This is a genomic window from Clostridia bacterium, assembly GCA_017394805.1.
Classification (GTDB): Bacteria; Bacillota; Clostridia; order Christensenellales; family CAG-1252; genus RUG14300.
Window position 1 is genome coordinate 1 of the sequence record JAFPXC010000007.1, and the last position, 115,343, is coordinate 115,343.

The window sequence follows — 115,343 nt, forward strand, 5'->3', positions numbered from 1 at the left end:
ACAAGTTTGGAAGAATATATAGCCCTTGTTGAAGATTGGATAGAGTTTTACAATACAAAACGCATAAAAAACAGGAAGAGAACTTAATCCCTTCCTGTTAAGCGGTTTTTTATTGAGTGTCCCAAATGGGGTTCACTTCACGTTCGGGGGTTTTTGGTTGCCAAAAGGGCTTTTTACGGTTTATTTGTCGAGGAACACGGCGGGGGAGCAGAGCCAGCCTTGGTAGCAGTCGCAACCGATCTCGTGCAAGACTTCGCGCTCTTCCTCCGTCTCGACGTATTCGGCCATCACCTGCAGGTTGAGCGTGGACGCCAAGGACGTGATGGACCGGATGATCTCGCGGCAGTTTTGGTGCGTAAAGAGACCTTTCACCGGCGAGCCGTCCAATTTGATCTCGGCGAAGATGTTGTCTTTGAGGTAGTTGATGGACGTTTCGCCCATCGAGAAGTCGTCGATGGCGAAGGTCAGGTCACGCCCATCTCTTTGAGTCTGTCCAATATGGTCATGGACGCGTCGTTGAAGGACAGCGCCGCCGTGGACCACGTGCGGATCGGCTTTGCTCTTCATGAACGACCGACTGATGGAGAAGGTCATATATACGCTCAACACGCCGAACGTCGCCGCGTAGATGAGGTCGAACAGGCTGTATATCACACCGTCTCCGAACGTGGTGATGAACTTTTGGTAGCCGTCTATGGGGAAGGTCTTGATGATCAAGACGAACGCGCCGATGATCAGGACGGGTATCATGTTCACCAAACCGCTGCGCACCGTGCGCACGACGGTGGATTGCTCCACTTTGCGCACGCCCTCGATGAAATTGGACGCGCCGTTGCGCGCCTTTTTCTCTTTCTTCGCGCGGTTTTCCTCGGCGGCACCGTTTGCGTCCGCGATAGCGGGCTCTTCCGCCGCTACGTCCGCCGCCACGGCCTCGGCCGTGTCCGCTTCCGCTACTTCGCTTTCCGCCGCAAATTTCGTACAAATTCTAACATACTATATTAGCATTAATTAAATAATCTTACGCGATTTTTTCGCATTCGTCTCGAATTTGGCGTGGTCGTCCGTTCGTCGGTACGGGCGCGAAAATGCGATCGGTTTGCGCAAAAGAAAAACCACCGCCCCGTCGCTTATCCCCGCCCCCGACCGAAATCCTTTTCTACCGAAACCATATTTAAAAAATATACGTCAAAACGCTTGAAATTTGCGCCGACCTATGTTACAATAGGTAAGCAATTTGATAAAAGGAGTAGTGTCCTCATGATAGGAAGTTTGATTTTAGGTAGTTTGAATGCGACCGAATCGCGTATAATCGCGGCCGGCGTATTGATGTGCGTCATCGCGCTTTTGTCCATCGCGCTCATCGTTTTGGTGCTGCTGCAACGCGGCTCGGGCGACAGCGTCAGCGCCATCACGGGCGGCAACAACAGCGAGAGCTTTTTCTCCAAGACCAAGGGCGGCGGCAAGCAACGCTTGCTGCGCATTCTCACCATCGCCTTCTCGGTGGCTATCGCCGTGTTGGCCATCGCCTTCTTCCTCGTCGCGCCCATTTCGGCCGTTGCGGCGACTGCGGCGTAAGCAATCCAAAAAGCAAGAGAGATCCACCGCTCGTTCGGTGGATTTTTTTATGCCCTTCGTATAACCGACGCGCTTTACGCATACTACCCCTATGAAAGCAACGGGTATAGTGAGAAGAATGGATGAATTGGGCAGGGTGGTCATTCCCAAGGAGATACGCCGCACCATGCACCTCAAAGAGGGGGAAGAGCTGGAGATTTACGCGCACGACGAGGGCTTGCTCCTCAAAAAATACTCGGCGATCTCGGCGTTGGGCGGGTTGGCCGAGGAATACGCGCAGGTGGTGCAGAGTCTCCTCGGCGGCGCCGTGTTCGTGACGGATACGGACGGCGTGTCTGCCGCGGCGGGCACCCAAGACGAGGCCGCAATCGGCAAGCCGTTTTCGGCGGCGGTGGGCGATCTCCTCGCCAAACGAAAGCGCGGCTTGCTGTCGGACGCGGCGGTGACCAAGGGGGGCAGGACCTATGCGCACGTGGCCGTCTATCCCATATTGACGCACGGTGATTTGTTCGGCGCCATCGTCTTGGGCGCACGGAGCGCGGTGGACGCCAAAGCGGACGTCGTATGCGAAACGGCGTGCCGACTTTTGGCCAATCAAATCGGTGACTGAAAAGAAAAAGCGAGGTTTATTGGGGCACGGCGTCGCGTTGATGCTGTGCTCTTTCGTTGCCAAAGCCATAGGCGCGGCGTATCGACTGCCCCTTACCAATCTGTTGGGCGCGGCGGGCATCGGCGCATATCAGCTGGTGTTTCCCGTGTACGTATTGGTGTTGGCCCTCACCTCGTCGGCCATGCCCGTCCTTTTGGCGCGTCAAATCGCCAAGGACGCCGCCTTTGGCTACGCGGTGTTTCGCAAAGCGCTGTCTTTGCTGGCGTTGACGGGGGGCGGCGGGGCGATTGCCTTGCTCGCCTTGGCCTATCCGTTGGCCCATTTGCAGGGATACGGCGCCATGTGGTTGGGCTACGTCGTTTTGTCTCCCGCGGTGTTGGCGGTGGGCTTGTCGGCGGCCTATCGCGGGTGGTTTTCGGCCACGATGCATACGGGCGTGCTGTCGGGCGCCGCTCTGATGGAGCAAATCGCCAAGCTGTCCGGCTTGCTGTTTGCCTTTTGGCTCGCAAAACGGGGGGACGTACCCGCCGTTTTGGGTGCATTGTTGGGCGTCACGTTGGCCGAGACCGCCGCGCTGATATGGTACGTCACGGCCTATTTCGCGCTCGGCTATCGCATGGGGAAGCCCCTCGTCAACGTGCCCGTCAAGGCGTTGTGGCAATCCTCTTTGCCCATCACCGCCTGCAACTTGGTGTTGCCCGTCGTGGCGGGGTTGGACAGCCTTCTATTGGTCAATTTGGCCGTGTGGGCGGGCGCGGACTCCGCCGAAGCCGTCAATCGTTACGGCTTGCTGACGGGCGCCGCGGGCACGGTGACCAACCTGCCCGTCGTGCTGACGTTGGCGTTCGTCACCCTCGTCGTGCCCGTCGTGAGCCGAGCGGTCGGCAGGCGCCAGATCGCCGAGGTGCGCCGTAGCAGTACGGACACTTTGTGGCTGGTGACGGCCCTGAGCCTTCCCTGCGCGGTGGGGCTTGCGCTGCTATCGCCCCAAGTCGTCGCCTTGCTATACCCCCGACTGTCCGCGGACGAAGCGGCCTATTGCGTCGTATTGATGCGCATAGCCTCGTTGGGCATACCCGTCATCGCCTTGCAGCAGGTGTACAACGCCCTTTTGCAGGCCGTGGAGCGCAGCAAAACGGGCGCCAAGCAAATGGCGATAGGCGGTGCGGTCAAACTGTTGGGCAACGTGACCTTGGTGCCTTTGTTGGGCATGGCGGGCGCCGCCGTATCCAGCGTGTTGTGCTACGTCACGGTGCTCGTGTTGAACTCGACCACCTACACTCGCCTGACCGGGCGCTACCGCTTGGCCAAGCCCTTGGCCGCCACCGCCTTCGCTTCGCTGTGTATGGGCGTGACGATATGGGCGATGGGACGGCTTATAGAGAATAATATCCTATGTGTGCTCCTCAATGTCTTGATTGGCGGCGCGGTATATGCTATAATACTATGGTGTGCGCACGGCGCTACTTGGTGGCGCAATAGACGGGCGCAGACGTAGAGGGAAACATGATAACGATAATAGGCATGGGCATTTGTCAAGAGGACGTCACCCTGCGGGGCAGAGACGCCGTACTCAACGCGAAGCGCGTCTTCGTGCGGACGGAAGACACCGAGTGCGCGAAGACCTTGCGCAAGCTGGGCGTGTCGTACGTCGCCTGCGACGACTTGTATCGTGAGGCAGAGGATTTCGACGGCTTGCAGCGGGCGCTCGTCGAGCGGCTTTTGGCGGCGGGCGACTGCGCGTATTGCGTGGACGGAGACGGCACCGAGGACGGCATCGCACGCGCTTTGGCCCCCCAATGCGCGGTGTCCGTCATAGCGGGCGTATCGCACGCGTCCTCGGCTTTGGCCGTTGCGGGCGTCGCCAATGAGCGCGTACATAGCCTTTCAGCCTTGACGCTGACGCGCGAGCCCGTGTTTCTCGCGCCGTCCGCCACCCTCGTCGTCACCGAGTTGGACGACCGCTTTTTGGCGGGCGAAGTCAAGTTGCGTTTGCTCGATACGTACGGGGACGTAGGGGGCTTTTTCGTGACAAAAGACAAATGTATCCCCCTTCCCGTCAGCGAATTGGACAGACAAAAAGGATACGGCGCGTTGTGCGCGTACGTCTTGCCGAGCATAGATTTTCTATCCAAACAACGCTTCAATTTCGAGGACGTGGTCTATCTGCTTATGCGGTTGCGTGCGCCCGACGGATGCGAGTGGGACAAGGCGCAGACGCACGGCAGTATGCGCGACTGTTGCATCGAAGAGGCCTACGAATTGGTGGAGGCCATCGACCTCGACGACGTGGACAAGATGGTGGAGGAGACGGGCGACGTACTGTTGCAGGCGGTTTTCCACGCCTCTATCGCCCAAGACCTCGGCGAATTTTCGATCGCCGATATGCTCTCGGCGTTGGTGTCCAAGTTGATCATGCGCCACCCGCACGTGTTCGGCGACGTGGTGGCCACCAACCAAGAGGAAGCGCTGGCGGCCTGGGATAAGGCCAAGAGCAAGGAGAAGCATCAGGATACCTACACCCAAAAACTCAAAGACGTGGCCCCCATGCCCGCCTTGATGCGGTGCAAAAAAATACAAAAAATCGCCGCCAAGGCGCATTACGATTTCGCTTCGGCGGAAGACGCGGCGACCAAAATCGACGAAGAACTCCGCGAGCTGTTTGCCGCGACCAACGAGGACGAGCGGGCTATGGAAGGCGGCGACTTGCTGTTTGCCGCCGTCAACGTGCTGCGCCTTCTGCACGTCGAGCCCGAGTTGGCGCTCATTGCGTCCACCCGCAAGTTCGTAGATCGTTTCGCGGCGGTAGAGGCGGCGTTGGCCGCCGAAGGCAAGCGCGTCGACCAAGTGTCGGCGGACGAGTTGTGGCAGGTCTACGACCGCGTCAAGGAGACGATTCGATGAAGATCGGGCGGTTTACCCTGGTATCGGACGCCGTGCTCGGCCCCATGGCGGGGGTGAGCGATTTGGGCTTCCGCACCTTGGCGCGCCGCTACGGCGCGGGGCTTACCTATACCGAGATGGTGAGCGTGTGCGGATTGATGCACCGCAACGCCAAGACCGAAGTGCTGACCGCCGTTGCGCCCTGCGAAACGCCCTCGGCCATACAGTTGTTCGGCAGCGATCCCGACGTTTTTTCCAAGGCCGCCCGACATCCCGCCGTGGCCAAATTCGACATTATCGACGTCAATATGGGCTGTCCCGTGCCCAAGGTGGTGTCGCGCGGGGAAGGTAGCGCGTTGATGAAGGACGCGCCGCGGGCCATGGATATCGTGCGCGCGCTCGTCGAAAGCTCGGGCGGCAAACCCGTGACCGTCAAAATACGCGCGGGGTGGGATCGTCCGATCGCTCCCGACTTCGCCCTTCGTATGCAGGAGGCGGGCGCTTTGGCGGTCACCGTGCACGGGCGCACACGTCAACAGCAGTACACGGGCACGGCCGATTGGGGCATTATCCGCGAGACGGTATCCGCCGTAACTATTCCCGTCGTTGCCAACGGCGACGTCAAGTCGGCGGAGGACTATCGGCGCGTCAAGGCCGAAACGGGCGCGGCGGGCGTGATGATTGCGCGCGGCGCGGTGGGGCGCACCCCCATCTTCGCCGAAATACGCGGCGAGACGCCCGAGGTGGATTTGCAGGCGGATTTCAACCTGCAATTCGACATCCTCCGCGCCACCTATTCCGACCACGTGGCGTGTATGCTCATCAAGCCCCATCTTATCGCGGCGGTGAGCGGCAGAGCGGGTGCCAAAGAGTTGCGCCTGGCCGTCGGCACGGCCAAAACCGTAGAGGACGTGGCGGCCGTGATTGCCGTATTGTAGGGGTGTTCGGCTATTGACAATTTACATAAATGCATATATAATATAATCCGTGACAAGCGTGCGTGCTTGCCAACCAACCGGAATTACAAAAGGAGAGCACCATATGAAATACATTTTCGTCGTCGAATGGGACAAGGATTTTGTGGCTGCTTGGGCCGAAAAGAAGGTGTCTTTGGCCGAGTTCGCCATCACCTACGTCAAGTCCAACTACAAAAACAAATTGATTTTGGCGGTACATAACGATTGCTATTGCCAATGGATCGCCCCTCGTTTTTCGGAGAGCGAAGCGAGAAGAGCGCAAGAAGCCATCAACAATTATTTGATGCGGGAGTTGTCCATCGCCGCCGATTCGGGCGTGCTGAAGAGTTATATCACGCCCTACGGCGGCGTGAGCGCGCCCGCGCAACGAGCGGACGAAAAGCCGACGGCAGAGGCCGCGCCTCAAACGAATGACCAAGCGGGACAACACCCCTTGACCGTCAAGATCAACCGCATGGCCGAAGACCTCATCGCCGCCGTCGAGTTCAAGGCGCTCATCGCCGAGATCGCCAAGATGGCGCCCTTGACGGCGGACGGTTCGCTCGGCGAAGTGTTCGAGCATCGCCATTACGTATTTTCGGTAGACGAGGGCTACGACGTCAAGAAGTACGTGGACGTATTGGGCGACGCGTTGCACGCGGCGGGGCTTTTCAAGGGCGAAACCGTGACGACCGAGACCTATCGCCTGCCCAAGGTGGAAGACAAGCGCAATAGCGATCCCATCGAGAGTTTTTTGAGCGACCTCGACGATTACGAGAGCACTGTATTGGTGCTGGACATCATCGAATGGATGGACGCCGCGCGCACCGAGGATTTCCGCAACGTGCTGAAGGCCATCGAACGCCAAAGCGAATGCGTGGTCGTGTTCACCATTCCCTACGTGGAGAAAGACGCGCTCAACCGCGTGTACGAGGCCATCAACGACGTTCTCAACGTCCGTGCCGTGTCCTTCGTGCCCTATTCCAAAGAGGAGTTGCAAATGGCGGCCGCCCGGTTTTTGGGCAACTACTCGGTGGAGATGACCGAGGAAGCCTGGCTCGTGTTCCACTCCATGATACTCAAAGAGAAAGCGGACGGCAATTTCTACGGCGAAAACACCGTCAAGAAAGTGTGCCGCGAGATGCTGTTGGCCAAGACGTTGGCCAACGCGGAGGCGGGTACGGACAGCAAAATCATCGAGGCCGACGACCTCGCCGACGTAGCGCCGCATGAGGCGCGCCAACGCTCGGCTGAGGAGATGCTGAACGGCTTGGTGGGCATCGACGCCGTGCGCAAAAAACTCTACGAGATCGTCAACCAGATCGAGGCGGCCAGACAGTTGGGCGACGTGGATATGCCCAGCGTGCATATGCGCTTCGTGGGCAACCCCGGCACGGGCAAGACGACCGTGGCGCGTATCATGGGGCGTATGCTCAAAGAGCGCGGCTTATTGCGCATCGGCGATTTGTACGAGATCCACGGCCGCGACTTGGTGGGGCGTTATATCGGCGAGACTTCGCCCAAGACCGCGTCCATCTGCCGCGACGCTTACGGCTCGGTGCTGTTCATCGACGAGGCCTATTCTTTGTGCCGTTCCACCGAGGACTCCAAGGATTTCGGCCGCGAAGCGTTGGACACCCTGATAGCCCAAATGGAGAATCACCGCACCGATTTCGTGGTGATTATGGCGGGCTACACGGACGATATCGCCAATATGATGAAGGCCAACGCCGGTTTGGAGAACCGTATGCCCTATTTGGTGGAGTTTCCCAACTACAGCCAAGACGAGTTGTATCAAATCTACGCGTTGATGGTCAAGCGCTACGGCAAGTACGAAGAGGATCTGCTATCCGAGGCCGAGGCGTTCTTCAAGGCGTTGCCCGACGACTATATCAAGGACAAATCCTTCGGCAACGGCCGTTACGTGCGCAACCTCTTCGAGCGCACGCGCGCCAAAGCCATTACCCGCCGCCAACTCGAGGGCGCGGAGGCGTTGATTTTGAAGCGCGAGGACTTTTTGGCGGCTTCCGCCGACAACGAGTTCCGCTCGACCAAACCTGCCGACAGTCGGCGCAAGGTCGGTTTCAACTGACAGCGAGGGGGCTTCGGCCCCCTTTTTTGCGCGTTCACCGAGAGGCGCGCTTTGGAATATAGTTAAACGATGATATACGCCGATTTACATTGCGATACGCTCACCGAATACGCCGATCTACGCGAAAACGACGGGCAGGTTTCTTTCCCAAAACTGCACGCGGCGGGTTGCCGCACCATGTGTTTCGCCGCGTTCGTTCGCATGGAAAAGGGGGATTTGTTCGCCACCGCTATGGCCTACGCGGATAAGTTGCGCCGCGAGATAGCGCGCAACGCGGATATCGCCGACCGAGTCTTGTGCGCCTCGGATATGCGGCGGGCGGCCGCCCATGGCAAGGTGGGCGCCATGCTTACCGTAGAGGAGGGCGCCGTGGTCGAAGGAGATATCGCCAACGTGCGCCGATTGCATCGTGCGGGCGTGCGCATGATGACGCTCACTTGGAATTATGCCAACGCACTGGGGCGTCCCAACGCCACGATGGACGAATATGCGGCACGTGGTGAGCGCGCTTTGTACGACGTGAGCGACGCGCCCTTGACCGAGTTCGGACGCGCGGTTTTGGCCGAGATGAACGCGGCGGGCGTGCTGGCGGACGTATCCCATCTTTCGGACGGCGGCTTTTGGGACGTCGTGCGCTTGTCGACGAAACCCGTGGTGGCTTCGCACAGCAACGCACGCGCCGTGCGGGGCGTGGGGCGCAACCTGACGGACGCGCAAATCGCGGCTCTTTCGGCCAAGGGGGGCGTGATGGGGCTTAATCTTTGTCCCGATTTTTTGTGCGCAAAGGACGCTGACGTGCTCGAATGGGCGGTGCGGCACGCGGTGCATATCTGGCAAACGGGCGGCGAGGACGTGCTGGCATTCGGCGCGGATTTCGACGGCACCAAAACGCGCGCGCCTCTTGCGGATTGCACGAATACTCCCCTACTGTATGGGGCTTTGTGCGACCAAATGCCCCCGCGCGTGGTCGACAAAATGATGTGGGGCAACTTTTTGCGGGTGCTCGAAGACGCGTGCGGTTGACGCTCGCGTTTTCTTTTTTCTCTACGTCGAGGGCGCGGCAATCGTCTTGGCCGAGCAAGTGCGTGCCGCCTTTCTTTGCGGCGAAATCTTTGGGCGAGCACGGCAAATTCGACAGAATGGTTGCAATCCCCCCGCTTTTGTTATATAATGTAGGCAATACTATGGATATTATCAAGGAGTAAACTATGACGAGAAGTAGAATTGCCGACATCAAAGTGGGCGAAATCAACAAAGTGCAAGGCTTCGTGGAGAATATTCGCGATAAAAAGTGGATGGCGTTTTTGGTCGTGCGGGATATCAGCGGCAAGTTGCAGTTGACCATCGAGAAGGAAAAACATCCCGATTTGGCCGAAGTCGTCAAGAATTTGACCATCGACTCGGTGATCACCGTGGAAGGCCCCGTGGTGGAGAATAGTTACGTCAAGTTGGGCGGCGTCGAAATGTTGCCCGACACCATGACCATCGAATCCGTGGCCGCCCCGCTGCCCATCGAGGACAAGAGCGCCATCGACCTGAGGTTGGACTACCGCTGGCTCGATCTGCGCAGCGAGCGCAACACCCTCATATTCAAGGTGCAAACCCTCATCGCAGCCAAATTGCGCGAATTCCTCCTGCAACGCGACTTCGTGGAGATCCACACGCCCAAACTCATCGGCGCGGCTTCCGAATCGGGCGCGGACGTCTTCGAGTTGACCTATTTCGAGCGCAAGGCGTATCTTGCCCAAAGTCCGCAGTTCTACAAGCAAATGGCGATGGCGGCCGGCTTCGAGCGCATCTTCGAGTGCGGCCCCGTGTTCCGCGCCGAGAAGAGCAACACCAACAAGCACGCCACCGAGTTTACGGGCTTCGACCTCGAGTTCAGCTATATCGAGAGCTACGAGGACGTGATGAAGATGGAAGAGGAAATGATCGCCTACGTGCTGGGCTTCGTCAAGGAGCAGTACGGCGACAAGATCAAGGAGTTGTTCGGCGAGGAAGTCGTCGTGCCCACCTTGCCCTTCCCCCGTATGAAATTGGCCGACCTGTATACCGAGCTCAAAGCGCGCGGCTTGGCCGAGGAATTGTGCGAAAAGGGCGACCTGTGCACCGAGGGCGAGCGTATGTGCAAGTCCTTCACGCAGGACAAGTTCGGGCATGAGTTTTTGTTCGTCACCGATTTCAGCCCCGAAAAACGCGCCTTCTACCATATGCGCAACGAAGAGGGTATTCCCCAAGGCTACGACCTCATCTGGAAAGGGTGCGAGATCACGACGGGCGCCCAGCGCGAACATCGCTACGAGGTGTTGAAACGCCAAGCCGACGAAAAGGGCTTGGGCGAGGACGTCAAGTTCTATCTGGAGTTCTTCAAGTACGGGTGCCCCCCGCACGGCGGCTTCGGCATCGGTCTCGACCGTATGACGATGATATTGCTCAATATCGCCATCAAGGAAGTAGAGTTCTTGTTCCGCGGCCCCGACCGTTTGACCCCGTGATGGGCAAATCGAGCGATATAGCACGCTGTTCAGTCGCTCGCACAAGTCACGTACGCAGAGTACGTTAGGCTTGCGCTCGTTCCTTGGAACACGCACTCTCTCACCCGATTTGCACCATCGCGAGGTCAAACGGGGGTGGAGAGAAAACAAAGGCGAGAATGGGTGCGTCCGCTCGTTCGCCAAACTCGTGTACGCAGAGTACTTACCGCATTCGTTAGAATGCACCCTCTCTCATCACAATCTTGCGCCAAGGCGTGAGGCGGGGGTGGGAAAAACACAAAGGCGAATATAAGGCGCAGTCCGTTCATTCACCGAAATAGAAGTACGTCATCCCGAGCCGCCGCTTGGGCGGTGCTGTCGAGGGATCCCCTCGGGAGAGGTGCTACGGAATGACGCTCAAAATAGCATTTAGTTCAAAAAGGAGATATACGTTATGACCAAAATTACACCGGATACGATGATATTGGACGCCGTGCAAGTCGGCAACGGCGAGGCCGTCGCGGCCGTCTTGATGGACATCGGCATGCATTGTTTGCATTGTGCTTTCGCGCATGGCGAAACGGTAGCCGAGGCGGCTATGGTGCACGGGGTAGAGCCCGAGGAGTTGTGCCGCCGTCTCAACGAGGCCGCTCAATCCTAACGTGATGAAACGTCTGTTGCTCGCGTTTATCGCAGCGGCGGTTGCGTGTTTGACCGCCGCTTTTTGCCTTGGCGGGGTAGCCCTTGCCGAGGAAACGGTGACGGGGCAATATTTGACGGAAAACTACGTGGATCTGGGCGAGATTTTCGCCCTGTCGGCCTATCGCGATACGATCGCCGTTCTACGCGCCAAAGAAGGGCGCGCCTATCTTTCGATTTTGGGCGAAGCGACCGTCGACGTGCCGCTTGACGCCATCGACATAGAGAGTATCGACGAGCCCGTGGCGATCGCCCCCGCCGCCCTCGACGGCAAGCAGATCGCCTTGTACGACGGATACGTTTTGATGGTGGCGGCGGATAAGATGTGCGCCTACGATTGCGTTGGGGGCGCGTGGCGTACCACCAATATCCCCACCATGTTGGCCTCATACGACGAATGGAGCGGCGAGACCACGTACACGCCGTTGACGCAGTTTGCCGTGGACGAAGGCGGGAGAGTCTACGTTTGCTACGGCATGAACACTCTGCGCTGGCTGTCGTTCGCAGACGTGTTTTTGGATACGAAACCCACCGTTACCAGCACCTATTTCGCCCAATCCGCGCAAAGTTTCGTGGCGCACCAAGGCGTGTGCTACGTCTATTCGACGGCGGGCAAGTTGTACGCCGTAGATACCAACGATACGGTCTCCGTAGGCGAGCCGCAAAGCGTCGCCGCCTTCGATTCGTTCGATTATGCGGGTAGGATCGTCTATCTTTCGGACGGCGTCTTGCGCGAGCAAGCGACCGACGCCGACGTCGTATTGTTGCAAAAGGCTTCGCCTTTGTTTGAGGGGGATCGCTATCTGCAGTCCGCCGACTTGGTGTGCACGTCCTTCGACGGGGAATCGTGGCGCGTGTTCGTCGCCGACAACGGGCAGTCCGCCGTCAAAGTATACGACGGAGAGGGCAATTTCCTCACGATGTACGGCACCTGGGGCGTGGACGACGGCAGATTGCACAACCCCACCTATTTGTCGCACAGCGGTCAAACGACCGTTATAAAGGACGACGGCAACGCCCGCGCGGTGGTCATGCGCACGAGTGACGGCGGTACCGTCTACACCCATATCGACGGATTAGCCACCGACGTGGCGGCGATGGAAGACCGCGTGTACATAGCGCGGGACGACTTGGTGCTGTGCTACGACTACGGCCATCCGCGCGAAGGTTTCGCCTATACCGAAACCACCTACTATTTGCCCGCCAAAGTGCTGTCCGTATGTTCGGACGGCGCTACCGTCTACGCCTTGACCGCCGATTGCCTCTACGTGCTGCGCTCGGCCGAAGACGCCGTGGCGCAACTTTACGTGCACGCCGTTCGAGCCAAAGTGGGGCGGCATACGGGCATCGTCTACGTGCAGACGACGGACGCCATCACCGTCTACAAGGATTTGAAAGCAGTCGGCGTGTCGGTGGACGTCTCGGGCGTGGACGTGCAGGACTTCGACGTGGACTATTGCGGCAACGTATACGTCCTTACGATGGACGGCGCTTTGCGCGTGTATCTGCGCGCCGAAACGGGCTATACCGAGACGACTTTGACATTGGCGCTGCCTTTGCGGTCGCTGTCCATTCAGGCGGACGGTAGCGTGCTGGGTTTGTGCGAGTCGGCGGTCGTGGTACCGAATCTCACCGTACGTACCATGGCAAATAGTGCCTACGAGGCGCCGCGATGGAACGATCCCGTATCCGTCGTGGAGATCACCGACACCGTATGGGGCTACGCCAGCCCCAACAACTACGAGAGCGTCGTGTCGGTGGCGGCGGGTACGTTCGCTATGTGTATGGCCGACCACACCTACCAAGGCAACGAGTATTACTACGTGGAGTTTTCGCTGTCCACCGTGGGCAACGTGCGGTACGAGAAAGCCTATATCCCCAAAGGCGCGGCCAGCCCCGTGGCTTACGTTGCGCCCGACGATATGTACGTCCGCTACGACGGCGCCACCGCGACCACGGGCATTTATCCCTATCCGTCCTATTCGGCCGAGGCCGTGCGTATGGTGGACAAAGCCGACGCCACCTTCAAGGTGTTGCGTATGATGGGCGTGAAAGCCGGCGAATTGGTGTGGCGTTGGTATATGGTGCAAGCCGGAGATACCGTCGCCTACGTGGCCGCCGACAACTACGTGGCCGCCGATCCTCCCTACGTGGAGGTGGAACGCTACTACGCGCGTTGCGTAGCGGGCAAATTGGGCGAAAAGGTGCCCGTGTACGCTTCGCCCGACGCCGACGGCGAGGTGGTCGCTTCCTTGGTGGACGGCACCAAGGTTGAATTGACTGCGCCCTACGACGCCGACAGCGAATATACCAAGATACGCTTGGGCGACCGCGAGGTCTACCTGCGCACGGCCAACGTGACCACCCGTTCCCTTACCAACGGGCAGACCTTCGCCCTCATCATGAGCGTAGTGGTCATCTCGGCCGCCGCCGTAACGCTCGTATTGTATTTATTGGTCCGCAAGCGCCGCTGACGTTTTTCCCTTCAATCCCCCGACTGTTTTCCCCCTTAAACACGCTCACCGTCCGCGTTTTTTCATTCTCCCGTGCGGTATCCCGTCGGGCTATGCCGTGCCACTTCGTGACAGACTCCCCCCGTCCCCTGCCCCCCTGCGGTAACAATGCGGCAGACAACCCCGCGCACCTATACGATTTGAGGCAAAACAAACAAAAATGGGGTATTTGGCGCTCCAAAAGGGCAAAAGGGCAAGAAAAAACCGTTCGTGGATCGAACGGTTTTTGTGGTGTACCCGTCGGGGTTCGAACCCGAAGTCGACGGCGTCGGAGGCCGTAATGTTATCCAGTTACACTACGAGTACAGGGCCACGTATATTATATAGCATTATTGCTTGCGTGGCTATCGTTTTGAGGTAGATTTTGGCCGAAAAACGCACATTTTTTTGGGCGTTTTTGGGCGGTTTTAAGCACTTTTTGGGCATTTTCGGCCCATTTTGAAGCGTTTTTTGCCACTTTTTTTCGGCCGATTTTCGGCGAAAACCCGATTTCGTCGTCTTTTGGGCGGTTGCTGTCGAGGTCTTGTAGCGATGGGGTCGAGCGCGTCGAAGCAGTCAGGCCGTCCTTTGCTTGAAGGCATTTGCCGTATCTATGCGACCGTCGCGAACGGACGTAAAAGGCGCTAACGGAGGGGCTTGAGGATCATCACGCAGTTGACGTGCGCGAAGACGTTGCCTTCCCACACGCGCCCCGTCAAGAGGTCTTGACAGCGGTCGTAGAGGCTGAGACCGTGCGGCCGCAGGGAGGCGTTGGCCACCACGGCCACCTCGTTTGCGCCCTCGCCCCGCAGCATGACCAGCACGCCCTCGCGGTTGGCGAAGCGAACGGAGCCTCGGAGGGACTCGGCGATTTGATGACGCACCTCGCCCAATTTGGTGTAGAACGCGCGCAACTCCTCGTTGGGGTTATCCCACGGATAGGGGCGGCGGTTGATGGGATCGGCGAAGCCCGTCAAACCCACCTCGTCGCCGTAGTAGACGGAGGGGGTGCCGGGCAGGGTGTATTGCAACACGGCCGCCACCATCAGCCTGTCCATGCCCAAGCGGCGTTGTTGGGGCGAAAGGCGGTAGTCCTTTTGCATTTGTTTGGTCCAGCCCGTCGTGTTGATTTGGGCGAGCTCGTTGAGTATACGCACGGTGTCGTGCGAATCCAACAGCGTGAGGCTGTGATCCAGCGCGTGGCGCGGATAATTCTCGCACACGTCCATCACCGCGGCGGCGAAGTCGTCCGCGTTGCCCTTGGTGGCGTAGGCCTTGATGGCGTTGAGAAAGACGTAGTTCATTACGCCGTCGAGTTGGTCGTCCGTAAAGTAATGGCGTTGCACGCCGTACGAACACTTGGTGGACGCGTCCTCCCACACTTCGCCGATGATATGGCTTTGGGGGTTGGCTTGGCGGATACACCGACACAACTCGTCCAGATAGAAATCGGGCAACTCGTCCACGACGTCCAACCGCCAATCCACGTCGTAGCGCGACCAATGCGCGACGGGGCCTTCGTCCCCGAAGAGATAGGCGCGGGCGGCGCGGCTGTTCTTGTTGATGGTAGGCACGTTTTCGATGCCCCACCAGCAGTCGTACTTGCCGTTTTTGTAGATGGTGAACCAATCGTAGTAGGGGGACGCTTCGCCCTGATAGGCGCCCACCACGGGGAAGTGATTGTCGCGGTTGAAATAGATGCTGTCCGAGCCCGTGTGATTGAACACGCCGTCCAGCATAACGCGCATACCGCGCGCCTTGGCCTCGCGCACCAATTCGGCGAAATCCTCTTCGGTGCCCACCATCGGGTCGATTTGCATATAATCGGCCGTATCGTAGCGGTGATTGCTGACCGACAGGAAGATGGGGCTGAGGAAGAGCAGGGTGACGCCCAGACTTTGAAGATAGTCCAACCGAGAGACGATGCCTTTGAGGTTGCCGCCGTAGAAGTCGTTGGCGCTGTAGTGTTCGCCGTTGCGTCCCGTGATGTCCACGTCCTCGTCCCACGCTTTGTTGAAGCGCTCGGGCAGCGCGTCCAATCTCGCGTCGTAGGGAATGTCCGCCTTGGCGAAGCGGTCTACGAAGATATGGTAGGCGATTTCGTCACCGCGGCCTCTCTCCTCGGACGTATCTTGGGAATAGACGGTCAACTGCCACTCGGGCAAGAAGTCGCCCGACACGGCGTTGCCCATCTTGTCCCGCCCGACGAAGAGAATGCCCGAATAGGTCTGCACCTCGAAGCGGTAGTAGAAAAGCCCCCAACGTGGTGGTGTAAATTGTGCCACGTAATAGCGATAGCCGTCCTTTTGCTCGGCGAAATCCATCGCCACGACGGTCGATTTGGCGTCCTTGCGCATGACGAGCCGCACGGACGTTTCGCCCACGTCTTGCCGTACGCCGAAAGTAAAACTTACCTCCGTTCGTTCGCGTACGGCACCGAAGGGCGACTTATTTTGATGTTGATTGAAGCGAAACATTGTTGATTATTCGACGGGTTTGATATTCCAGATGCGATTGGCGTATTCCTTGACGGCGCGATCCGCGGCGAAGAAGCCGCTCTTGGCCACGTTGACCAAGCTCATGCGGTTCCAGCGTTCGCGGTCACGGTAGGCGTTGTTGATCTCCTCTTGCACGTTGACGTAACTGCGGAAGTCCGCCACGCAAAGGAAGGGATCGGGCTTGCCACCTCTGCCGATGGTCAAGAGGTCCGCCAATTCGGCGAAAGACACGCCGCCCACGCCCGCACGCATATAGTCTATGACGTGCTTGAGGTCCATATCGTTGTTGTAGTAGTTCGAAGGCGAGTAGCGGTTGGAACCCATCAACTCGGCGGCTTGCGCGGCCCTAAGACCGAAGATGAAGATATTTTCCGCACCCACGTTCTCGTAGATCTCCACGTTGGCGCCGTCCATCGTGCCGCAGGTCACCGCGCCGTTGATCATGAACTTCATATTGCCCGTACCGCTGGCCTCTTTGCCCGCCACCGAGATTTGCTCGCTGACTTCGCTGGCCGGCATAATGATTTCGGCCAAAGACACGCAATAGTTCTCGAGGAAGACCACCTTGAGTTTGCCCTTGATGGACGCGTCGTTGTTGATCTCCTTGCTCATCATATAGATGAGGCGGATGATCTGTTTGGCGACGTAATAACTGCTGGCGGCCTTGGCACCGAAGATGAAGGTGCGCGGCCTTATGTCGAGGTCGGGATTCTCTTTGAGTTTGAGGTACAGGTCCAATATGTGCAACACGTTGAGGAGCTGCCGTTTGTACTCGTGCAAACGCTTGACCTGCACGTCGAAGATGCTGTTCTCGTCCAACGTAATGTCGTAGTTGTCCTTGACGTACTTGGCCAAACGCGCTTTGTTTTTGAGCTTGATTTGCTCCAAACGGTCAAGCACCTGACGGTCGCCTTGGTAGTGCATCAAGGGGGACAGGTCGGCCGTGCGCACGAAGTCGTCGCCGATGAGGTCGGTGCACAACCGACTGAGGTCGGGATTGGCCTCGCACAGCCAGCGGCGGTGCGTGATGCCGTTGGTGACGTTGGTGTACTTCTCGGGGTGCATCTTGTACCCGTCCTTGAAGACGTCCGTGATGAGGATCTCGGAGTGCAAAGCCGACACGCCGTTGACGGTATGCGACGCGCACAGGCACAGGTTGGCCATGCGAATCTCGCCGTACGCCATGATGGCGTTGCGCGTCACCTTATCCCAATCGTTGGGGAAGGCGCGCCACAACTCGTCGCAGTAGCGGCGGTTGATTTCGCAAATGATTTGGTAGATACGCGGAATTTGTTGCTCCACCAAGTGCTGCGGCCATTTTTCCAACGCTTCGGCCATGACCGTGTGGTTGGTGTAGGACACCGTTTGACACACGATATTCCAGGCTTTTTGCCAATCGTAGCCCTGTTCGTCCACCATGATGCGCATCAACTCGGGAATGCACAAAGTGGGGTGCGTATCGTTGACGTGAATGGCCACTTGGTCGGCCAAATTGTCGAGATTGGGGTTGTACTTCAAGTGGTTGCGCACGATATTCTGCACGCTCGCGGACACGAAGAAGTATTGCTGTTTGAGCCTTAACGCCTTGCCTTCGATATGGTCGTCGGCGGGGTAGAGCACCTTGCTGATGCTCTCGGCGAGGGCCTTATTTTCGCTGGCCTTGAGGTATTCGCCGCGGCTGAAGAGCGCCATGTCGAACTCCACGGGCGTAGAGGCCGCCCACAGGCGAATGCGGTTGACCGCCTTGGTGTGGTATCCCGAAATATACATATCGTAGGCTTTGGCCAAAATGGTGGTATAGTTGCGATGGTTGATTTTGAGCCCTTGGTCCGTCCATTCCTCTTCCACCGTGCCGCCGAAGCGCACTTCGAAGGTCTCTTCGGGACGAGGCGCCAGCCAATTCTCGCCGCCCTCGTCCAACCAGGTGTCGGGCATTTCCATCTGCCAACCGTCCACGATGCGTTGGCGGAAGATGCCGTAGTCGTACCGAATGGAGAAGCCGTTGGCGGCGTAGCCCTCGCTGGTCAAAGCGTCCATATACGCGGCGGCCAAACGGCCCAAACCGCCGTTGCCCAAGCCGGCGTCCGGCTCCAACTGCTCGAGGTCTTCCAAATCCCAGCCGTAGTCCTTCAACACCTTGGCCACCACGTCGGTGAGCCCCAAATTGTAGAGGTGATTTTTGAGCGAACGGCCGAGCAGGAATTCCATACTCATATAGAAGACCTGTTTTTGCTGTTTGGCGCGGATCTCGTGCTTGAAATCCATACGCTTTTGCGATAATATATCCCGTACGACGAAGCATACGGCGTCGAACATTTGTTTTTTGGAAGCGTCGGCGGCGGAGATGCCTTGGTAACGGCTGACCTGTCGCTCGATCAATTCCTTCATTTCTTTTGCATTGATATTTTCCGTCATGTAATCCTCCTGCCACGGTCGACTACTTGAGTAGACCGTCATATAAATCCGCGTATTTCACCGCCGATACCGCCCAACTGAAATCGGTGGACATATCGTTCTTGATGATTTGCCGCCAATTCTCTTTGTCGTTGTAGTACATATCCACCGCACGCCAAATAGCGCCCAACATCTCGTGGCCGGTATAGGCGTAGAACGTGAAGCCCAAGCCCTCTTTCGTCTCGGGGTTGTAGGGCTTGACGCTGTCCTTGAGGCCGCCCGTCTCGCGCACCACGGGCACGGCGCCGTAGCGCATGGCGATCATCTGCGACAAGCCGCAGGGCTCGAACTTGCTGGGCATCAGGAAGATATCCGACGAAGCGTACAGCTTGCTGGCCAAATCTTTGCTGAAATTGATGATGACGCGCAGTTTGGCGCCGTAGCGACGCTCCAACTCCTTGAAGCCGTTCTCGAAACGCCATTCGCCCGTGCCCAAAATGACCAACTGAATGTCGGCGGCCAACAATTCCTCGGCCACTTCCAACACCAAATCGAAGCCTTTTTGGGTGGTGAGGCGGCTTACCATGCTGATGATAGGTCTGTCCTCGCGGAAGTTGAGGTCGAGCAATTCGCACAAAGCCTTCTTGTTTTCCAAGCGTTTTTCGATGGAATTCACGTCGAAGGGCACGGCCACGGACTGATCGGCGGCGGGGTTGTACAACTCGGGATCGATGCCGTTGATGATGCCCGTGATCTTGTATTGACGGGCCTTGAGAATGCTGTCCAAATCGTAGGCGTAGAAGGGATCCTGCAACTCACGCGCATAGGTGGGGCTGACCGTGGTCACGGCGTTGGCGCATTCGATACCGCCCTTGAGGTAGTTCATCGCGCCCGCGTATTCCACCAGCGAAATGGCCTCGTTGGGCAACGCGCAGATCTCGTGCGCCAAGGAAATGTCGTACTTGCCCTGGAACTCGATATTGTGAATGGTGAAGACGGTTTTGACCTCTTTCAATTTGTCCACGCTGCGGTAGAACACGTCCAAGAAGACGGGGATGAGCGCGGTGTGCCAGTCGTTGCAATGAATGACCTGCGGATCGAAGTCGATGATATTGAGCGCTTCCAACACGGCCTTGCAGAAGAAGGCGAAACGCTCTGCGTCGTCGTATTGTCCGTACATCGTATTGCGGCGGAAATAGTACTCGTTGTCGATGAAGTAATAGGTGACGCCGTTCGCCGAACTCTGGAACACGCCGCAGTATTGCTTGCGCCAGCCCAAATAGACGTAGGTGTTGCCTACGAAACGCATCGTGTCCGTATATGTGGACGGAATGCCCGAATAATAGGGCATAATGACGCGGCAGTCGATGCCTTCTTTGCTCAACGCTTGGGGCAATGCGCCCGCTACGTCGCCCAAACCGCCGCTTCTCAAAAAGGGCATTGCTTCGCCCGTGGCGAACAGCACGCGCTTAATGGTGCGCCCTTTCGTTGTTGCTACTTTCTTTTTTGCAGCCATATATACCTCCTTAGACCTACACGGTCTTGCCTTTGGCCACCACGACGGGATAGGTTTCGTAGCCCGAGATGGTGCGCTCGTTGCGAATGGTCACGTCCTTGTCCGTGATGGTGTAACAAACTTCGGCGTTCTCCATAATGACGCCGTTTTCCATAATGATACTGTTTTTGATGACCGCGCCTTTCTCCACCTTGACGCCACGGAACAGGACGGAGTTTTCCACCGTGCCGTCTATGACGCAGCCGTCGGCGACAAGACTATTCTTGACGCAGGCGTTGTCCTTGTAAACGGTGGGGATGCTGTCTTTGACTTTGGTGTAGATGACGCCCTCGCCGTAGAACAGCTTGTTGCGTTTTTCCGAATCGAGCAAAGCGAGGTTTTCGACGTAGAAGCTCTTGATGTCGTCCACCACGGCCACGTAGCCGTCCACTTTGTACTCGTACAATTTGAGCTCGCTCACCTGCTTGGTCAGCACGTCCTTTTCCCAATCGAAGCAACCGCGCGCATATTGTTTCTCTACGATTTGCATCAAGAGGTCCTTCTTGACGAGATACATATTGAGGCCCACGTCGTAGGTGACTTCTTCGGGTTTCTCGGTGATATAGATATCGTTGATGCGGCCGTCCTCGCCCGCGGATACGATCATACGGCGGGAAGAGGTGGGGCAAGCCTCGTGCGTCAGCACGGTCACGTCCGCCCCCGTGCGGATATGCGCCTCGTACACCTTGTTGTAGTCGATATTGAGGGCCACGTTGCTATTGGTCAAAAGGACGTATTCCTCGGGGTTGTGGGACAAAAAGCCCTGTATGGAATAGAGCGCTTCGATCTTGCCCTTGTACATCTCGCGCGAAGCGTTGAGGACGAAGGGCGGGAAGATGGAGATGCCGCTGTTTTTGCGGTTGAGGTCCCAATCTCTGCCCATACGGATATGGTCCATCAACGAGGAGTAGTTGCTACGGGTGACGATACCGATCTGGGTAATGCCCGAGTTGACCATGTTGGACAAGGTAAAGTCGATAAGACGATATCTGCCGCAGAAAGGCAAGCTGGCCGTGGTGCGGTGGATCGTCAATTCGTTGAGTTTCGTTTCGTAATCACTTGCAAAAATAACGCCCATTACGTTGTTCATGGTACACCTCCTATTCTATCATCTCGGCGGGCAACACTTTGCCGCCGTCCGCTACCGTGGCCGAGGGGCCGACCAACGCGATTTGCCACTCGCCTTTGACGGGTGCGGATTGAATGGCGCCCACCACGGCACCCGCGCCGATGGAGGCGTTTTCGCCTATGATGCTGTAATACACTTCGGCACCGTTGGCGATCTTGGCGCCGGGCAGTACGACCGAGCCGATGACTCTCGCGCCCATGCCCACGTGTGCGCCGTGCGAAATAATGCTGTCCTTGACCTCGCCGTACACGGTGGCGCCTTCGCTGACGATGGCGTGCTTGACGATGGCCGAGGGGGCGATGAATTGGGGAGGCTCCGCGGCGTTGCGCGCGTAAATCTTGTCCCCGCCGTCGCCGCCTATGTTGATGCCGCTGTTGTCGTCCAAAAGGTCCATATTGGCCTCCCACAGCGAGCTCACGGTGCCCACGTCTTTCCAATACCCCGCGAATTCGTAGGACCACAATATCTTGCCGTCCTTGAGGAGATTGGGGATAATGTTTTTGCCGAAGTCGTTTTCGCTGTCGGGATTGGCCTCGTCGTCAATGAGGTACTTGCGCAGGACGGCCCAATTAAAGATATAGATGCCCATGCTGGCTTTGGTACTCTTGGGCTTTTTGGGCTTCTCCTCGAATTCGTATATGCTGCCGTCCGCGTTGGTGTTCATGATGCCGAAGCGGCTCGCCTGCTCCAAGGGCACGTCGTACACGGCGATGGTGCAGTCGGCGTTGTGCTTTTTGTGGCAATCGAGCATCTTGGCGTAATCCATCCTGTAGATGTGGTCGCCCGACAAGATGAGCACGTACTCGGGGTTGAAGCGGTCGATGAACATAATGTTTTGGTAGATGGCGTTGGCGGTACCTTTGTACCACTCGCCCGCGCTGCCTTTCATATAAGGGGGCAACACGTACACACCGCCCGACAGACGGTCGAGATCCCAGGGTTGGCCGTTGCCGATGTACTGATTGAGTTCAAAGGGTTGGTATTGTGTCAGCACGCCCACGGTGTCGATGCCCGAATTGATGCAGTTGCTCAAGGGGAAGTCGATGATGCGGTATTTGCCGCCGAAGGGTACCGCCGGTTTGGCGACCGAGCGGGTCAGCACGCCGAGACGCGTACCTTGGCCGCCCGCCAACAACATGGCGACGCATTCTTTGTTCTTTCTTTGATTCATTGTTTGCTCTCCTTATCTGGTTTTTTTCAAGAATATTGCACTGTTGGGCGTGACGCCCAACGTAATGTGATAGGGTAGACCGTTCACGCCGCCGTCCTCGGCGTCGAAGTGCCACACCACCTCGTTGTCGCCCACGCCGAAGCGTTTGTCGTAGCTGTTGAGGACGACCTCGTAGTGGCCCTTTTCGGGTACGCCCAACATATAGTCGGGACGATAGACGGGGGAGAAGTTGAGGACGACGATGATAAAGTCGCCGTTCTTGGCGATACGACGCCAGGCGAGGATGTTCCAGTCGTTATCGTTGGCGGCGTGCCATTGGAACCCCTCGTACCCGCAGTCCTGCTCCCACAAAGCGGGCTCTTTGAGATAGAGGTCGTTCAACGCGGCGGTATAGGCCTGCATACCGTTGTGGGTGGGGTATTGCATAAGGAACCAATCCAGCCCTTTGCGGAAATCCCACTCGATATATTGACCGAACTCCGCGCCCATAAAGATGAGTTTTTTGCCGGGGTGGGCCATTTGGTAGGACATATAGGTCATCAGCCCGCCGAACTTATCCCGTTCGTAACCGGGTTGCTTGTCGAGAAGGCTGCGCTTGCCGTGCACGACTTCGTCGTGGGACAACGCGAGGATATAGTGCTCCGAGAAGGCGTACACCATACCGAAGGTCATATTGTTGTGCTCGTACTTGCGGTAGACGGGATCTTTCTCGACGTAGCGCAGGGTATCGTTCATCCAGCCCATGTTCCACTTGAAGTCGAAGCCCAAGCCGTCCTCGAAGGTGGGGGCGGTGACTTTGGGGAACGCGGTGGACTCCTCCGCGATCATCAACGCGCCCTTGAAGCGGTAGTGCACCGAGGCGTTGATGGTCTGCAAAAGGGACTTGGCTTCGAGATTGATATTGCCGCCGTAGCAGTTGGGCTGCCAGTCGCCGTCGTTGCGGCCGAAACTCAGGTAGAGCATACTGCTCACCGCGTCCATGCGGATGCCGTCGATGTGATAGAGGTCGAACCAGAACACGGCCGAAGACACCAAGAAAGAGCGCACTTCGTTGCGGCCGTAGTCGTAGATATAGGTGCCCCAGTCGGGGTGTTCGCCCTTCTTGCCCTCGTACTCGTAGAGGCAGGTGCCGTCGAACTTGCCCAAGCCGAAACTGTCCTTGGGGAAGTGGGCGGGTACCCAATCCACGATGACGCCGATGCCCGCTTTGTGCAGTTCGTCCACGAGGTACATCAGGTCTTTGGGCGCGCCGTAACGCGAGGTGGCGGCGAACATACCCGTGCATTGGTAGCCCCAACTGTCGTTGAGGGGGTATTCGCCGAGGGGCATAAACTCCACGTGCGTGTAGTGCATACCTTTGAGGTAGGGGATGAGTTCTTCCGCGACTTTGCGGTAGCTGTAGTAGTTGCCGTCGGGGTAGCGGCGCCAAGAGCCGATGTGCATCTCGTAGATGTTCATGGGGCTGTTGAAGACGTCTATCTCACCGCGCCGTTTCATCCAATCGGCGTCCGACCATTGATAGCCCGAGAGGTCGACCAGCTTGCCCGCGTTGGAGGGCGAAGTCTCGGTGTGCAGGGCGTAGGGGTCGGTCTTCTCGATGATGCGGCCGTCCGCCGTTTCGATGCTGTAGCGATACAACTGCCATTCTCTGGCGTTCTCGACGTAGGCTTCCCACACGCCGACCGAAATCTTTTGCATACGGTCGGCGCCTCTGTCCCAATAGTTCCAGTCGCCGATGACCGATACGCTCTTGGCGGCGGGGGCCCACACGCGGAACCACCAGCCCGACTTGCCTTCTTCGGCGGCGGGGTGAGGACACATCAAACGATAGGCTTCGTAGTTGGTGCCTTGGTGGAACAAATAGAGGGGAAAATCTATTTCTTTTTGCATGACATATCTCCTTTTATGCCGATATACAACCATTTTAACACACACGCCCGAATATTTCAATATGAAATATAAAAATAATTAAAATTATATCGCCCCCGCGCAACCCCGCGCGCCCTCGTCCGCGACGAAAAATATAGCGCACCCCCATCGGCGTATCTCGCATCGCTTGCGGTATCTCGCGGTCGGCTTTGCCGAATATCCCGCGATGTTTCGCGCCATACTATCGCTATGAGATTGCGGTTCGTTGGGCTATGGGCGGCGCTATGTATATTCGGATTCGTATGGGGGCTTTCGTATGGCTACGCGCCCCTCGTTTCGTCCGCGGTTGATAGGGCGGCAGGCGAGGCCGAGACGCCCTCGACCATCCGTGCGGACGGCGCTTGCGGCAAGGGCGAAACCCTGCCCGTCGTGTTGGTCGTAGAGGGGCGCGAATACCGCGAAAACGCGTGCATTCCCGCACATTTCCGTCTGTTGGCGGCCCGCTACGGCGGGTATGACGCCTATTTTTCGCGTATGCTTTCGGCGGGTGCTACGGTGCGGCAGATCCTCAACGCGGCGGCCTATCCGCTGGGTGACGGACTTGCGGCGTTTTTGTTGGCGTGGGAGACGCCGCCCGCGTCGGCGCGGGTGACTTTGACGCCCGCGGGCCCGCAGGTGGAGCCGCACCGCGACGGGTACGTATTCGCGCCCGCCGAGGTGTTGTCGGCGGTGGCGGCCTGTCTTGACGGGCGGCGAAGCGAGCCCTTGCGGTTGCACTATGCCAAAGCCGCCGTCACGACCGCCGAAATGCGGCGGCGCACCTCGCTTCTCGCCACCTTTTCCACGCCGTACGCGTACGTGCCGAACCGCGTGCACAACCTATGGTTGGCGGCGGGGGCGATCAACGCTTATACGCTGTATCCAAACGCCGAATTCAGCTTCAACGCGGTGGTCGGCGACCGCACCGAAGCGCGCGGCTATCGCTCGGCCAAGATCATCGCGGACGGCGCTTTCGTCGAGGGCGTGGGCGGGGGCGTGTGCCAAGTGAGCACCACCCTTTACAACGCGGCCATGCTGGCGGGACTTACGCAGGTGGAAGTGCATCGTCATTCGCTCGCCGTATCCTACGTCGCGCCCTCTCGGGACGCCATGGTCAGCACGTGGAGCGATATGCGTTTCGCCAATCCCTACGACTATCCCGTCTATCTCTATTCGGGCGTTGCGAAAGGGCGGGTGACCGTGCGCGTGTACGGGCCCGAAACGGGGCGAAAGATCCGCCTCGAATCCACCTGCAAAGTGGTGGACGCGCACCGAGATCTGGACGAAGCGGGCAACCCGCTGTCTTCGACCGAAGGCTATCGGCAGACGGTGGCGGGCGTTGACGGCGTGGAGGGTACGCTCGTGCGGTTTTGGGGCGACGAGGCGCAATTTTTACGCCGCAATACCTACCCCAAAAAGGACGCCGTTTGGCAAAAAATACCCGACGAAGAGGGGCAAGACCGGGGCGAACGACCTTCGGCGTGAGGGCGTGGCCGCGCGCGGTCGTACATTGCTTTTTTATGTTTATGCATAAAATGCGGGCAAGTTGCCCGAAATTTTGAATATTTATACGAGATAATTCGCCGCAATCCACAAAAAAAGGACAAAGGCTTGACAAAAACGAACTTCTGTGATATATTGTATATGCACGCGCATATATTTGGCGTGAGGGTGGCTCTGCGCCATCGAGGGAAAACGCGGCGAACGCGGGAATGTCTGGGGGACGTGCTCGCACCGAGACCGACGCGACGTCGGACTTTGTCGAAAATCGCCGAATGCAGTCGCGTTTTATCGCGTGACCGCGCATATTTATATGGGAGTATCGGATTGCCATTCGGCAACTTGAATTGTTATGTTAAAACTTGTAGGAATTACCAAAGAGTATCCTTTGGGCAACGAGGAAAAAGCCGTCGCCCTCAAAGGGATAGATTTAGAGTTTAGAAGAAAAGAATTCGTGTCCGTTTTGGGACACTCCGGCTGCGGCAAAACCACCTTGCTCAATATCATCGGCGGGTTGGATCGCTACACCACCGGCGATTTGTTTATCAACGGCGTCAGCACCAAGCGTTACAAAGACAAGGATTGGGATACCTATCGCAATCACAGCGTGGGGTTCGTATTCCAGACCTACAATCTTATCATGCACCTCACCGTCATCGAAAACGTGGAGTTGGCGCTGACTTTGGTGGGCGTCGACCGCAAAGAGCGCCACGAGCGCGCGCGGCAGGCCTTGGAGGCCGTCGGGCTGAAAGGTGAGGAGAACAAGCGCCCCAACCAACTGTCGGGCGGTCAAATGCAACGCGTCGCCATCGCCCGCGCCATCATCAACAACCCCGAGATATTGCTGGCGGACGAGCCGACGGGCGCGTTGGATTCGGATACGAGCGTGCAGATCATGGATATCCTGGCCGAGCTCAGCAAGGACAGGCTTATCATTATGGTCACGCACAACCCCGAGTTGGCCGAGCAGTACAGCACGCGTATCGTGCGCTTGACCGACGGCAAAGTGGTGGGCGATACCAATCCCTTCACCGAGGCGGACGCCGAGGCCGAGGCCAAAGAGACGGACGAGGAAGAAGCGGCCGAGTCCGGGGCGCAACCCGACGCGACCGACGCCGCCGCCGAGGGCAAAAAGGAGAGCAAAGTCGGCTTTATGTCCCGCCGCCGCCGCAAAAAGGAGCGCGACCACACGAGCATGAGCTACAAGAGCGCCTTGCTCCTTTCGGGCAAGAACTTGCTCACCAAGCGGGCGCGTACCACCCTGACGGCCATCGCCGGCAGCATCGGCATCATCGGCATCGCCATCGTGCTGGCGCTGTCGTCGGGCTTCTCGAGTTACGTCAACGCCACGGCCGAGAACTCTTTGTCGCAATATCCGCTCACCATCCAAGGCTCGAGTATGAGCATGAGTTCCTTGGTCAGCATCTTCATGGGCGCCACCCTATCGGGTGGCGAGGGCTACGAGGCCTACCCCGATACGAGCGAAGTGTCCTTCAATCCCATCATGGGCACCATTTTGGGCCATATCGAGGATATCATCGGCAAGAACGATATCAAAGGGCTGAAGGCGTATTTGGACGACAACTTCAACAAGGATTGGGGTACGGTCAAATACGACTACGATATCACGATGCACATATACACCGACTTCGATTCGCAAGGGGCGCTCAACTACTACAAGATCAACCCCTATGCGGCGCGCGTGCAGGACCAGCTCAAAGCGGTCATAGATGTGGGCGAGGGTACGGCGGCCTCTACCGTGTTGGGCGGTCTGTCCAAAGAGGACCTCGTCGGTATGTTTAACAGTTACAGCAGTATGTTCAATGTGTGGGACGAGTTGTCCACCGACCAAAAACTCCTCGAATCGCAGTACGAACTTATCGGCGGCAGTTGGCCTTCGTCGCCCACCGACGTGGTGTTGGTGGTGGACAAATACAACCACATCGACGACTTCGTCGCGTTTGCATTGGGTCTTTCCAACCCCAACGACGCGGGCGCGGTCATCGCGGCGGGATTGGATACCGAACACCCCGAAAACAACCCCTTGTATAATTGGGCGTACACGTCCGAGCAGTTGATGGAGAAGTTGCACTATCAACTGATGCTCGAGAGCTCCTATTACAGTTTCAACGAGGATACCGCCACGTGGGAGTTCGTGCCCTATCTCCGCTTGGAGAACGATATGACCGACGCGGTCAAAGACCTTATCGAACCCACGCAGAACGGCGTCAAAAACGAGGATTGCCGCGCCGTCACCCTCAACGTGTCGGGCGTTATTCGTATGCGCGAGGGGGTTTCCGCCGGCTCCATCAACGGCAATATCGCCTACACCAAAGACCTCGTCAACTATATGATGCAGACCGCTTTGTCGAGCGATCTGCTCAAAGCGCAACGCGCGATGGCCGTCACCTACAAAGGTCGCGGCGGCGACAACAGCAAGGCAGACAAGATAGAATACTATATGTCCGGCATCAACGCGGCCTCTCCCATCACGGGGCGTACCCTGTTGGGTACGGCGGAGTACTACTACGCGGATGCGGAGGGCGGCGTCGAGACCTATCACGACACCCCGCGCTACACCTACGCCGAGGGCGTGACGGCGGCGGATATCACTTTCTTGGAGAAGAGCGGCACGGGCATCACCTTCGAGTCCAAGTGGGGACAGTACGGCGTCGGCAGTGAGAAGCGTACCGGCTACGATACGTTCGCCAATAGCAAGATGGTCTATCACAAATTGGTCACCACGGGCGACGACGACGATTACTACGGTATGTCCGAGGCGGACGTCGTGGGCGAACTCAAAAACGCCGAGTATTGCGAGTGGTTGCACAAGTTGGGCTACGCCATCGAGGAAGAGCCGTATTCGGTCAGCATCTTCGCTTCGAGTTTCGAGAACAAGGACAAGATCCTCAAACTGTTGGACGACTATTCCGAGACCGAGGGCGGCAGCGAGCTGCACTACAACGACACCGTGGGCACCTTGATGAGCGGCATCACCCTCATCATTCAGGCCATCACCTACGTGCTGATCGCGTTCTCCAGCATCTCCCTCATCGTGTCCTCTATCATGATCGCCATCATCACCTACACGTCCGTGATGGAACGCACCAAGGAGATAGGCATTTTGCGCTCCATCGGCGCGCGCAAGAAGGATATCACCCGCGTCTTCAACTCCGAGACCTTCATCATCGGCTTGATGAGCGGCCTGCTGGCGTCCTTCGTCACTTGGGTATTGTCCATTCCCGTCAACGCTATTTTGTACGGCTATACCAAGATAGCCCACCTCGCGGTGGTGGCTTGGTGGCACCCCGTGCTGTTGGTCGGTCTATCCGTTTTGTTGACGGCGATCGCAGGGTTTATTCCGTCGAGGATTGCGGCCCACAAAGACCCGGTTCTCGCGCTGAGGAGCGAATAATCGGGCGATTGAGGGCGCTGTCCGCGTCCTCGCTCATACCGTGTACGCACAGTACACTGGGCGCTCGTCTCGGTCGTTTGTATACCCCCTCATTCATCGCAATTCCTTCTCTTCGTAAGAGCAAGGACGAGAAGAGGGGGTTTTTGTTTGCAACAAAACACGGCAATTCTATTTGGGAAACATATATATTTTAGAATATCCGTTGGCTGTTCCGATTATTGCGCTTCTCAGTGCGAGAACGGAGAGAGAAACACCCCCTCATTCATCGCAATTCCTTCGCTTTGTGGGAGCAAGGACGAGAAGAGGGGGCTTTCGTTTATATGGGCAAAACCGTGAAAAATATTCGCTTTGGGCCGTCGTGGCGGTTGACTTGATTTTTTCGGGTGTGCTATAGTGGATATATAAAGCGTTTGAGCGGAAACAAGTAGGCTCGGTATTGCCTTGGAGAGAAGCGTCGGTCGGTGCGAGACGCGAAGGGTGCCGAGGACCGAATACATTCCGCGAGCTGCGTACGGAAAGGCAACGAGTATGCTACGACGGGACGCCGCCCGTGACAGCGGCAAGAGCAATCTTTCGGGGTGGCTCGACGAGGCCCGCGCAGTGATGTGCGGACGAAAAGAGGTGGTACCACGGCGACTGTCGTCCTCTTTCGCAAAACGCAATGGTTTTGGCGAAGGAGGGCTTTTTATTTACCTTCGCCGAGGCGGCCTTTCGAGGCAAAGGAGAGAAGTATGGAAGCATTATTAGCGGCAGCGCGTTCTACGGGCGGCATCGTCCTCATGGCGGTGATGATCGTCCTGTTTTTCGGCGTGATGGTCTACGTGGGCATTTATTGCCGCCGCAAGGCCAAGGACGTCAACGGGTTCGTGTTGGGCGGCCGAAGCGTAGGCCCGTGGCTCACGGCCTTTACCTATGGTACGTCCTATTTCAGCGCGGTCATTTTCATCGGTTACGCGGGGCAGTTCGGCTATTTGTTCGGCGTGGCCAGCACCTGGATAGGCATAGGCAACGCCATCATCGGTTCTCTGTTGGCGTGGGTTATACTGGGTAGGCGCACGCGCGTTATGACGCAGTATTTGGACACCAAGACCATGCCCGAGTTTTTCGGCAAACGCTTCGACTCCAACGCGCTCAAAATCGTGTCGGCCGTCATCGTGTTCGTCTTCCTCATTCCCTACACCGCGTCCTTGTTCAACGGCTTGTCCCGTTTGTTCACGGTGGCGTTCGGGTTCTCCAACGAAAATCTCGCCTATATCATCATCGTCCTCATTATGGCGGTGCTGACGGGCGTCTACGTGTTGGTGGGCGGCTATATGGCCACGGCCATCAACGACTTCATACAGGGCATCATTATGCTCGTAGGCATCGTGGCGGTCATCGCCGTCGCCCTCAACGCCAACGGCGGCCTTACGGGCAGTATGGAAGCGCTGGTCGGAGCGGCCGACGCGGACGGTCTGGCCGGGTGGAAGTACACGTCCTTCTTCGGCGCAATGCCCGTATTTTTGTTCTTCGTCATCATTCTCACGTCCTTGGGCACTTGGGGCCTGCCGCAGATGGTCAACAAGTTCTACGCCATCAAGAGCGAGAACGACATTCGCAAAGGCACCATCATTTCCACCGTGTTCGCCATCATCGTGGCGGGCGGTTGCTACTTCCTCGGCGGCTTCGGCCACCTCTTCGTACCGACGGCCGAGTTCACGGCGTACGACGCCATCGTGCCCACCATTTTGGACAAGACCATTCGGTCGGACTTCCTCATGGGCATCGTGGTCATTTTGGTCTTGTCGGCCAGCATGTCCACCTTGTCGAGCCTGGTGCTCACCTCGTCTTCTACGTTGACGCTGGACCTCATCAAGGGGCATATCGTCAAAAAGGAGCGCATGACCGAGCAGCGGCAGATGATCATTATGCGCGTGCTGCTGGCGTGCTTCATCGCCGTGTCGGCGGCCATCGCCATCGTGCAGAAACTCTACAACGTGTCTACCATCGCCCAGTTGATGGGCGTCAGTTGGGGCGCGTTGGCGGGTGCGTTTCTCGCTCCCTTCCTGTACGGTTTGTACAGCAAAAAGATAACGAAGGCTTCGGTATGGGCTTCTTTCGCGGTGGGCGTCAGCATCAGCATTTTCTCCTTCGTGTGCAGTCTTACCAAGGCGACCTTTATGACGGCCACTTTGTCCTCGGGCGAAACGCTCAATTTCGCCAACGCCGTGGTGATGGGCGCCATCGCGATGATAGCGGGGCTTATCGTCGTGCCTTTGGTCAGTCTGTGCACCTACCGCTACGAGGTCAAGAAGGGTAAGTTGGACACGGCGCGTATGGACGCCGTCTTCTCCTGCTTCCAAGGTACGGTCACCGTGCGCCGCAAGGATTCTTTGGGCACGGTGGAAGTGGCCGACGAAACCATCGCCGACGTGGCCGGCGCAGAGACGCCCGTATTGGTCGAAGCGGACGAAACGACCGCTGCCGAGACCGCCGAAACGCCCGCCGCCGACACGCCCGACGAGGAGTAGGGCAGGGGGGTTGCCTCGGGCAACCGCGACGTATCCCCTTTCGGGGCGTGAGGCGGGTGCGATATGCCGTCCATGGCGGGGCGATTTGCGGCCGTCGCCGCGCTTGACGAGATAGGCGGCAGACGTGGCTCGAAACGGGGTGAAAGCACAAAAAGTAGTGTATTTGGAGTAATTTTGTAAAAAAGTGCAATTATTAAGAAAATTTAACGAAAATTATTTTGCCAAATATTTGACCTTTTACGCGCGGTATAGTACAATTTCCCGTGCTCGGGTGGAGTATGTCTCATTTATCTAACGGATGATGTATGAGGTTACCCGCACCTTAGGGATAGTTCATAACGGACCAGTCCGATTCGAATCGGGCGCTAACTCGGGGCAAACTTCGGTTTGCCCATAATAATGGGAGATATGAAACACACGAGCAGGAAAAAAGAGTTAGAAAACTTGGAGGTAAATTATGGCAGAAAAAACATTGAGAATCAAATTGAAAGCGTACGATCATGACTTGGTAGACGAAGTAGCGAAGAAGATCGTGGACGTCGTCACCGCCAACGGTGCGAAGATCAGCGGGCCCATTCCCCTTCCCACCGACAAAGAGGTCATCACCATCTTGCGCAGCCCGCACAAGTACAAAGACAGCCGCGAGCAATTTGAACTGAGAACGCACAAGCGTCTTATCGACATCTTCAACCCCAGCCAAAAGGTGGTCATGAGCCTGATGAGCATCGACATCCCCGCCGGCGTGGACATCAAGATCAAGATCTGATAGCGCGCGTATATAAATAGGAATCAATAAAAGAGAATAAATTGGAGGTGAACTTTATCAATGAATAAAGCAATCGTCGGAAAGAAATTAGGAATGAGCCAAGTCTTCACCGCAGAGGGCGTCGTAATCCCCGTGACTGTGGTGCAAGCGGGTCCCTGCCCCGTCATCCAAGTCAAGACGGTGGAGAAGGACGGCTACAATGCAATCAAAGTGGCGTACGAACCCGCCGTGGCACGCAAAGTGTCCGGTGACCAAAAAGCGTCCTACAAGGGCGTCAATCGTCCCACTCAAGGCCAATACGCCAAAGCGGGCGTCGAGCCCATGCGCTATATGCGCGAGCTTCAGGTGGACGGCGAGTACGAAGTCGGCAAGGTCATCACCTGCGACGTGTTCCAGGAGAACGACAAGGTCGACGTGGTCGGCAAGACCCGCGGTCGCGGTTACACCGGCGTCATCCAACGCTGGAACCATCATCGTTTGCCGATGAGCCACGGCGCCGGTCCCGTGCACAGAGAGGTCGGTTCTATGGCCGCCAACTCGGATCCCAGCCGCGTGTTCAAGAACAAGAAAATGGCAGGTCAATACGGTAACGAAAGAGTCACCATTCAAAACCTTACCGTCGTGCGTGTGGATGCAGCCCGCAACTTGTTGCTCATCAAGGGCGCCATCCCCGGCCCCAAGGGTGGTCTGGTCATCGTGAAGACCACGGTCAAATAGGAGGTAGCACATGATAAGCCTGAAAGTATATGACAAAACAGCAAAAGAAGTAGGCACTCTGGAAGTCAGCGAAGCGGTGTTCGGCAAAGAGTTTACCGAGAAAACCGAGTCCTTGATCCACCAAGTGGTCGTGGCGCAGTTGGCCAATCGCCGTCAAGGCACCAAGAGCGCTTTGACTCGTACCGAGGTTTCGGGCGGCGGCCGCAAGCCCTGGAGACAAAAGGGCACCGGCAACGCTCGTCAAGGCAGCATTCGCGCTCCTCAATGGACGCACGGCGGCGTGGTGTTCGCACCCAAACCCCGCGACTTCTCGCAAAAGGTCAACAAGACCATGCGCAGAGAGGCTGTCAAGAGCGCTTTGAGCATCAAAGTCGCCGACGGCGAAATCATCGTGGTGGACAGCCTGGCGCTCAACGAAGCCAAGACCAAAGAGTTCGCGGGCATTCTCAATAACTTCGGCTTGGACGGCCGCACCTTGGTCGTCATCGCCGGCGAAGACGAGAAACTTTTCCGCGCCACCAACAATATCCCCAACGTCACCTTGATTGACAGCGCACTTATCAACGTGTACGACATCATCGTCAACGGCAAGTGCCTCATCACCAAGGCCGCGATGGAAGCCATCGACCAAGCGTATGGCGAGGAGGAATAATATGAACAGTTACGACATCATCATTCGTCCCGTCCTCTCCGAAAAGAGTTTTGACGGCATCGCAAGCAAAAGATACACCTTCATCGTCGCCCCTCAAGCCAACAAGACCGAGATCAAGAAGGCGGTGGAAGAAGTGTTCGGCGTCAAAGTCGCCAAAGTGAACACGGTCAACTACCAAGGTAAGATGAAACGTCGCGGCGCCACCCAAGGCAGACGCCCCGGCTACAAGAAAGCAATCGTCACTCTGACCGAAGACAGCAAATCGATCGAGTACTTCGAGAGCTTGAACTAAGGGAGGTAGAAAATGGCTATTAAGAAATACAAACCTACGACTGCGGCTCGCCGCAATATGTCGGTAAGCGCGTTTGACGAAATCACCAAGAAGACTCCCGAGCGTAGCTTGTTGGTGAGCTTGTCCAAGTCGGGCGGCCGCAATGCTACCGGTCGCATCACCGTTCGTCACATCGGCGGCGGCAACAGACAAAAATACAGAATCATCGACTTCAAGCGCAACAAGGACAACATCCCCGCCAAGGTCGCGGGCATCGAGTACGATCCCAACCGCACCGCCAACATCGCTTTGTTGGTCTACGCGGACGGTGAAAAGCGTTACATTCTCGCCCCCGTGGGCTTGAACGTCGGCGACACCGTGGTGTCGGGCGAAGACGTGGATATCAAAGTGGGCAACTGCTTGCCTTTGCGTTCCATTCCCGTCGGTACCACCGTGCACAACATCGAACTGTACGCCGGCCGCGGCGGTCAAATCGCCCGTTCCGCAGGCATCTCGGCGCAGTTGATGGCAAAAGAAGCGAAAGGCGCAATCGTGCGTATGCCCAGCGGCGAAATGCGTTATATCCCCCTGAATTGCCGCGCTACCATCGGTATGGTCGGCAACGTGGATAGCGAAATCGTCAGCCTCGGCAAAGCCGGTCGCAAACGTCACATGGGCGTCCGTCCCACCGTCCGCGGTGTGGTTATGAACCCCTGCGATCACCCGCACGGCGGCGGCGAAGGCAAATCCCCCATCGGTATGCCCACTCCCGTCACCCCTTGGGGCAAGCCTGCTTTGGGTTATAAGACTCGTAAGAAGAAGAAGGCCAGCAACAAGATGATCATTAAGCGCATCAATTAGGAGGCAATAAGATGAGTAGATCCGTAAAGAAAGGACCTTATTGTGAAGAAAGGTTATTGAATAGAATCATAGCGATGAATGAGGGCAAGGCCGAAAAGAAAGTGGTCAAGACTTGGTCGCGCAGCAGTACGATCTTCCCCGACATGGTCGGTCACACCATCGCCGTGCACGACGGCCGCAAACACGTCCCCGTGTACGTCACCGAAGATATGGTCGGTTGCAAACTCGGCGAGTTCGCCCCCACCCGTACGTTCAAAGGTCACGCCGGCAGCAAGTCTGCCAGCGGCAAATAAGGAGGTAGCAAATGGCAACCAGAATGAGAGAAAAAGCAGAAAAGCGTAAAGCCCAACAAGCGGCGTTCAACGCTACGCATGCCAAAGCCATTGCCCGCAACGTGCGCATTTCCCCCTTCAAAGTGAGAGTCGTCCTCGACGTCATTCGCGGTATGAGTTATGCGTCGGCGGTAGCCACCCTCAAGAACACCAACAAGGCAGCCAGCCCCGTCATTCTCAAAGTGCTGGAGTCCGCGGCGGCCAACGCCGAGAACAACAACAATTTGTCCAAGAGTGATTTGGTAGTCGCCGAGTGCTATGCGGACCAAGGTCCCACCTTGAAGCGCATCCAACCCGTCAGCAAGGGTAGAGCGCATCGCATCTTGAAGCGCACCAGCACCATCACCATTATCCTGGCAGACGCCACGGCAGAGTAAGGAGGACTACTATGGGACAAAAAGTTAATCCTAACGGTTTGAGAATCGGTGTCAACAAAGATTGGGAAGCCAAATGGTACGCCGGCAAGCGCACCTTCAGCGACTATCTTGTGGAAGACAATCAAATTCGCAACTATATCAAGAACGTGTACAAGCCCGCTCCCTTGGTCAGAGAGACCATCGCGACCGAAGCGCCCGTACAAGACGGCGACAATCGCCCCCAACGCAAGGTGGACAACCGTCCCCGCATCAGCAAGATCGTCATCGAGCGCTGCGACCAATACATCAAGGTGAAAGTGTTCACCGGTCGTCCCGGCTTGCTCATCGGTAAGGAAGGCAGCGGCGTCACCGCCCTGACCAACCAAGTGAGGAAGATCTGCGCGGCCAACAAGCACAGCTACAAGAATTATCTCATCGAGTTCATCGCCGTCAAATCGGTGGACGCCGACGCCCAACTGGTGGCCGAAGAGATCGCCAACCAGCTGGAAAAACGCGTGAGCTTCCGTCGTGCGATGAAGATGTGCATGAAGCGTGCTATGCAAGCGGGTGCCAAGGGTATCAAGACCATGGTCAGCGGTCGTCTGGACGGCGCCGAGATCGCCCGTACCGAGCAATACCACGAGGGTAGCATTCCTCTTCAAACTCTGCGTGCCGACATCGACTACGGCTTTGCGGAGGCCCACACGACCTACGGTCGTATCGGCGTGAAGTGCTGGATCTACCACGGCGAAGTGTTTGCCAAGAAAGAGAAGAAAGGAGGCAATGAATAATTATGTTGATGCCTAAGAGAGTTAAGAGAAGACGTCAGGCTCGCGGTCGTATGAAAGGCGCTGCCCACAAGGGCAACAAGATCGCCTACGGCGAGTATGGCTTGGTCGCCGCCGAGTGCGGTTGGATCACCAGCAATCAAATAGAAGCGGCGCGTGTCGCTATGACCAGATTCACCAAGCGTGGCGGTCAGGTGTGGATCGATATCTTCCCCCACAAGCCCATCACCAAAAAGCCCGCCGAGACTCGTATGGGTAGCGGTAAAGGTTCGGTCGAATACTGGGTGGCCGTGGTCAAACCCGGCCGCGTGATGTTCGAAATAGCGGGCATCAGCGAGGATATCGCACGCGAAGCATTGCGCTTGGCATCGCACAAACTTCCCGTGAAGTGCAAGATCGTCAAGAAGGAAGAAATCAACGAAGAAGGCGGTGAAGAATAATGAAAGCATCCGAATACGCAAAAATGAGCACGGCCGATTTGCAGAGCGAATTGGCCAAATTGAAGGCCCAGTTGTTCAATCTCCGTTTCCAACTGGCGGCGGGCCAACTGACCAATACGGGCTTGTTGACCTCCTGCAAAAAGGACATTGCGAGAGTGAGCACCGTTATTCGCCAACGCGAGTTGAATATCGCCCAAGAGCCCACCGGCAAGAAGGCTAACTAGGAGGTAGACTATGGCTATCGAAAGAAATTTGAGAAAAACCAGAGTGGGTGTCGTAGTGAGTGACAAAATGGACAAAACCGTGGTCGTCGCCCTCGACGTGAAATACAAACATCCTCTCTACAAAAAGACCGTTAAAATCACCAAGAGATACAAAGCCCACGACGAGAACAACGAGTGCAAAGTCGGGGACACGGTTGAGATCGCCGAGACTCGCCGTCTGTCCGCAGACAAGAATTGGCGCGTTGTACGCATCCTCGAGAGAGCGAAGTAAGGAGGAGAGATATGATACAACCCCAAAGTAGATTGATTGCTGCCGACAATACCGGCGCAAAAGTATTGCAATGTATCAAAGTAATGGGCGGTTCCTTCCGCAAGTTCGGCAATATCGGCGACGTCATCGTGGCCTCCGTCAAGACCGCCACCCCCGGCGGCACGGTTAAGAAAGGCGACGTGGTCAAAGCCGTTATCGTCCGTACCACCAAAGGTATCGGCCGTCCCGACGGTTCGCACATCCGTTTCGACGACAACGCGGCCGTCATCATCGACGCGCAAAAGCAGCCCCGCGGTACCCGCATCTTTGGACCCATCGCGCGTGAATTGAGAGATAAGGATTACATCAAAATTATCTCTTTGGCACCCGAAGTGCTGTAAGGAGGATCGGTATGGAAATCAAGAAAGGCGACGCAGTAAAAATTATTGCAGGCAAAGATAAAGGTGCCACCGGTCAAGTCATCAAAGTGTATCCCGCCGAGAACCGCATCGTGGTGGAAGGCGTGAATATCGTCAGCAAGTGCGTGCGTGCCCGTCGTGCCAACGAAAGAGGCGGCATCGTCGAGCAACCCGCCGCATTCGACGCCAGCAACGCGATGGTCATCTGCCCCGAGTGCCACGAAGCCACCCGTTTGGGTCACCAAATCGTGGACGGCAAGAAAGTGCGCGTGTGCAAAGCGTGCGGCGCTTCCGTAGAAGCCACCAAGGGCAAATCCACCGCCAAGAAAGCGGCCAAGAAAGCCAAGAAAAAGGCCGACGAAGAGTAAGTGAGGTAGACTATGGCAGACAAAAAGAAAGAAGCTAAGAATCAGGCCGCTAAGGGACTTGCGGCCGAGGTAAAAGCAGGCGACAACCGCGAATACCGCTTGGTAACGCGCTACAAAGAGTACGTCGCACCCGAAATGCAAAAGAAATTCGGTTATAAGAACGTTCACCAAATCCCCCGTCTCGAGAAAATCGTGCTCAATATGGGTTTGGGCGACGTGAAGGATAACGCCAAAGCGTTCCAACAAGCCGTAGAAGAAATGACGCAGATCGCCGGTCAAAAACCCATCATCACCCGCGCTCGCAAGAGCGTCGCGAACTTCAAAGTGCGCGAGGGTATGAACGTCGGTTGCAAGGTGACCTTGCGCGGCCCCAGAATGTACGACTTCTTGGATAAGTTGATGAACGTCGTGTTGCCCCGCGTGAGAGACTTCAAGGGCGTGCCCACCAAGTCTTTCGACGGCAGAGGCAGCTACGCGATGGGCGTCAAAGAGCAATTGATCTTCCCCGAAATCACTTACGAACAAGTGGAAAAAGTGCGCGGTATGGACATCTGCATCGTCACCACCGCCAACACCGACGAGGAAGCAAAAGAGTTGTTGGCATTGATGGGTATGCCCTTTGCTCGCAACTAATGGAGGGATAAGATATGGCAAAAACGTCTTTGAAAAACAAACAAAAGAAGGCTCCGAAGTATGCGGTACGCGGCTATACGCGTTGCAAACTGTGCGGCCGTCCCCACGCCGTGTTGCGTAAGTTCGGCATCTGCAGAGTATGCTTCAGAGAATTGGCATATAAAGGACAAATCCCCGGTGTGAAGAAATCGAGTTGGTAATTAGGAGGTAGCGTATGTACGTAACGGATCCCATAGCAGATATGCTTACAAGAATCAGAAACGCCTTGACCGCCAAACACACTGTGGTGGATATTCCCCGTTCGCGCACCAAGATCGCCGTCGCGGAGATTTTGAAGAACGAAGGTTACGTCACCAATGTCGAATTGGTAGGCAAAGCAGACTATACCGGCGTCATTCGCATCACGTTGAAGTACGGCCCCAAGGGCGAGAAAGTCATCAACGGTCTGAAGCGCGTGAGCCGTCCCGGTTTGAGAGTGTACGCCGGCGCCGACGAACTGCCCAAAGTGTTGGGCGGCTTGGGCGTGGCCATCATCAGCACCAACAAGGGCATCATGACCGACAAGGCGGCGCGTAGCGCCAACTTGGGCGGCGAAGTGATGGCTTACGTTTGGTAAGGAGGTGCCCCATGAGTAGAATAGGAAGATTACCTATCGTCATTCCCGCAGGCGTCACCGTCACCTTGGGCGACAACAACACCGTCACCGTCAAAGGCAGCCTCGGCACGTTGACCCGTAGCTTCGCGCCCACCATGGGCATCGAAGTGAAGGACAATCACGTGTACGTCACCCGTCAGGACGACCAAAAGAAGAACAAGGCTTTGCACGGCCTCACCCGCGTGCTCATCAACAATATGGTGGTGGGCGTCAGCAAGGGCTACGAGAAAGTGCTGGTCGTCAACGGCGTCGGCTACAAAGTCACCGCCACGGGCGCCAACCAACTGACCTTCAACGTGGGTTATTCTCACCCCGTGGTCGTCACCGCTCCCCAAGGTATCACCTTGACCTGCAACGGTGCCGAAGTGTCGGTGAAAGGCATTGACAAAGAGTTGGTCGGTCAAACGGCCGCCAACATCAAACGCATCCGTATTCCCGATCCCTATCATCTCTACGGCATTCGCTACAAAGATGAAGTGTTGGTGAAGAAGGAAGGCAAGACTGCCGGTAAATAAGGAGAGTAGGATATGATAAGTAAAATTGATAAGAATGCCGAGCGTGTAAAGAGGCATAAGAGAATCCGCAACAGAATCTTCGGCACCCCCGAAAGACCTCGTCTTTGCGTGTTCCGTTCGGACAAGCATATCTATGCGCAAATCATCGACGACGTCGCCGGCAAGACTTTGGCCGCCGCTTCTACCGTCGAGAAGGAAATCGCCGCTCAAATTACCGAGATGGACAAATCCGCCGCCGCCAAGTACGTTGGAAAGGTGTTGGCCGAGAAGGCCAAGGCCGCGGGCATCGAGGAAGTCGTCTTTGACCGTGGCGGTTATCTCTACACCGGTCGTGTCGCCGCTTTGGCGGACGGCGCAAGAGAAGGCGGTTTGAATTTCTAAGGAGGGCGCTATGGCAAGACAAGAAAGATTTGCAAAACACGAGCAAAAAGACGAATTCGATAAAGTAACCATTTCGATGAACCGCGTTACCAAGGTTGTCAAGGGTGGTAAAAATACCCGTCAAGCCGCGTTGGTGTGCGTGGGTGACCACGCCGGCAAAGTCGGTTTGGGCATGGGCAAGGCCGCCGAGGCCGTGGACGCCATCAACAAGGCCGAAACCGCCGCCAAGCGCAACGTGTTCATCATCCCCATCGTTGGCACCACCATTCCTCACGAGATCGTCGGCGAATACGGCTGCGGCAAAGTGTTGCTGATGCCCGCCGAGGAAGGTACCGGCGTCATCGCCGGCGGCCCCGTGCGTGCGGTATTGGAGATGTCCGGCATCAAGGACATCCGCGCCAAATCCCTGGGCAGCAACAACCCCATCAACTGCGCCCGCGCCACCATCGCCGGCTTGCAAGCATTGCGCACGGCCGAGCAAATCGCGGCGCTTCGCGGTTTGAGCGTAGAAGAAGTTTCTTCGTTGACCTTGGTCGACAAGAAATAAGGAGGGTACTTATGGCTAAATTGAAGATTACGTTAGTCAAGAGCACCATCGGTGCATTGGAAAAACAAAAAGCCACCGTCAAGGCGATGGGTTTCCACAAAACGGGTAGTTCCGTCGTGATGGAAGACAACGCCTGCACGCGCGGCATGATCAAAGTGGTTTCCCACCTCGTCAAGGTGGAAGACGCAGAGTAAGGAGGTAGACTATGAAATTGAATGAAATGTCTCCCGCCCCCGGCGCAAAGAAGAGCGTAAAAAGATTGGGTAGAGGTATCGGTTCCGGTACCGGCAAAACCGCCGGCAAAGGCCACAAGGGTCAATGGGCCCGTAGCGGCGGCGGCGTGCGCCCCGGGTTCGAAGGCGGCCAAATGCCTTTGACTCGTCGCATCCCCAAGCGCGGCTTCACCAACAATTTCAAAAAAGAGTATACGACCGTTAATATCGGTGTTTTGAACGACCTGTTCGCGGCCGGCGAAGTGGTGAACGCAGAGAGCATCGTCGAGAAAGGTCTGGTCAGCAAGATCGCGCCCTACGGCCTCAAGGTGTTGGGCGGCGGCGAATTGACCAAGGCTTTGACCGTACAAGCCAAATGCTTTACCGAAAGCGCCAAGCAAGCCATAGAAGCGGTCGGCGGCAAAGCGGAAGAGGTGTAATAGTATGTTCAAAACTTTGGTCAATGCCTTCGCAGAGAAGGGTATAAGGAAAAAATTATTAATCACGCTTCTTATCCTGTTGATTTACAGAATAGGTTGCTTTATCCCTGTGCCGGGCATTAATCCGAGTGCTTTTGGTAGCCTAACCGGCGGTAACGAGTTCTTCGGCGTTTTGTCCTCTATCACGGGTGGCAGTTTGGCCAACGGTACGTGGTTCGCCTTAGGTATATTGCCGTATATCAACGCGTCCATTATCATGCAACTTCTCACCCTCATCATTCCCGCTTTGGAGAGAATGAGCAAAGAGGGCGAAGAAGGTCGCCGCAAGATGACGCAGATCACCCGCTATATGGCCGTATTGCTCGCCGTCGTGCAAGGCGTCGGTATTACGATCATGTGGCACAACAAATTCGGTTATATCCAACCGATGTTCGCCCTGGAAGGGCTCAACACCACTACGGGTTTGGCCTTCTCCATGATGTTCGTCATCTTCAGTTTGGTGGCAGGTAGTTGCGTGGTCATGTGGCTGTGCGACCTCATCACCGAGTTCGGCGTGGGCAACGGCGCGTCCCTCATCATCTTCGTCGGTATCTTGTCCGGCTTCATCAGCGGCTTCATCGACGAAATGAAAGTGGTCACGGGCGACGTAGCGCAAATCTGGCGCGTCATTCTGTACCTCATCGTCGTGGTGATTGTGTTCGTGTTCATCATCTTCATAGATATGAGCCAACGCAACATTCCCGTGCAGTACGCCAAGCAGGTCAAGGGCAACAAGATGTACGGCGGCCAGAGCACCCAGATCCCCATCAAGGTCAACTCGTCCGGCGTCATGCCCATCATCTTCGCCTCGTCCTTCTTGATGTTCCCCCAACTCATCGCCAGCTTCTGGCCCGATAGTGCATTCTATGGTTGGTGGTCGCGTTATTTGGGCGTCGGCACCTGGGCGTACAGCATTTTGTTGGCATTGTTGATTTTGTTCTTCAGCTACTTCTATGCGAAGATCCAATTCAACCCCGAGGATATCTCCAAGAGCATCCAACAAAACGGCGGCTTCATTCCCGGCATTCGTCCCGGCAGACCTACGGCGGAGTACCTCAACCGTATCAACAATCGTATCACGTTGTTCGGCGCCATCTTCCTGGCCGTTATCGCCCTTATCCCCGGTTTGGTGTTCCGTGCCATCCTCACTTCGGGCAGCGCCAGCAATTCGGGCTTGGTCAACGCCTTCTCGGCGACCGGTATGCTGATCGTCGTGAGCGTCGCTTTGGAGTTCAACACCCAACTCGAGAACGAGTTGATGATGAAGCACTACAGAGGTTTCTTGAAATAGTATGAAGTTGATTTTCTTGGGCGCCCCCGGCGCAGGCAAAGGAACGCACGCAACGCGCGTCAAACAGGAATACAACCTTCCTCATATCAGCACGGGAGATATCTTCCGTGCTAATATCAAGGGAGGCACCCCCTTGGGATTGTTGGCCAAGAGCTACATCGATCGCGGCGCTTTGGTGCCCGACAGCGTGGTCATCGACATCGTCAAGGATCGCTTGGCCCAAGAGGATTGCAAAAACGGCTACATTTTGGACGGGTTCCCCCGCACGGTAGCGCAGGCGGACGCCTTGTCCGCGTTCGCCGACATCGACGCCGTTATCAATTTGATATTGGACGGCGAGGTGATCGTCGAGCGCGTGGCGGGCAGACGTATGTGCGTATGCGGCGAGACCTACAACGTAGCGACGTTGGGCGGCAAGACCACTTGCGCCAAGTGCGGCAAGCCTCTCTACCAACGCGAAGACGACAATCCCGACACCATTCGCAACCGCTTGGCCGTGTACGAAAAGGAGACCAGCCCCTTGCTCGACTACTATCGGGCGAAAGGGTTGCTCAAAGACGTGGACAGCAACGGCCTGACCGTCGAAGAAGTATACGCCAAGATCAAAGCCGTGTTGGACAACCTATGATAAGCGTCAAAACGGATAGCGAAATCGCCAAAATGCGCGTGGCCAACGGCATCGTGCGCGACGTGCTCAAACTGTTGGAAGAGCACGTGAAAGAGGGCGTTTCCACCGCCTATCTCGACAAGATAGCGCGCGAATATATCGAGAAGCAGGGCGCCACGCCTTCCTTCCTCGGGTACAACGGCTTCCCCGCAAGCATCTGCGCTTCGGTGGACGACGTGGTGGTGCACGGTATTCCTTCCAAACATATCGTTCTCAAGGAAGGGCAGATCGTGGGCTTGGACGTGGGCGCTTGCATTCACGGCTTTCACGGGGACGCGGCCCGCACCTTCGCGGTAGGGCGCATCTCTCCCGAGAAGCAACGCCTGATGGACGTCACCAAAGAGTGCTTCTTCAAGGGCGTATCGGTCATGAAGGACGGCGTGCGGCTGGGAGACCTGTCCAACGCCATTCAAGAGCACGCGGAGTCCAACGGCTATTCCGTCGTGCGGGAGTTGGTCGGTCACGGCATCGGCCGCGCCATGCACGAGGATCCGTCGGTACCCAACTACGGCCCCGCGGGACACGGCGTAAGAATGCACGCCAACATGACCATCGCCGTCGAGCCCATGATCAACATGGGCGGCAAGGAAGTCTACACGGCCCGCGACGGTTGGACGGTACGCACCGTGGACGGCAAGCCGTCCGCGCATTACGAAAATACCATTCTCATCACCCAAGAGGGCGTCGAGATATTGACACTGTAGGAGGGCGTATGAAGGTAGGTAGCGTGGTGTATTCCAAGCAAGGTCGCGATAAAGACCGCGCGTACGTCGTGTGCGCCTTATCCGACAAAGAAGGCTACGTTTGGGTGGTAGACGGCGAGGTTCGCACCTTGGCCAAACCCAAAAACAAGAATACCAAGCATCTGCGGTATCGGGGCGAGGATCTGGAGGCGTTGGCCGCCAAGTTCGCCGAGGGCAAGCAGGTATTCGACAGTGAAATCAAGAGCGCCTTGCGCGCTTATGCAAAGTAGGAGGAACGGAATGTCCAAAGAAGATGTCATCGAGATGAGCGGAAGAGTAATCGAAGTCATGGCGTACCAAAACTACAAAGTGGAATTGGAACCCAGTCATCGCGTCATCGTGGCTTACCCCTCGGGTAAGATGAGGACCAAAAGCATCAAAATAATCGAAGGCGACACCGTGCGCGTCGAGTTGAGTCCGTACGATTTGACCAAAGGTCGTATCGTGTGGCGTGACAAAAACTAATGGAGGAATAGGAAATGAAAGTCAGACCGTCTGTGAAACCCATGTGTGGTAATTGCAAAATCATTCGTCGTCACGGCGTCGTGATGGTGATTTGCAGCAAAAATAAAAATCATAAACAAAAGCAGGGCTGATTTGGTTGTCAAAAACCAAATAGTGTGCTACAATATTGTTTGCGACTTTTGTAATTTATCCGTGTAGGAGCGGCTGGACAGTTGTTTTCCACCGACTGTCCTCCTATGTTGGGTTAATTATCGAAGATAAATTCAACAAAATTTTACAAGGAGAAATGGAGGTAATTTAATGGCTCGTATATCCGGTGTTGACTTGCCGAGAGAGAAAAGAGTAGAGATTGGTTTAACCTACATCTACGGCATTGGCTTAGCAACTTCAAAGAAGATATTACAAGAAACCGGGATTGATCCCGACATTCGGGTGAAAGACCTGACCGAAGCGCACGTGTCCGCCATTCGTGAGTACATCGAGAACCCCGACAACCACATCGTGGTCGAGGGCGACCTGAAGCGTCAAATCGATATGGACATCAAGCGTTTGAGAGAAATCGGCTGCTATCGTGGCTTGCGTCACCGCAAAGGTTTGCCCGTTCGCGGACAAAGCAGCAAGCGTAATGCGCGTACCCGCAAAGGTCCGCGTCGTATCGTGAGTCGTTCCAAGAAATAGGAGGTAGCGTATGGCAGCAAAGAAGAAAGTCGTTACGAAACGCAAAGATAAAATTCGTGTAGAGAAAGGACAATGTCACATTCAATGTTCCTTCAACAACACCATAGTCACCTTTACCGATATGCAAGGTAATACCATCAGTTGGTGCTCTGCCGGCAAGCTCGAATACAAAGGCAGCAAGAAGAGCACGCCCTACGTCGCGCAACAAGTGGCGGAGACCGCCGCCGACGTGGCCAAGGATTGTGGTATGAAATACGTAGAGGTTTACGTCAAGGGCCCCGGCCAAGGCCGTGAGAGCGCGATCCGCGCGTTGGGCAACAAGGACATGATCGTCACTTTGATCAAGGACGTCTCTCCCATCCCCCACAACGGTTGCCGTCCCCCCAAGCGTAGAAGACTGTAGTTTAAGGAGGTAAATGTATGGCGAAATATACAGGTCCCAGTTGCCGCCTTTGCCGTCGCGAAGGTGCCAAACTGTTTTTGAAAGGCGACAGATGTTACAACAAAGCCCAAGACGGCACGACCAAGGCGTTGTGCCCCTTCGACAAAGGCGAGAAGGTCACCCCTCCGGGTCCCCAACGCAACGGCAGAAGGAAAGTCAGCGGATACCAACAACAATTGCGTGAGAAGCAAAAGGTCAAACGTATCTACGGCATCTTGGAAAAACAATTCTATATGTACTACGAAAAGGCCGAAAAGATGAAGGGCGTCACGGGCGAAAACATGCTCATCCTCATCGAGCGCCGCTTGGACAACGTCGTATACCGCATGGGTATCGCCGTCAGCCGCGCGCAGGCCAGACAACTTGTTTGCCACGGTCACATCACCGTCAACGGCAGCAAGGTGGATATTCCTTCCTATCTCGTGAAGGCCGGCGACGAAATCGCCGTCAAAGCCGAGAAAGCCGACAACACTTTCTTTACGGCCCTCAAAGACGCACCCATCAACGTGGACGTGCAACCCAAGTGGGTCACGTTCGACAGAGCGACTTTGAAAGGTGAAGTAGTGGCGTTGCCCACAAGAGAGGATATAGATTCGAGCATCAAGGAGCATATGATCGTCGAGCTGTACTCCAAGTAATCAGAACTAGGAGGTAGGATATGATAGAAATTAAAAAACCCCAAATCGATACCGAAGAAAGCAAAGACGGAAGTCGTGGCAAGTTTACGGTAGAGCCCCTCGAGAGAGGTTTGGGCACCACGTTGGGTAATGCATTGCGTCGTATCTTGTTGGGGGCTATGCCCGGCACCGCCGCAGTCGGCATCAAGATCGACGGCGTGCAACACGAGTTCTCCACCATTCCCAACGTCGTCGAGGATGTCGTTGAAATCATTCTCAACATCAAGAAGATCGCGTTCAAGGCGCTGTCTCCCATCGACAACGAGAACAAACCCGTCGTTCGCTTGCAAAAGTTCACGGCAGGTCCCGTGTACGCGAGAGATATCGAATGCGGGCTCGAATTGGAGATCCTCAATCCCGATCAATACATCTGTTCTATCGACGAGGGCGGTTCCGTCAACATGGAATTGACCATCGGTTCGGGCAGAGGTTACGTGACGGCCGACAAGAACAAAGATCCCCGTCAACCCATCGGCTACATTCCCATCGACAGCATCTACACCCCCGTGGTGGCCACCAACTACACGGTGGAAGACACCCGTATCGGTCAGAGCCTCGACTACGACAAGTTGGTCGTGGAATTGACCACCGACGGCACCACCTCGGCCCGTGAGGTCATCAGCCTCGCCGCCAAGATCCTGGAAGACCACGCCAAGTTGTTCGTGGATCTGTCCAGCGATATGGACAAGGTGAGCGTGCTGGTCAACCAAGAGGAAGACACCCAGCAACGCGTGTTGGAAATGACCATCGAGGATTTGGATTTGTCCGTGCGTAGCTACAACTGCTTGAAACGCGCAGGCATTCATACGGTAGAGGATTTGACGAAGAAATCGTCTGACGAAATGCTCAAGGTGCGCAACCTCGGCAAGAAGTCTTTGGACGAAGTTATCAAGAAATTGGAGGACCTCGGTCTGAGTTTGAAAAACAACGACGAGTAAGGAGGCACTAAGAATGGCAAGAAAATTAGGTAAACCTACAGATCAAAGAATGGCTATGCTCAAAGGTCAGGTCACCGACCTTCTGTGGTATGGCAAAATCGAAACGACCGCCCCCCGCGGCAAGGACGTTCAGCGCATGGCCGAAAAGTTGTTGACCTTGGCGATCAACACCTATCGTGACACCGTGGAAGTCACCAAGACCGTCAAGAATGCCAAAGGCGAGTTGGTCGAGCAGAAGTTCGTCAACGACGGCGTCAAGAAATTGGCCGCCCGCCGCAAATTGATGGCGGAACTCTACGACGTGCAAGAGCGCAAAGAGTACGACGAGTCCAAGACCGCCTACAAGGCGCGTATCCGCGACATCAAGCACCCCTTGATCGAAAAGATCTTCAACGTGTACGCCAAGAAATACGACGCACGCAACCAAGAGAGCGGTCAAGCCGGCGGTTATACCCGCATCCTTCGTTTGGGCAACCGTCGCGGCGACGACGCGGAAGTCGTCATCGTCGAATTGGTCTAATCGACCGTAAGACAACCAAAAGGCGTTGGGAATGCCCTTCCCGACGCCTTTTTTCGTGTCCGAACGCTGCGTCGATTCGATATCGCACGGGCGGCATGGCGGCGCTACAGCGGTTTCCTTTCCCAAAGGGAAATTGTAAAATGCGTATTGACAAACGGGCCGAAATGGCGTACAATGAAAATGGCACGGTATCGTGCAATCTTTAAGGAGGATAGTTTATGAAGAAAATACTCATAACCATTATTGCCGTGTTGCTGGTAGTCGTAATGAGCGTTACGTTGTTTGCCTGTAAAGACAAGAACAATCAAAACAACAATCAGCAGACCACCGACGACGACAACACGGGTAAAAAGCCCACGAACGGCGACAAAACGCCCGCTACGACCGGCAAGGCATTGACGGTAGAGGAGTTGGGCGACAGAGAGGCGGACGTCAACCTGTTGCTCATCTATGCCGACCAATACCTGACCAACGAGGCCATCGAGTCGGCGGACAATACCACCGGTCTCCAAGCGGCTTTGCAGGCACAGGCCGACCGCATGAAGGGCGACATCAAAAAGGTTACCGCCAAATTGGAAGCCGACGGTGCCTATAGCCTGACCTTCACTTTCAACAACAAGGACACCTACAGCTATCATGCCGAGGGTGAATTGGTGGCGCGCGCCGCCGAGCCCGGCGTCTATGCCGGCTACGAAATGGGTACGGGCACGGCCGCTTTCGAGTCTTCGTTGGCCGAAGTGTACAACGCATTCTTGCGTACCGTGAAGAAGGCCCTCGAGGAAGGCGAAGCGTTCGGCAACGACTATAAAGAGTCCGCTATCAATGGCGAGAAGACTCGTACCGGTTATACCTTCGGCGGTAGCGTAGAGGGTGCTTTCACCTTCAACTACGGCGTTGGTGAAAACCAAATCGGCCCCATGAGCTACGGTCTCAAAGTGTACGGCACGTTGGGCTATTTGGCCGAGGATACCGAGGTGGCCATCGAGGTCATCGACGAGTTGGCCGATGATATCTTGGTGGGCTTGTACTACAAAGACGCCACCTTGTTCCTGAGCCTCAACTTCGGTGAGTATGAGCAGAAAGTGTACCTCGACAACGCCGATATCAACGCCATCGTGGGCGCCATCCTCGGCGACGTCTTCGCCGACGAGTGCGAGCATGCCTACGAGGACGGCTACTGCACCAAGTGCGGCAAGGTCCAACCCGAAGAGGCCGAGGGCGAGCCCTTCTATATGCACGCGCCCAATTATACCAAGATTTCGGCGGCGTTGACCGATTTGACCAACGGCAACTCCATGGTCGGTACGATCGTCAGGATCGTCGATCCTTTGTTGACCAGCCGTTCCACCGCCATCACGGGCGGCACCCGCTATCAATATCAAATCGACCTGGACGCCTTGTTCAAGAACTTGTTGGGTAACCCCGTGATCGGCCCCATCTTTGCCGGCGCGGCCAACCCCATCATCGAGTCCATCTTCCCCAACCTCGACTTGGATAGCTTCCAAGGCATCGGCGGTGCGTTGACGTTGAGCTTCGACGTGATGGGCACCAAAAACGCCACCTTGGGCGGCGTGCAAGTCGCCTACAACGTAGCGCAAAAGGACTTCCGCTGGAACAAGAACGACGACGAGAAGAAGTTGTACGGTCCCGTCAACGCGGCCATCACCATTAGCGACTTTGCCATCGACAACGAGATCGGCGTGGAAGCCGCCAAGGTCAACAAGAGCAAGTACACTTACTTCAGCCCGATGAACGGCGAGATCACGGCGGATATCACCTATACGGATAAGGTTGACGCCGAGTCCGAACTCAACGGCGACTACAAGTTGATCGCTCGTGCCGAGTTCAATCCCTTCACCCTGTTCGCCGGTGACGAAACCCGCGACGGTGCGGCCGAGATCATCCTCAACAAAGCGAACGGTGACGCTTTCGCTCACGTGTATATCCACGACTTCACCTGCGTGGAGGGCGCGTGGGACAGCACCGTGACCGTCTATTACGACGGCACCTACTACGAGACCAAAGCCAGCCAGTCCGACTTCTTCCGGAAGACCTTTGCGGAGTTCATTCTGCCTTTGGTTGCGCGTGACACCGACAGCAATCTGGCTCCCATCAGCGACTATGTGTGGGAACTCATCGATCAATTCCACAAGGATTACACCGCTGACGACCTCGCCGCGGACGTTGCTGCCGCTAAGGAGGAAATCAATAAACTCGCGGTGACTAAGCACGCTTACAACGTCACCAAAGACGACAAGGGCAACGAGGTCAAAGAAGACCTGGGCGTGATGTCTTCCAGCACGTGGTTGGACGCCATTAAGGCCAACGCCATCGCCGACATCGACGCCGCCGTCGCCGAGGTTGCGGATACCGACGAGGCCCGCAAAGCCGCCAAGAAAGAAGTTGACAAGATCGTCAAAGAAGCCAAGAGCGACTACAACGCGCAACTCAAGTTGGAAGGCAAGAACGACTCTCTCTTCGAGGGCTTCAACCTCATCGCGTTGGTCAGCAACGCCAAAGATCTGCTCGGTCTGTTCGTTACCGACGGTCAACCCACCGACGCCAAAGTGTTCGATTACAAACTCGACCTGAACGATCTGCAACTCCACGCCGACCTCGACTACAAGGTCTACAACAAGGTCATCAAGGTGTTGCAAGCGGCCATTCCCAAACTCGAAGAGTTTGATAGTGACGCCGCCACCGTCAAGGTGGAGATGAACACCAAGGGCTACGAAGGCAAACTGTGGGTCAACGTCGAATATAAGGGTTACGTCGTAGACGTCACCATCGACATCAAGGATTGCATCGAGACCGTCGAAAGCGAGGAGGGATTCTCCTGGAAGTTGGCGTCCACTTGCGATATGTCCGCCGACATCGCCATCACCACGCCCGAGACCAAGTACTTCTACGCCGTGACCGCTGCGTTTGAGAATTGGGATAAAGACGGCGGCAAGATCACCGTCATCTTCAAAGAGAGCGACGGCGAGAGAGTCACCGCGGCCAACGACGAATTCGTCAAGATGGTCATTACGCAAGACTGGAACAGAGAGGAGTACGTCGGCTTCGACGTCGAATTGACCTTGCGTTCGCGCAATCCCGAGACCGGCGCCCTTAACGAAGCGCACGTCTACAACATCTCCGGCAAGCACGAAGAGGGTATGTACGTCCTCGACATCGACGAGTGCGGCATCACCTTGGGCATCGGCAACTTCGCGGGCGGCATCGACAAGCGCAACACCTTGTCCTTCGGTATCCCCGCGCCCTGGTGCAACTTCTCCTTCCGCTTCGGCGGCGCGATGAGCGACGCGCAATTCGACGTCACCAACCTCAAGATCGCCAAGTGGGGCACCGATGACGTGGAGATCGAGGGCATCGACACCACGGGTAAAGAGGTCGTCCGCAATACGGTCGACGTCAAAGCCATGGACAACGCTTTGTACGACGTGGTGGTTGACCTCTGCGAGGGCTTCTTCTACGACCTCAAGTAAGCAAACGACAACGAGCGATCGAGCGCATTGCTTGGTCGCCAACACAACGAAAAGCGAGGGCATTCGGATCTTCCGAACGCCCTCATTCTTTTTTACGCGCCGCGTTGCCAAGCGCGGCGATTGCCGCGGATAGCGTATCGCGCCGCGTTGCGGCATAATACGGGGGAGGTCGGCGTTTGCCAAACCTCCCCCGGTTGATTATTTGCCGCAGCCGCAGTTGTGGCCGAACATTTTGGGCCCGTTGTTGCATCCGCCGCAGCACTCCAAAATGAGCAGCAGGGGCAGAATGTCGCAGAGATTGTTGCCGCAGCAACAAACGAGCAAAATGATCCACAGATAGTTGTCGCCGAAATTCATCATAATATGTACCTCCCAATACTTATGTACGACGGGTTTTCCCCGTTTCTACTACAGCCTATGCCGAGGACTTGTCGGTGGTGACAATAATCCAACGTCGCGGGGAGAAATATCGCTAACGCAAGGAGAAATCCGCTCGCGGTTCGAGCGGATTTCACCCAAGGCTATGCCTTGGATTTCTCCCAACGAAGTTGGATTTCATCCCAAAGTGTCGCCTTGGATTTCTCCTTCCAACGTATATATCGCGTTTGCTTGACAAACGGACGGGGCCTGGTCTATTATGGTTGTATCATAGATACAAGAGGATTGATTATGTCGAAAAAATGTTTGACTATGGACAAATTGGTATCGCATTGCAAGACCGTCGGCTTCGTATATCCCGGCTCGGATATTTACGGCGGTTTGGCCAACACCTGGGACTACGGCCCTTTGGGCGTGGAGCTCAAAAACAACGTCAAGCGCTCCTGGTGGAAGCGTTTTGTGCAGGAGAGCGCCAACAGTTACGGCGTGGACGCCGCCATCCTGATGAACAGCAGGGTGTGGGACGCTTCGGGGCACACGGCTTCCTTCTCGGATCCCAAGATGGACTGCAAGGAGTGCAAAACGCGCTATAGAGCGGACAACCTCATCGAGGAGCACAGCAAGGGCGCGGTCAATCCCGACCTCATGACCAACGAGGAGATGGAGGCCTATATCGAGGAGCATCACATCAACTGCCCCCGTTGCGGCAAGCACAACTGGACGCCCATTCGCCAATTCAATATGATGTTTTCCACTTCCCGCGGCGTGACCGACGAGGGCCAGGACCTCATCTATTTGCGTCCCGAGACCGCGCAGGGCGAGTTCGTCAACTTCCTCAACGTACAGCGCACCACCCGCGCCAAAGTGCCTTTCGGCATCGCGCAGATCGGCAAGTCTTTCCGCAACGAGATCACTCCCGGCAACTTCATCTTCCGCACCATCGAATTCGAGCAGATGGAGCATCAATGGTTCTGCCACGCCGCCGACAGCGAGAAGTACTACAACGAGTACAAGCAAAAGGCGTGGGACTATTTGGTCGATCTCGGCTTCGACCCCGCCGAGCTTCGTTTCAAAGACCACGACAAGCTGGCGCACTATGCGGCGGCCGCTTGCGACATTCAATATCTCTTCCCCATCGGTTGGAGCGAGTTGAACGGCGTACACAACCGCACGGACTACGACCTCTCCCGCCACCAGGAGTACAGCGGCAAGAGTATGCAATACCTCGATCCTGCCACGGGCGAGCGCTTTATCCCCAGCGTAGTGGAGTACAGTATCGGTTGCGACCGTTTGCTGTTGGCCGCGCTTTGCGCCGCCTACGACGAGGAGCAGTTGGAGGGCGGCGATACCCGCGTCGTCATGCACTTCCATCCCTACCTCGCGCCCTACAAAGTGGCCGTGCTGCCCTTGCAGAAGAATTTGGGCGACAAAGCGCGCGAGGTGTACAATATGCTCACCAAGCACTTTATGTGCACCTACGACGAGGCGGGCTCCATCGGCAAGCGCTATCGTCGTCAGGACCAAATCGGCACGCCCATGTGCGTCACGATAGATTTCGACACCTTGGAACAAGACACCGTCACCGTGCGTGACCGCGACACTATGGAACAAATTCGTTTGCCTATCGGCGAATTGACGGCCTATGTCGCCGGCAAGGTGGAGTTCAACTGAGATGAGTGCCAAGGTCTGTGTGTTAGCAAGCGGTAGCAAAGGGAATTGCACCTACGTTTCGGACGGTGTTACCCACATCCTTATCGACGCGGGGCTTTCTTGTCGTCGTACCGAGCAGGCGTTGTCCGCCCTCGGCGTCGGCCTTGCCGACATCAACGCCATACTGATCACGCACGAACACATCGACCACACGTATGGCTTGGTCGCCATCGAGCGCAAATTTCATACGCCCGTATTGGCCAATCGTCCCACCGCGTACAGCGTGGACATCAAGCTCACCACCGGCATTTCGCATTTTTGCAAGGACCACTTCGACACGGGCTTTCAATGCGGCACCATCGGCGTGACGCCGTTCCGCATTATGCACGACGCCGTGTGCCCCGTGGGGTACGCCCTCACGGTGGGCGGCCATCGCGTCGCCTACGTCACCGACTTGGGCGAAGTGACCGACGGCGTAAGGCAAAACGTGTTGGGCAGCGAGTTGGTCATATTGGAGTCCAATCACGACCTCGAAATGCTGGCCACCGGCTCCTATCCCCCCGACTTGCAAGCGCGCATTCGCGGCAAGAACGGGCATCTCAGCAACGACCAAAGCGCCGAGTTCGTCAAAGAATTGGTCGCGTCGGGCGTCAAATACGTCGTTTTGGCGCATTTGAGCGAGGAGAACAACACGCCCTCGTTGGCGCTCAAAACCTCGCAGTCCGCGTTCGGCACCACGGGCGCCGCGGGCGTCAAGTGGATCGTCGCTTCGCAATCGGCTCCCACCGAGGTCATCGAGTTATGAAACCCATCACCGGACAATCCTTCCGTCCCGTTACGGCGGGCATTGTCTTTTGCGTGGTGGTGGGCGCGGTTTTATTGCTATCCGTCGTATTCAGCGCGGCTTTACCTAAGGACGTTATGCAATGGTGTTATGCCTTCGTGGCGCCCTTTTTGTATATCGTGGCCGTGTTCGTGGGCGGTCGTGCGGACGGCACGGACGTGCCCGCGGCCATGGGACTCAAGCGTGCGCCCAAGCCGTGGCAGGCCTTGCTGACGGTGGCGTTGGCCTTCGTCTGCGTCCTGGCGTTTTTGCCCTTGGCCGAGGGGGTGCAATGGGTGTTTGCCCGTATGGGCTACCACGCCACGCCCGACTACGCCGACTATTCTTCCTCGTGGGATCGCATGGTCTTGGGGTTGTTCGGCTTGGCGCTACTGCCTGCCTTGGGAGAGGAAATGCTGTGTCGCGGTATGATGTTCGGCGCCATGAAAGAGAAGGGCACTTTCTACGCCGTGTTCATGTCCGCCTTGCTGTTCGCCTTGTGGCACGGTAGCCCCATTCAGTTGGTGCACCAGTTTTTGATAGGCGTGGTGATGGCCGTTCTCGTGCATTTTACGCGCACGGTCTGGACCTCGGTCATTTTCCATTTTTGCAACAACGCCATCGTCATTTTGCACGAATTTGCGTATATTCAAGGGGGTTGGACGTATACGATACCTTGGTGGGTCTATCTTATCATGGCCGCGGTGGGCATTCCCGCCGTGTGCCTATTGCTGTGGCTCTTCGTCCGTCGGACGGTCAAGAGTGTCGAGCGAGAGAGAGGCGCGTTGTCTTTCTCGGACGAGCACCCCACCGCGAGCGAGCGCGTTCGTCGCGCGTTCGACGTATACGGGGAATATACGACCTATGTCAAAGGGCAGAATATGATAGCCGTCTACGCCGCGTTCGGCGTGGTGGCGATCTTGTGGATTATCGGTACGGTATCGGGGTGGATTGCGTCATGACAAGCGTCAGAGGAAAATTGCTCATCGTCTATTTTTGCAGTATGCTGGCTTTGTCCATACTGAATATTTGCGTGTCCGCCATTCCGTTGCGCCTTTCGGACAACGATACCGAGTTGCTGTTCACGCTCGTCAGCCAAATGGTCTGTATGGGCGTCATTCCCGTGGCGGGCACGTTGCTGGTCAAGCGCCGCAACGAGGGCGAGACCGCGTTCGCCTACGGCGAGCGCCTTTTGCGTAATTGGCGCTATCACTTGCCCACTTCGCCCAAGGCGTGGCTGGTCGTGTTGCCTTTGGCGCTGTCGTTCTACTTCACCACCCAACTGTTGGCGCGGTTCAACGCCTTGGCGTTGACCTTGGCGCAGTACACCTTCCCCGTGGGCGGCGTCACCGTCTACGGCGGCATGGGCGATCTGGTCAAGTGGATCGCGTTGGGCGCATTGTTACCCGCCGTATTCGAGGAATTGACGCACAGAGGGTTGCTCATCGACGCGTTCCAAGACAGGGGCAACGAGATAGAAACGGTCGTGCTGTCGGGGCTGTTGTTCGGCGCCATGCACACCAATATCCTGCAATTTTTCTACGCGTTCGTGGGCGGTATGGTATTCGCATTCCTCGCTATCAAGACCAACAGTATCTATCCCGCCATGCTCTTGCATTTCTGCAACAACGCCTTTTCGCATATAGAGGCCTACGCCGACCAGCACCCCACGGGCGCGTTTCGTTGGATAGCCGTCGTCAACGATTTCTTCACGAGCAATACCTACGCCATACTGTTGGCCGCTTTGTTGTTGGTGGCCAATCTCGTGCTGTCGATATGGCTGTTGTCCGCCTTGCAAAAGGTGGCGGGCAAGCCCGAGGGCTTGCGCGAAAAGTGGTTGTTCCGCACCAAAAAGAGCACGCAGTTCGCCCTTAGTCTGGACGCCTACCGCCCCTACGGCAAGGCGACCTTGGCCGACAACCTGTTTTTGGTGGTCACCTTGGTCATGACCTTGTCCATGACCGCGTTCACCTACGTGTGGGGGGTGCTCAGATGAACGTCTACGTCGTTTGCGTGGGCAAACTCAAAGAGCCATACCTGCGGGACGCCGTCGCCGAGTACGCCAAGCGCCTCGGCCGCTTCTGCCGATTGGAAGTGGTGGAGTTGGCCGAAAGCAAGAATACGTCTACGGCCCCCAAAGACGTAGAACGCGCCGTAGAGGAGGAGGGCGAGCGCATTTTGGCCGCGCTCAAAGGCACCGTGATCGCGTTGGACTTGGAGGGCAAAGAAGTGACCAGCGAGGAGTTGGCCCGCATCGTCAAAACGTCCGTGGACAAAGGGGAGTCGCTCACCTTCGTCATAGGCGGTTCGGACGGCTTGTCCGAGGCTGTCAAACGGCGCGCCGACTGCGCCGTGCGGTTCGGGCGCATCACCTTGCCGCACCGACTGTGCCGCGTGGTGCTGGTCGAGCAGATATACCGCGCGTTTTGCATCAATGCGGGCGTGCGCTATCACAAATAGCCCAAGAGCCTGCGCATACTCGCCCACGCCGCTCCTTCTTCGGGAGCAAGGCGCACGCCGTCTGCAAAGAACACCTCTTCCGCTTGCAATATCGTTCGGATATATTGCGCCAATTCCGCCTTCAGGCGGATTTTTTGTTGGGGCGTACCCACCTTGAACGCCTCGCGGTAATCGAGCCGCTTGCGCCCCAATAGGGGAGATGGCAGATCCCCCAACGCCAAGGCCGCCCCCGCAGGCGTGTACAAGCGCAGTTCCTCGTCCACGTATACCCCTTGACGGTGCACGGCCAGATAGGCCGCCACGCCCGCCGCCTCGGTCGTGACGTGCGCCGTGAGCGGCAACGCCTTTTCGTCCGTCGCCGCCACGACGGACAGGGGGTAGACGTCGGGCAATTCCGCCGCATACACGATTTCGGTTTCGCCCGTCAGGTACAGCGCGCACACCGCCCATTCGTCGCCCGTTCTTGCCGCGCCGTACACGGGGCGACGGGTGGGACGTATAGCGGCATGCGGCTTGCCGCCTTGGGGCACGACGCGCTCGTCCACCGTTAGCCAGCCCTCTCGCGCCAGGTCTTTGACGGCACGCAGGACGGTGCTCATACTGAGACCGCTGTGTTGCTTGATACACAGCTTGGTGCAGGGGTAGTGGCGCAGTACGGTGCGCAATACGCAGGCGGTATTTTCGTCCATATCCCCATTCTACCCCCGCCGCTCGGGCAAAAAAGCGCCGCGATGGGCGAAAGCCCGAGAAATATGCCGAAATGATGGGGTATAAATGATGGTCTGCAACTAAAAATATATGATATAATACGGCTATGGAAACGGTTACGAATCTCACGCTCGATTTAGAGGTCACCTCTGCCGACGTATTGGCCGCCGCTTGCCGCCGCCTCGGCTGGCGGACAAACGTCGTGCGCACCTTCGTGGTGCTGCGGCGTAGTTTGGACGCCCGCCGCAAACCCGCGAAATGGGTGTATTCGGTCGGTTTGTCGCGGTCGGTGGAGCAAGTGCCCCGTTACGTTCCGCCCAAGGCATCGCCTTTGCCCCTTCCGCCCGTCGTGGTGGGGTTCGGCCCTGCGGGTATGCTGTGCGCGTTGTCTTTGGCCGAGTCGGGGCTTCGTCCCATCGTGCTGGAGCGCGGTCTATCGGTGGACGAACGCACCCGCAAGGTGCGTGATTTTTGGGAGAACGGCCGCTTGGACGCGTCGTGCAACGTGCAGTTCGGCGAGGGCGGCGCGGGCGCTTTTTCGGACGGAAAACTCAATACGGGTACGGGCAATCGCGAGATGCAGCGCTACGTGCTCGAGACCTTCGTGCGCTTCGGTGCGCCCGAGGATATCCTCGTGGACGCCAAACCCCACGTGGGCACGGACAAGTTGGCGTTGGTGGTCAAGGGCATACGCGAACGCATCGTCGCCTTGGGCGGCGAGGTGCGTTTCGGCGAACGCGTGACCGACGTTCTGCCCGTAGCGGGCGGGGTGCGGCTGGTCACCGACAAGGGCGCGTACGATACCGCGCACGCCGTATTGGCCATCGGTCACAGCGCCCGCGATACCTACCGTATGATGGAGGCAAGGGGCTACCGTATGGAGAGCAAGGCCTTTGCGGTGGGCGTGCGCGTGGAGCATTTGCAGGCGGATATTTCGCGGGCATTGTACGGCGCGGATTATCGCAATCCGCTGTTGCCACCCGCCGATTACAAGTTGGTGGCGCACACCGCAATGGGCGGCGTGTACACCTTTTGTATGTGCCCCGGCGGCTACGTCGTGGCGTCCTCGTCCGAGGAGGGCACCGTAGTCACCAACGGTATGAGTTACGCGGCGCGGGACGGCGTCAACGCCAACGCCGCCGTGTTGGTGGGCGTCACGCCCGCCATGCTCGGCGAGGATTTGTGGGCGGGCACGCGCCTGCAGGAAGAGATGGAACGCACCGCCTATCGCTTGGGCGGCGGCGGATACAAAGCCCCAGTGCAGTTGTGGGGCGATTTTGCAAAAGGCCGTGCGTCGCACGCCTTCGGCAGGGTGCAACCCACCTATCGTCCGGGCGTCGAATTTGCCCGATTGGACGAGACCCTGCCCTTCGACTTTGCGCCCGCCATGCGCCTTGCGTTCGAGTCGTTCGGGCACAAGATCAAGGGGTACGACGCCGAGGACGCCCTGCTTACGGGCTTCGAGACCCGTTCGTCCGCGCCCGTGCGCATTTTGCGCGAGGACGCCTTCACCGCCGTCGGCAATCCCTGCGTGTATCCCTGCGGCGAGGGGTGCGGCTATGCGGGCGGCATTATGTCCGCGGCGACGGATGGGCTCAAAGTGGCCGAGCGTATCGCTTTGGCCGCGAATGGTCGATAAATTCGCGCGTTTGTTCGCGGTTTCGGCCGCGACGGATACGGCTTGACAAAGCCCCGAGGGGCGTATATAATAAACGGGTTCCCGAAGGGAACGAAAAGGGGGAATCGTATGAAATTGTGGGCCAAAATCATCAAGGGAGACAAATTGCTTGCCAACCTCGTCGTGCGCAATCGCGCGCCGCTCGAACAAGAGGCGTACGAGTCGTTTTTGAGCGAGATTTGCACCCAGCTGGACCTCTCCACGCCCGTCACGTTGACCACGCACTTCAATCACCTCAAACGGTTCAATATCGTGGAATACAAGCCGCGCGATTTCATCGAGCCGGTTTCTTTCACCAAATTCACCTTGGAAAACGTGGATTACGAGGATTAACGGCGCCGCCGAGCGAAAATATTGAAAATAGGCATTGCACAACGCATAGTATTATGGTAAAATAGTAAAGAGGCTTCATGGAAAAAGGCAAATTGATCGTTTTGGAAGGAATAGACGGCAGCGGCAAGTCCAGCCACGTGGCGTTGCTCGCCGAACGGCTCGACAAAGAGGGCTACAAGGCGGCGCGCACGGCGGAGCCTACGGACGGCGCCATCGGCACGTTGCTTCGGCGCTACCTCAAAGGGGAGCTTGCGGCGTCCGAGCGCACCATCGCCGCGCTGTTTTTGGCGGATAGGCTGGACCATATCCAAAAGGCGGGCGGCCTATTGGATATGGTCCGCGAGGGCTACGTCGTGGTGTGCGATCGCTATCTCTACAGTTCCATCGCCTACAACTGCGCCTCCGAAGGCGTGGACTGGGTGTCCGACGTCAACCGAGCGGCGCACGATTTGCTCAAGCCCGACCTGGTGGTCTATCTCAACCTGCCCCTCGCCGTGATGGAGCAACGGCTTCAACACCGCAATTTCAAGGAAATCTACGAGACCGTCGCCTACCAGCGCAAGGTGCTCGAACGCTACGAGGAAGCCTTCTCGGTGTGGGCGGACGACGTCGTGGTCAAAGTGGACTGCAATCGCCCCAAGGCCGACGTGGCCGAGGACGTATGGCGGGCGGTTCGCTCGATATTGTAACAAACCGTTCAAACGGTAAAATATAGGAGGAAATATAATGGCGAAGAAGAAAAAAGCCCTTGTCGATTTGTCCGGCGAAATGGACGAGTTGAACACGTTCCTTTCTTCAAATGCTTTCGAAAACGAGGCGTGTAAAGCGGCTGCCGCAGACGTGTCGGCTTCCGTGCCCACCTATGACGGTCCCGATGCCGCCGACGAAGCATCGGCGGTTGTCGACGCGGACGTGCCCGATTTGGATATCCCCGTAGAGGAGACGCCGCAAGACGTGCCCGAAGCGGTCGAGGAAACGCCCGTACCAGAAGCGGTCGAGGAAGCGGTGGAAGAAGCATACGGAGAGGAAGCGTACGACCCCGATTCGGCGGTAGAGGAACTTCCGTTGGAAGACGTCGTGGCGGAGCCCGAGGCGGAGACGTCCTCGGAGGAAGCCCCCGTGGAAGACGTGCCTGCGGTAGAGGAAGTCGCGTACGAAGTCCCCGCGGCAGAGGAAGTCGAGGTGGACTCGGCAGAAGAGGCCGTCGAAACGGCGGCGGAAGCGGTCGGCGTAACGACCGAAGAAAGCGTTGAGGTAAAAACCATGAAAGAAACAGCAAGCGCCGTTGCCGAAGCGCCCGCCCCCACCGTAGCGGTGGCTGCGGCCGCACCCATCGTGCAACCCGATTATAACACGCGTTTGATGCGCAAGGAAAAAGACGGCTATGCCGGCACCTTCCGCTTGGCGGACGGGGAGCAGGTGGTGTCTATGTACCGCGCGCTCCAAGGCAAAGGCCTTGGCGGCAGGGTGTATCTCACCAATCGCCGATTCTTGGTGGAGGCGTCCCTCCACACCGAGTTGCCCATCACCAAAGTAGCGGGCATCTCCACCGGCAAGTTCTCGCACGTGCGCGTAATCAAATTGATTTTGAGCATTTTGTTTATGGCCGTTTGCGCGGGCGTGTTCGTGGCCTTTATGCTGCCGCAATTCTTGGCCGACTGGTCCGTCTTCGAGGATATGGCTTGGCTCAAATACGTCTTCTTCGGCTTGGGCGGCGTGCTGGGCTTCGCGGGATTTTTGATGTTCTGCACCAGCTTCTCCCGTCGTTTCGTGCTGTCCATCTTCACCGAGGGCGTGGAGCAAGGCTTCTCCATTCGCTCGGGCGTGGCCAAGGACGACGTGAGCGTCTATCAACCCATTGCCTTCGGCAATCCCGGCAAGGACTATCGCCGTTTCCGCTCGGAAGTGGGTGCGAGATTGGCCGAAATCCGCGCTTCGTTGGGTTTGAAATAGGATTTTTACCACAAGATATTGACGGCGCACGGTCGTCAAGTGGGGCAAAAACCCATATAAACGGGTAAAAAAGTAAAAAATTACAACAAAATAGCGCAAAATCGTTGACACCTCTCTGCAAGAATGCTATAGTAGATTAGCACCTCGCAAAGGGGTGTAATTTTTTCAAGGAGTTTGATTATGGCAGCGAAAGAGGCTCGTACTCGTATTACGTTGGCTTGCAGCGAGTGCAAACAACGCAATTACAATACCAAAAAGAACAAGAAGAATTCTCCCGATCGTTTGGAGTTCAACAAATATTGTCCTTTCTGCAGGAAGCACACCTTGCACAAAGAAGCAAAGTAAACGGAGGAATCTATGGCAAAGAACACCAATGCCAAATCGGACAAGAACGCCAAGAAAGACAACAAGTTCGTGGCTTTCTTCAAGCGCATCGGCTCCGGTTGCAAGGGCATCATTTCCGAATTGAAAAAGGTTTCCTGGCCCACTTTCGGCAAGGTAATGGCGCAGACCGGCGTCGTGTTGGTCGTCGTGCTGTTTTTCTTGGTGGTCATCGGTGCATTCGATGCGGGGCTTACCGCTTTGTTCAAATTGTTGACGGGCGGTCAAAGCGCCTAAGGAGCGTGTATGGACCCTACTAAAGTCGATGACAAAGTGTGTTGGTACATCATCCACACCAGCGCTTCGAGTGAGTTGAGCGTGCGCGACAACATCCTCAAGATGGTCGAGAACAACGGTTTGCAAGACCAGATTTTCGACGTCAAAGTGCTTGAGGAAGAGGAAGTCGTGGAGACCAACGGCAAGCGCAAAGTGGTGATGAAGAAGCGGTTCCCCACCTATGCCTTCATCAAGATGATTTACTCCCCCCACGTGTATTACAAGGTCACCAAGATCCGCGGCGTCACGGGTTTCGTGGGCGCGGGCGGTTATCCCGAGGCCTTGACGGACGCCGAAGTGCGCCGCATGGGCTTGGAGAAGGTCAAAGCGGAAGACTTGGGCATCAACGTCGGGGATCAAATCAAGATCATCAACGGTGCGTTCGAGGGCTACCATGGCGAAGTGAGCAAGATCGACGCCGAAGCGGGCGTCGTCGAGGTCGTTTTGCCTCTGTTCGGCAAGCCCACGCCCATCAAGCTGGAGTTCAACCAGGTAGAGCGCGCCTAATATCGTTATATACGGCGGATTCCGCCGTTTGGGAGAAAAGTAAATCTTTCTATGCTTTTCGTTCGTACCATTATTTGCAAATAGGAGGTAGACTATGGCAAAGAAAATCAGTGCAATCGTCAAATTACAACTGCCGGCCGGCAAAGCAACCCCGGGTCCCCCCGTCGGTAGCACCCTTGGCCCCCACGGCATCAACATTCCCGGCTTCGTCAAAGAGTTCAACGAGAAGACCGCGAAGAACGTGGGTTTGGTGATCCCCGTCGTGATGACCATCTACGCCGACCGTAGCTTCAGCTTCGTCTTGAAGACGCCCCCCGCCCCCGTGCTCATCCTCAAAGCGTGCGGCATCGAGAAGGGTAGTGCGGTGCCCAACAAGACCAAGGTGGCCAATATCACCAAAGCGCAAGTGGAAGAAATCGCCAAAATGAAAATGCCCGATCTCAACGCAGGTAGCTTGGAAGCCGCGTGCAGCATGATCGCAGGTACCGCCCGTTCGATGGGCATCGTCGTCGTAGACTAAGGAGGAGCCGTATGAAAGTTAGCAAGAGATTTAAGGAAGCTTCCGCCAAAGTAGAAAACGGCAAAGTGTACGACTACGCCGAGGCCATTCGTTTGGCCGTCGAGGCCGCCAGCGCCAAGTTCGACGAGTCCTTGGAGTTGCACGTTCGTTTGGGCGTCGACCCCCGTCACGCCGACCAACAAGTCCGTGGCGTGTGCGTGTTGCCCAACGGTACCGGTAAAAAGGTGCGCGTGTTGGTGTTCGCCAAAGGCGTCAAGGCCGACGAGGCCCAAGCCGCCGGTGCCGACTACGTCGGTGCGGAAGAACTCATCACCAAGATCCAAAAAGAGAATTGGTTCGATTTCGACGCCTGTATCACCACGCCCGACATGATGGGTTTGGTCGGTCGTATCGCTCGTTTGCTCGGCCCCAAAGGCTTGATGCCCAACCCCAAGAGCGGCACGGTCACCCAAGACGTCACCAAGGCTATCCACGATATCAAGGCCGGTAAAGTCGAGTATCGTTTGGACAAGGCCGCCATCATTCACGTGCCCTTCGGCAAAGTGAGTTTCGGCGCGGACAAACTCATCGAGAACTTCGAGACCATTATGGACGCCATCGTCAAGGCGAAACCCGCAGCGGCCAAAGGTACCTACCTCAAGTCCATCGCGGTTGCCTCCACTATGGGCCCCGGCATCAAAGTTTCTTACGCCAAGTAACAAAAAACAGTTGACACCCGAGGTGTTTGCTGTTACAATAGCATCGTTCATACAAAGACAGTAAGCGGCCCTTGGCCTCAAAATTCGCTTACCGAGGTGAATGTTAATTCTATTACGTTCTTACTATCCTCTTGTCTTTGTGTGGGCAAGAGGATATTTATTATCACCACGGCTTCGGCTCGTGGTATCAAAATAGGAGGTAAATCATGGCATCGAAAGCATCGGAATCCATTTTGAGCGCAAAGAGAGTCGTTATCGACGAGATCAAAGAGAAGATTCAAGGCGCCCAATCTCTCGTGCTGATGAGCTACCAAGGTTTGACCGCCGCCCAAGACACCGAACTGCGTGCCAAATTGCGCGAGGCCGGCGTGGAGTACAAAGTGTTGAAGAACCGTTTGGTTCGCATTGCGCTCAACGAATTAGGCTACACCGAGTTTGACAAAGATCTGGAAGGCCCCACCGCGGTTGCTTTCGGTCATCAAGACGCAGTCGCCCCTGCCAAGATTTTGTGCGAGTATTCGGCAAAATTCGGCAAGATCGCCGTCAAGAGCGGTATGGTGGACCACGTGGCCATCGACGCGAACGGAGTCAAAGAGCTGTCCGAACTTCCCTCGAAAGAAGTTTTGGTCGCAAAGGTACTCGGTATGCTGCAAGCCCCCATCACGGGCTTCGTGCGCGTACTCAACGGTACCATCGGAGGTTTGGCTATCGCCCTCAAGGCTATCGCCGACAAACAGGAAGCATAAACTTGGCAACTTCGGTTGCAACGCAACAAAATTTAAGAGAATAATTGGAGGATATAAAAATGGCTGACATCAACAAAATGATCGAAGAAATCAAAGGTATGACCGTGCTCGAGCTCAACAACCTCGTCAAAGCATTGGAAGAAGAATTCGGCGTTTCCGCCGCTGCCCCCGTGGCTGTCGCTGCTGCCCCCGCTGTCGGTGGTACCGCTGCTCCCGCCCAAGAAGAGAAGACCGAGTTCACCGTGGTCCTCAAGGCCGCTGGTCCCAACAAATTGCAAGTCGTCAAAACCGTGCGTGAAATCACCGGTTTGCCTCTCGGCGAAGCCAAAGCCTTGGTCGACAACGCGCCCAAAGACGTCAAAGAGAACATCGCCAAAGAAGAGGCCGACAAGATCGCCGAGCAACTCAAAGCCATCGGTGCCGAGATCGAGCTCAAGTAATTGGATTTATCTCAACAAAGAAGTGGGGTTTTTCCCCACTTTTTTGTTGCAGTCGGTCGTATAGACCGCAACGTCGCATTTTCGCGGAGGTTTTCCGTCTAAAAGCCTCCGAGATATTATGATAGCGTCGGGGGTTATCGCCCTTGTCACATTCGTTATTCTCATGGCGTCCATTCTTTTCTTGCCCACGATCAAGGTGGGCAAGGTGCGTTTGGGCACCTATTGGATGGTCGCTATGCTGGGCGCCGTCGTCCTGCTCTCGTGTCGTTTGGTGGACGCGGGGGACGTGTGGCGTATGCTTACCATGGAGGGAGACGTCAATCCGCTCAAGATTTTGGCGCTCTTTTTCGCTATGACGTTTTTGTCCGTGCTGTTGGACGAAGCGGGATTTTTCCGTTATTTGGCGGCGAAGGCCGTGCGCCTCGCCCGCGCCAATCAATTCGCGCTGTTTTCGTCCCTGTACGCGTTGGCGGCTGTCCTCACCGTGTTCACGTCCAACGACGTCGTCATTCTCACCCTGACGCCCTTTATTTGCTTCTTTTGCAAGAATACCGAGGCTGATCCCATTCCCTATCTCGTCGGCGAATTTGCCGCCGCCAACACTTGGTCGATGATGCTCGTCATCGGCAATCCCACCAACATCTATTTGGCCACCTCGTGGGGCGTGGGGTTCGTGGACTATTTCAAAGTGATGGCTTTGCCTACTTTGGCGGCGGGCGTGGTGCAAATGGGCCTGATACTCTTGCTGTTTTTGCCCAAACTCAAACGCCCGTTGACGATACACGTGGACGATTACCGCATCGACAGCAAGCCCGACCTCATCGTGGGGCTCGTGCACATGGTCGCGTGCTTGGTGATGCTGGTGGTGTCGGGCTACGTGCAGGTGCCCATGTGGCTCATCGCCGTATGCGCCGCAGGCTCCCTTCTCGTGTGCACGGTGATCATACGGCTCGTCACGCGCAGGGGCTGGCGTTCCCTCGGACGGACGCTCGTCCGCTTGCCTTGGCAACTCGTGCCCTTCGTCTTGTCCATGTTCGTCATCGTGGTGTGTCTGGATACCCAAGGCATCTCGGCGCGTATCACCGCCGTATTGGGCGAAAAAGCGCCCGTTTGGGCGTATGGCGGGGCGTCCTACCTTGCTGCCAACCTCATCAACAATATTCCTATGAGTATGCTGTTCGCGGGGTTGCCCAAGGCGCTTTCGGGCGCCGCCTTGCGCGAGGCCGTCTTCGCCTCTATCGTGGGTAGCAACGTGGGCGCATTCCTCACGCCCATCGGCGCGCTGGCGGGCATCATGTTCACCGATCTCACCCGCACGCACGACGTGCGATACGGCTTCCGCGAGTTCATTCGGTACGGACTGCTACTGTCGGTACCCACCATCGCCGTGGCGTTGGGCATTCTGTCTTTGCTCGTCTGACGGTTGAAATGGTAGGCCGAATGTGATATACTGTATATAACTTGTTATGCGACGGAGAGTGTTATGAAACGCGCGCTTATTCTCATCAACGCCTATATGCGGATAGACAGCTATCTCTACCAGACTCGCCGACTTCGGGAGGAGTTGGCGCTTTTGGGCGTCGAGGCGGACGTCGTGCCCAACGCCGTTTGTTCCGCCGTGCTATCCCGCGACGGGGCGGTCTGCGGCGCATCCTTCGCCGACTACGATTTTTGCATTTATCTTGACAAAGATAAGTATCTCTCTTACCTTTTGGAGAAGACGGGGCTTCGCCTGTTCAATTCGGCCAAGGCCGTCGAATTGTGCGACGACAAGATGACCACCGCCGTGGCGTTGGCGGGGGAGGGCGTTCCCATGCCGCGCACCGTGGCGGGATTGTTGTGTTTCGACGCGGCCGCCGAGATACCCCTTTCGCTGTACGAACGGGTGGAGCAAGAGCTCGGCTATCCTTTCGTATTCAAGACGAGTTACGGCTCGTTGGGCAAAGGCGTGTCGTTGGTGCACGACCGCGAGGAGTTCGCGGCGTTGGAGACCAAGTACAAATGCACGCCCCACCTCTACCAGGAGTTCGTGGCGGCGTCGAGCGGCAAAGACGTGCGCGTTTTGGTGATAGGCGGCGCGGTCGCCTGTGCGATGGAGCGCCGTTCGGCGGGGGATTTCCGCTCCAATCTGGAGTTGGGCGGTACCGCAAAACCCTATGACGTACCCCCTCGTTTGGCGACATTATGCGTCAAAATAGCGGACGCGTTGGGGCTTGACTACTGCGGTATCGACCTGCTCGAGGACGGAGAGAAGTATCTTCTTTGCGAGGTCAATTCCAACGCTTTCTTCGGCGGAATGGAGCGCACGACGGGCGTCAACGTCGCCCGAGCCTACGCCGAGTATATTTGCCGCACGGTCTACGGAGATATACCGCGACGCGGGGCGTAAAACGCACGCGTACGCGTAGGCGGCGCTTTGACTAACCCTGCGAAGCCTTTGGAAATCCGTCGTCGACGGGTTGCATAGTCTACGAAAAGGCAAACCTCCGTATAAAAGCGAAACGGCTGAGAAAGTTCTCAGCCGTTTTTTGATTATTTGCAGTTCTTTTTGCTGTCGCCGCAGTCGGTCGTACCGCAATCGGTCGCCGCGGACTTGGCGCACGACTTTTTGGTGCTTTTCGTCGTGCCTTTGGTGTTTTTGCCGTTACTTTTCGTGGTTTTCATCGCTATTCCTCCCTTTTTATTTGCGGCTTTGGCGCCGTATGCTATCAGTATGCGACGGTGCGGGCACGTTTTGCATACCATCTTTTGGCACGGCTCGTCCGCATATCCCGAGGGCGTGGCGCATACGACATAGTATGAACGTGGTGTTTGCGATACTTCTTATAGCGGGCGTGGTGCTCCTTGCCGTTTCTTCGCCTTCTTCGCTTCTCGGCGTTATGTTGGACGGCACGGCGGCAGCCGTGTCCCTGTCTCTCCGCTTGACGGGGGTGTACGCTTTGTGGATGGGCGTCTCCCAAATCGCCGAGGACAGCGGCGCGGATCGCTTTTTGGCCAAGTTGTACCGCCCCCTTCTGTCGCGTCTTTTCCGCGGGGAGAGCGAACGCACGCAGGCGCTCGTCGGGCTCAATCTCACGGCCAACTTCTTAGGGCTGGGCGCCGCCGCCACGCCCTTGGGCATCGCCGCCGTCGAAAGTATGTCCAAGGGAGAAGAGGTCGCCACCGACAATATGATCCTCTTCTTCATTCTCAACGTCACCGCCGTGCAACTGTTGCCCACCACCGTTATGGCCTTGTTGGTTTCGCACGGTGCAAAAGAGGCTTCTTCTATCGTCTTGCCGTCCTTGTTGTCTTCCGTGCTCACCGCCGCCTTCGGCGTAACGGCGGTCTTCCTTTGCCGCTTCGTGGCGCGCAAAATACCCCTACGTACACGCAAAAACCGTGCAAACCGCCTTCTTACCCGTTAATATCGCCGACTATATTTTGCCCGTCACGGTGTTGGTGGTGGCGGTGGTAGGCTTGTTCGCCAAAGTGCCCTTGTTCGACAGTTTCGTCAAGGGCGCGTCCAAGGCCCTACGGGTGGTGGCAGGCGTTTTTCCCTATCTTGCGGCGGTGTTCGTGGTCATTCACCTCTTTGCGGCTTCGGGATTGCAGGATAAACTGTGTCAATTCCTCACCCCCCTCTTCTCTTGGTTGGGCGTGCCCGCCGAATTGGCGCCACTGCTCTTGGTCAAGCCCCTGTCGGGCTCGGGCTCGTTGGCCGTCTTGGAGCAAGTCATCGTGGACTACGGCGCGGACAGCTACGTCGCCCGCACGGCCGCCGTCCTCACGGGGTGCAGCGAGACCGTCTTTTACGTGGCCGCCGTCTATTTCGGCACGGTCAAAAATAAACGCCTTCGCTACGGCTTGCCCGTCGCCCTCTTGTGCACGGTCTTCGGCGCGGTGGTTTCCGCTTGGATCTGCCGCGTGCTCTGACGGTCGTCGGAGCGAGGCAAGGCACGCTCGCGGATAAAGTAATAAAAATTTTTTCTTGTAAACCGCGCGATAATGTGCTACAATACTATATACGGGCACGCTGACGTGCCGAGTAGTTAAGGCGGCGTATATGGACAAGTCGAGTACAAGCAAATTTTTATTGGGCGTAGGCGCGGTGGTGGTGCTCAAAGTGGTCTTCACGGTCATTTGGCAACTCATCAAGGTTTTAGCCAACGCCATCGTGTACTTCGGGTTGTACGTGCCTTTCTTCTATTTCATTTTGGGCTCGGTCTTCGTGGGCTTGGGCGCGTTCAGTTTCGGCGTGGTCAGCATCAATATGATTTTGTTCTACGTGGGGCTTACCTTGTGTTTCGGCGTTTCGGTGTGCATTTTCGTGCGTTCGTACGGCAAGAAACCAGTGCGCACCGTGGTCGCGGGTTCGGCCGCCGCCATTCGTTCGGCCGCCGCTCGTCCCAACGCGCGCAAGAAAAAAACGCGCGTCATCGCCGACACCGCCGAGGAGTCCGCCGTGGCGTCCCGTCCCCTGCTTATCTATTACAGCCAGCAAAATCCCACGCATTTGGTGCACGAGTACGAGGATCATTTCGACGTCTATTTGGATGACAAGGTGCACCCCATCAGTTTTTTGTTCCGCAGGGAGAAACCCAAGGATATGACGGGAGTGTAGTATGACTGTTTGGTACGAGGGGATGCCCATTCCCGACAAGCGTCTGCTACCGCCTCAGCGTCGTCGCATTTGGGAACTGGATTTTTTGCGAGGTGTGTTCATTCTGTTGATGGTGATGGATCACACCTTTTTTGATATCGGCTACCCCTATATGTTCGGGGAGGCGTGGCTTGGTTCGGGCAACGCCGCCGCCGTCAAAATGGTGGAGTTTTGTCGGTTCTATTGGGATCACCCCGTCCGCGAGTGGGTACACGACATGGTGTTGTGGGGGTTCTTCCTCTTGTGCGGCATGAGCGTGGCTTTCAGCCGCAACAACTACGTACATAGCGCCAAAATAGGGCTTTGCGCCGTCATTCTCACCTGTGGCACGTTGTTGGCCGAGGCTTGGGGAGTGGGTACGGGCATCGCCATTCGGTTCGGCGTATTGCATATGCTCGCGGTGTGCTCTATGCTGGTGGCGTTGGTCTACGGCGTCGTGCGGCGGCATCGCTTGCTGCAAATATACGTCTTTTTCGGGTTGGGGCTGTTTTTCTACCTGTTCGGCGTGCTCTATCTCGACGCGCGCGCTTGGCCGGACGAGCCCGCGTGGCTTTGCGTCATCAGCGACGTGATGGGCAACGCCTACCTGTTTACCCCCGGCGATTGTTTCCCCGTCTTCGGCTATATGGAAGGGATGGTGGACTACTCGAAGTGGCTCGCCGTACCCTTTATCACGCGCGTATTTTGGGGCGCGGCGTTGGTGCCCTTGCTCTATCCCGTCAAGCGCACGCTGTTGCCGCGGCTCGACCGCGCTTGGCACCGCCCCATCAGTTTCGTCGGGCGGCATACTCTGTTCATCGTCATTGCGCATCAGGTGGTCATTCCCTTGGTGCTGGCCCTCGTCACGGGGTGGTTCGTCACCCCCGGTGACTACGGCATTTTCTAGGGAGGTATGGTATGAAAAAGATAGCGATAGCCGGCGCGGGCGTCGGCGGTATGGTGTGTGCGTACTATTTGGCCCAAAACGGCTACGACGTCACGGTGTACGAGAAGCGCAAGGCGACCGAGTTGGCGTACGAATGGCACGACGATATCGCTATAGAGTCGTTTGAGACGGTGGGGCTGGGTGTGCCCCCCGAGAATATCCGCTATCCCAAGCGCAACTGGACGTTCGTGCCCCCAATGTCGGACTTGCACGTCTACGGCGGTCTGACGGAGCCGACCGACGTTTCGGTGTCGCGGCGCGAATTTGCCGAATGGGTGATGCGCTTTGCCGTAGAGGCGGGTGCGCGTTTCGTGTTCGAGCAGCCCGTTGCGCTGTGGGTAGAGGGGGACGCCGTCAAAGGTCTTATCGTGGACGGCAAGCGAGAGGAGTACGCCTTGGTGGTGGACAACTGTGGCGTGGATAGCGCCCTTCGCGCGGCTTTGCCCGACTCGGCGGGCATTCAAAAGCATACCTTGCCCGACGAGGTATTTTGCGCCTATCGCGCCTTTTACAATCGCGTGGACGGCGTGGAAGTGGACGACCACGAGACCAATCGCGCCTACCTATTGCACGAGGGCGGCAAGGGCATCAGCTGGTGCATAGCCGATCCGCGCTCGGACGAGGTGGACGTGCTCATCGGTCGGCAGGGCGCGTTGGACGAGACCACGCTTGCCGAACTGCTGACCAAATTGCGTGAGGACAATCCCGTATTGGGCGACGAGTTGCTTTCGGGCGGCAAGGTGTGCCGCATTCCCATTCGACACCCCCTGTGGGTGATGGTGACGGACGGCTACGCCGCGTTGGGCGACAGCGCTTTTATGACCATTCCTTTGCTCGGCTCGGGTTTGGCGGCCTCTATGGCGGCGGGGCGCTTCCTCGCCGAGACCGTGGTGGAGCGCCAAAGCGTCGGCAAAGAGGCCTTGTGGCATTATCAAGTGCGCTACTATTTGCATTGCGGCGCCGAGCATTGCGGCGTGGACGTGATGAAGCGGTGGCTCCTCACGGCGAACCCCGCGGACGTCAGGTGGCTGTTTGAAAGCGGCGTGCTGTCCAACAAGAATATCAACGACGGCGCGGCGGGCAAAAATATCCGCCTGGGACTTGGCGAATTGCTGCAAAAGGCCGCAAAAGGGTATAGACGTATGGGGCTTTTGCTGAAATTATCGGGGTTGCTGTCCGACTGCAACAAGGCGGAGAAGATCGCGGGACAAATCCCCCGTGCCTACGACGAAACGCGCATAAAAGAGTGGCGGACGAAACTCGACAAGATCTTCGAATAGCCCTCCGAGCGACTTTTACTTGCACCAAAGATGAAACGATACGAATTGCCCCATGTCAAGGTCTTCCATCTACGCGCCCTTCCTTTGGGTTTGGCGGCTATGACGGCGGGGCTTTTGTTCGTATCCACCGACGTTTGGTGGTTGGCCGTGGTTCTCATCGGGGCGTCGGCCGTCGCCATCACCCTTGCGACTGTTTTTGCCAAGCGCAGGAGAGGTGTGGGCGTCTTTTGCCTGGTGTGCCTACTATTGTCCCTATTGGCCGTAGTGCGCACGTTCGTCGTCGCCGACGCGACGATAGGCGCGCGTTCGTCCGCTATGGTAGAGGGGCGCATAGCGGGGGCGGACGTGGACGAAGACGGCAAGGTATCCGCCATCGTGCTCGATGATGTTCGGGTGGGCGGCGAGCGCGTCAAGGGGAGGGTGCGCGTCACGCTGAATGGCCAAACTTCCGCGCCTTTCGGCTACGTCTACGCAGACGCGTTTGGTAGCGATTACGTGGTAGGCGTACCCATAGAAATCGGTCAAACCGCGTCCGTCCGAGGCGCCGTTTCGCCCGTTTCTGGCGGCTACTACGATTCGTACGCGATGCATTGCAAAGTGCGCCGCGTCTATCATACCGTCCGCGCCGAAACGTGCGAGATCGTCGACCATTCGCCCCGCCAAACCGCCGCCGAAAAGGTACGCGCCGCCTTGTATCGCAATCTTCGCGCCGATATGAGCGGCCGCACGGCAGGGTTTGCCTACGCCTTTCTTACGGGAGATTCTTCCTATGCGGCCGATGAGGTGCTCGAGGGCTTCCGCGCCACGGGCACGGCGCATCTTTTGGCGGTGTCGGGTCTGCACGTCGGCATATTGGCGGGGTTGCTTCTGTGGCTTTTCAAATGCTTCCGTATGCCCGCTTGGGCCGAAACGCTTGCGTTGAGCGCCGTTCTCGGCGTGTACGCTTGGCTTTGCTCGGCCACGCCCTCCGTCCTGCGGGCCTCCATCGTGGCGGTTTCTTTTTCGCTGACGCGGGCGTTGGGCGTCCATCGGGACAAACCCAGCTTGCTGGCGATGGCGGCGCTACTACTGTTGACGGTCAACCCCCTGTGGCTGTTCGACGTCAGTTTTCTGTTGAGTTACGCGGCGTTTGCGGGCATCGTCCTGTTGTATTCCCCCGTTCGCGCGCTGTTGCGCAAGGTGCCGGGCAAATGGGGTGACGCGCTGTCCCTCAATTTGGCGGTCACCGCCTCCACGTTGCCCATGACCGTCTATTTCTTCGGCGGGTTTTCGGCCTTGGCGGTACCCCTCAACTTCCTGTTGGTGCCCGTTATGAGCGCCTTGTATCCCGTGCTTATGATTTTCGCGGGGCTTTCCTTTATCCCCTCGTTCGGCATTTTGCTCACCTTGTTGGACGTCGCGTTCGTCGCCGTGGCGGACGCCGTCGTGCGGATAGGCGGGGTGGGATATCTCCGCTGTGCGGTGGGCGTGGGGCAGTTGCCCCTCTATTACGGGGCCGTGGCGCTGGTCTCGCCCTATTGCTTGCTCCGCCCGAAGTGGCTGCGCTACGCCCTGGCGGGTGCGGCGGTGCTCGCGGTGGTCTTGTGGAGCGTGCTCGCGACATTCGTCTGAGTTCCCGATTTTGGTGCGCACGCGTATTTGCGCGCTTTCACCGCCGAGGTATATACCAACGTGTCCGCGCCCGATTTTGGTGCGCACGCGTATTTGCGCGCCCCTATTGACAATATAATATTATCGTGGTACAATTATATTGAGCATAGAGCGGAGTGATACGCGACGCTGTGCTTCGCCCAAAGAATGGAGGTTGTCATTATGGTAGGATGTAAAGAGATTAGCGGCATTCGTTCCAAAAAGTGCAAGTTTCAACTGGTTGAGCGGCAGGGCAACAAGCATTTCCTCTTGGTGTACGCCAAGTCTTCCGCGTGCGAAATGCAATACAACACGTTGCGGGAGATGCGGTTGAAAGCCATGCGCGTGCCCAAGGTGGTGCAAATGGCCGACAACGAGATTTTGCTCGATTTTATCGAGGGCAACACGCTGTACGAGGAGTTGGGCTCCGGCCCCGTCTTCAAGTTCGGGATGCTTGCCTCGGCTTTGGCCAAGTTTATGCAGGACTTCTGCACCTTCAATCCCGGTCGCCGTATGGGCGACGTGGACACCCGCAGTTATATCGTGCGCGGCTCGATTATCTACGGGTTCGATTTCGACTGCATCATTTCGGGCACCTACGCCGAGGAGATAGCCGACGCTTTGTGCTCGATAGTGTCCGAGCCGAAGATCGCCAAGGATCGCCAGCTTTCCTTCGCCAAGTACCTGTACGCGGCGAGCCACGTGCCCCAAGGCGAGTTGTCGGCCGCTTTGGACGAAATCATGCCCTTATGCAACGGCTTGTCCGTCACCAAGGACGAGTTGCTCAAAGCAATTTTATAATGGAGATAGTTCAATGGAATCCAAGTTTTTGACGCCCACGCAGCTATGGCAATCGTTTAATCCCGAAGGTAAATTGGACGTCAGTTTCGTATCCAACGAGACGATAGACGATATCGTCGTCAAGTCGTTGTATTTCAACGCTTTCAGCGAAGAGGACGGCTTCGTGCGTGCCTACGCCCGCATCCTGTTCCCCGCGGATTGTCCCAAGACCAACAAGAAGTTTATCCTGATGCTGGCCCGTCCCGACGTGGACCCCATGCCCAACGTTATGCGTATCGCCAAAAAGGGCTACCCCGTAGGCTACGTCGACCTGTCGGGCGAAGGGGAGTCGGCCACCCAATACGAGGGCAGTTTTGCATACGGCAAATACCAAAACGCCAAGGACAATTTGCACAACTGCACGCCCTCAGCTTTGGCAAGCCCCGTCCTTTTGTGGACGAAGATGCAATGTCGCTTCGTTTCGCTGGTGTTGCAGCTCTATCCCAAGGTGATGCCCATCGCCTTCGCCGAGGAGCAGACCAACGAGATACTGTGGCCCTTGTGCGCCAAGGACGCCCGCATTTACGGCGGCGTCAGCCTGTTAGGGTCGGGCATCGTGCAGGAAGACGAGGCCACCACCATTCAAGAGGACGAGAACGCGCAGAAGTGGGCCATCGCTTTGTCTCCGCAGGCGTATGCCAAATACACGGTATGCCCCATGCTCGTCGTCACCGCCGCCAATCACAAAGGCCATGCGGTGGACAAGTTGGACGATTTGGTCAACCTGTTGCCCGTGCCCGAAATGTGCGCGACGGTCGTGTCCAATCGCCTTTGCACGCAGATATCGGACAGCACCGAGTACACGATATGGCGTTGGATAGAAGGGCGCTACGTCGAGCGCAAAGAATTGCCCAAAAATCCCACCGTCACCTACGAGTTCGGCGACGGTGCCGTGCGCTTTACCGTCAATTCGGACGTGTCCGAGAAGCGCATCGCCGAGCAAAGTCTTTACTACGCCTACAACGAGGAAGATTCCGCTTATCGCGCCTGGCAATGCCAGACCAAGAAAGGGGACGGCGACGCCGTGTTCAACGTGCGCGTGGCGGGCGTGGACAAGGTGCTCTTCGTCTACGCGTCCGTGCGCTACCGCGACGGGGTGGAGATTGCTTCTCCCATGTTGCGTATTCCCTTGCCCGACGATATGCCCCGCCGCCGCCTGACGCCGTCCAAACTGTTGTACGACACCTCTATGGGCGCGGCGTTCTTTGCCGAAACGAACGACATCGTCTTGGATTCGTCGGTGTACGGGTTCGGCCAAAGCCCCAACGGCGTGGGCGGTCTATATACCACCAAGGGCGATTTGGTGAGCTTCTGCGTGGGTGAGCGCCGCCGCGTCAATCCCGAGGGCTCCTTTACCATTTCCGCCTATTCTACCGAAGAGCGCCATTTCTCCATCGTCATTACGGTGTGGGAAAACGGGCAATATCGCGACTACACGGCGGGCGTCTATCTCAAAGGTTCGCCCGAGTGGCAACGCGTTCGGTTGGAGGCCGCCGACTTCCGTGACTTTGCCTTGTTGCCTATGAGCGGGTGGAGCAATATGAAGAAGATTCGCATTCGGCACGCCGAGGGCATTTTGCTCAACAATATGCTGTGGACTTGATATGGAAGATTCGTTCAGCCCGCGCAAATTGGTCGTTATCATCGTAGAGATTATTTTGGTGGTCATGCTCGCCTTGACCGCCGTTGCTTTGGTGCAACTTTATTGGGTGACGCCCGTAGGCATTTCGGGTCCGTCCATGGAGGCCACCCTCTTTTCGGGCGACACCGTCTATGTGCGCAAAAACGCCAAGACCTACGAACGGGAGGACGTGGTGGTGCTCTATCTCCCCTCCGACTACAACAACTATGCCCTCGATTGGGGACGCTATACGGGTGACAACGACGACACCGAGCGCTGTCCTTCCTCGCGCAAAAAGACGTTCGACGATTTCTTTGCGGCCATGCCGTTCTTCGGCAAGAGTCAGACGCACGACGAGTCGGGCGACGAGGTGACCATAGAAAATTCGTACAAAATGGTCATCAAACGCATCGTCGGCGTGCCCGGCGACCACGTACAGATCGAGGGTGGCGTGCTGAAAATCAACGGCGCGATCGAGAAACGCGCGGGGCTCTACAACTTCCCCGTGGATTACGACCACGTCTTGGGCGAAGGGGAGTATTATATACTCGGCGACAACCGTAGAGTCAGCCGCGACAGCAGCGAGTACGGCCCCGTCAAAGGCAGTTGGATATACGGCAAGGTATTTGCCGCCCATACGGACGGCTCTTTCAAATCCAAATTGTAAGGCGGCTTTTCGGTGCCTTGCGGTGAATGCGCGCTCAACGTACCCCCTGTACGTATCGCTTGCAATCATCGCAATCCCCGCGAAAATACGCTCATACAATTTGGATTTGACAAGAAAGTGAAACACGGCGAAGTGGGAGAGGGAGTCTTATCCGTCTTCTCGTTGCCGATAAATATTGTAGACAAATCGTGTAAGGCGGCTTTTCGGTGCCTTGCGGTGAATGCGCGCTCAACGTACCCCCTGTACGTATCGCTTGCAATCATCGCAATCCCCGCGAAAATACGCTCATACAATTTGGATTTGACAAGAAAGTGAAACACGGCGAAGGGGAGAGGCAGTCTTATCCGTCTTCTCGTTGCCGATAAATATTGTAGACAAATCGTGTAAGGCGGCTTTTCGGTGCCTTGCGGTGAATGCGCGCTCAACGTACCCCACGCCGTCGTTCCAAATTCGTTGAAAACAAGTGGAGTTTATACTCCAAAGGAGAGAGATTATGAGTACACAACACGAGATCACAGCGCCCCAACGCCTTTTGAACGCGGAGGGCAATATCGCCGAGCCCGGCTTCGCCAAGAAGTTGTACTGGCAATACGATCGCGCCGATATCAAGGCCCCTAAGATCCGCATCAAGGAGTGGGACTACTACTATATCGGCAATCAAGACGTGGGCCTTTGCCTCACCATCTCGGACGTGGGCTACGTCAGCAGTCTGTCCGTGTCCTTGTTGGGCTACGGAGACAAGCCTTTCCAATTCAACGACAGCGAGTTGGGCGTGATGCCCATGGGCAAAGTGGGTATGCCCTCCACCAGCGAAAAGGGCGACGTGTCGGCCAAAGCGGGCACGTTGGAGATCACCTTCACCAACGACGGCGAGACGCGCCACCTCTTCGGCAAATACGACAATTTCGTCAACAGCAAGAAACCCCTTACCTTCGACGTGGTGCTGACGGGTTTCCCCGAGGAGAGCATGGTCATCGCCACCCCCTTCGACAAGCCCAAACACTTCTACTACAACCAAAAAATCAACTGTATGTACGCCGAGGGATGGTGCGAGTTCGACGGGGTACGGTATGAGTTCAATCGCGCTAACGGCTCGTTGGGCACGCTCGATTGGGGCAGAGGCGTGTGGACGTACGACAACACCTGGTATTGGGGTAGCGGCCAAATGATTTTGGAGTCGGGCGACCGCTTCGGCTACAATATCGGCTACGGCTTCGGCAACACGTCGGCCGCCACCGAAAATATGCTGTTCTTCAACGGCAAATCTCACAAGTTGGACGAGATAACCTTCAACATTCCCAAGGATGCCGAGGGCAACTATGTCTATATGGAGCCTTGGACGTTCACGTCCAACGACGGGCGTTTCGAGATGAGTTTCGTGCCCGTATTGGATCGTCAGGCGCCTTTCGATCTGGGCGTATTGTGCATGATACCCCACCAAGTCTTCGGTCGCCTCACGGGCAAGGCCGTGCTGGACGACGGCACGGTCATCGAGGTCAAGGACAGGCTGGTCTTTGCCGAGCACGTGCACAACAAGTGGTGACGGTATGGCGGAGTACGACGTAGAGTTTATTACGGACGACGAGGCCCCCGATTTCATCGCCCTTTCGGACAACAAAGGCCACGAGGACGAGTTTCTCATCATCGGGTGCGTCGAGGTGGACGCGGTGCACTACGTTTTGGCGGTTCCCGTTTCGCCCGAGACGGTGGAGGAGGCCGAGGAAGATCTGGTGTACGTGTTCGCCGTTCGGCGCGATGGCGACGAGGAGTATTTCGAGTATATCGTGGACGAGGACGTGATCACCGCCGCGTTCGAGCGGTACGACCGACTGTATCGTGAGATCGTGGGCGACGAGGACTGAGTCTATAAAGCGAAATATTAATTTGGTATCAAATAAAAGGAGTACATATTATGCCGTTTTTCAACGATATAGAGCAATTCAAAAACGTATCTCCCGCGTTGCAATGGGCCATATTCATCGTGGCCTGCCTCATCGCGGTAGTCGCCGTTTTTTCCATTTTCGTATCCATTTGGCTGTCCATCAAGTATATGGTGTACAACCGTCGAATGAATTCGCGCAACCTGTCGGGCAAAGAGGCCGCCCGTATGATTTTGGACAAAAACGGGCTACAGCATATCAAAGTGTCCGTGGTGGGCTCGATGCTGTTCGGCAACAGCTATTCGCACTATTTCAAAAAGGTGCGTTTGAGAAGATTGACCACCAAGAAGCCCAGCATCACCTCGTTGGCTATGGGCGCCGAGAAGTCTGCGTTGGCCATTTTGGACAAAGAGGGCGATAAGGATATGCGTACGCGCGTCATTCTCACCCCCTTGATGTATTTGGGCCCCTTCGCGTTCATTCCCATCTTGCTGATCGGCGTGGCTATCGACTTTTTGGTGTTTGGCTTCAACGGCGTGGGCACCATCATCGCCGCCGCAGTGGGTTTGGCCATCTATTCGGTCTCATTCGTGCTGTCCGTCATGACCTTGAAGACGGAGAAGAAAGCACAGCAAAGAGCGTGCGAAATTCTCCGCAAAGACAATATGGCCACGGATGAAGAAATCGAAATGATGCGCAAACTCTTCAAGTTGTACAATATCCAATATATCAACGACATTATCATGGAGTTTTTGCAACTCTTGCTCAAAGTGTTGGAGATCATCGCCAAACTGCAAGGCAATTCTTCGTCGTCTTCGAGCAGCAGTAATCGTTAAACCCTTCGTATGCCGAGGTGCCGCGTCTTTTGCGGCGCCTCGCTTTTATTTTGAAAAGCCTATCGCCTTTGGGTCGATTGCGATAAAGGTAAGCGTATGATTTCATTGTTGATCGCATTTGCCGTGCTTATCGTCGGCTATTGCATTTATAGTCGTGTGGCCGAAAAAGCGTTCGGCGTGGACGGACGACTCACGCCCGCCGTCGCCATCAACGACGGCGTGGACTGCGTGCCGATGAAGACGTGGAAGGCGTTTTTGGTGCAACTTCTCAATATCGCGGGCACCGGTCCCATCTTCGGCGCTCTGATGGGCGCGGTGTTCGGGCCCGTCGTCTTTTTGTGGATCGTCTTCGGCTCCATTTTGGGCGGCGCGGTACACGACTATATGTCGGGTATGATCAGTTCGCGCCACGGCGGCGCGTCCATTGCCGAATTGTCGGGTACCTACCTCGGCAAGGTCGCCAAATGGGTGATGCGCATTTTTTCGGTGGTGCTGTTGGTGCTGTGCGGCACGGTGTTCGTCACCAGCCCCGCGGCGCTATTGGCCAAGCTGGTGCCCGTGCCCTGGATGAACGGCACGTTTTGGGCCATCATCATTCTCGTCTACTATTTGTTGGCGACCTTGTTGCCCATCGACAAACTCATCGGCAAACTCTATCCCGTGTTCGGCGTACTGCTCATCGTGATGGCGGCGGCCGTGTTGGGCGGCATAGCGTTTTCGGGCGGCAAGTACGTCATTCCCGAGTTGACGCTTGACAATCTGCACCCCACCGGCACGCCCGTGTGGCCCTATATGTTTATCACGGTGGCCTGCGGCGCGGTGTCGGGATTCCACGCCACCCAATCGCCCATGGTCGCCAAGTGTATCCTCAACGAGCGGGTGGGGCGCAAGGTCTTCTACGGTGCGATGATTAGCGAATCGGTCATCGCCCTCGTGTGGGCGGCCGCGGGCGTGGCGTTTTACGGCACCACCCAACTGCTCAACGAGGCCCTTGCGGGCGGCGCGTCCAACGTGGTGTACGAGATATCCACGGGTGTGTTGGGCGTGTTCGGCGGCGTGTTGGCCGTGGCGGGCGTGATCGTTTGCCCCATTACATCGGGCGACACGGCGTTCCGCGGCGCGCGCCTTATTCTCGCCGAGACCTTCCGTCTCGATCAAAAGAAAATACGCAACCGCTTGCTCATCACCATACCCTTGCTGGCCGTGGGTGGGTTGCTCACTTGGTTTGCCATCGCCAACGACAACGGGTTCGGCATTATATGGCGGTATTTCTCCTGGAGCAATCAAACCTTGGCGATGATCGCTTTGTGGGTGGCCACCGCGTACCTCGTGCGCAAGGGGCGTTACCGTTTCGGCTCTCTGTTGACGGCGTTGCCCGCCACCTTTATGTCGGCGGTCAGCATGACCTACATTCTCGCGGCGTCCGAAGGCTTCCGCCTGCCTACGCGGGTAGCCTATCCCATAGGCGGTGCGTTCGCGGGGGCGTTGTTCGTCGTTTACGTCGTGTTGTGGGCGTATTGCGCCCGCCGTCGCCTCATAGAACCCGTTGAGCCCGCCGACCTCGACGAGGAAACCGATTCGGCGCCTACTTTTGACGAAGGTATTACGGCGGAGAGCGCTTCGGACGAAGTCGCGGCGGAAACGTCCGCCCCTGCGCTCGGCGATCAAGAGGCGGTTTCGTCGGTTGAAGACATAGAATAACATGGAAATAAAATTACCCCAAGCGTTTTGCGAACGAATGACGCGTCAGTTGGGCGACGAATACGCCGCCTTCGCGGCGACCTACCATAGGGAGGCCGCCAAGGGCTTGCGCGTCAATCGGCGGTTCGTGTCGGACGAGACGCTCTTGTCCGCGTTGGGGTGTGAATTTGCGCCCATTCCCTATCAAGCGGGCGGCTATCGCTACCGCGGCGAGTTGGGCAAGCATCCACTGCACCACGCGGGTGCGTATTATTTGCAGGATCCGTCGGCTATGCTGGTCGCCAACGCCTACGATTTCCCTCGTGGCGCCACGGTGCTCGACCTATGCGCGGCCCCGGGCGGCAAGAGTACGGCCATCGCGCAGATGATAGGCGAAGAGGGGAGGCTCGTCGCTAACGAAATCGACCTCGGTCGGGCCAAGACGCTTATGGGCAACGTGGAGCGCATGGGATTGACGAACGTCCTCGTTACCTCGCTTACCCCCGACAAAGCGGCCGATACGTTCGGCGCTATCTTCGACGTCGTGGTGGTGGACGCGCCGTGTTCGGGCGAGGGAATGTTTCGCAAAAACCCCTTGGCCGTGGACGAGTGGAGCGAGGACAACGTGCGTATGTGCGCCGAACGGCAACGCCGCATATTGGACTGCGCCGCGCGGTGCGTCAAGGAAGGCGGTCGGTTGCTATACAGCACCTGCACGTTTGCCGAGGAAGAAAACGAGGAGAGCGTGCGCTATTTATTGGATTCGGGCGACTTCGTGGGCGAAACGCCCACCGCGCGCGTCCTTGCCGCCACCACCTATCTTACGTACCCTTTCGCACGGCGATTTTATCCCCATTTGGGCGAGGGCGAAGGGCACTTCGTGGCGGTGCTGCGGCGCGTATCCCCCACCCCCGTACCCCCGAAAATCGCGCCGCCGAAGCGTCTTGGCGGGGCGGAAGCACGTGCGGTGGAATCATTCCTGCGCGAGGTGGCCCTTGCGCCCATTCGGGCGGAAGCGTGCTACGTGGGCGGGCAGGTGTGTTTGGTGCCCGACGGTATGCCCGTACCGCCTTACGGCGTGTTGTCGGCGGGCGTCAAAGTGGGCGAAGTGACGGCAGGGCGCAAAGGCCTTCGGGTAGAGCCGCATCACATGGTTTTCAAATGCCTGCCGCTACGCAACGGACTTGATTTGGCTTTGGACGACGACCGCCTTTTGCGTTATCTGCACGGCGAGACCATCCTCGCGGACGTGGCGGACGGATGGGGCGTTCTGCGCGTTTTGGGTTGTCCGTTGGGCGGCTACAAGGCGGTGGACGGCGTGCTCAAAAACCACTATCCCAAAGGACTGCGCACGACGTAGCGCACGGCAAAAAGCAAAACGGCATACGCCGCAAACCGTTGCGGCATGACCGACAAAGCGGGCGATATACGAGTAACGGTATTCGCCGAATATACCCCCCCCACGGGGCGTGGGGAAGGACGAGCCGTCCTTCCCAAAGGAGAAACGTATGGCAAAGCACGACAATCCCAATCACAAGGCCTATCACAACGAGCACCTCGCGCGGCGGCACGAGATCAAACGCGTCTATCACCTCAAACGCCACGCGCTCAAAGCGCAGAAAGGGGAGATGGAGCGGGTAGAATACCGCGTCAAACGGCGCACCCTGCACCTCGAACGCAAAGTGGCCAAGAACGCGCTCAAAGAGGAGCGCCGCACCTTCCGCCGCGAGCACAAATTGCCCCTCTATCCCATCATGGCCGACGTCTTCGATGTGGCCGAGGAGTCGCGCGCCGAGCCTAACAGCCGCACGCCGTTCGACCAAGAGGTACGCGTGCAAAAGAACGTTGTCTACAAGACGGTGGACGGCGAGGATTTGGTGATGGATCTGTACTTCCCCGCCGAGATGCAAGAGGGCGTGCGTTATCCCGTGGTGATGGACATACCGGGTGGCGGGTGGATGATCCACAATCGCCCGCGCCGCGACGGATACGCGCGCTGTTTCGCCACGATGGGCGCGGTGGTCGCCGTCATCGACCATCGGCTTTGCCCCCGCGTGTTTTTCCCCATCAACCTCGCGGACTGCATAGACGCCTACAACTATTTGGTGGACCACGCCGACCTCTATAGCATCGACCCCGACAATATCGTGGTGACGGGGGACAGTTCGGGCGGTCACCTCTCGGCGTGCGTAGGCGCGGCGGCAAGCAGCCCCGAGTACGTAGCCAAGACGGGCGTGCCCGCGCTCAAGACCAAGCCCGTAGGGCTTATCCTCATCAGCGGTGCGTTCAATTTCGAGCGTATGTACCATATCCCCATGACCAATACGCTCATCGTGCGCTACGTGTCCGGTCAACCCACGCGCAAGGCCTTTCGCCGTTGGCAGTATTACAAAGAGGCCAATCCGCAGAATTATATCAATCCCGACTATCCCGAGTGCTACAACAACGGGGGTGCTACCGACTTTCTCTGCTTGGGCGAGGCCGCCTATATGGCCAAGCAACTCAACAAGCACGGCGTTCGCAACGAGGTGCGCATAGGCCGCAACTTCTTCAACAGCGACCATTGCTACGTCTTGCGCTTCCCCTTCGCGCCCGCTCGTCGGGACGCTTTGGACCTCTACCGCTGGTATCGTGACCGCGAGGCGCGATTGGGCGTAGACCTCTCGGCGGGCTTCGGGCGCGTGGAGACTTTCCTCACGCAATACGAGGACGTGATGGCGGGCAAGGTGAAGTGTTAGCGCTATGGTCAGACAACGGGTGTGGATCGTCATAGTGGCGGCGTTGGCCGCGGTCGCCGTCGTGGCGGCGGTTTTGCTATGGTGTTTGCCCCGTCGTGGCGGCGCGGTGGCCACCGTGTACGTGGACGGCGTAGAGGTCTATTCGGTGGACCTTGCGCAAATAGACGCGCCGTATGAAAAAGTCATCACCACCCCCTACGGCATCAATACGCTGGCCTTTGAAAAGGGGCGCGTGCGCGTGGTGTCCGCCGACTGCGAGGGCGCGGACTGCGTGCACCAGGGGTGGACGAGTTCGAGCGGGCGGCCCTTGGTGTGCCTGCCCCACCGATTGGTCGTGCGGATAACCGACCGAGACGACAACGCCGTGGTACAATGATATGGACGAGCGCGAAGTAGACGACTCCTTGCAGGAGAAAAATGCGGCGACGGACGGCGATACGCCTTTGGGAAAGGCGGCTTCGTGCGCGTCGGTCGAGGAGACCGCACGAGGAGAGGCCGACGTGCCCGCGAAGCGGCGGTCGCGCGTCAAGGTGGTCAAGCGGGTGGCCTACGACGCTATTTTCGCGGCATTGGCGTTGGCCATGTTCGTGGTGGAGGCGCAGATCCCCTTGCCTTTGCCCATTCCGGGCGTCAAATTGGGGCTTAGCAATATCGTCAGCCTGTTCGCTACGTTTGCCCTCGGTCCCGTGGACGCCGCTATCATTCTCTTGGTACGCATAGGGTTGGGCAGTCTGTTTTCGGGTTCGTTGACCGCTTTTCTCTACAGCCTTGCGGGTGGCGTCGCGTGTTACCTCGTCACGCTTCTATTGTATTTCGTTTTATCCCCCCGTCAAATATGGGTGGCGGGCGTCTTCGGCGCGGTCACGCACGTTTCGGCACAGGTGGCGGTGGCGGCGTTGCTCACCTCGACCGCGGCCGTGTTTTACTACCTTCCCGTCCTCGTCGCCATCTCGGTGGGCACGGGGCTTCTCACGGGGCTTTTGGCACAATTTATCTACCTACGTACCCATAGATTCTTTGCCGATTACCACGTTTTACCCTACGAAAAACGCCAAAGAAAAAAGCCCGCCGACGAGTAACCCCGTTGCGGACTTTTCTTTTATATAGTATCTTAAATCGGTTTTCAGTACGGTTTCAGGCTATTCAAAAACAACTCCAAAAAGTTCTTTTGTTCTTGGGTAAGAGTTGCGAGCGAAAAGTCGATTTTGCCATCTGCCCCGTTTGTATTCGCAGAAAAGAACTCGTGTAGCGATACCGACAAGGCATCGCATATATAGCCGAGGTATTCTACGGTAGGGCTTTTTTCGCCTTTCTCTAGTTGATATATATACGTGGGAGATACGCCCGCCTTGTTGGCCAATTCGTTGCGGTTCATTTTACGTTCTTCGCGCAGTTGTCGTATCCTCGCGCCTACCGTTGCATTATCCATAGTCACCCCTCAAATATTATACGATAGTTTAATAATATCCCATATTGCTCTATGATATTAAAACTATAGCATTGACAATGCTACACTATCGTGATATAATCAAATCATTATAGTTTACGACAAGGAGATAATTATGAAAAAGGGTTTATTTGTTTTCGTATGCTTGATAGTGATATTGACGATTTCTCTCATAGGATGTATATCGACGGAAACGCTTAACGGAAGTCTCGAGAAAGCGGCAAAAAAAGAGAATGCGACTAAACAAGAGGACGCATCCAATGAAATCAAATTAACGTTGAGTAACTATGATTATTATTTGACGATTTCCAAAGACGTTACGAGCAGCGGCACTTATGCGGGTGGAACGTTTCGCATTGTGTTTTACAAGGTTAGAGTGACCGGTGCTATATCCGGCTTGTATCAGGATTGTGCTCTCTACTACAAAGTCGGGGCAGACGGCGAGGAAAGCGAAGTCAAATTGAATGCGGCGGGGAATGCGGAGTTCATTTATTCAAGTAGCAATGAAAAAGAACTCACGTTTGTTCGTGTAAAAGGAAAAATTGTACGCTAAATAAACAACAAAAAATAGCAATAAAAATGGGCTGTCCTGTGACAGCCCAAATCTTTTTAGCGGTTACCATAGGCAACGATTTCGCGCTTAGCGCGCCCACAACTTGCGCAAAAGCACAAATTTCGCTCAAGGCAAAAAAATCGGATTTTATCTTTTTATACCATATCCTCGTAGATAGCGCGGATACATTTCTCGAAGTCGGCGTTGGCGATGCCCACGGTGATATTGATTTCGCGGGTGCCTTGCGCGATGGTCTTGATGTTGATGCCGTGCTTGCCGAAGATGGAGAAGATGGCGCCCGAGATACCCGTATTGGTGACCATATTGCGCCCGACCACAGCCACCAAAGCAAGGTCGTTGTCAATATCCACCGACGTCACCTCGGGCAGTTTGGCTATCTCGGTGAGAATGTCGTAGGTCACTTTTTCGGTGTACTTTGCCTCCACGATGACGTTGAAGGAGTCTATTGCGGTGGGAATGTGTTCCACCGGCACCGCAAATTTGTCGAAGATATCCAATACGTCCTTGATGACCTTCAATTTGCTTGCCGCCGTGTCCTTGACGATGGTGAATGCCTTGAAGTTCTTTTTGCCCGCGATGCCCGTGATGGCCTGCTTGCTCTTGGCCGCGTCCTTGCATATCTTGGTGCCCTTGTCCTCGGGGGCGTTGGTGTTGAGGATATAGATGGGAATGTTGATCTCGCGGATGGGCAGAATGGTCTCCTCGTGCAATACGCTCGCGCCCATATAGGACAACTCGCGCAATTCGTCGTAGGTGACTTCGGCGATATGGCGGGGTTTGTCCACGATGCGCGGGTCGGCCATATATACGCCGCTCACGTCCGTCCAATTCTCGTACTTCTCGGCGTTGACGGCCTTGGCGACGATGGCGCCCGTAATGTCCGAGCCACCGCGCGAAAACAGTTTGACCTCGCCCGAGGGATAACTGCCGTAGAAGCCGGGAATGACCACGCGCTGGTATTGCTCGAATGCCGCCGCGATATCCCGCGAGGTGCGCTGATCGTCCACCGTGCCGTCGTAGCGGAAGTGTACCACGTCCACCGCGTCCACGAAGGTGTAGCCTAGATACGCCGCCATCAATTTGGCGCAGAGATACTCGCCGCGGCTCACCAAAAACTCCTCGGTGCACCCTTTGGCGATCTGCGCTTCCAACTTGTCGAACTCGGCCGCCACGTCGTAGTCGATGCCCAACTCGTTGGCGGTCTCTTGGTAGCGCTCGCGTATGACGTTGAGCACGCACTTGTAGTCGGCGCCGTACTTGACGTGCGCGTAGGTGAGGTACAACATATCCGTCACCTTGTAGTCTTCCTTGTTGCGCCTGCCCATAGCGGACACCACCACCAAGCGGCGGTTGGGGTCGGCGAGGACGATATGCTTGATTTTGCTGAATTGTGTGCTGTCGGCGACCGACGAGCCGCCGAATTTACATACGGTAAACATTAGATCTTTCCTTCTTTGATGAGTTTCAATGCGATTTGCACGGCGTTGGCGGCGGCGCCCTTGCGGATATTGTCGCTCACGCAGTACAGAAGAAGCCCGTTTTCACAGGACAGGTCGCGGCGGATACGCCCGACGTACACGAGGTTGTTGCCGTTGGCCACGGTGGACACGGGGTAGATATTGTTTTGGGGATCGTCCAATACCACGATACCTTCGGTCTCGGCCAAAGCCTTGCGGATCTCGTCCAACTCGAAGGGCTTGGCGAGTTCGGCCATGATGGCTACGGCGTGACCGTTGCTGACGGGTACGCGCACGCAGGTCGCCGACACGGGCAGGTTGGGCAGTCCCAAAATCTTCCTGGTCTCGTTGACCATCTTCATTTCCTCTTTGGTGTAGCCGTTGTCGAGGAAGACGTCGATATGCGGTATGCAGGTCTCGGCGATATTGTAGGGATAGAATTGATTGGGCTCGCCTTTGCGGGTGCGCTCGAGGTCGGCTTTGCCTTTCATACCGCTGCCCGAGCAGGCTTGGTAGGTGCTGTACACCACGCGTTTCAACCCCCACTTGTCCTGCAAAGGTTTCAAAGGCAGCACGCTTTGGATGGTGCTGCAGTTGGGGTTGGCGACGATGTTGTTGTGCGTGTCGAAGTCGTCGATATTGATCTCGGGCACGATGAGGGCGCATTCCTCGTTCATACGCCAGGCGCTGCTGTTGTCGATGACCACCGCGCCCGACTTGGCGGCTTCGGGCGCCCATTCGGTGCTGATGGTACCGCCCGCCGAGAAGAGGGCGATCTCGGTGCCTTCGAAGCACCCTTCGCGGAGTTCTTCCACCGTGTACTCTTTGCCCTCGTACACGATCACCTTGCCCGCCGACTTGGCGCTGGCGAACAGGCGCAGGTTGGCGATGGGGAAGTTCTCCTCCGCCAAAACTTTGAGAAACGTGCTACCCACCAGACCGGTGGCGCCTACTACGGCTACGTTATATTGTTTCATATTTTGTCCTCCTTGGGAAAATCCTTGTTGTTGTTTCGTTTAGAAAATGCGTGCGTAGAACGTATAATCGCCGTCTTGGGGCAAGCCGTGCGTGACGCGCGCCACGCCGTCCTTGACGACGTAATAGTCGCTGTCGCGGTCGAAGTTGCTCACGGTGGGATAGACGGCGGCTTTGGGTTGGAAGGCCGCGTTGCCTTGTACGATATCCATTAGATCCGCGATCATCGCGCTCGCGGTGGGGTAGCGCCCCGCGCCCTTGCCGTAGAGGGACAGCGTGCCGTTGTCGCGGCAGTCGTACACCACCATATTATATTCGTCCGAAGCGGCGGCCAAAAGATGGGTCTTGTCCAAGAGCACGGGCTCGACCGACACTTTCAGACAGCCGTCCGCGAGGGTGGATTGCGCCACCATTTTCAGCACTTTGCCGCGGGCTTCCACGTCCCGCAATATGCTTTCGTCCACCTTGGCGATGCCAAAATGCTTCACTTGGTCGTAGCTGAGTCTGGTGCCGTAGGCAATGTTGGACAATATGCTTATCTTGCGCAGTACGTCCAATCCCTCGATGTCCGCGGTGGGGTCCGCCTCGGCGAAGCCGAGTTTTTGCGCGGTGGCGAGCGCCTCGGCGAAAGATTGCCCTTCGCTCATCCTGGTGAGAATGAAGTTGGTGGTGCCGTTCAATATGCCGTACACGTTTTTGATCTCGTCGAATTGTACTTGGTGCATCAGGGTGCGTATGCAGGGGATGCCGCCGCCCACCGAGGCTTCGCAGAGGAAATACACGCCGTTTTGCTCGGCGAGCGTGAAAAACTCCTCGAAATGCTTGCTGACCACCTCTTTGTTGGAGGTGATGACGCTTTTGCCCGATCGGAGAGCTTTGACGATGCACTCGTGCGCGAATTGGTCGCCGCCCATGGCCTCGAACACCACGTCCACGTCCGCGGCGAGGCATATATCGTCCGCGTTGCCCGTGTAGAGGTCGCCCAATACTTCCTTTTTGTGCGGCAAATCGAAGACCTTTACGGCCTCCACGCCGTACGCGGCGGGCAATTTTTGCACCAAGGCCAAAATGCCGCTACCGATGGTTCCATAACCCAAAATACCTACTTTCATCGTTTTCTCCTATATGTTGATTGCCCCGTCCGCAATGGTCAAGGGCATGATTTTCCAATCTACGTCCACGTCTTTTTCGGTCACGTAGCGGCGACCTACCGCCAAAAGCGTCGGCCCCGCGCCCGACAACGCCACCGCAAAACCCACGTCTTCCAACGTCAGTTTGACGGCGTACGCGCCCTCGATGAGGGGCAGACGATAGGGTTGATGCCAGCGGTCGTTGAAGACGGCTTTGATGAGGTCTATGTCCCCCGTGCGCAAAGCCTCGGGCAACAGCATACAACGCGCCGCGTTGTGTATGGCGTCCGCTCTCGAAAAGGCGGCGGGCACCACTTTTCTCGATTCTTTGGTGGCGAAAGAGAAGGGCGGGACGAGCGCGGTAAAGAATAGGTCGTTCGATACGGGCAAGCCGTAACTGAACACTTCGCCGTCCACGGTCATATTGACCACCAAGCCGCCGAGATACGCGGGCACCACGTTGTCGGGGTGACCTTCCATCTCGGTCATAATGTCGGTGAGAAGACGCCGGGACGCGTCCGCTTTGCCCAAAAGGGCGGCGGCCATCACGCCCGCGACGATGCAGGCCGCGCTGCTGCCCAAGCCCGACGAATAGGGGATATCGGCCTCCAAAAGGCGGATTTTGACGGGCGTGTGCCGCAGGCCCAATCTCGTCTGCGCATAGCGATAGGCGCGCAATACGAGGTTGTCCTCACCGCTGTCTTGGGGCGCGAACCCCGCGAGGACGTCCGCGTCGCTATGGGCGAAGACGAACGTATTGTAAAGTGACAACGCCACGCCCGCTATGTCAAAGGCGGGGCCGAGGTTGGCGCTGGACGCGGGCACCTTGACGGTGACGTGCGGCATCACGAGATCCTTTACCTCGTCTTTGGTGGTGACGTGGCGAGGCACGTCGCTTGCAAACAATTTGGCGATGCCTTGCGGTATGGCGGTCTTGGTGTACGCGGCCACGTCTTTTGCCACCTGCATCTCGTCCTCGGCAATGGGAAGCCCCAAGGCCTCCGCGATGGTGGAGGGGAATTTGTAGGGGTTTGCCGTAGACACGATGAGGGTGTGACGGCCCCCGTCGCGGTAGCACCGACAGGCCACCGCCGTATGCGGATCCACCAAGTAGTTCAGCTCGTCGAAGACCTCGCGGATAGAGGCGAGCGTGGTGGCGTTGTCGCAATAGGCGTAGTCGAAATCTTTGAGGTTGGCCATCACTTCGGGGGATACGGTATAGGCTTTTTGGGTACGCAAGGCTTCCATATAGGCGGCCACTTGCTTGCCGTCGCCGTCGGCGGCGTACCATAGCAACCGTTCGAGGTTGGACGATACCAATATATCCATCGCGGGCGAATAGGTCTTGTGGAAAGGTCTGTCGGCGTCGTAGGTCCCCGTGCGGAAAAAGTCGTACAGCACGTTGTTGGTATTGCTGGCCGAGGTCAAACGACCGATGGGCGTGCCTACCCGTTTGGCGAGGTAGGCCGCGAAAATGTCGCCGAAGTTGCCCGTGGGTACCACCACGTCCAGACTGTCGCCCATCGCGAGTTTGCCCTCTTGGACGAGCGCGAGGTAGGCGTAGACGTAGTAGACCACTTGGGGCACCAGGCGGCCTATGTTGATGGAGTTGGCCGAGGACAACTTGACCGCTTCTTCCCCCTCGGGATAGGCGGCGAACAACTGCTTGACGTAGGTCTGGCAGTCGTCGAAATTGCCTTCCAACGCGTAGGCGTGCGTATGGTCGTCCGTAAAGGAGAGCATTTGCTTCTCCTGCATTTGCGACACGCCGCCCAAGGGATACAGGACGAGGGTGTCGAACCCCTCCGCGCCTTTGAAGCCCGACAGGGCCGCGCCGCCCGTATCGCCCGAGGTGGCCACCAGCACCAAGGTACGGTGGGTCAGCCCCAATTTGCGTTTGGCGACGGCCACGAGGTGGGGCAGGACGGTCAACGCCATATCCTTAAAGGCCAAGGTCGGCCCCCACCACAATTCCAAAAAGGTGCGGTTGCCGAAGGTGGACAGCGCCACTTCGCCCGAGGGAAAGTTCTCGGGGTTGTAGGCTTTGTCGACCACTTCGTCTATCTCTTCCGCGGTGAAATCGTCAAAGAAAAGCGCGAAGACTTTGCGGGCCACGTCGCGGTAGCTTGCGCCCGCGAGGGCCGTCAGATCCAATTCGTTCAGGCGTTCCGGCACGAAAAGACCGCCGTCACGGGCGATGCCCTCGACGATGGCGGTGCTGGCCGATACTCGTTCGTTTCCGCGTGTGCTGACGTACATAAATTCACCTTCGGAGCGCAAGATCGCCGCTCCTACGGGGTGTCGATTTTGTTTATTAAACAAAACCCCGTATAACCATCATACAATATTTGTACCCCAAAAACCAAACGAAGAAAGGTGTATTTGCAAAAAATAAGCGCAAATATGGCTATTTTTTTGCGATTATTTACAAAAGAACGCCCGAAGACAAAGAACTTCCTCGGGCGTTGCGTCGTTAAAGCGCGTTTATTCGTCGTTTTTTCGTTCGTATTTGTCGCACAAGGCGTTGATTTGGTTGGTGAAACGCGCCAATTCTTTGTTGGCGCCCCCTCTGTTTTGCTCGATGACGTTCATGAGGCGTTTGCCCGCCAGGCGCAAGGCCTCGAATACGGCCACGGCGCGGCGGTGCGCCTTCACTTTCTTGGGCACTTCCTTGACGGGGGCTTTGTACAGACAACTGCCGTCCGCGAGGTCGAATTCGTCCCCGCTGTAGGGGGCTACGGCTTCCACGCCGAGGCGCACTTTGACTGTCTCGGCGAAGACGTCCGTCACCGCGCTTTCCCCGTGGTTGACGAACACTTTTTGGGCCTCGGTGGTCTTGAGCCAATCCAAAAGCATATCTCTGTCCGCGTGGCAACTCGTGCCTTTCATCGCCATAATATGCGCCTTGACGGCTATCTCCTCGCCGAATATCTCCACGTAGGCGGCGCCGTCCAGCAGTTTGCGCCCCAACGTGCCTTCGGTTTGGTAGCCCACGAACAGCACGGTGCATTCCTCCCGCCACAAGTTGTGTTTGAGGTGGTGACGGATTCTGCCCGCGTCGCACATACCCGCCGCCGATATGATGACTTTGGGCGTTGGATTCGTGTTGATGGCGCGCGACTCCTGCTCGGTGACCGACAGGTGCAGGTTGCCGAAGCCGATGGGGTTGACGCCCTCGGCCATCAAAGCGAGGGCTTCCTCGTTGAGATAGCCTTCGAGGTCTTGGCTGTATATATGCGTGGCGTCCACGGCCAACGGACTGTCCAAATAGACCGGAAAGTCGGGGTACGAGGGTACCTTTTTGCGTTCCTTGATGATGCGCAAGAGGTACAGTAGTTCCTGCGTTCTGCCCACCGCGAAAGAGGGTATTACCACGTTGCCGCCTCGTTTGAGCGTCTCTTCTATGACGGTGGACAACTGCTCCACGAAGTCCTCTCGTTCTCCGTGCAGGCGGTCGCCGTAGGTAGATTCCACCACGGCGTAGTCGCACGTGGGCGGAGTGGCGGTGGCGCGTATGAGCGGGCGGGGCGGGTTGCCCAAATCGCCCGAGAAGAGAATGCGGCGGTTTTGGCCGTCTTCGGTGATATCGAACAAAGCGGACGCCGAGCCCAAGAGGTGCCCCGCGTCGTAAAAGGTGACGGTCAGCCCGTCCGCAATGCGCACGGTGTCCCCGTAGGCGTAGCCGTCGAACATATCCATCGCGCGTTCCACGTCCTCGGCGGTGTAGAGGGGCTTATATTCCTCTTCGTCCGCGCGTTTGGCGCGGCGATTGCGCCACTTGGCCTCGAACTCCTGCACGTGGGCGGAGTCGCGCAACATTATCGCGCACAGGCGCTTGGTCGCTTCGGTGGTGAGAATGGGCGCGTCGTAGCCGTTGGCGACGAGGAAAGGAATCTTGCCCGAGTGGTCGATATGCGCGTGCGTCAGCACCATCGCGTCTATTTGGGTGGTCGCCACGGGCAACTCGCACGTCTCGAACATTTTGGGCCCTTGCTCCAATCCGCAATCTATCAAAACGCGTTTGCCGCACGCTTCCAAAAGGGTGCAGGACCCCGTCACGTTGTGCGCCGCGCCGATAAAGGTAATTTTCATAAACTCGTCTCCTCCGGTCGCAATCGTAGGAAAAGTCAAGGACTTTTCTCCTTACAGTATATACCAAAAACGCTCAAAATGCAATAGTCAACTTTCACGGACGGCGCGCGGGGCATAAAGGCGAGGGCACCCGCATATCTTTTGGTATGGAAAACCAAGCGCATACCCTGACTATCGCCACCAAAATCACCGTTACGGGCGTGGAAAACGTCCTCACCATGACCGACAAGTTGGTCGAAGTAGCCCTGGCGGACAACGTGTTGAGCCTCTCGGGCGTGGGCTTTACGCCTTTGCACCTATCGGTAGAGGAGGGCAAGTTGGTGCTGGCGGGGAGCGTTTCGTCCCTGCGGTACGCCAAACAGGCGGGCAAAGAGTCCTTTTTCAAGAGGTTGATGAAATGAATACGGTCGATATGCAGCCTTTGGTCTTTTTGGCGTGTTTGGGCGCGGGCGTATTCTCCGCGCTGTTCTACGGTTTTTTGTACGTCGTACGCGTTCTCGCCAAAGGGCGCAAGGCCGTGGAACTCCTTGCGGACGCCGTATTCGTGTCCGTCGCGGCCACTTCCTATTTTCTCGTTTTGTTCTATACGGGATTCGGCGAAATGCGTTTTTACACGGTGGCGGCTTTCTTGGGCGGATTCTTCGCGTTGTACGCGCTGTTGTATCCCCTCAAAGACAAGGTCAAGGCGCATCTTACGCAAGGTAAATCCATCAAGCCTCACCTCGACCGCCTGTTCAAAAAAGGCCGAAAAGACGAGGCGAAGCAATAGCGTTTTGCGTCGGCGTGCCGTTTGGCACGCTATTTCGTTTCGGGCAGATACCGCGCCACGATACCCCAAGGCGGGGTGACCAAGCGGTTGTTGACGAGCCAAAATACGGGGGTGTCCAACGCCATGCTTTCGGGCGGGAAGACGGCGTAGCCGTCCGTGAAGATGATGATGCCCGTGATCTCTTCTTTTTCGTAGAGGTGCTTGCGGAAATAGTCGAACACCGCGTGGAAGTTGGTGCCGCCGCCCCCTCTGGGAACGATCTTGCGCACGTCTTCGAAGGTCTCGAAGTCCACGGGCTCGGTGACCTTGGCGTCGAAAAAGGACAATTTGCCCGATAGAGCGCCCCCGAATTGGTCTATACCGCCCTTTATCTCGCTGAACGCCCGCGCCATATCTGCGTTGGAGATGGAGCCCGAGGTGTCCATCACGAGCCACAGGTTTTTCACCGTATCGGTCGGCTCGTTGAAGTCGGGCAAAAACACGTCCGCAAAGCGCCTGTCGGGGGGCATGAAGGAGTAGTCGGTCACGTCGGTCTGTATGAAGTTTTGGAGTAAGAGCCGCCAATCGATGGTCGGCCTCGTCAATTCGTCGTAGTAGCGTTTGGCCAATTCCGCGCCCTTGCCCGCGTGTACGCCCTGTTCCATCGTGGTTTTGGCCGCGTCCATAATGCGCCCTTGCCATTCGGCTTTGGCGGCGGCAGATACTTCGCTCCACCGCGAGTGGTCGTCCAGCCGCCCCTCGTCGTAGGCGGACGTGTCGTAGTCCTCGTGCCAATCGCCCGTGCCGTCTTTTGCGTTCGCTTCGTTTTCGCCGCGGGTGCCGCCGCTACGACTGTCGCCGTTCGCATCGTCCGCGTCGGTTTGCTCGTTGCCGCCTTCGCCCTCGTCGTCGCCCATCGGCCCTCCCGCCGTATCGCTTTTTTTGCGTTTTTTGCCGCTCTTGTGCGGTTTGAGCGTATCGAGGAGCATTTTGTACACGTCCTCGGCGGTGTAGAGGTAGCCCTCTTTTCCGTTGGGCTCGAGGTGGATGAGTTCGGTGCCCTTCACCGTAACGTCCAGCCCCAATGTATGCAGAATTGTGCTGTTGACCACGATATCCGCGGCGATGTTGTAGAGTAGTTGATTGTACCCCCGCCCGCGGAAACAATGCCCCAACACCACGTGCATCAGCTCGTGCAGCATCACCACTTCCAATTCGTCCCGCGGCATATCCTCGCAGAACGCTTGGCCGAAATACACCCGTTCGCCGTCCGTGCAAGCGGTGGGGCATTGGGTATCGACGGCAAAAATAAGGCTGTGCATCAGCAAGCCGAAAAAGGTGCTGCGTTCCAACACGTCTATTTTGCAGGCGATGATATTTTCGACTAATTTGCGTTGGTCCATTTAGAAAAGGTTGGCGTGCTTACCCACCCATTGCATGAATTCGGGGATCTGCATCAGTTGCTTTTTGACCGCTTCGCCTTTGGCGAGCATCTCCTTGAAAAAAGTGGCCGTGTAGTCGGGCGGGAAGTTGGTGCTGTAAGCCACCAACGCGCGCGTTTTGGGTAGGTCTTTGCAGTCGCCCACGGCGGCTACGAAGAGGCGCACCGTGGCGTACAAAGCGTCGGGCGACTTGGGCACGGCTTGGTATTCGCCCGCAATGATTTTTTTGACGCTGGGCAAGGTGGCGTGCGTGCGGCACCAAGAGGAAAATTCGTTGGCGACGCCTACGCCCACCAAGCCCGCGATCATCGGGTAGGCCTCTTTCACTTCGGCGTAACAGCCTTGCAGTAAGACGTTGCTCACCATCTCCCAACTGCGCGGCGTGGCGTAGGCCACGTCGTCGTTGCCGCCGTTGAACGTGCACAGCAGATCCTGTCGGTTGGACAAAAAAACCACTACACGTAGGTCGAGTTTTTGCGCCGTCGCCCATTCTCGCCATGCGTCGAAGTCCACGTCTATCTGCAAGTGACACATACGGTTGGCGAGTGCTTTCGGCATCTTGTAGGCCACCGATTTGTCGGTGACGCGGTTGCCTGCGGCGATGACGATGCAGTTGTCGGGCAGGCGGTGCTCGCCGATGACTCTATCGAGGGTGATTTGGTAGGCCGCCGCCTGCACCGAGGGGAGCGCGGCCGATATTTCGTCCAAAAACAATATGTTCACGGTGTCCGCGTCCGCGCGCATATCGAAAATCTTGGGTCGTAGCCAAATGGCGAAGGTCTTGCTTTGGTCTGCGGTGGGAATACCCCTGAGGTCGATGGGGTTGAATAGCAGTAGGCGCACGTCGGTGACTTCCACCTTTTTGCCCGTATGCCGACGTATGTATTGCGCAAGTTGCCGTACGCCCTGCGATTTGCCCACGCCGGGAATGCCCCACAGCATGACGGCGGGCACTTTCCACACGGGTTCGCCGCTTTGAATGGTATTGACGTACAACGCGCCCAGCGAGTCCACCATAGCGGTGGGGGACATACCCACTATGCCCGTCGATTGTATTTCGGTTTTACTCATCGTCGTTCACTCCCAATTCTTTGTCAAGTTTTGCGAGGGTCTCCCTCGTTTTTTCGATTTCTTCTTCCAGATTGTCCACCCGCGACAACTCCTTTTGCGCGTCTTCGAGTTCGGCGGAGAGGTCGTTGAGGCGGTTTTTCAGCTCGGCCGCCCGCACGCCGAATCCGTTGAGAATGCGATCCACCGCCGCCATCGCGCTCAGGGCCGAGCCGGCGATATCGAGGTCGGTGCGCCAATCGAAGGAGCCGCGCACGATAAGACGCGGATTATTATACACCATTCGTTGGGGTATCACCAACTTAAATCCTCTGTATTCCGCCAGCAACTCCTCTTCGGGGCGGTCTACGTCCAACGCGATGGCCGCGGTGATGATTTCGCCTATTTGACGGCGGTTTACCTGGTCGGCCTTGTGCGCCTCGTAGGTGCGGTTGTCGGCCTTACAGCACTTGATGAGCAGTTTGATATGCTCTATCTCGGCGGGAATGTATTGCAGTTTGTAATGCAGTTGCTCGTCGCGCTCGGCTTTGCATTTGGACAGTAGCACCAAGCGCACCAACTTGTTGGCGGTCTCCACGCGCTCTTTGATGCGCGGATCGCCGATGGCCAAGGCTTTGATCTGGGCGTAGGTGAGCGTCAGCCCGTCCACGTCCTCGCCGTCGCGGCGGTCGAGGCTGTTGTAGAGCAGTTGACTGATGAAGCGCTGTTTGCTTTCGAGTAGTTGCCACGAATAGGCGTCGAAACTGCCGTCCGTGATATAGCGGTATATCTCCACGTCGTCGTTTTGGTTGCCTTGCCGTAGCATACGCCCCTCTCGTTGCACCATATCGGCGGGACGCCACGGTACGTCCAAGTGATGCACGGCAAAGAGGCGGCGCTGGACGTTGACGCCCGTCCCCAATTTGAAGGTGCTGCCGATGAGCACGCGCACGGCGCCCTCGTTGACCGCCGCAAACAAAGCCTGTTTTTCGAGGTCGGATTTGGCGTCGTGGATATAGGCGATCTGGTCGTTCGGCACGCCGAGTCCCACCAATAGCCTGCGCATTTCGTCGTACGCGTTGAAGGTGGACTTGGGCGCGGAAATATCGCAAAACACGAGTTGGGTCACCAAGGGCTTGTCCCGCCATATCGTATATACGTTTTCGGCGCAGGCCTCCACTTTGCTGTGGCGGTAGGGCTGTGCGGTCGGATCGACCAATCGCATATCGAGGGCGGCTTTGCGCCCGTCCACGGTCACTTTCAAGAGGTTGTCGCCCGGTTCGCTATTGTGCGCGCGGATATCTTCGGCGCGGTCGGCCAAAGAAAGTATGTACTCGTACTGTTCTTTGGAGCGGGGTACCACGATATTGTGGTAGTCCACCGTGCCGCGGAAGAGGTTTTCGTTGTCTTCGAGGTGGAAGTCGGCCACCGAGGCGAAAATATTGGTGAGTTCGGGCAGGTTGTGGAAGCGGTTGAAGCGCCGCCGCATACGGTAATTGACGGCGTCCACGTCTATCTCGAAGTCCTCGCTTTGTTCACCGAACATCAGCGCCCATTCGTCGAAGCTGTCCAACCCCAAGAAGTGCAGTTGCCCCGGCTGCAAAAACTTCTGCATGACGTACATATCGGCGATGGTGTTGGTGATGGGCGTACCCGTGGCAAACACGATGGACTTCGCGCCCGTATAACGCGACAGCACGCGCACTTTGAGGTGCATATCGTCCGCGTGGGCGCTCGCGGCCTTTTGGAAGAAGTTGCCGCTTTGCCCGCCCAAGGTGATGTTTTTGAAGTTGTGCGCCTCGTCCACGAAGAGGCTGTTGACGCGCAGGTCTTCGAACTTGATGCCCGGCGCCTCCAGTTGCATTTTGCCCTCCACCGTGAGTATCTTGTCGGCCAATTCGCGGCGGTACACGGCGTATTCGGGGGTGTCCGGCAGGTCGTTCAACTCGTGGCGAAGCTCGTTCCGCACGCGCTTCAATCCCACGGGAATGGCGCCGAAACTGCTATAGGCCATCACGACGGCGTCGTAGTCTTCGGTCTTGATGCGTCGTAGCACCGCCTGCCGCTTTTTGGGCGTGAAGTCCTTGGGGTACACCACGTACACGCGGGCTTGCGGGTAGAGGGTGTAGAAGGCCTCTTCCCATTGTCCCAAAATGTTGTTGGGCACCACGAAGAGGTTTTTTTCGGATAGTTTCATACGCCGCATTTCCATCGCGGCGGCGATCATGATATAGGTCTTGCCCGTACCCACGCTGTGCGCCAAAAGGGTGGAACGTGAGGCGATAATTCGCGCCACGGCGTCCTTTTGGTGGGGGTACATGGTGATGACGGGATTCTTGCCGGGCAGGGAGAGGAAGGAGCCGTTGTAGCGGCGCGCCTTGATACAGCCGTAGCGGCGGTAGAAGATGTCTTCCAGCGTTTCGCGCACCTTGTCGTTGCCTTTGACGTAGCGGTTGAAGGCTTCGATGATATTGTTTTGCGCTTCCCTTGCGAGGGCTGTTTCGGCGTTGTTGACCGTGCGCTCGAAGCGCTGGTTCCTTGCGTAGCCCGGTTGATACACGCGGTTGACGTCGTATATGACGATGGCTTTGTTGTTGAGGGTGTCCTCGATGATTTGGGGCGGCGAAATGCGTTTGGTGCCGTAGCCCGTGGAGAACTTTTCGCCGTAGCGCACCTTCCAACGATTCAGGCGGGTGTCGTGTACCACGCCGTCTTTCAGTTTGAACCCCAGGTGCAGTAGGTCCACGACGAAATCGTTGACGATCTCGGCGGGTATCCAGGGCGAACCCAGCGTGTAGTATATTTGGTCGGTGGTCAAACGCACGGGCAACAGTTTTTCCAGCGCCTCCACGTTGGCGTCGAAGTAGCCTTGATATTTCTCGTTGGCGGCTTTGGCCGTCTCGTATTTTTGCAGAACGTTGCCCGAAAGGTACTCGTCCGAAGTCACCCACCCCTTGTAGAACACTTCGTTCCACTCCTTGGGGTTTTGGTAGACGCTCCCCGTCAGGCGCAGCAACCGCACGGTCTCGGCGAGATCCCGCCCCGCGATGGCCGCCACGTATTCCATATCCACCTTGCCGAGTTCGGCGAGGCTGTGCATCAAGGCGTCTTCGAGATTGTCCACCGTTTCGGTGGGCGCTTCGGCGGCGAAGGGGTTTACGTAGTCGGTGGGCAGGTCGTACGAGGTCACTTTTTTGACGTGTTCGGCTTGCCGCTTGGCTTCTTCTTCGGCTTTTTTCTCCTCGAGCAGTTTGTTGCGCTCTTCGCCGTAGCCCAAGTCGGCCAGTACCTTTTCGCCCAGTTTGGCCGCTTCTTCGTCGCTCATCGTTTGGCAGATGGCTTCGGTGTGGCGGTCGATGGCCTCCCGTATCTCGTCCGCCGTGCTGTCCTCGGCGATACGCAGGTCCGCGAGGGGTTCTTTGGGCGCGTCGCTCGCGCCGACCTCTATTGGGTCGGATAGACACAAATCCCCGTCGCTCGCGGCTACGGGGTTGGGTGCGGTCGTGTCGCTTGCGGTCACCTCTTCGTCGGGTGTGCCGTAGGCGGCCAAAACGTCTCGTGCGGCTCGTTCTTCTTTTTCGTTTATCTCTTCCATATTCCTCTTATCGTATAATCTCGTCAACGCGCAAATAATGCGTGCTTGCGCGTTCGCTTCCATTATATAGTATTAGCCCCGTTTTCGACAAATGGAAACACGCCATTGACAAAAAAACGCTCGGCGTTTTGCGGGCGGCTCGATAAGAGAGAGAAAAACGCGGTTTTCAGGATTCTTTCGCCTTTCGTTTCGCCTTCAGTCGGGCGATTTTCTTCACCTCGTCTTGGGCGGACAGGTGGAACTTGTTGGTTTGTCCGGCACTCGCTTTGGTCTTGTTGCGCATAATACCTCCTCGTCGCACGCCTATTGCCTTGGCGCGCGCCGTATTTCGGGCGTTAGTATGCGCGGGGCAGGGCGGTACGATACGATTTTCGCAAAAAGGGTAGCGCGGAAGGAAAAATTATGGTATAATTAATAATTATACGAACGTGGAGGACGGAATGAATCCCAAGACGATGGCGGCACTGGCCGCCGAAGCTATGCAAAAGCAGTTGGACGTCACCCCCAAGCCCGGCTTGGTGGACAAGAACGGAACGGGGGCGCACGTCGATTTGGACTATGCCACCATGCAAAAGGTCATCGCCATGCTCGTGCCCCATTGGGAGACCTTCGCCGAGACGGGGCTGTTCCTCGCCGAGAAGTCGGACGCCGAGGTTTCCGCCGTGATGGAAAAGGTGGGCGAAGCGGTCATCGACGAGATATTCGCCGTCACGGACGGCGTCAACGTCTACAAGGGCACGGTGTTTTGTCTCGGGCTGTTCATCACGGCCTACTACCGCCTCTACCGCAAGGGTGCGCCCTTGACGCCCGTGACCGTCAGCGACCAGATCGCTCGGTTGGCCGCGCCCATTCGCCGCCGCAAGGACACGCACGGCGATTGGGTCAACGAGAGTTACCAGGTGGGCGGCGCGTTGGCCGAGGCGCAGGCGGGCTACCGCCGTTGGTTGAACGCCTTGCCCCTATTGCGCGAGGCCGTGGCCAAAGGAGAGGAAGCGCGCTTTTTCCTGTACGTGGTGGCCCATCTCGAAGACAGTTGTCTATATTATCGCGCGGGTGCGGAGTTGGCCGGCAACGCGGCCACCATCGCCGCGTATTTGTACGAGCATTACAACGAGGAAGACGTCTTGGCGGCGTGCGCCTATTTCGAGCGTTGCCACCTGTCTACGGGTGGCGCGGGCGATATATTGACGCTGATGCTATTGGCGGACGCCGTATTACGATAGGGGGAAGTATGGAAGAGAAACTCATTGCCAAAGAAAAGGAATATTTAGCGAATACTTTGTCGGTGTTGCGCACGCAGGCCGAGAAGATAGACGCGGAATTGGGAGAGACCGGGCAGACGCTCATCGAGCAACGCCACCGGATATGGGAAAATCTCTCGGATATGGACGACACCGAGCAGTCGCAGGAAGAAACGCAGGCGCAACTCAAAGGGGAGCACTACGTTATGCTCGCCAAGCGGCGCAATATGATCGACAACCTTCTCTACAGCCCCTATTTCGGCAAGGTGGTGTTCGGCGAGACGTCGGACAAGCGCATCGCCTTCTACGTGGGCTTGTCGCAGGTGGACGACGGCAAGGGCGGCATCTACGTCATCGATTGGCGTGCGCCCATCGCCGATTTGTACTACAACTACGACGTGGGCAAGGCGGCCTTCGAAGCGCCCATGGGCACCGTGCGCGGCGAGATATACGCCAAATACCAATTCAAGATAACGGGGGGCGAATTGCGCTTTGTGGTGGATACGTCCACCACCATTCTGGACGAAGTGCTGTTGGCCGAGTTGGGCAAAAACGCCTCGGTCAATATGCGCCAGATAGCGGCCACCATTCAGCGGGAGCAGAACGCCGTCATTCGCCATTCCTACGGCGACAACGTGCTGGTGTTCGGCGTGGCCGGTAGCGGCAAGACGTCCATCGCGCTGCATAGAGTGGCGTACATTCTCTATCATTGCCGCAGTGCGCTCAAAGCGTCGGATATGCTCATCATCACGCCCAACAAGGCGTTCACCAAGTATATCGGCAACGTCTTGCCCGAATTGGGCGAGGAGATGGCCAAGCAGTTGAGCATAGAGGACATCGTGCGCAACGAACTCAGCGAATACTACTACGAAACGCGGCACGAACACCTCGAAAAGATTTACGCCACGCCGCCCGATGAAGCCTCTATCGCGGATATGCGCTACAAGGCGAGCACGCGCTTCGTAGAGGACGTGGAGCGCTTTGCCAAACGGGTGGAGCGCGCCAGCTTCAAGCCCCGCGATTTCGTGGTAGGCAAGACCTACGTCTGTCCCCGCTCCACCTTCGAGGTGCTGTACGGCAAGCGTTTCGCGGCCTATCCCTTGCTCGTTCGTATGAGAAAGATCGTGGAATACGTCGTCAGGGATATGGGCGATACCTATCACAGCAAATTGAGCGCCGCCCTCCGCGACAGGGTGAGCGAAATGATCATGAGTATGTTCACGCGCTACAACACCTTGGCCATGTACCGCATTATGCTGCGGGACCTCGCCGAGAAAGAGGGCGCACCCGTCAAGACGTTCGGCGAGGACGATCCCATTCCGTACGAGGACGTGTTCGGCTTTATCCTCTTCAAGAGCCATATCGAGGGCGTCAGGTTGAAGGGCAACAAGGTCAAGCACCTCTTCATCGACGAGATGCAGGACTATACGCCCGCCCAATACGCCTATTTTAACCGCGTGTTCGGTTGCCCCAAGACCGTCTTGGGCGACGTCAATCAAATGGCAGATCCTTTCCTCAACGTGGGGGACGAAGAGACCGCGCGGGCTATGCTGGGCGGTGAGTCGTGCGTTCGGTTCGATATCAACACGTCCTACCGTTCCACCTACGAGATAGCCACCTACGCCAACCGCTTCACCCCCGTCGCCATCACGCCCATCGACCGCCACGGAGAGGAGCCCGTGGTCGCGGCGGTAGCCGCCGAGGACTTGGTGCGCCGCATCAAGGCCGAGGTGGACGTGGCACGCCAAAAGGGGTATACGTCCGTGGCAATTATTGCCAAAAGCGCGGACGAGGCGCGTAGATTGCAGGACGAATTGCGCTCTATCGGCGCGGTGCTTTTGCTCAATGCCGACGCCACCTACGTGGGCGGCGTGGTGGTCACCACGGCCTTTGCCGCCAAGGGTTTCGAGTTCGACCAAGTGATCCTTGCGGACGCTTCGGACGCGTTGTACGCCAACCCGTGGGACGACCGACTTCTCTATATCAGCGTGACCCGCGCTCTGCACCGTTTGGTGGTGCTGTATACGGGCAAACCCAGCCGCTACCTCGGCGTGTGACGGGGGCGGGAGAAATCCAAGGCATAGCCTTGGGAGAAATCCGTGCAGTCGCACGGGAGAAATCCGCTTACGGCGGGATGTGGATGAAAAAATAAATTGCACGCTATGCGTGCGTTGCGGATAGTATAATGATCCGCAACTTGCGCATTGCGCAAACTTCACTCAAGGCCACGCCTTGAACTTCACTTGCAAAGCAAACTTCACTTTCGTGTCCGCGAAAACTTCACCGCGCAGAATGCGCCTTTCCGTATATTTCCGCGTTTTTTCGTCCATCATTCTCCCAAAGGAGAGTGAAGTATGAACCCATTTGAAACGAAAAGCAAATCCGTCAACGAATACTTTATGGATTGGAAGCGGTTGTCACCCAAACCCTACGACAAAAACAAGGCTTCCCCCTACACCAAGGTGCGGCAGATATTGATGAACGGTACCGAGTTCGAGAGCAACTGGTTTTTGCACCAATTCGCCCGCCACACCGCCGACAACGACCTTCGGCGCGCCATCGCCATCGTCCGTCAGCAGGAACAGCAACAGCAAAAGCGCCTTTCCGCCTTGAAACCCACGGACGAGAATATTCTCGAGGTCACCATAGCCTACGAGCAGTTGGCGGTGGACCTTACCGCCATTCTCGCCCAGCGCGAGACCGACCAAAACAATATCAACGCCCTCAATTTCGCCCTTTTGGAAGACTTCGACCACCTGTATCGCTTCGCCAATCTGCTCAAAATGGATTACGGCATAGACGCCGAGCGTTTGGTGGGCGGCTACACCGAGATCACCCCGGGGCGCCCCACCATCGCCGAACACCGTCTGGGCGCGGACAATGTGCGGTACAGTATGGACGGCAAAAAGGCCGAATTGTTCAGCATATTGGTGGGCAATATCATCACCGCCGCCGAACAGCAGACCATGAACTACTATATGAACGTGGGCGCGTTTTACCCCAACGACTACGGGCGCAAAATGTACGCCGAGATCGCCATGATAGAGGAAGAGCACGTCTCCCAATACGAGAGCCTCAAAGACCCCAATATGACCTGGCTTGCCTGTTGGGTGGCGCACGAGTACACCGAGTGCTATCTCTACGCCTCTATGATGCAGGACGAGACCGATTCCCATATCCGCGCCATCTACGCCGAACACTACGAGATGGAAGTCGCCCACCTCAAGATGGCTACCGAACTCTTGGCACGCTACGAGGGCAAGGACTTTTCGACCGTGTTGCCCACCGCCGACTTCCCCGAACTGCTGCGCTTCGGCGGCAACAAGGAGTATATTCGCCAAGTCCTCGCGGGCACCGTGTGGCTGACGGGGGAGAAAGAGGACTACGTTTCGGTCGCCGACCTCAAACCCAACAGCAACTTCGCCATCTACCAATCCAAGGTCAACTCCGCGCCCAACCCTTCGCATACGGTCACCACGATGGCCATCAAGTCCTTGGGCGAGGACTACCGCTTCGAGGACAGCCCCAACCCCGTCAAGGAGTTGCAGAGCCGCAAGCGGGACAACGTCACCGTCGGCCGCCCCGTGAAATAACGGCGTGTGAAATGAGCGATTGAGCGCGAATCCGCTCTTTCGCTCGCGTCACGTACGCGTGGTACGTTAGGCGCTCAACTCATTCGTTTGAATCCGCGCTCCCTCATCTCATTTGACACGCCGTTGGGAGCAAGGGAGCAAGCGTATTGTGTGAAATGAGCGACCTCGCCGCATTCGGGCTGTTTGCTTGCCCCGTTTGCTTTGCGTTCGTCCGACAAAGTATTGATTTTGCGCGTTCGATATGGTACAATATGCGTATGAAACGCATTATGGTAGCGCATAGAACCCATCGCGGCGTTGTGCTCGGCCGATATGCCGACGCGCGTCTTTCGATAGGCCATATCCTTGCTTTCGTCGTCGCCGTTTTGGCGGCGGCGGTATATTTTGTGTTCGGTGGGGGGCTGTTGGCCGCCGCCGATCCCGTGCCCGCCGTCACCCTCGCTACGAACGGTTGGACGTACGACGGCACGGCGCACGCCGTCGTGGAGGTGGCCGAGGGGTATGCGGGCGCTTATGCCGTTACCTATTACGCCGCAGACCGAGAGACCGTCGTCACCGCCGACGCCATAGTCGGGGCGGGCGTCTATTACGTATCCGTCGAGGCCGAGGCCGAGGGGGATTACGCGGCGGTCACCATAAATCGCGCTCCCGTCACCATAACCCCTCGTCCCATCACGGTGGAGATATCTCCCGCTATGAGCGTGTACGGGGAGCCCGTTGCTCCCCTTTCGGCCGCCGTTGCCAAGGGCAACTGCATAGAGGGCGACGCCACACCGTACGCCTTGTCCGTTGACGTCACGCCCACCTCGCCCGTGGGTGCTTACGACGTGGCGGGCGCGGTGGTCGATTCCAATTACGCCATCGCGTTTACGGGGTGCGTCGGGGCCTATTCCGTCACCCCGCGTTTGCTGTCCCTCGCGTGGGATGGTATCGAATTCGTATATGACGGTACCCCCCATTTGCCTACCGCGCTCTTCGGGAACGTCGTAGAAGGGGACGTACTCGCGCCCGTCCTATCGGGCACGGCCACCAACGCGGGCGTGTACACCGCCACCGTCCTTTCGGCGGGCAACTCCAACTATGCTTTGCCCACCCGCGTTAGCACGGGCTTCCGCATCGACAAGGCCGAGGCCACCTTCGATTTGTCGGGGGCCGTTACCGAATTTCGCTACACGGGCGAGACTTTTTCGCTGTCGGGCGTAGTCACCTCGGGTCCCACCGCTTACGAGGGGCTCAACGCTTTCCGTGAGGTAGGCGTCTACGAGGTCACGGTCGTATCGGCCGCCACGCCCAACTACTACGAGGGGCGTATGACCGTCACCGTCACCGTGCGGGAGATGGCGCCCACCGTGGACGAAGCCACGGGCGCTTTGGCCTATCGCAAGGTGTTACATCCCGACGAGGCCGCCACTACGGGCGCGGATATGACCGCCGTATTTCTCAACGCGTACACCGAGGCGAGCGACACCCCCGCCATGCTCACCGCTCTCGTGGGCGACGTTACGCTTACTTTCGACGCCGCCGCCATCGCCGCTTTGGCGGGCAACGACGTGCGGCTCTATTGGCGCACCGTTTCGCCCTCGTCCGACCGCGCCGCCGACTACCCCGTCGTAGACGGCGCGCGCCTTTTCCTGGACGTAGCCGTAGAGCCTGCCGACCTCGGCAAGGGCACCGTCACCGTTTCCTTCCCCTTCCGCTACACCGCGCACAAAAACGAGGCCCTCAAGGTCTACGCCCTTACGGACGAAGGGGAGTGGGTGGATTGTCACGCCACCCGCCGAGACGGTCGCCTCACCTTTGCCGCCGACCGCCTTACCCGCTTCGTCGTGCTCACCGAGCCGAAGTTGTCGTCGGGAGCCGTGGCGGGGCTCGTCGTGGGGTGCGTCGTCGGCGGACTTGCGCTTATGTTCGCTATCTATTTCTTCCTCGTCCGTCCCTTTGCCCGCAAATCGCTGACCGAAAAATAACGCGCTATTGCACGCCGTTAAGAAAAAAGACCTCTTCGGTGCACCCGAAAAGGTCTCTTTTTTATCCACAACTTAATTACGCGCATTGCGCGTCCACAACCCGACGTTGAGGTCTTTCGACTTCGTCGTCTTGACGACTGCGCTCAAGACGGCGCGTTGCGCCAATTTCACCCGCTCGCGGTTCGAGCGGATTTATCCCAAGGCTATGCCTTGAATTTCTCCGTCGTTTTTGGCTATTTCAAGAACGCCGAAAACGCCTTATGCGCTTGCCACACGTCCACTTTGGCGATGAGCTCATAGGGCGCGTGCATACTCAGCACGGGCACGCCCAAGTCCACGGTGTCGATATTCCAGTTGGACAAGAACTTGGCCACGGTGCCGCCGCCGCCCAAATCGGTGCGGCCGAGTTCGCCCGTTTGCCATATGATGTTGTCACGATCGAATACCCCACGTAGGTAGGCAATGTATTCCGCGGACGCGTCGTTGGAGCCGGATTTGCCGCGTGCGCCCGTGAACTTGTTCATCGCCACGCCGTACCCCGCGAAAGAGGCGTTGCGCTTCTCGAAGGCCTCTTTGTAGTTGGGGTCGTAAGCGGCGGTCACGTCGGCCGACAGGCACTTGCTGTGCTCGCGCAGCACCCAGGACGACACGCCGTATCCTTGCGCTATGCAGTCCATAATGTCTTTCAAGAGTACGCTCTGCATACCCGTCGCGCCTTCCGAGCCGATCTCTTCTTTGTCTGCCAAAATGGTCAGCACGGTCTGGTCGGTCTCGGTCTCGATGGTGGCGGTCACTTCGGGGTAGGCGCACACGCGGTCGTCGTGCCCGTAGGCCGCGATGAAAGCGCGGTCGAAGCCCACGTCCTTGGGTTTGTAGGCGGGCACCACCTCGATCTCGGCGGACAGGAAGTCCTCTTCCACGATGCCGTACAGCTCGTTGAGGTAGGTGAGGATATTCGCCTTGACCGCGTCCTTTTCCTCGTCCAAAGCGGGAATGCCGCCCACTATTACGTTGAGGTTTTCGGCAGGGAACGCCGAACTGACGGGCTTGGTGACGATCTCTTGCGAGAGGTGGGGCAATAGGTCGGTGATATAGAAGACGGGATCGTCCTCCGCTTCGCCTACGTTGACCGTGATCTTCTCCCCGTTTTTCAGCACGATCACGCCGTGCAGGGCCAAGGGAATGGTCAGCCATTGATACTTTTTGATGCCGCCGTAGTAGTGCGTTTTGAGGTAGGCGATGTCGCTCTCCTCGTAGAGGGGCACCTGCTTGAGGTCCAAGCGGGGGCTGTCCACGTGCGCTACCAAGATGCGAATGCCCTCTTTTGCCACGTCGGCCTTGCCCGCCTTGATGATGAACAGGCACTTGCCGCGGTTGTTGTAGTACAATTTGTCGCCCGCTTTGATCTTGTCGCCCAGGGTATAGGCTTTATACCCCGCTTTCTCCACCATTTCCACGGTCTCTTGCACCACTTCGCGCTCGGTCTTGCCGGCGGCCAAGTAGGCCTTGTAGCCCTCGGCGTAGGCGTTTATTTTTGCCCGTTCCTCGGCCGAGTCCACGTTGTTGGCGTTGGTTCTCTTATACGTTAAATCACTCATAGTTCACCTCTTTCGCCGCCCGCAGGCGGACAGTATTCTATCTCCACAGTAGCACAAAGGGGCGCGTCGTGTCAAGCGAGTGGCAAATATGGATTTCTCCCAAGGCTGTTCCTTGGATTTGTCCGCGCCTACGGTGCGCTCACGCGGCGCGAGAGGGCAGAAGCGGGCAGAGGTATAATTAAATCAAATAGTCCGATTAAAAATATTTTTGTAGACATCATCACTTGTGATGATATGCGCGCGGTGGTGCGTATGATAGAATAGAGGTATTATAATGGCTACGCTCTATTATATTTTCGCGCGATGCGGGTGCACGCGACGGGAAAAGCGAAAGGGCGGGCCGAAAAGGAGATACTATGAGTCATAAGCGCACATCGAAAGCCTTATCCATCGGCATTGCGATACTGCTCGTATTGACGCTCGTGGTCCTCTGCGCCTGTAACGACAAAAACGACGGCAACAAGACGAACACCGAATTTACCGTGTCCTTCTACGTCGACGGCGCAGTCTATCAGACCATCAGCACCACTACGGGCGCGATAACGCTGCCCACCAATCCCACCAAAGAGGGCTACGTCTTCGCGGGTTGGTACATAGACGACGGCACCTTCCTGACCGCCTTCTCGGCGGACAGCGTGAAGGCCAACCTCAAAGTCTACGCCAAGTGGACGCCCGCGGGCGAGACCCCGGGCGGCGACACGCCGGGCGGCAACGATAATCCGGGCGGCGGCGACACCCCGGGCGGCGACACGCCGGGCGGCGATACCCCCGCCAAATCTTCCGACGTCACCCTCGCCATCACGGGCTTCGAGATGACGGGCGACGCCTTCGCGGTGGAACTCGGCAACGCCGTAACGACGGTTGACCTCACGCCCATCGCCACGGTGGCCGCCAAGAGCACCATCGCGGTCTATAGCGACGAGGCCTGCACCACCTCGGTGGAGGGCGCCATCGCGCTCGCCGAGGGCAACAACACCTTCTACGTCAAGGTGACCGCCGAGGACGGCACCGCCAAGACGTACGTCGTGACGGCCTACCGCAAGCACCTCTACACCCTTACGCTCGACGCGGGCGTGGGCGATGCCGCTACTTTGCAGGTAGAGGAAGGCTCGGTGGTGAGCGCCCCCGGTTGCTCTGCCACCAAGGCGGGCTACGTCTTCGCGGGGTGGAACTACGACTTCACCGCTCCCGTGACGGCCTCCGCCACCGTGACCGCCAAATGGACGGCCAAACGCATCGCCGTCAAGTTCGACGTGGATGGCATTGACGACGCCGAAATCGTCTTCGGCGCCACCGACTACGCCTTTGCGCCCGCCGCCAAGACGGGATATACCTTCGGCGGTTGGTCGTACGGCGGCACCGCCTACACGGACGCCACCGGTCAAGGCGTCAAGGCGTGGGATATCGACGAGGCCGAGGTGACCTTGGTCGCCATTTGGACGGCGAAAACCTACGACCTGACCTTCGAGAACGACGTATGCGATTCCATCAAAGTGACTTACGGCGAGTCCATGCCCGCCATTTCCTACTCGCCCTACAAAGAGGGCTACCTCTTCGACGGTTTGGGCGTAGGCGGCGTGAAATACTACAACGCCGACTTCACTTCCGCGCACGTCTGGGACATCGACCGCAACGACGTGGTTATGCAAGAGTTGTGGGTAGCGGGCGGCTACTACGTGTGGTTGGCCCCCGACAACGGGGAAGACGCTTACAAAGTCGCCCTCGTCTACGGTGAGAATTACACCATCACCCCGCCCACCCGCACGGGTTACGACTTCGCGGGTTGGTACGCGGGTGACGACCAACTGACGGACGCCGAGGGCAACTCCCTTGCGCCCTCTTCCGTCAAGGACAGCAGTTGGACCTTCGTCGCCCACTGGACGGCGCACGTCATCACCGTCAAGTTCAATGCCAACGGCTCCAATACGAGCGTGATGCCCACCACCGTGACCTACGGTTCGACGGAGTTTAGTTTTCCCGCCATCACCCGCGCGGGCTACGTCTTCGGGGGCTGGTACGTAGGCGACGTACAATACGCCAGCCTCGTGGGTGCGCCTATGCGTCAATGGGACCTCGATGAGGAGACCACCTTGACGGCCAAATGGACGCCCGTGGTCGTGACCGTCCACTTCGACAACAACGGCGGTGTGGACGCCGCGTTTGATAGAGAGGCCACCTTCGACGCGGCTTTGCCCGCGTTGACCGTTGCGCCCACACGCACGGGCTACCAATTCTACGGCTATTGGACCGCGTCCGCTTTGAACGAGGGCACCTGCGTCTACGGCACCAACCTCGCGGCGCGTACCGAACGCAGCACCTATACCGAAGACCTCACGCTCTACGCGCAATGGCAACCCATCCAAGTGACGGTGTCTCTCCGAATCGACGATGAGAGCGATCCTTTGGGCACCGCCACCGCCACCTACGGCGAGAAGATGCCCGACCTCGACTTCGCCATGCCCACCAAAGACGGCTACGTCTTCACCGGTTTCTGGACCAACGGCATCAAATACTACAACGCGGACGGCACGGGCGCGGCAATCGGCTACTTCACCACCGCGGTCAACCTCTATGCACAATGGAAGAACGGCGTGTACTTCGTCAAGTTCGACGCCAACGGCGCGACTGCGGGCACGATGGTCGACCAAGAGGTCGAGTGCGACGTGACGGCTACGCTGGACGGAAACTTATATTCCAAGACGGGTTACACCTTCGCGGGGTGGAACACCGAGGCCGACGGCACGGGCAACGCCTACGCCGATGAGGCCGAGGTGAAAGACCTCGCCGCAAACGGCGGCACCTTCACGCTCTACGCGCAATGGACCGCTAACCAATACGCCGTATCCTTCGACGCCAACGGCGGCGAGGGCACGCAAGCCTCGACTACCGCCACCTACGACGCGGCTATGCCCGCCATTGTGGTGGGTGTAAGCCGTACGGGCTACACCTTCGGCGGCTACTATCTGGACGATGTCAAATACTACAACGCGGACGGCAGTTCGGCCAAGGCATGGGACGTGTCGGGCAGCGCTTCGTTGCTCGCCAAGTGGACGGCCAACACCACCACCGTATCCTTCAACGCCAACGGCGGCGAGGGCGAGCAGGCCTCGGTCACCGCGACCTACGCCACGGATATGCCCGCCGTTACGCTCGGCTTCGTGCGCACGGGCTACACCTTCGCGGGCTACTTCGACGCGGCTGAGGGCGGCGCCAAATACTACACGTCTACGGGCTACTCCTACCACAGTTGGGACAAGGACGCGGCTGCCGTGACGTTGTACGCGCAATGGACACCCAACGCCTTCGTCATTACCTTCAACTTCAACAACGCGACGACGGGTGGCACCCAAAGCGTGAGCGCCACCTATGCGGCGGGTATGCCGCCTATCCCCGTTTTGCCCACCAAGACGGGCTACAATTTCCTCGGCTACTTCGACGCGATCGAAGGCGGCACCAAATACTACAACGCGGACGGCAGTTCGGCCAAGGCCTGGGATAAGGCGGAGGGCGCTTCGCTCTACGCGCATTGGCAGGTCATCACCACCACCGTCGTCTTTGACGTGCAGGGCGGCGTGGGCGAGCAAGCGGACATCACCGCGACCTACGGCCAGCCTTTGCCTAACCTCGAGGAGATAACCGTCGACCGTCAATACTACCGCCTTGCGGGTTGGTACACTTCGCCCAACGGGCAGGGCACGCAATTCTACAACGGCGAGGGCGTTTCCACGGGCGTCATCTGGACGTATACCGTCAACGCCACCCTCTACGCCTATTGGATAGACGGCTATTATACGATACAATACAACGCCAACTGTGCCGAGTACTACGGCAGCATGAGCGACAGGAACGCGCGTTGCAACCAAAACTTCAATTTGAACAGTCTTAATCTCAGTCGCACGGGTTACGACTTCGTGGAATGGAATACCGCGGCGGACGGCTCGGGCACGTCTTACGCAGACGGCGCCTTGATCGATACCAACTTGGCGGACGACGGGGAGACCGTCACCTTGTACGCCATTTGGCAGGGCAAAACCTACACCTCGGCGGCGTATCCCATCTACGGCGAGTGGGACGTCACGTTCGACCTCAACTACGAGAACCCCGACTTCGACGCGCCCGACGTCCAACACGTGACGCCCGCCACGGGGCTTCGGTACGTGCGCCCCTCGGGCGACCGCGAGGGCTACTACTTCGCGGGCTGGTACACCAATCCCGAATGCACCAACTACTACTACTTTTATAACACCATCTACGAGAATAAGACCTTGTACGCCAAGTGGGTGGAGAGAACGAGCGTGAGCTACTCCGCGTATACGCCTATCCATCGCGACGGCACCTACGACATCACCCTCACCAACGCGGATCAGTCCTTCGCGGTGTACGTCGTGGGCGACTGCTATCTCGAGGTGAGTGCGGGCAAGAACGCGCGCATCTACATTTCGGGCAATTCCTATAACTATGGTAGTTACTACGTTTATGCCTATAAAGGCTACACGTACGCCATACAAATCCGCGCTTACGAAGACAGCGAGGAATATTTGGGCGATACCACCTTTACGGTGAAGATGACGCCCCGCGCGGACGGCCGCACGAAGGAGAACACCTTTGCGACTTCCGTGATCTACGGCTCGCCCGTAGAACTCGGCGTACCCGAGGCGGAGGGCTACACCTTCGGAGGTTGGTACTCCAGCGAGAACGGCCAAGGCTACCAATACGTGGACGGCGAAGGCAACGCGGTGACCAACTGGAACTACGACTACAACCACGCCATCTACGCCTACTGGATCGGCAACGAGTACACCGTGACCTTGAACGACAACGGCGGCACGGGCGGCCAAGGCGAAGTGACCGCCACTTTCGGCCGCATGATGCCCGACCTCGAGACCGTGCCCACCCGCGAGGACTTCGACTTCATGGGCTATGCTTTAGAGCAATCGGCCCTCGACTATACCTACTACTATAACGAGGGCGGCAACGCTTACAGCGGCAAACTGTGGAACTTGACGGACGGCGTTACCCTCTACGCCAGCTGGACGGCGGCACCCTACAAGGTGATATTCGACGGCAACGGCTCCACGGGCGGCGGCACCGAGACCGAACAGACCCACTACCGCAATCAGACCAAGAACTTGGCAAACGTCGGCTTCAGCAAGACGGGCTACAGTTTTGTGGAATGGAACACCAAAGCGGACGGCTCGGGTACCTCGTACACCAACTATCAATCGGTAACCAACCTTGCCTCGGCGCACGGCGAGATACGCCTGTATGCCATCTGGTCCGCCAACTCCTACACCGTTACGCCCGACTACAACGTCAAACCCTCGCACACCGTCACGTTCGACCTCAACGGTTGGGCGGAGGGCGAAGTGCCCGAGGCGCAGGTGATCACGCCCGCTCAAGGGCTTATGCTTCCCACCCTCGTGCGCGACGGCTATGAGCTCTGCGGTTGGTACGACAACGCGGAATGCACGGGCGAAGAGTACGATATGAGCGTCACCCACGACGACGACGTCACCTTGTACGCCAAGTGGCGCGTCGCCACCTACGCGGGCGAGGAACCCTTGGTCTATATCGACGACGAGGTGGAGGTGACCTTCGACGGCACGCAAAGCCGCGCCGACGACGCGACCGTCCTTGCGACCTGTCCTCTCTACGCCTTCGTGGCGCCCGCCACCATGCGGGTGTACTTCGAGTCCTTCGTTTCGGACGGCGACACCTACGGCTATCTCTTCAACAGCGAAAAGGTGAAAGTAGCCTCTGACGACGACGGCGCGGGCAACCGCAACTTCCGCATCTCCTACACCGTGACCGCGGGCGCCGTGTACTACGTAGCCGTGTGTCCGTATAGCGCGGGCGCCGAGTGGGCCACCCACCTCAAGGTATATGCCGCTACGGGTGCTCTGCACACCTCGAGAACCCTTGCGGGCGAGTCGGTGACCTACGACGACGACTTCACCATCACGGTACCCGAAGTGACGGGTTACGAGTTCCTCGGCTGGTACGACCAAATCAACGGGCAGGGTACGCAATATACCGATGAAACGGGCGCGAGCGTGCGCACGTGGGACAAGGCCTCCGACACCACCTTGTACGCCTATTGGCAAGTGGGCGTTTACGACGTGACCTTCGACGCCAACGGCGGCACGGGTACGCAGGCCAAGGTGGAGGCCACCTTTGCCGAGGCGATGCCCGCTGTGACCGTGGCCCTGTCGCGTGAAAGCTACGTCTTCGTCGGTTACTTCGACGCGGCCGAGGGCGGCACCAAATACTACAACGCGGACGGCACTTCCGCCAAAGCGATGGACAAGGGCGCCAATACCACCCTGTACGCGCATTGGGAGGGCCTGCCCTACACCGTGGCCTTTGACGCGAACGGCGGAGAGGGAGAGATGGACAATCAGACCGTTCTCCACGCCACCGCCACCGCGCTTACCGCCAACGCTTTCACCCGCACGGGCTACGACTTCGCGGGTTGGAATACCAAAGCGGACGGCACGGGTACCTCGTATGCC

Annotated in this window: 108 protein-coding genes, 1 tRNA gene and 1 other annotated feature (1 of these 110 running past the window's edge); of the genes, 89 read left to right on the plus strand and 20 right to left on the minus strand. The window is 57.2% G+C overall.

The features are described 5' to 3' along the window. Positions 1 to 180: 180 nt before the first annotated feature. On the minus strand, positions 181 to 927 hold the full coding sequence (locus II896_01315; GenBank protein ID MBQ4443284.1) for an EAL domain-containing protein: 747 nt from the start codon (positions 925 to 927) through the stop codon (positions 181 to 183). 330 nt (positions 928 to 1,257) lie between these two features. On the opposite strand from II896_01315, the gene secG reads away from it, so the two are divergent. The 10 genes from secG (at position 1,258) to II896_01365 (ending at position 13,763) form a co-directional block, all read left to right on the plus strand. Next, entirely contained in the window at positions 1,258 to 1,575 is a 318-nt protein-coding gene (gene secG, locus II896_01320; GenBank protein MBQ4443285.1) for a preprotein translocase subunit SecG, read from the plus strand. Positions 1,576 to 1,666: 91 nt separating this feature from the next. Further along, positions 1,667 to 2,185: an AbrB/MazE/SpoVT family DNA-binding domain-containing protein gene (locus tag II896_01325; GenBank protein MBQ4443286.1), complete on the plus strand. Its 519-nt coding sequence runs from the start codon at positions 1,667 to 1,669 to the stop codon at positions 2,183 to 2,185. Continuing rightward, on the plus strand, positions 2,178 to 3,683 hold the full coding sequence (locus II896_01330) for a polysaccharide biosynthesis C-terminal domain-containing protein (protein MBQ4443287.1): 1,506 nt from the start codon (positions 2,178 to 2,180) through the stop codon (positions 3,681 to 3,683). Before II896_01325 ends, II896_01330 begins: the two co-directional genes overlap by 8 nt. A gap of 8 nt (positions 3,684 to 3,691) precedes the next feature. Continuing rightward, positions 3,692 to 5,089 carry a nucleoside triphosphate pyrophosphohydrolase gene (gene mazG, locus II896_01335; GenBank protein MBQ4443288.1) on the plus strand — a complete coding sequence of 466 codons (1,398 nt, stop codon included), beginning with the start codon at positions 3,692 to 3,694 and terminating at the stop codon, positions 5,087 to 5,089. After that, the gene (locus II896_01340; protein MBQ4443289.1) at positions 5,086 to 6,006 is read left to right on the plus strand and encodes a tRNA-dihydrouridine synthase family protein; all 921 of its coding nucleotides are present in this window, start codon (positions 5,086 to 5,088) and stop codon (positions 6,004 to 6,006) included. The genes mazG and II896_01340 overlap by 4 nt, the downstream gene beginning before the upstream one ends. Positions 6,007 to 6,109: 103 nt before the next feature. Continuing rightward, positions 6,110 to 8,116, plus strand: a complete 2,007-nt coding sequence (locus II896_01345; GenBank protein ID MBQ4443290.1) for an AAA family ATPase — start codon at positions 6,110 to 6,112, stop codon at positions 8,114 to 8,116. A gap of 69 nt (positions 8,117 to 8,185) precedes the next feature. Next, positions 8,186 to 9,139: a membrane dipeptidase gene (locus II896_01350; GenBank protein ID MBQ4443291.1), complete on the plus strand. Its 954-nt coding sequence runs from the start codon at positions 8,186 to 8,188 to the stop codon at positions 9,137 to 9,139. Between the two features lie 185 nt (positions 9,140 to 9,324). Beyond that, positions 9,325 to 10,611: an aspartate--tRNA(Asn) ligase gene (gene aspS, locus II896_01355; protein MBQ4443292.1), complete on the plus strand. Its 1,287-nt coding sequence runs from the start codon at positions 9,325 to 9,327 to the stop codon at positions 10,609 to 10,611. Positions 10,612 to 11,044: 433 nt separating this feature from the next. After that, a complete protein-coding gene (locus II896_01360) occupies positions 11,045 to 11,251 on the plus strand; it encodes a DUF1858 domain-containing protein (protein MBQ4443293.1) in 207 nt (68 codons plus the stop codon). Between the two features lie 4 nt (positions 11,252 to 11,255). Further along, positions 11,256 to 13,763, plus strand: coding sequence for a hypothetical protein (locus tag II896_01365; GenBank protein MBQ4443294.1), 2,508 nt, complete (start codon positions 11,256 to 11,258; stop codon positions 13,761 to 13,763). A 268-nt stretch (positions 13,764 to 14,031) separates the two neighbouring features. On the opposite strand, the gene II896_01370 is transcribed toward II896_01365, so the two are convergent. The 7 genes from II896_01370 to glgB all read right to left on the minus strand — a co-directional run bounded on the left by II896_01370 (position 14,032) and on the right by glgB (position 24,418). Then, positions 14,032 to 14,108: transfer RNA gene (locus II896_01370), tRNA-Arg, on the minus strand. Between the two features lie 317 nt (positions 14,109 to 14,425). Continuing rightward, positions 14,426 to 16,258: a glycoside hydrolase family 13 protein gene (locus II896_01375; protein MBQ4443295.1), complete on the minus strand. Its 1,833-nt coding sequence runs from the start codon at positions 16,256 to 16,258 to the stop codon at positions 14,426 to 14,428. A 6-nt stretch (positions 16,259 to 16,264) separates the two neighbouring features. Continuing rightward, positions 16,265 to 18,694: a glycogen/starch/alpha-glucan phosphorylase gene (locus tag II896_01380; protein ID MBQ4443296.1), complete on the minus strand. Its 2,430-nt coding sequence runs from the start codon at positions 18,692 to 18,694 to the stop codon at positions 16,265 to 16,267. 22 nt (positions 18,695 to 18,716) lie between these two features. Further along, positions 18,717 to 20,189, minus strand: coding sequence for a glycogen synthase GlgA (glgA, locus tag II896_01385; GenBank protein MBQ4443297.1), 1,473 nt, complete (start codon positions 20,187 to 20,189; stop codon positions 18,717 to 18,719). Positions 20,190 to 20,205: 16 nt separating this feature from the next. After that, positions 20,206 to 21,318 (minus strand): glucose-1-phosphate adenylyltransferase subunit GlgD, encoded by a 1,113-nt coding sequence (glgD, locus tag II896_01390; protein MBQ4443298.1) that lies wholly within the window; start codon positions 21,316 to 21,318, stop codon positions 20,206 to 20,208. Between the two features lie 10 nt (positions 21,319 to 21,328). Further along, a complete protein-coding gene (locus II896_01395) occupies positions 21,329 to 22,528 on the minus strand; it encodes a glucose-1-phosphate adenylyltransferase (GenBank protein MBQ4443299.1) in 1,200 nt (399 codons plus the stop codon). A gap of 12 nt (positions 22,529 to 22,540) precedes the next feature. Continuing rightward, positions 22,541 to 24,418, minus strand: a complete 1,878-nt coding sequence (gene glgB, locus II896_01400) for a 1,4-alpha-glucan branching protein GlgB (protein ID MBQ4443300.1) — start codon at positions 24,416 to 24,418, stop codon at positions 22,541 to 22,543. A 228-nt stretch (positions 24,419 to 24,646) separates the two neighbouring features. Here glgB and II896_01405 point away from each other — a divergent pair, with 228 nt between their 5' ends. The 36 genes from II896_01405 (at position 24,647) to II896_01580 (ending at position 51,636) form a co-directional block, all read left to right on the plus strand. Continuing rightward, the gene (locus tag II896_01405; GenBank protein ID MBQ4443301.1) at positions 24,647 to 25,921 is read left to right on the plus strand and encodes a VanW family protein; all 1,275 of its coding nucleotides are present in this window, start codon (positions 24,647 to 24,649) and stop codon (positions 25,919 to 25,921) included. Positions 25,922 to 26,288: 367 nt separating this feature from the next. After that, the gene (locus II896_01410) at positions 26,289 to 29,351 is read left to right on the plus strand and encodes an ABC transporter ATP-binding protein/permease (protein ID MBQ4443302.1); all 3,063 of its coding nucleotides are present in this window, start codon (positions 26,289 to 26,291) and stop codon (positions 29,349 to 29,351) included. 731 nt (positions 29,352 to 30,082) lie between these two features. Next, positions 30,083 to 31,861 (plus strand): sodium:solute symporter, encoded by a 1,779-nt coding sequence (locus tag II896_01415; protein MBQ4443303.1) that lies wholly within the window; start codon positions 30,083 to 30,085, stop codon positions 31,859 to 31,861. Positions 31,862 to 32,318: 457 nt separating this feature from the next. Beyond that, a complete protein-coding gene (gene rpsJ / locus II896_01420) occupies positions 32,319 to 32,627 on the plus strand; it encodes a 30S ribosomal protein S10 (protein ID MBQ4443304.1) in 309 nt (102 codons plus the stop codon). 60 nt (positions 32,628 to 32,687) lie between these two features. Continuing rightward, the gene (rplC, locus tag II896_01425) at positions 32,688 to 33,344 is read left to right on the plus strand and encodes a 50S ribosomal protein L3 (GenBank protein MBQ4443305.1); all 657 of its coding nucleotides are present in this window, start codon (positions 32,688 to 32,690) and stop codon (positions 33,342 to 33,344) included. A 10-nt stretch (positions 33,345 to 33,354) separates the two neighbouring features. After that, entirely contained in the window at positions 33,355 to 33,996 is a 642-nt protein-coding gene (gene rplD / locus II896_01430) for a 50S ribosomal protein L4 (GenBank protein MBQ4443306.1), read from the plus strand. Between the two features lies 1 nt (position 33,997). Continuing rightward, a complete protein-coding gene (rplW, locus tag II896_01435) occupies positions 33,998 to 34,288 on the plus strand; it encodes a 50S ribosomal protein L23 (protein ID MBQ4443307.1) in 291 nt (96 codons plus the stop codon). A gap of 12 nt (positions 34,289 to 34,300) precedes the next feature. Then, positions 34,301 to 35,128, plus strand: coding sequence for a 50S ribosomal protein L2 (rplB, locus tag II896_01440; GenBank protein MBQ4443308.1), 828 nt, complete (start codon positions 34,301 to 34,303; stop codon positions 35,126 to 35,128). Positions 35,129 to 35,139: 11 nt separating this feature from the next. Continuing rightward, positions 35,140 to 35,421 (plus strand): 30S ribosomal protein S19, encoded by a 282-nt coding sequence (gene rpsS / locus II896_01445; GenBank protein ID MBQ4443309.1) that lies wholly within the window; start codon positions 35,140 to 35,142, stop codon positions 35,419 to 35,421. 11 nt (positions 35,422 to 35,432) lie between these two features. Continuing rightward, a complete protein-coding gene (rplV, locus tag II896_01450; protein ID MBQ4443310.1) occupies positions 35,433 to 35,837 on the plus strand; it encodes a 50S ribosomal protein L22 in 405 nt (134 codons plus the stop codon). A gap of 11 nt (positions 35,838 to 35,848) precedes the next feature. Continuing rightward, positions 35,849 to 36,607: a 30S ribosomal protein S3 gene (rpsC, locus tag II896_01455; protein ID MBQ4443311.1), complete on the plus strand. Its 759-nt coding sequence runs from the start codon at positions 35,849 to 35,851 to the stop codon at positions 36,605 to 36,607. Between the two features lie 2 nt (positions 36,608 to 36,609). Next, the gene (rplP, locus tag II896_01460; GenBank protein ID MBQ4443312.1) at positions 36,610 to 37,044 is read left to right on the plus strand and encodes a 50S ribosomal protein L16; all 435 of its coding nucleotides are present in this window, start codon (positions 36,610 to 36,612) and stop codon (positions 37,042 to 37,044) included. Next, positions 37,044 to 37,268: a 50S ribosomal protein L29 gene (rpmC, locus tag II896_01465; GenBank protein MBQ4443313.1), complete on the plus strand. Its 225-nt coding sequence runs from the start codon at positions 37,044 to 37,046 to the stop codon at positions 37,266 to 37,268. The genes rplP and rpmC overlap by 1 nt, the downstream gene beginning before the upstream one ends. A gap of 10 nt (positions 37,269 to 37,278) precedes the next feature. Next, on the plus strand, positions 37,279 to 37,539 hold the full coding sequence (gene rpsQ / locus II896_01470) for a 30S ribosomal protein S17 (protein ID MBQ4443314.1): 261 nt from the start codon (positions 37,279 to 37,281) through the stop codon (positions 37,537 to 37,539). 11 nt (positions 37,540 to 37,550) lie between these two features. Then, a complete protein-coding gene (rplN, locus tag II896_01475) occupies positions 37,551 to 37,919 on the plus strand; it encodes a 50S ribosomal protein L14 (GenBank protein MBQ4443315.1) in 369 nt (122 codons plus the stop codon). An 11-nt stretch (positions 37,920 to 37,930) separates the two neighbouring features. Continuing rightward, positions 37,931 to 38,305, plus strand: coding sequence for a 50S ribosomal protein L24 (gene rplX, locus II896_01480; GenBank protein ID MBQ4443316.1), 375 nt, complete (start codon positions 37,931 to 37,933; stop codon positions 38,303 to 38,305). Positions 38,306 to 38,317: 12 nt separating this feature from the next. Next, positions 38,318 to 38,938, plus strand: a complete 621-nt coding sequence (gene rplE, locus II896_01485) for a 50S ribosomal protein L5 (GenBank protein ID MBQ4443317.1) — start codon at positions 38,318 to 38,320, stop codon at positions 38,936 to 38,938. 14 nt (positions 38,939 to 38,952) lie between these two features. Further along, positions 38,953 to 39,138, plus strand: a complete 186-nt coding sequence (locus II896_01490) for a type Z 30S ribosomal protein S14 (protein ID MBQ4443318.1) — start codon at positions 38,953 to 38,955, stop codon at positions 39,136 to 39,138. Between the two features lie 14 nt (positions 39,139 to 39,152). After that, positions 39,153 to 39,554, plus strand: a complete 402-nt coding sequence (gene rpsH, locus II896_01495; GenBank protein MBQ4443319.1) for a 30S ribosomal protein S8 — start codon at positions 39,153 to 39,155, stop codon at positions 39,552 to 39,554. A gap of 11 nt (positions 39,555 to 39,565) precedes the next feature. Next, the gene (gene rplF, locus II896_01500) at positions 39,566 to 40,108 is read left to right on the plus strand and encodes a 50S ribosomal protein L6 (GenBank protein ID MBQ4443320.1); all 543 of its coding nucleotides are present in this window, start codon (positions 39,566 to 39,568) and stop codon (positions 40,106 to 40,108) included. A gap of 12 nt (positions 40,109 to 40,120) precedes the next feature. After that, the gene (gene rplR / locus II896_01505) at positions 40,121 to 40,489 is read left to right on the plus strand and encodes a 50S ribosomal protein L18 (GenBank protein MBQ4443321.1); all 369 of its coding nucleotides are present in this window, start codon (positions 40,121 to 40,123) and stop codon (positions 40,487 to 40,489) included. A gap of 10 nt (positions 40,490 to 40,499) precedes the next feature. Continuing rightward, a complete protein-coding gene (gene rpsE, locus II896_01510; GenBank protein ID MBQ4443322.1) occupies positions 40,500 to 41,036 on the plus strand; it encodes a 30S ribosomal protein S5 in 537 nt (178 codons plus the stop codon). Between the two features lie 11 nt (positions 41,037 to 41,047). After that, a complete protein-coding gene (rpmD, locus tag II896_01515) occupies positions 41,048 to 41,230 on the plus strand; it encodes a 50S ribosomal protein L30 (GenBank protein MBQ4443323.1) in 183 nt (60 codons plus the stop codon). Between the two features lie 11 nt (positions 41,231 to 41,241). Further along, complete coding sequence (gene rplO, locus II896_01520; GenBank protein ID MBQ4443324.1) at positions 41,242 to 41,688, plus strand: 50S ribosomal protein L15; 447 nt, start codon at positions 41,242 to 41,244, stop codon at positions 41,686 to 41,688. 4 nt (positions 41,689 to 41,692) lie between these two features. After that, complete coding sequence (secY, locus tag II896_01525) at positions 41,693 to 43,018, plus strand: preprotein translocase subunit SecY (protein MBQ4443325.1); 1,326 nt, start codon at positions 41,693 to 41,695, stop codon at positions 43,016 to 43,018. A gap of 1 nt (position 43,019) precedes the next feature. Then, on the plus strand, positions 43,020 to 43,646 hold the full coding sequence (locus II896_01530; protein MBQ4443326.1) for an adenylate kinase: 627 nt from the start codon (positions 43,020 to 43,022) through the stop codon (positions 43,644 to 43,646). Continuing rightward, positions 43,643 to 44,389, plus strand: coding sequence for a type I methionyl aminopeptidase (map, locus tag II896_01535; protein ID MBQ4443327.1), 747 nt, complete (start codon positions 43,643 to 43,645; stop codon positions 44,387 to 44,389). The genes II896_01530 and map overlap by 4 nt, the downstream gene beginning before the upstream one ends. Positions 44,390 to 44,397: 8 nt before the next feature. Continuing rightward, positions 44,398 to 44,658 carry a KOW domain-containing RNA-binding protein gene (locus tag II896_01540; protein MBQ4443328.1) on the plus strand — a complete coding sequence of 87 codons (261 nt, stop codon included), beginning with the start codon at positions 44,398 to 44,400 and terminating at the stop codon, positions 44,656 to 44,658. Positions 44,659 to 44,668: 10 nt separating this feature from the next. Next, the gene (infA, locus tag II896_01545; GenBank protein MBQ4443329.1) at positions 44,669 to 44,893 is read left to right on the plus strand and encodes a translation initiation factor IF-1; all 225 of its coding nucleotides are present in this window, start codon (positions 44,669 to 44,671) and stop codon (positions 44,891 to 44,893) included. Positions 44,894 to 44,907: 14 nt separating this feature from the next. Then, positions 44,908 to 45,024: a 50S ribosomal protein L36 gene (gene rpmJ, locus II896_01550; GenBank protein ID MBQ4443330.1), complete on the plus strand. Its 117-nt coding sequence runs from the start codon at positions 44,908 to 44,910 to the stop codon at positions 45,022 to 45,024. 169 nt (positions 45,025 to 45,193) lie between these two features. Then, entirely contained in the window at positions 45,194 to 45,571 is a 378-nt protein-coding gene (gene rpsM, locus II896_01555; GenBank protein ID MBQ4443331.1) for a 30S ribosomal protein S13, read from the plus strand. 10 nt (positions 45,572 to 45,581) lie between these two features. Beyond that, positions 45,582 to 45,974 (plus strand): 30S ribosomal protein S11, encoded by a 393-nt coding sequence (gene rpsK / locus II896_01560; GenBank protein ID MBQ4443332.1) that lies wholly within the window; start codon positions 45,582 to 45,584, stop codon positions 45,972 to 45,974. A gap of 17 nt (positions 45,975 to 45,991) precedes the next feature. Further along, on the plus strand, positions 45,992 to 46,651 hold the full coding sequence (rpsD, locus tag II896_01565) for a 30S ribosomal protein S4 (GenBank protein ID MBQ4443333.1): 660 nt from the start codon (positions 45,992 to 45,994) through the stop codon (positions 46,649 to 46,651). Between the two features lie 20 nt (positions 46,652 to 46,671). Next, complete coding sequence (locus II896_01570; GenBank protein ID MBQ4443334.1) at positions 46,672 to 47,628, plus strand: DNA-directed RNA polymerase subunit alpha; 957 nt, start codon at positions 46,672 to 46,674, stop codon at positions 47,626 to 47,628. 13 nt (positions 47,629 to 47,641) lie between these two features. Next, positions 47,642 to 48,148, plus strand: coding sequence for a 50S ribosomal protein L17 (rplQ, locus tag II896_01575; protein ID MBQ4443335.1), 507 nt, complete (start codon positions 47,642 to 47,644; stop codon positions 48,146 to 48,148). A gap of 218 nt (positions 48,149 to 48,366) precedes the next feature. Further along, on the plus strand, positions 48,367 to 51,636 hold the full coding sequence (locus II896_01580; protein MBQ4443336.1) for a hypothetical protein: 3,270 nt from the start codon (positions 48,367 to 48,369) through the stop codon (positions 51,634 to 51,636). Positions 51,637 to 51,834: 198 nt separating this feature from the next. Here the strand turns inward: II896_01580 and II896_01585 are convergent, their stop codons facing one another. After that, positions 51,835 to 51,996 (minus strand): hypothetical protein, encoded by a 162-nt coding sequence (locus tag II896_01585; protein MBQ4443337.1) that lies wholly within the window; start codon positions 51,994 to 51,996, stop codon positions 51,835 to 51,837. Between the two features lie 306 nt (positions 51,997 to 52,302). On the opposite strand from II896_01585, the gene II896_01590 reads away from it, so the two are divergent. From II896_01590 to rlmH, 5 genes are read left to right on the plus strand one after another with little or no spacing between them, the layout of a single operon-like run. Beyond that, complete coding sequence (locus II896_01590) at positions 52,303 to 53,685, plus strand: glycine--tRNA ligase (protein MBQ4443338.1); 1,383 nt, start codon at positions 52,303 to 52,305, stop codon at positions 53,683 to 53,685. Between the two features lies 1 nt (position 53,686). Beyond that, positions 53,687 to 54,469, plus strand: a complete 783-nt coding sequence (locus II896_01595) for an MBL fold metallo-hydrolase (GenBank protein ID MBQ4443339.1) — start codon at positions 53,687 to 53,689, stop codon at positions 54,467 to 54,469. Beyond that, entirely contained in the window at positions 54,466 to 55,449 is a 984-nt protein-coding gene (locus tag II896_01600) for a CPBP family intramembrane metalloprotease (protein ID MBQ4443340.1), read from the plus strand. The genes II896_01595 and II896_01600 overlap by 4 nt, the downstream gene beginning before the upstream one ends. Next, complete coding sequence (locus II896_01605; GenBank protein ID MBQ4443341.1) at positions 55,410 to 56,483, plus strand: CPBP family intramembrane metalloprotease; 1,074 nt, start codon at positions 55,410 to 55,412, stop codon at positions 56,481 to 56,483. Before II896_01600 ends, II896_01605 begins: the two co-directional genes overlap by 40 nt. Continuing rightward, the gene (rlmH, locus tag II896_01610) at positions 56,480 to 56,947 is read left to right on the plus strand and encodes a 23S rRNA (pseudouridine(1915)-N(3))-methyltransferase RlmH (GenBank protein ID MBQ4443342.1); all 468 of its coding nucleotides are present in this window, start codon (positions 56,480 to 56,482) and stop codon (positions 56,945 to 56,947) included. Before II896_01605 ends, rlmH begins: the two co-directional genes overlap by 4 nt. Here the strand turns inward: rlmH and II896_01615 are convergent. Further along, positions 56,938 to 57,636, minus strand: coding sequence for a hypothetical protein (locus II896_01615; protein MBQ4443343.1), 699 nt, complete (start codon positions 57,634 to 57,636; stop codon positions 56,938 to 56,940). The genes rlmH and II896_01615 overlap by 10 nt on opposite strands. A 125-nt stretch (positions 57,637 to 57,761) precedes the next feature. On the opposite strand from II896_01615, the gene II896_01620 reads away from it, so the two are divergent. From II896_01620 to II896_01765, 30 genes are all read left to right on the plus strand, one after another. Then, positions 57,762 to 59,294, plus strand: a complete 1,533-nt coding sequence (locus tag II896_01620; GenBank protein ID MBQ4443344.1) for a hypothetical protein — start codon at positions 57,762 to 57,764, stop codon at positions 59,292 to 59,294. A gap of 108 nt (positions 59,295 to 59,402) precedes the next feature. Beyond that, on the plus strand, positions 59,403 to 59,666 hold the full coding sequence (locus tag II896_01625) for a hypothetical protein (GenBank protein MBQ4443345.1): 264 nt from the start codon (positions 59,403 to 59,405) through the stop codon (positions 59,664 to 59,666). A 77-nt stretch (positions 59,667 to 59,743) separates the two neighbouring features. After that, on the plus strand, positions 59,744 to 60,355 hold the full coding sequence (gene tmk / locus II896_01630) for a dTMP kinase (GenBank protein MBQ4443346.1): 612 nt from the start codon (positions 59,744 to 59,746) through the stop codon (positions 60,353 to 60,355). Between the two features lie 37 nt (positions 60,356 to 60,392). After that, positions 60,393 to 61,619: a hypothetical protein gene (locus II896_01635; GenBank protein MBQ4443347.1), complete on the plus strand. Its 1,227-nt coding sequence runs from the start codon at positions 60,393 to 60,395 to the stop codon at positions 61,617 to 61,619. Positions 61,620 to 61,799: 180 nt separating this feature from the next. Continuing rightward, positions 61,800 to 61,964 carry a 50S ribosomal protein L33 gene (gene rpmG / locus II896_01640; protein MBQ4443348.1) on the plus strand — a complete coding sequence of 55 codons (165 nt, stop codon included), beginning with the start codon at positions 61,800 to 61,802 and terminating at the stop codon, positions 61,962 to 61,964. Positions 61,965 to 61,976: 12 nt separating this feature from the next. After that, a complete protein-coding gene (gene secE / locus II896_01645) occupies positions 61,977 to 62,237 on the plus strand; it encodes a preprotein translocase subunit SecE (GenBank protein MBQ4443349.1) in 261 nt (86 codons plus the stop codon). Positions 62,238 to 62,246: 9 nt separating this feature from the next. Beyond that, positions 62,247 to 62,783 carry a transcription termination/antitermination factor NusG gene (nusG, locus tag II896_01650; protein MBQ4443350.1) on the plus strand — a complete coding sequence of 179 codons (537 nt, stop codon included), beginning with the start codon at positions 62,247 to 62,249 and terminating at the stop codon, positions 62,781 to 62,783. Positions 62,784 to 62,877: 94 nt separating this feature from the next. After that, positions 62,878 to 63,303: a 50S ribosomal protein L11 gene (rplK, locus tag II896_01655; protein MBQ4443351.1), complete on the plus strand. Its 426-nt coding sequence runs from the start codon at positions 62,878 to 62,880 to the stop codon at positions 63,301 to 63,303. Between the two features lie 11 nt (positions 63,304 to 63,314). Further along, a complete protein-coding gene (rplA, locus tag II896_01660) occupies positions 63,315 to 64,001 on the plus strand; it encodes a 50S ribosomal protein L1 (GenBank protein ID MBQ4443352.1) in 687 nt (228 codons plus the stop codon). Between the two features lie 33 nt (positions 64,002 to 64,034). Further along, positions 64,035 to 64,169, plus strand: a sequence feature (ribosomal protein L10 leader region). Between the two features lie 38 nt (positions 64,170 to 64,207). Then, positions 64,208 to 64,747, plus strand: coding sequence for a 50S ribosomal protein L10 (locus II896_01665; protein MBQ4443353.1), 540 nt, complete (start codon positions 64,208 to 64,210; stop codon positions 64,745 to 64,747). Positions 64,748 to 64,806: 59 nt separating this feature from the next. Continuing rightward, complete coding sequence (gene rplL / locus II896_01670; GenBank protein MBQ4443354.1) at positions 64,807 to 65,187, plus strand: 50S ribosomal protein L7/L12; 381 nt, start codon at positions 64,807 to 64,809, stop codon at positions 65,185 to 65,187. Positions 65,188 to 65,350: 163 nt separating this feature from the next. Next, positions 65,351 to 66,607, plus strand: coding sequence for a hypothetical protein (locus II896_01675; GenBank protein ID MBQ4443355.1), 1,257 nt, complete (start codon positions 65,351 to 65,353; stop codon positions 66,605 to 66,607). A gap of 63 nt (positions 66,608 to 66,670) precedes the next feature. Then, positions 66,671 to 67,576, plus strand: a complete 906-nt coding sequence (locus II896_01680; protein ID MBQ4443356.1) for a RimK family alpha-L-glutamate ligase — start codon at positions 66,671 to 66,673, stop codon at positions 67,574 to 67,576. A 409-nt stretch (positions 67,577 to 67,985) separates the two neighbouring features. Beyond that, complete coding sequence (locus tag II896_01685) at positions 67,986 to 68,594, plus strand: hypothetical protein (GenBank protein MBQ4443357.1); 609 nt, start codon at positions 67,986 to 67,988, stop codon at positions 68,592 to 68,594. After that, entirely contained in the window at positions 68,569 to 69,102 is a 534-nt protein-coding gene (locus tag II896_01690; protein ID MBQ4443358.1) for a spore maturation protein, read from the plus strand. The genes II896_01685 and II896_01690 overlap by 26 nt, the downstream gene beginning before the upstream one ends. A 130-nt stretch (positions 69,103 to 69,232) precedes the next feature. Continuing rightward, the gene (locus II896_01695) at positions 69,233 to 69,790 is read left to right on the plus strand and encodes a hypothetical protein (protein ID MBQ4443359.1); all 558 of its coding nucleotides are present in this window, start codon (positions 69,233 to 69,235) and stop codon (positions 69,788 to 69,790) included. A gap of 1 nt (position 69,791) precedes the next feature. After that, complete coding sequence (locus tag II896_01700; protein ID MBQ4443360.1) at positions 69,792 to 70,715, plus strand: DUF1624 domain-containing protein; 924 nt, start codon at positions 69,792 to 69,794, stop codon at positions 70,713 to 70,715. 11 nt (positions 70,716 to 70,726) lie between these two features. Then, on the plus strand, positions 70,727 to 72,034 hold the full coding sequence (locus II896_01705; protein ID MBQ4443361.1) for an NAD(P)/FAD-dependent oxidoreductase: 1,308 nt from the start codon (positions 70,727 to 70,729) through the stop codon (positions 72,032 to 72,034). 30 nt (positions 72,035 to 72,064) lie between these two features. Continuing rightward, positions 72,065 to 73,645: a ComEC/Rec2 family competence protein gene (locus II896_01710; protein MBQ4443362.1), complete on the plus strand. Its 1,581-nt coding sequence runs from the start codon at positions 72,065 to 72,067 to the stop codon at positions 73,643 to 73,645. A 201-nt stretch (positions 73,646 to 73,846) separates the two neighbouring features. Further along, on the plus strand, positions 73,847 to 74,464 hold the full coding sequence (locus II896_01715) for a hypothetical protein (GenBank protein ID MBQ4443363.1): 618 nt from the start codon (positions 73,847 to 73,849) through the stop codon (positions 74,462 to 74,464). A 13-nt stretch (positions 74,465 to 74,477) separates the two neighbouring features. Next, positions 74,478 to 76,106, plus strand: a complete 1,629-nt coding sequence (locus tag II896_01720; protein ID MBQ4443364.1) for a hypothetical protein — start codon at positions 74,478 to 74,480, stop codon at positions 76,104 to 76,106. 1 nt (position 76,107) lies between these two features. Next, positions 76,108 to 76,791, plus strand: a complete 684-nt coding sequence (lepB, locus tag II896_01725; GenBank protein MBQ4443365.1) for a signal peptidase I — start codon at positions 76,108 to 76,110, stop codon at positions 76,789 to 76,791. A gap of 493 nt (positions 76,792 to 77,284) precedes the next feature. Then, the gene (locus tag II896_01730; GenBank protein MBQ4443366.1) at positions 77,285 to 78,334 is read left to right on the plus strand and encodes a DUF2804 domain-containing protein; all 1,050 of its coding nucleotides are present in this window, start codon (positions 77,285 to 77,287) and stop codon (positions 78,332 to 78,334) included. Between the two features lie 4 nt (positions 78,335 to 78,338). After that, positions 78,339 to 78,653, plus strand: a complete 315-nt coding sequence (locus II896_01735; GenBank protein ID MBQ4443367.1) for a DUF1292 domain-containing protein — start codon at positions 78,339 to 78,341, stop codon at positions 78,651 to 78,653. A gap of 50 nt (positions 78,654 to 78,703) precedes the next feature. Further along, a complete protein-coding gene (locus tag II896_01740) occupies positions 78,704 to 79,507 on the plus strand; it encodes a zinc metallopeptidase (GenBank protein ID MBQ4443368.1) in 804 nt (267 codons plus the stop codon). A gap of 96 nt (positions 79,508 to 79,603) precedes the next feature. Then, complete coding sequence (locus tag II896_01745; GenBank protein ID MBQ4443369.1) at positions 79,604 to 81,208, plus strand: carbon starvation protein A; 1,605 nt, start codon at positions 79,604 to 79,606, stop codon at positions 81,206 to 81,208. Position 81,209: 1 nt separating this feature from the next. After that, complete coding sequence (locus II896_01750) at positions 81,210 to 82,547, plus strand: SAM-dependent methyltransferase (GenBank protein MBQ4443370.1); 1,338 nt, start codon at positions 81,210 to 81,212, stop codon at positions 82,545 to 82,547. A 148-nt stretch (positions 82,548 to 82,695) separates the two neighbouring features. Then, positions 82,696 to 83,925 (plus strand): alpha/beta hydrolase, encoded by a 1,230-nt coding sequence (locus II896_01755; protein ID MBQ4443371.1) that lies wholly within the window; start codon positions 82,696 to 82,698, stop codon positions 83,923 to 83,925. 4 nt (positions 83,926 to 83,929) lie between these two features. Continuing rightward, positions 83,930 to 84,301: a NusG domain II-containing protein gene (locus tag II896_01760; protein MBQ4443372.1), complete on the plus strand. Its 372-nt coding sequence runs from the start codon at positions 83,930 to 83,932 to the stop codon at positions 84,299 to 84,301. A 1-nt stretch (position 84,302) separates the two neighbouring features. Next, positions 84,303 to 85,004, plus strand: a complete 702-nt coding sequence (locus tag II896_01765; GenBank protein MBQ4443373.1) for a Gx transporter family protein — start codon at positions 84,303 to 84,305, stop codon at positions 85,002 to 85,004. Between the two features lie 44 nt (positions 85,005 to 85,048). Here the strand turns inward: II896_01765 and II896_01770 are convergent, their stop codons facing one another. Then, positions 85,049 to 85,354: a helix-turn-helix transcriptional regulator gene (locus II896_01770; protein MBQ4443374.1), complete on the minus strand. Its 306-nt coding sequence runs from the start codon at positions 85,352 to 85,354 to the stop codon at positions 85,049 to 85,051. A 133-nt stretch (positions 85,355 to 85,487) separates the two neighbouring features. Between II896_01770 and II896_01775 the strand changes: the two genes are divergently transcribed. Continuing rightward, positions 85,488 to 85,925, plus strand: a complete 438-nt coding sequence (locus tag II896_01775; protein MBQ4443375.1) for a hypothetical protein — start codon at positions 85,488 to 85,490, stop codon at positions 85,923 to 85,925. 155 nt (positions 85,926 to 86,080) lie between these two features. Here the strand turns inward: II896_01775 and II896_01780 are convergent, their stop codons facing one another. The 5 genes from II896_01780 to II896_01800 all read right to left on the minus strand — a co-directional run bounded on the left by II896_01780 (position 86,081) and on the right by II896_01800 (position 93,600). Beyond that, a complete protein-coding gene (locus II896_01780; GenBank protein ID MBQ4443376.1) occupies positions 86,081 to 87,385 on the minus strand; it encodes an aspartate kinase in 1,305 nt (434 codons plus the stop codon). Continuing rightward, complete coding sequence (locus tag II896_01785; protein MBQ4443377.1) at positions 87,385 to 88,380, minus strand: aspartate-semialdehyde dehydrogenase; 996 nt, start codon at positions 88,378 to 88,380, stop codon at positions 87,385 to 87,387. Before II896_01785 ends, II896_01780 begins: the two co-directional genes overlap by 1 nt. 39 nt (positions 88,381 to 88,419) lie before the next feature. Beyond that, positions 88,420 to 89,490 (minus strand): homoserine dehydrogenase, encoded by a 1,071-nt coding sequence (locus II896_01790; GenBank protein MBQ4443378.1) that lies wholly within the window; start codon positions 89,488 to 89,490, stop codon positions 88,420 to 88,422. A 9-nt stretch (positions 89,491 to 89,499) separates the two neighbouring features. Continuing rightward, entirely contained in the window at positions 89,500 to 91,767 is a 2,268-nt protein-coding gene (locus II896_01795; protein ID MBQ4443379.1) for a threonine synthase, read from the minus strand. Positions 91,768 to 91,992: 225 nt separating this feature from the next. Continuing rightward, positions 91,993 to 93,600, minus strand: a complete 1,608-nt coding sequence (locus II896_01800) for an MBL fold metallo-hydrolase (GenBank protein MBQ4443380.1) — start codon at positions 93,598 to 93,600, stop codon at positions 91,993 to 91,995. Positions 93,601 to 93,746: 146 nt separating this feature from the next. Here II896_01800 and II896_01805 point away from each other — a divergent pair, with 146 nt between their 5' ends. Together II896_01805 and II896_01810 are read left to right on the plus strand one after the other, a co-directional pair. Next, positions 93,747 to 94,001: a hypothetical protein gene (locus II896_01805; GenBank protein ID MBQ4443381.1), complete on the plus strand. Its 255-nt coding sequence runs from the start codon at positions 93,747 to 93,749 to the stop codon at positions 93,999 to 94,001. Then, positions 93,998 to 94,369: a spore cortex biosynthesis protein YabQ gene (locus tag II896_01810; GenBank protein ID MBQ4443382.1), complete on the plus strand. Its 372-nt coding sequence runs from the start codon at positions 93,998 to 94,000 to the stop codon at positions 94,367 to 94,369. The genes II896_01805 and II896_01810 overlap by 4 nt, the downstream gene beginning before the upstream one ends. A 29-nt stretch (positions 94,370 to 94,398) precedes the next feature. Here the strand turns inward: II896_01810 and II896_01815 are convergent, their stop codons facing one another. The 3 genes from II896_01815 to II896_01825 are packed head-to-tail and all read right to left on the minus strand — an operon-like array spanning position 94,399 to position 100,432. After that, positions 94,399 to 95,751, minus strand: coding sequence for a hypothetical protein (locus tag II896_01815; GenBank protein ID MBQ4443383.1), 1,353 nt, complete (start codon positions 95,749 to 95,751; stop codon positions 94,399 to 94,401). Beyond that, a complete protein-coding gene (locus II896_01820; GenBank protein ID MBQ4443384.1) occupies positions 95,752 to 96,861 on the minus strand; it encodes an AAA family ATPase in 1,110 nt (369 codons plus the stop codon). Continuing rightward, positions 96,854 to 100,432, minus strand: a complete 3,579-nt coding sequence (locus II896_01825) for a DEAD/DEAH box helicase family protein (GenBank protein MBQ4443385.1) — start codon at positions 100,430 to 100,432, stop codon at positions 96,854 to 96,856. The genes II896_01820 and II896_01825 overlap by 8 nt, the downstream gene beginning before the upstream one ends. Before the next feature lie 440 nt (positions 100,433 to 100,872). Here II896_01825 and II896_01830 point away from each other — a divergent pair, with 440 nt between their 5' ends. The 4 genes from II896_01830 (at position 100,873) to II896_01845 (ending at position 107,233) form a co-directional block, all read left to right on the plus strand. Then, the gene (locus II896_01830; protein MBQ4443386.1) at positions 100,873 to 101,655 is read left to right on the plus strand and encodes a triphosphoribosyl-dephospho-CoA synthase; all 783 of its coding nucleotides are present in this window, start codon (positions 100,873 to 100,875) and stop codon (positions 101,653 to 101,655) included. 8 nt (positions 101,656 to 101,663) lie between these two features. After that, positions 101,664 to 103,730 (plus strand): UvrD-helicase domain-containing protein, encoded by a 2,067-nt coding sequence (locus II896_01835; protein ID MBQ4443387.1) that lies wholly within the window; start codon positions 101,664 to 101,666, stop codon positions 103,728 to 103,730. A gap of 297 nt (positions 103,731 to 104,027) precedes the next feature. Then, positions 104,028 to 105,266 carry a hypothetical protein gene (locus II896_01840; GenBank protein MBQ4443388.1) on the plus strand — a complete coding sequence of 413 codons (1,239 nt, stop codon included), beginning with the start codon at positions 104,028 to 104,030 and terminating at the stop codon, positions 105,264 to 105,266. Positions 105,267 to 105,523: 257 nt separating this feature from the next. Beyond that, positions 105,524 to 107,233 carry a hypothetical protein gene (locus tag II896_01845; GenBank protein ID MBQ4443389.1) on the plus strand — a complete coding sequence of 570 codons (1,710 nt, stop codon included), beginning with the start codon at positions 105,524 to 105,526 and terminating at the stop codon, positions 107,231 to 107,233. A gap of 233 nt (positions 107,234 to 107,466) precedes the next feature. Here II896_01845 and II896_01850 read toward each other — a convergent pair whose 3' ends face one another. Then, positions 107,467 to 108,831 (minus strand): aminopeptidase, encoded by a 1,365-nt coding sequence (locus II896_01850; protein ID MBQ4443390.1) that lies wholly within the window; start codon positions 108,829 to 108,831, stop codon positions 107,467 to 107,469. A gap of 356 nt (positions 108,832 to 109,187) precedes the next feature. Here II896_01850 and II896_01855 point away from each other — a divergent pair, with 356 nt between their 5' ends. Beyond that, positions 109,188 to 115,343, plus strand: partial view of an InlB B-repeat-containing protein gene (locus tag II896_01855; protein MBQ4443391.1) — the 5' portion only. Its footprint extends 3,261 nt past the window's final position; 6,156 of the gene's 9,417 nt are visible here — the first part of the coding sequence; the start codon lies at positions 109,188 to 109,190; its stop codon lies off the right edge, out of view.

Bases quoted from the DNA above. Each gene is read 5' to 3' on its own strand.
- secG (MBQ4443285.1), top strand. From the start codon at position 1,258: ATGATAGGAAGTTTGATTTTAGGTAGTTTGAATGCGACCGAATCGCGT.
- II896_01325 (MBQ4443286.1), top strand. From the start codon at position 1,667: ATGAAAGCAACGGGTATAGTGAGAAGAATGGATGAATTGGGCAGGGTG.
- mazG (MBQ4443288.1), top strand. From the start codon at position 3,692: ATGATAACGATAATAGGCATGGGCATTTGTCAAGAGGACGTCACCCTG.
- II896_01340 (MBQ4443289.1), top strand. From the start codon at position 5,086: ATGAAGATCGGGCGGTTTACCCTGGTATCGGACGCCGTGCTCGGCCCC.
- II896_01345 (MBQ4443290.1), top strand. From the start codon at position 6,110: ATGAAATACATTTTCGTCGTCGAATGGGACAAGGATTTTGTGGCTGCT.
- II896_01350 (MBQ4443291.1), top strand. From the start codon at position 8,186: ATGATATACGCCGATTTACATTGCGATACGCTCACCGAATACGCCGAT.
- aspS (MBQ4443292.1), top strand. From the start codon at position 9,325: ATGACGAGAAGTAGAATTGCCGACATCAAAGTGGGCGAAATCAACAAA.
- II896_01360 (MBQ4443293.1), top strand. From the start codon at position 11,045: ATGACCAAAATTACACCGGATACGATGATATTGGACGCCGTGCAAGTC.
- II896_01365 (MBQ4443294.1), top strand. From the start codon at position 11,256: ATGAAACGTCTGTTGCTCGCGTTTATCGCAGCGGCGGTTGCGTGTTTG.
- II896_01375 (MBQ4443295.1), bottom strand. From the start codon at position 16,258: ATGTTTCGCTTCAATCAACATCAAAATAAGTCGCCCTTCGGTGCCGTA.
- II896_01380 (MBQ4443296.1), bottom strand. From the start codon at position 18,694: ATGACGGAAAATATCAATGCAAAAGAAATGAAGGAATTGATCGAGCGA.
- glgA (MBQ4443297.1), bottom strand. From the start codon at position 20,189: ATGGCTGCAAAAAAGAAAGTAGCAACAACGAAAGGGCGCACCATTAAG.
- glgD (MBQ4443298.1), bottom strand. From the start codon at position 21,318: ATGAACAACGTAATGGGCGTTATTTTTGCAAGTGATTACGAAACGAAA.
- II896_01395 (MBQ4443299.1), bottom strand. From the start codon at position 22,528: ATGAATCAAAGAAAGAACAAAGAATGCGTCGCCATGTTGTTGGCGGGC.
- glgB (MBQ4443300.1), bottom strand. From the start codon at position 24,418: ATGCAAAAAGAAATAGATTTTCCCCTCTATTTGTTCCACCAAGGCACC.
- II896_01405 (MBQ4443301.1), top strand. From the start codon at position 24,647: ATGAGATTGCGGTTCGTTGGGCTATGGGCGGCGCTATGTATATTCGGA.
- II896_01410 (MBQ4443302.1), top strand. From the start codon at position 26,289: ATGTTAAAACTTGTAGGAATTACCAAAGAGTATCCTTTGGGCAACGAG.
- II896_01415 (MBQ4443303.1), top strand. From the start codon at position 30,083: ATGGAAGCATTATTAGCGGCAGCGCGTTCTACGGGCGGCATCGTCCTC.
- rpsJ (MBQ4443304.1), top strand. From the start codon at position 32,319: ATGGCAGAAAAAACATTGAGAATCAAATTGAAAGCGTACGATCATGAC.
- rplC (MBQ4443305.1), top strand. From the start codon at position 32,688: ATGAATAAAGCAATCGTCGGAAAGAAATTAGGAATGAGCCAAGTCTTC.
- rplD (MBQ4443306.1), top strand. From the start codon at position 33,355: ATGATAAGCCTGAAAGTATATGACAAAACAGCAAAAGAAGTAGGCACT.
- rplW (MBQ4443307.1), top strand. From the start codon at position 33,998: ATGAACAGTTACGACATCATCATTCGTCCCGTCCTCTCCGAAAAGAGT.
- rplB (MBQ4443308.1), top strand. From the start codon at position 34,301: ATGGCTATTAAGAAATACAAACCTACGACTGCGGCTCGCCGCAATATG.
- rpsS (MBQ4443309.1), top strand. From the start codon at position 35,140: ATGAGTAGATCCGTAAAGAAAGGACCTTATTGTGAAGAAAGGTTATTG.
- rplV (MBQ4443310.1), top strand. From the start codon at position 35,433: ATGGCAACCAGAATGAGAGAAAAAGCAGAAAAGCGTAAAGCCCAACAA.
- rpsC (MBQ4443311.1), top strand. From the start codon at position 35,849: ATGGGACAAAAAGTTAATCCTAACGGTTTGAGAATCGGTGTCAACAAA.
- rplP (MBQ4443312.1), top strand. From the start codon at position 36,610: ATGTTGATGCCTAAGAGAGTTAAGAGAAGACGTCAGGCTCGCGGTCGT.
- rpmC (MBQ4443313.1), top strand. From the start codon at position 37,044: ATGAAAGCATCCGAATACGCAAAAATGAGCACGGCCGATTTGCAGAGC.
- rpsQ (MBQ4443314.1), top strand. From the start codon at position 37,279: ATGGCTATCGAAAGAAATTTGAGAAAAACCAGAGTGGGTGTCGTAGTG.
- rplN (MBQ4443315.1), top strand. From the start codon at position 37,551: ATGATACAACCCCAAAGTAGATTGATTGCTGCCGACAATACCGGCGCA.
- rplX (MBQ4443316.1), top strand. From the start codon at position 37,931: ATGGAAATCAAGAAAGGCGACGCAGTAAAAATTATTGCAGGCAAAGAT.
- rplE (MBQ4443317.1), top strand. From the start codon at position 38,318: ATGGCAGACAAAAAGAAAGAAGCTAAGAATCAGGCCGCTAAGGGACTT.
- II896_01490 (MBQ4443318.1), top strand. From the start codon at position 38,953: ATGGCAAAAACGTCTTTGAAAAACAAACAAAAGAAGGCTCCGAAGTAT.
- rpsH (MBQ4443319.1), top strand. From the start codon at position 39,153: ATGTACGTAACGGATCCCATAGCAGATATGCTTACAAGAATCAGAAAC.
- rplF (MBQ4443320.1), top strand. From the start codon at position 39,566: ATGAGTAGAATAGGAAGATTACCTATCGTCATTCCCGCAGGCGTCACC.
- rplR (MBQ4443321.1), top strand. From the start codon at position 40,121: ATGATAAGTAAAATTGATAAGAATGCCGAGCGTGTAAAGAGGCATAAG.
- rpsE (MBQ4443322.1), top strand. From the start codon at position 40,500: ATGGCAAGACAAGAAAGATTTGCAAAACACGAGCAAAAAGACGAATTC.
- rpmD (MBQ4443323.1), top strand. From the start codon at position 41,048: ATGGCTAAATTGAAGATTACGTTAGTCAAGAGCACCATCGGTGCATTG.
- rplO (MBQ4443324.1), top strand. From the start codon at position 41,242: ATGAAATTGAATGAAATGTCTCCCGCCCCCGGCGCAAAGAAGAGCGTA.
- secY (MBQ4443325.1), top strand. From the start codon at position 41,693: ATGTTCAAAACTTTGGTCAATGCCTTCGCAGAGAAGGGTATAAGGAAA.
- II896_01530 (MBQ4443326.1), top strand. From the start codon at position 43,020: ATGAAGTTGATTTTCTTGGGCGCCCCCGGCGCAGGCAAAGGAACGCAC.
- map (MBQ4443327.1), top strand. From the start codon at position 43,643: ATGATAAGCGTCAAAACGGATAGCGAAATCGCCAAAATGCGCGTGGCC.
- II896_01540 (MBQ4443328.1), top strand. From the start codon at position 44,398: ATGAAGGTAGGTAGCGTGGTGTATTCCAAGCAAGGTCGCGATAAAGAC.
- infA (MBQ4443329.1), top strand. From the start codon at position 44,669: ATGTCCAAAGAAGATGTCATCGAGATGAGCGGAAGAGTAATCGAAGTC.
- rpmJ (MBQ4443330.1), top strand. From the start codon at position 44,908: ATGAAAGTCAGACCGTCTGTGAAACCCATGTGTGGTAATTGCAAAATC.
- rpsM (MBQ4443331.1), top strand. From the start codon at position 45,194: ATGGCTCGTATATCCGGTGTTGACTTGCCGAGAGAGAAAAGAGTAGAG.
- rpsK (MBQ4443332.1), top strand. From the start codon at position 45,582: ATGGCAGCAAAGAAGAAAGTCGTTACGAAACGCAAAGATAAAATTCGT.
- rpsD (MBQ4443333.1), top strand. From the start codon at position 45,992: ATGGCGAAATATACAGGTCCCAGTTGCCGCCTTTGCCGTCGCGAAGGT.
- II896_01570 (MBQ4443334.1), top strand. From the start codon at position 46,672: ATGATAGAAATTAAAAAACCCCAAATCGATACCGAAGAAAGCAAAGAC.
- rplQ (MBQ4443335.1), top strand. From the start codon at position 47,642: ATGGCAAGAAAATTAGGTAAACCTACAGATCAAAGAATGGCTATGCTC.
- II896_01580 (MBQ4443336.1), top strand. From the start codon at position 48,367: ATGAAGAAAATACTCATAACCATTATTGCCGTGTTGCTGGTAGTCGTA.
- II896_01585 (MBQ4443337.1), bottom strand. From the start codon at position 51,996: ATGATGAATTTCGGCGACAACTATCTGTGGATCATTTTGCTCGTTTGT.
- II896_01595 (MBQ4443339.1), top strand. From the start codon at position 53,687: ATGAGTGCCAAGGTCTGTGTGTTAGCAAGCGGTAGCAAAGGGAATTGC.
- II896_01600 (MBQ4443340.1), top strand. From the start codon at position 54,466: ATGAAACCCATCACCGGACAATCCTTCCGTCCCGTTACGGCGGGCATT.
- rlmH (MBQ4443342.1), top strand. From the start codon at position 56,480: ATGAACGTCTACGTCGTTTGCGTGGGCAAACTCAAAGAGCCATACCTG.
- II896_01615 (MBQ4443343.1), bottom strand. From the start codon at position 57,636: ATGGACGAAAATACCGCCTGCGTATTGCGCACCGTACTGCGCCACTAC.
- II896_01620 (MBQ4443344.1), top strand. From the start codon at position 57,762: ATGGAAACGGTTACGAATCTCACGCTCGATTTAGAGGTCACCTCTGCC.
- II896_01625 (MBQ4443345.1), top strand. From the start codon at position 59,403: ATGAAATTGTGGGCCAAAATCATCAAGGGAGACAAATTGCTTGCCAAC.
- tmk (MBQ4443346.1), top strand. From the start codon at position 59,744: ATGGAAAAAGGCAAATTGATCGTTTTGGAAGGAATAGACGGCAGCGGC.
- II896_01635 (MBQ4443347.1), top strand. From the start codon at position 60,393: ATGGCGAAGAAGAAAAAAGCCCTTGTCGATTTGTCCGGCGAAATGGAC.
- rpmG (MBQ4443348.1), top strand. From the start codon at position 61,800: ATGGCAGCGAAAGAGGCTCGTACTCGTATTACGTTGGCTTGCAGCGAG.
- secE (MBQ4443349.1), top strand. From the start codon at position 61,977: ATGGCAAAGAACACCAATGCCAAATCGGACAAGAACGCCAAGAAAGAC.
- nusG (MBQ4443350.1), top strand. From the start codon at position 62,247: ATGGACCCTACTAAAGTCGATGACAAAGTGTGTTGGTACATCATCCAC.
- rplK (MBQ4443351.1), top strand. From the start codon at position 62,878: ATGGCAAAGAAAATCAGTGCAATCGTCAAATTACAACTGCCGGCCGGC.
- rplA (MBQ4443352.1), top strand. From the start codon at position 63,315: ATGAAAGTTAGCAAGAGATTTAAGGAAGCTTCCGCCAAAGTAGAAAAC.
- II896_01665 (MBQ4443353.1), top strand. From the start codon at position 64,208: ATGGCATCGAAAGCATCGGAATCCATTTTGAGCGCAAAGAGAGTCGTT.
- rplL (MBQ4443354.1), top strand. From the start codon at position 64,807: ATGGCTGACATCAACAAAATGATCGAAGAAATCAAAGGTATGACCGTG.
- II896_01675 (MBQ4443355.1), top strand. From the start codon at position 65,351: ATGGCGTCCATTCTTTTCTTGCCCACGATCAAGGTGGGCAAGGTGCGT.
- II896_01680 (MBQ4443356.1), top strand. From the start codon at position 66,671: ATGAAACGCGCGCTTATTCTCATCAACGCCTATATGCGGATAGACAGC.
- II896_01685 (MBQ4443357.1), top strand. From the start codon at position 67,986: ATGAACGTGGTGTTTGCGATACTTCTTATAGCGGGCGTGGTGCTCCTT.
- II896_01695 (MBQ4443359.1), top strand. From the start codon at position 69,233: ATGGACAAGTCGAGTACAAGCAAATTTTTATTGGGCGTAGGCGCGGTG.
- II896_01700 (MBQ4443360.1), top strand. From the start codon at position 69,792: ATGACTGTTTGGTACGAGGGGATGCCCATTCCCGACAAGCGTCTGCTA.
- II896_01705 (MBQ4443361.1), top strand. From the start codon at position 70,727: ATGAAAAAGATAGCGATAGCCGGCGCGGGCGTCGGCGGTATGGTGTGT.
- II896_01710 (MBQ4443362.1), top strand. From the start codon at position 72,065: ATGAAACGATACGAATTGCCCCATGTCAAGGTCTTCCATCTACGCGCC.
- II896_01715 (MBQ4443363.1), top strand. From the start codon at position 73,847: ATGGTAGGATGTAAAGAGATTAGCGGCATTCGTTCCAAAAAGTGCAAG.
- II896_01720 (MBQ4443364.1), top strand. From the start codon at position 74,478: ATGGAATCCAAGTTTTTGACGCCCACGCAGCTATGGCAATCGTTTAAT.
- lepB (MBQ4443365.1), top strand. From the start codon at position 76,108: ATGGAAGATTCGTTCAGCCCGCGCAAATTGGTCGTTATCATCGTAGAG.
- II896_01730 (MBQ4443366.1), top strand. From the start codon at position 77,285: ATGAGTACACAACACGAGATCACAGCGCCCCAACGCCTTTTGAACGCG.
- II896_01735 (MBQ4443367.1), top strand. From the start codon at position 78,339: ATGGCGGAGTACGACGTAGAGTTTATTACGGACGACGAGGCCCCCGAT.
- II896_01740 (MBQ4443368.1), top strand. From the start codon at position 78,704: ATGCCGTTTTTCAACGATATAGAGCAATTCAAAAACGTATCTCCCGCG.
- II896_01745 (MBQ4443369.1), top strand. From the start codon at position 79,604: ATGATTTCATTGTTGATCGCATTTGCCGTGCTTATCGTCGGCTATTGC.
- II896_01750 (MBQ4443370.1), top strand. From the start codon at position 81,210: ATGGAAATAAAATTACCCCAAGCGTTTTGCGAACGAATGACGCGTCAG.
- II896_01755 (MBQ4443371.1), top strand. From the start codon at position 82,696: ATGGCAAAGCACGACAATCCCAATCACAAGGCCTATCACAACGAGCAC.
- II896_01760 (MBQ4443372.1), top strand. From the start codon at position 83,930: ATGGTCAGACAACGGGTGTGGATCGTCATAGTGGCGGCGTTGGCCGCG.
- II896_01765 (MBQ4443373.1), top strand. From the start codon at position 84,303: ATGGACGAGCGCGAAGTAGACGACTCCTTGCAGGAGAAAAATGCGGCG.
- II896_01770 (MBQ4443374.1), bottom strand. From the start codon at position 85,354: ATGGATAATGCAACGGTAGGCGCGAGGATACGACAACTGCGCGAAGAA.
- II896_01775 (MBQ4443375.1), top strand. From the start codon at position 85,488: ATGAAAAAGGGTTTATTTGTTTTCGTATGCTTGATAGTGATATTGACG.
- II896_01780 (MBQ4443376.1), bottom strand. From the start codon at position 87,385: ATGTTTACCGTATGTAAATTCGGCGGCTCGTCGGTCGCCGACAGCACA.
- II896_01785 (MBQ4443377.1), bottom strand. From the start codon at position 88,380: ATGAAACAATATAACGTAGCCGTAGTAGGCGCCACCGGTCTGGTGGGT.
- II896_01790 (MBQ4443378.1), bottom strand. From the start codon at position 89,490: ATGAAAGTAGGTATTTTGGGTTATGGAACCATCGGTAGCGGCATTTTG.
- II896_01795 (MBQ4443379.1), bottom strand. From the start codon at position 91,767: ATGTACGTCAGCACACGCGGAAACGAACGAGTATCGGCCAGCACCGCC.
- II896_01800 (MBQ4443380.1), bottom strand. From the start codon at position 93,600: ATGAAAATTACCTTTATCGGCGCGGCGCACAACGTGACGGGGTCCTGC.
- II896_01805 (MBQ4443381.1), top strand. From the start codon at position 93,747: ATGGAAAACCAAGCGCATACCCTGACTATCGCCACCAAAATCACCGTT.
- II896_01810 (MBQ4443382.1), top strand. From the start codon at position 93,998: ATGAATACGGTCGATATGCAGCCTTTGGTCTTTTTGGCGTGTTTGGGC.
- II896_01815 (MBQ4443383.1), bottom strand. From the start codon at position 95,751: ATGGACCAACGCAAATTAGTCGAAAATATCATCGCCTGCAAAATAGAC.
- II896_01820 (MBQ4443384.1), bottom strand. From the start codon at position 96,861: ATGAGTAAAACCGAAATACAATCGACGGGCATAGTGGGTATGTCCCCC.
- II896_01825 (MBQ4443385.1), bottom strand. From the start codon at position 100,432: ATGGAAGAGATAAACGAAAAAGAAGAACGAGCCGCACGAGACGTTTTG.
- II896_01830 (MBQ4443386.1), top strand. From the start codon at position 100,873: ATGAATCCCAAGACGATGGCGGCACTGGCCGCCGAAGCTATGCAAAAG.
- II896_01835 (MBQ4443387.1), top strand. From the start codon at position 101,664: ATGGAAGAGAAACTCATTGCCAAAGAAAAGGAATATTTAGCGAATACT.
- II896_01840 (MBQ4443388.1), top strand. From the start codon at position 104,028: ATGAACCCATTTGAAACGAAAAGCAAATCCGTCAACGAATACTTTATG.
- II896_01845 (MBQ4443389.1), top strand. From the start codon at position 105,524: ATGAAACGCATTATGGTAGCGCATAGAACCCATCGCGGCGTTGTGCTC.
- II896_01850 (MBQ4443390.1), bottom strand. From the start codon at position 108,831: ATGAGTGATTTAACGTATAAGAGAACCAACGCCAACAACGTGGACTCG.